Genomic DNA, 100,551 nt, shown 5'->3' on the forward strand with positions numbered 1-100,551 from the left:
CGGAGAAACGCTGGACGAGCTCGTTCTCGCTTTGCAACCGGTCGCCGAAGCCCAGAACACCGGAGCGGATTTCATGTTCGAGAACAGTGGCGATCTGCTCGGGCTTGCCCGTGCCGGGAAAGAGTTGAACCGAGCGCCGCTTCATTTAGATACCTGTTCAGTGAACCTGTATGATCGTGTTCATTATCCTCACGCGGTGATCTTGTCAACGACGACTGATATCTGGCCTGCAGCCGTGAAGGACGCTTTCAAATCCCATGACTATCGACCGCACAGCGTTTCGGGTGAGGATCAGCGCCCCGATGATGGTGGAGCCGCCGCGGCCGCCGGAGATCGAGGTTCCGCCGCCGACGGCCGCGGGCACCGAAGGCAGCACCAGCGGTTCGGCAAGCGACAGTGACGGCGCTTTGATTAGGCCGATGTAGAGCAGTGCGAGCACGCTCGAGATGATGTAGGGCGCGGTGATCGCCTGCCAGGAGCAGACGCCGGACAGGCGCGTTGCCCGTTCGTTGTCGCCGCCCGCCGCCCGCGACGCCGGCCGTCGCGTCCAGTGCCTCAGGCGGCGCGCCGGCTTTGTTTCCGTGAATCTCGCTATGCCGCATTGCACAATCGCCTCGCCTGCGCAAAATGCGGCATGATCCGCAAATCCCTCACTGTCCTGGTGATCGATGAAAACCACATCCGCGCTTCGATAATCGAAGCGGGGCTGCGGGAGGCCGGGCATCAGCAGGTCACGGTCATCCACGACGTCGCCGGCATAGCGCGGCGGATCGCCGAGATCGAACCCGACGTCATCGTCATCGATCTCGAAAATCCCAACCGCGACATGCTCGAAAACATGTTCCAGCTTTCGCGCGTGGTGAAGCGGCCGATCGCCATGTTCGTCGACCGCTCGGACCAAGCGTCGATCGAGGCAGCGGTGGAAGCCGGGGTGTCGGCCTATGTCGTCGACGGCCTGCGCCAGGAGCGGGTCAAGCCGATCCTCGACATGGCGATCAGCCGCTTCAACGCCTTCTCGCGCATGGCGCGCGAACTGGAAGAGGCCCGCAGCGAGTTGGAGAGCCGCAAGGTGATCGATCGCGCCAAGGGCATCCTGATGAAGTCGCGCGGCCTGTCGGAGGACGCGGCCTACACGCTGCTGCGCAAGACAGCCATGAACCAGAACCGCAAGATCGCCGAAATCGCGCAGAGCCTGGTGACGGCGGCAGGGCTTCTGGATCCCGAGGAGAGTTGAGAATGGCGGCCGAGCACCGGATCAATGTTGGCTTCATGCCGCTCTTCGACAGCGCCATCCTTGTCGCGGCGAAGGAAATCGGCTTCGCCCTCCGTGAAGGCATCGACCTGACGCTCAACCGGGAAACGTCCTGGGCCAACATCCGCGACCGCATCGCCATCGGCCATTTCGACCTGGCGCATATGCTGGGGCCGATGCCGATCGCCTGCAATCTGGGGCTGACGCCGCTCGCCTCCGACACCGTCGTGCCGTTCTCGCTCGGCCTCGGCGGCAATTGCGTGACGGTTTCGAACGCGGTCTGGGCCGGCATGGCCGCGCACGGCGCCCAACCCGATCTCGATCCGGCGCGGGCCGGCAAGGCGTTGGGCGCGCTGATCCGCGAACGGGCGAATGGCGGCGGCGATCCGCTGCGCTTCGCCGTCGTCCATCCGCATTCCGGGCACAATTACGAACTGCGCTACTGGCTCGCCGCCTGCGGCATCGACCCGTCGCGTGAAATCGAAATCGTCATCGTGCCGCCGCCATTCATGGCCGACGCGCTCGCCGCCGGCAGGATCGACGGCTACTGCGTCGGCGAACCCTGGAACAGCGCCGCGGTCGTCGCCGGCACCGGCCATATCGCCACGGTCAAGGCGGCCATCTGGAAGACCAGCCCGGAGAAAGTCGTCGGCGTGCGCAAGGCATGGGCCGAAAGAGAGCCGGACGCGCTTTCGGCTCTGCTGCGCGCGCTGCATCATGCGGCGCGCTGGTGCCAGGACCCGGCAAACCGTGGCGAACTCGCGGCCCTGATGGCGCAGCCGGCCTTCCTCGGCCTGGCGCCGGCGTTGCAGATGCCGATCCTCAGCGGGCATCTGGCGCTCGGCGGCGGCGCCGAACTGAGCGTCGGCGACTTCTTTCTGCCCTTCGACAAGGCGGCGAACTTCCCGTGGAAGAGCCATGCACTGTGGTTCTACACGCAGATGGTGCGCTGGGGTCATGTCGCGCACACGCCGGAAAACCTCGCTATTGCCCGCGACTGCTACCGCCCCGATCTCTACCGCTCGGCGTTGAAGCCGCTTGGCGTGGCGCTTCCCGGTGCCAATGCCAAGGTCGAGGGCGCGCTGAAGGCCGCGACTCCGGTCGGTTCGGCGGGGGCAAGCCTGGTGCTCGGTCCCGATGGTTTCTTCGACGGCCAGATCTTCGATCCCGACAAGATCGACGCCTACATTGCCGGCCAGAAATTGGCGCGCGCCGAAGTCTGATCATTTCGGCGCCATTCTTGTGCACTGCACAAAAAATGTGCGTGCAACTGCGCTAATGAACAATCTTTGGCTTGCTCGCCCAGCGGGCCGACGCGCCAACGATTTGGCATGTCGTTGATCTCGTTGATGTTTGTCATCCATTCCGAAACTGGCACGGTTCCTGCGTTGCAATAGGCAGACTCTTCTCGGAGTCACGGAATAGGCGTCCAATGGCGGGCGCTACAGGCAAAGCTGCCGCTCAGGTCAACACGCGATCCCGGATGGACGGACGCGCGCGGCCTGGCCGGCGGCTTTTTTGTTTGGTCGAACACGCAATCGACGGCGCCGATCCCAAGCCGCGCCCAACCGGAGATGACGATGACGAAAAGCACCAATAGCCACTCCGCCCAAACGGCGATCAGCCGCCGCGATTTCCTGAGGATCAGCGCGGCCACCGCGGCAACGCTGGCCGCGGCGCGTGCGCTGCTGCCCTCCGGCGCCTATGCGGCTACCGCCGTACCGGAAGTCACGGGCGCCAAGCTCGGCTTCATCGCATTGACTGATGCAGCACCGTTGATGATCGCCAAGGAGAAAGGCCTGTTCGAGAAATTCGGCATGCCCGATGTCGAGGTGCTCAAGCAGGCCTCCTGGGGAGCGACGCGCGATAATCTGGTGCTCGGCGGCGAAGCCAACGGCATTGACGGCGCCCATATCCTGACGCCGATGCCTTATCTGATGCACACCGGCAATGTGACGCAAAACAAGCAGCCGCTGCCGATGGCGATCGTGGCGCGCCTCAACTACGACTGCCAGGGCATTTCCGTCGCCCAGGAATATGCCGCCACCGGCGTCGCCCTCGACGCCTCCAGGCTGAAGGATGTCTTCGCCGCCAAGCAGGCCGCAGGCAAGGAGGTCAAGGCCGCCATGACCTTCCCGGGCGGCACGCACGACCTCTGGCTGCGTTACTGGCTGGCCGCCGGCGGCATCGATCCCGACAAGGACGTCTCGACCATCGTCGTGCCGCCGCCGCAGATGGTCGCCAACATGAAAGTCGGCAACATGGACGTGTTCTGTGTCGGCGAGCCGTGGAACGAGCAGCTCGTTCACCAGGGCGTCGGCTTCACCGCCGCCACCACTGGCGAGCTATGGAAGGGCCATCCGGAAAAGGCGCTCGGCCTGCGCGCCGCCTTCATCGACAAGTATCCGAACGCCACCAAGGCGATCCTGATGGCCGTCATGGAAGCCCAGCAATGGTGCGAAGCCAAGGAAAACAAGGACGAGATGGCTGCCATCATCGGCAAGCGGCAATGGATGAACGTGCCGACCGCCGACATCATCGGCCGCCTCAAGGGCGACATCAATTACGGCAATGGCCGCGTCGCCAACGGCACAGATCTCTACATGAAGTTCTGGCAGGGCGGCGTGTCCTATCCCTTCAAGAGCCACGACAGCTGGTTCCTCGCCGAAAACATCCGCTGGGGCAAGTTCGCGCCGACCACCGACATCAAGGCGCTGGTCGCCCAGGTCAATCGCGAGGATCTGTGGCGCGAAGCGGCCAAGGATCTTGGTGTCGCCGCGGCCGATATCCCGGCGTCTTCATCGCGCGGCGTCGAGACCTTCTTCGACGGCAAGGTGTTCGATCCGGAGAACCCGTCCGCCTATCTCGACAGCCTGAAGATCAAGGCATCGGCCTGAACGGTGCAAACGGCGCTCGCGCCGTTTGTCGCCGCAAGCGCAACGGCGCCGCTTTTCGCCAAATGCCAAAGGAACGTTCGAGAAATGTCTATCCAAGCCATCAAGGACCGCAAGGTGAAGCCGTTCCCCGCGCCTGCCAAGCCTGCCGAAATCATCGCCTTCACCGCCAGGGCGCGGCGCCGCTTCGACCCGGCCGCAATCGCAGGCAAGCTGGCCAGCACGCTGGTGCCGCCGGTCATCGTCGTCGCCATCATGCTCGTCGTCTGGCAGGTCGCCTGTTCGTCGCCGACGGCCAGCCTGCCGCCGCCAAGCCAGGTCTGGAACGAGGCCTATGACCTGATCGCCCATCCGTTCTTCAACAATGGCCCGCAGGACATTGGGCTCGCCTGGCGGGTGCTGATCTCGCTGCAGCGCGTCGCCATCGGCTTTGGCCTTGCGGCGGTCGTCGGCGTCGCGCTCGGCGCTCTGGTCGGCCAGTCGATCTGGGCGATGCGCGGCCTTGATCCGGTGTTCCAGATCCTGCGCACGGTACCGCCGCTCGCCTGGCTGCCGCTGTCGCTGGCGGCGTTCCGCGATTCCAGCCCGTCGGCAATCTTCGTCATCTTCATCACCTCGATCTGGCCGGTGATCATCAACACCGCCGTCGGCGTCCGCAACATTCCAGAGGACTATCGCAACGTCTCCCGCATCCTCAGGCTCAACCAGCTCGAATTCTTCGTGAAAATCATGGTGCCGGCCGCGGCACCTTACATCTTCACCGGCTTGCGCATCGGCATCGGTCTGTCCTGGCTTGCCATCGTCGCCGCCGAAATGCTGACCGGCGGCGTCGGTATCGGCTTCTTCATCTGGGATGCCTGGAATTCGTCGCGGCTGCCCGACATCATCGTCGCACTCGCCTATATCGGCGTCACCGGCTTTTGCCTCGACCGCCTGGTCGCGGCGGTCGGCGTCTTCGTCACCCGCGGCACAACGGCAAAGTGAGGAGAGGGACGATGACGGCCTATCTGAAACTCGACCATATCGACAAATCCTTCATGCGCGGCGGCCAGGTCAGCGAGGTCCTGAAGGACATAAGACTGACCATCGACAAGGGCGAATTCGTCTCGATCATCGGCCATTCCGGCTGCGGCAAGTCGACCTTGCTCAATCTAATCGCCGGGCTGACCAAGGTCTCGGCCGGCGCGGTTCTGTTGGAAGACAAGGAGGTCGACAGCCCCGGTCCCGAACGCGCCGTGGTGTTCCAGAACCACAGCCTGCTGCCATGGCTGACCGTCTACGAAAACATCAACCTCGCGGTATCCAAGGTCTTCGGCGGCAAAAAGAGCCGGGACGAACGGCATGACTGGATCATGCGCAATCTCGATCTCGTGCAGATGGCGCATGCGAAAGACAAGCGCCCAGCGGAGATTTCGGGCGGCATGAAGCAGCGCGTCGGCATTGCGCGCGCGCTCGCGATGGAGCCGAAGATTCTTTTGCTCGACGAGCCGTTCGGGGCGCTCGACGCGCTGACCCGTGCGCATCTGCAGGACGCGGTGATGGATATCCATTCCAGACTCGGCTCGACGACGATCATGATCACTCACGATGTCGACGAGGCGGTGCTGTTGTCCGACCGCATCGTCATGATGACCAACGGGCCGGCGGCCACCATCGGCGAGGTTCTTCCCGTGCCGCTGGCCCGGCCGCGTCGGCGCATCGAGCTTTCCTCCGACCGCACCTTCCTGCGCTGCCGCGAGGCGGTGCTGAAATTCCTCTACGAACGCCACCGCTTCGTCGAAGCCGCGGAGTGAGGCCCTAACGGGAAAACGCGTCATCATCATTGGAAATCTGCATCGGCAATAGGCAATCTACCGCATTGCACAAATATTATGCTGCTGTGCAAGGCATTTTGACTAATCTTTGATCCGCTGCCGAGCTTGGTCAAAAGTCGCGCGGCTGCGGTTCATATTGATTTCATTCGATAATTAAGAGCGCTGTCGAATTGGCACGCTTCCTGCTTTCCAAAATGTAGGGCCCGCAAGGGCCAAGTGACACGGCGTCCAATGGCGGGCGCCACAGGCAAAGCTGCCGCTCAGGTCCACACGCGCTCCCGGAATCCCGGACGCGAAGACCTGGCCGGCGGCTTTTTTGTTTTGACGCAATCGACGGCGCTGGTCCCAAGCGGCGCCAACCGGAGACGACGATGACGAAACGGATCGGAACTGGCGCGTGCCTCGCGGAATTCACGCGCCGCCATTTTTCTGGCCAGCAACGCGCTGTTCACCGCCGCGCTCGTGCTCTTTCCCGCTGGCGCCAAGACTGACGGCAAAGGTTTCGAAGTGACCGTGCACAGCTCGGTTTCAACCAGTTCGCCCATGCCGCGCCGCTGACAGTCGCGAACGAACAGCCAAGGGCGGTGCCTCCCTCGCCGCAAACCGGAGCCAGAAAATGACCGCAAATCTCCCAGCCGCGCGCAGCCAGGACACTGCTCCCCGGCAGGCGCTTGTGATGTCCACCATCGCCTTCACCGTCTGCTTCGCGGTGTGGACGATCTTTTCAATCATCGGCGTGCGCATAAAGCAGGAGCTGGGGCTGAACGAGACGGAGTTCGGCCTGCTCGTCGGCACGCCGATCCTCACCGGCTCGCTCGTGCGTATGGTGCTCGGTGTCTGGACCGACCGTTTTGGCGGTCGGCTGGTATACACCGCGACCATGCTTGCGGCGGCGGTCGCGACCTTCCTGCTCGCGTTTGCGCACACGTACGGGCAGATGCTGGCCGCCGCGCTAGGCGTTGGGCTCGCCGGCGGTTCCTTCGCCGTCGGTGTCGCCTATGTCTCGCGCTTCTTCCCGGCCGGCAAGCAGGGTACGGCGCTTGGCATTTTCGGTGTCGGCAATGTCGGTGCCGCGGTCACCAAGTTCCTGGCACCGTTCGTGCTTCTCTCCTGGGGCTGGCAGTCGGTCGCGCTGATCTGGGCGGCAGCACTTGTCGTCATGGCCGCCGCCTTCTGGTTCACGACCGGCGACGATCCGGTCATTCGCGAGCGCCGCGACGGCAAGGCTGCACCCGCGAGAAGCTTCTTGCAGGAATTCGCGCCGCTCAAGAACCTGCAGGTCTGGCGTTTCGCCTTGTATTATTTCTTCGCTTTCGGTGCATTCGTGGCGCTGTCGTTGTGGCTGCCCCGCTACCTGATCGGCGTCTACGGCTTCGGGCTTGCGACCGCCGGCATGATCGGCGCGGCCTATTCAATTCCGGCAAGTATTTTCCGCGCCTATGGCGGCGTGCTTTCCGACCGGATCGGCGCCCGCACCGTGCTCTACTGCACCTTCGCTGTCAGTGCCGTCGCGACTCTCGTTCTGTCTCTCCCCTCGGCAGACTACGTCGTGCGCGGTATCAGCGGGCCGATCGCCTTCCATTTCGAGATCGGCCCGCTCGCCTTCATAGCCGTTGCCTGTGTGCTCGGCTTCTTCATGAGCCTCGGCAAGGCCGCCGTCTACAAGCACATCCCGGCTTACTATCCGCAGAGTGTCGGCGCGGTCGGCGGCGTTGTCGGCATGATTGGCGGGCTCGGCGGCTTTATCCTGCCAATCGCCTTCGGCGTGCTCAACGACCTCACCGGCGTCTGGTCCAGCTGCTTCATGCTGCTCTTCGTCATCGTCGCCACCTGCTTTGCCTGGATGCATTTCTCCATCCGGCGGATGGAGCGCACGGCGTCTGCCGAAGCTTCAGGCCTTTCCTACGCGGCTGAGTGAGAGCGGAGTGGATCAGGACATGACCGAGAAACTCGTCATCATCGGCAACGGCATGGCCCCCGGGCGCATGCTGGAGCATCTCCTGGAAAAGGCGCCTGGGCGCTACCAGGTCACCATCTTCAACGCCGAGCCGCGCGTAAACTACGACCGCATCATGCTGTCGCCGGTTCTGTCGGGCGAAAAGGCCTATGAGGAGATCATCATCCATGGCGACGGCTGGTACATCAAGCACGGCATCACCCTCTACAAGGGCCACAAGATCGTCGCCATCGACCGGCAGGCAAAGACCGTCACCTCCGATCATGGCGTGACCGAGCCTTATGACAAACTCGTCATCGCCACCGGCTCCGTGCCGTTTATCATTCCGGTGCCCGGCCATGACCTGCCGGGCGTGCTCACCTATCGCGATCTGGACGACGTCCGGGCCATGATGCTTGCCGCCCAGTCGCGGGCCAAGGCTGTCGTCATTGGGGGCGGCCTGCTTGGGCTTGAGGCGGCAGCGGGCTTGAACTCACAAGGCATGGACGTCACCGTGCTGCACGTCATGCCGACGCTGATGGAGCGTCAGCTCGATCCGGCCGCAGGCTATCTCCTGCAGCGTGCCGTCGAGCAGCGCGGCATCAAGGTCATCACCAAGGCCAACACGCAGGCGATCACCGGCAACGGCAAGGTCGAGCGGGTGGAGCTTGCCGACGGCACCGTCATTCCCGCAACGCTCGTCGTCATGGCGGTGGGTATCAGGCCGAACGCGGTGCTGGCAAAAGAAGCCGGCATTGCCGTCAATCGCGGCATCGTCGTCGACGCCGGCATGCGCAGCAACGACCCGGACATCTACGCAATCGGCGAATGCGCCGAGGTCAACGGCCAGGTCTACGGGCTGGTCGCGCCGCTCTATGAGATGGCGCGCGTCGCCGCCAGCCAGCTGGCTGGTAACGAGGCGGCGGCTTTCGTCCATATGGACACGCCGACCAAGCTCAAGGTCACCGGCATCGACCTGTTCTCGCTCGGCGACTTCGCCGAGGGCGAGGACCGCCAGGAGATCGTGCTGCGCGATGCCGCCGCCGGCGTCTACAAACGCCTGGTGCTGAAGGACGACCGCATCATCGGCACCGTGCTCTACGGCGAGACGACGGACGGTGCCTGGTTCAATGACCTCAAGAAGAAGCAGACCGACATATCCGAGATGCGCGATACGCTCATCTTCGGCCAATCCTACCAGGGAGGCCCCCCTCTGGACCCTATGGCGGCCGTTGCAGCCTTGCCGGATGATGCGGAAATCTGCGGCTGCAACGGCGTATGCAAGGGAAAGATCACCGGCGCGATCACGGCCAAGAGCTTGACCTCGCTCGACGATGTGCGCGCCCACACCAAGGCGTCGGCGTCCTGCGGTTCCTGCACCGGGCTGGTCGAAAAGCTGATGGTGCTGACCATCGGCGACAAATACAACCCCGCGGCGGTCCAGCCGATGTGCAGCTGTACCTCGCTTGGCCATGACGAGGTCCGCCGGCTGATCAAGGCCAAGGGCCTGAAGACCATTCCCGCCGTCATGCAGGAGCTGGAGTGGAAGACCTCTTGCGGCTGCGCCAAATGCCGGCCGGCGCTCAACTATTATCTCGTCTGCGACTGGCCCGACGAATACGCCGACGATTACCAGTCGCGCTTCATCAACGAGCGTGTCCACGCCAACATCCAGAAGGACGGCACCTATTCGGTAGTGCCGCGCATGTGGGGCGGCGTCACCAACGCCGCCGAATTGCGCGCCATCGCCGATGTCGTCGACAAGTTCGACATTCCGATGGTCAAGGTCACCGGCGGCCAGCGCATTGACATGCTCGGCATCCGCAAGGAAGACCTGCCGGCAGTGTGGGCCGATCTCGGTCAGGCTGGCTTCGTCTCCGGCCACGCCTATGCCAAGGGACTGCGCACGGTGAAGACCTGCGTCGGCTCGGACTGGTGCCGCTTCGGCACGCAGGATTCGACCGGCTTGGGCGTCCGTATCGAAAAATTCATGTGGGGCTCTTGGACGCCGGCCAAGGTCAAGATGGCGGTGTCGGGCTGTCCCCGAAACTGTGCCGAGGCGACCTGCAAGGATGTCGGCGTGATCTGCGTCGACAGCGGCTATGAGATCCATTTCGCCGGCGCCGCCGGCCTCGACATCAAGGGCACCGAAGTGCTTGGCCTGGTCAAGACCGAGGACGAGGCGCTGGAGCATATCGTGGCGCTGACGCAGATGTATCGCGAGCAGGGCCGCTATCTCGAGCGCATCTACAAATGGGCCAAGCGCATCGGCATCGCCGAGATCAAGCGTCAGATCATGGACGATGGCGAGAAGCGCAAGGCCTATTTCGACCGCTTCGTCTTTTCGCAAAAATTCGCGCAGGTCGACCCGTGGTCGGAACGTGCTTCCGGCAAGGACAAGCATGAATTCCGGCCGATGGCTTCGGTCGGTTTTGCGCAGGCGGCGGAGTAGGCGCGTGTCCCCGAAAAGTGGAATGCGGTTTTCGGACAAGAATACGCGCAAAAGAGGAATGGCCACATGAATTGGGTATCGATCGGCTCCCTGTCTGACATTCCGCGTCGCGGTGCGCGCTGCGTCGCAACGCCCGAAGGCAAGATCGCCGTCTTTCGTACGGCTGACGATCAGGTCTTTGCCATCGATGACCATTGCCCGCACAAAGGTGGGCCGCTCAGCCAGGGCATCGTCCATGGCACGGCGGTGACCTGTCCCTTGCACAATTGGGTGATCTCGCTGGAGACAGGCAAGGCGCTTGGCGCCGACGAGGGCGCGGTGCGCACCATCGCGGTGCGGATCGACGGCGAGCGGCTGTTCATTGCGCTGGAAGCGCTGGCCAGCCGCGCGGCGTGAACCATGCAGATTGATGAAGCGCGCGAGGTGAGGACCACCTGCCCCTATTGTGGGGTGGGTTGCGGCGTGCTGGCGAAGGTCGCCGCGGACGGTGAAATAACCGTTCGTGGCGACCCGGGCCACCCGGCGAATTTCGGCCGGCTCTGCTCCAAAGGCTCGGCGCTGGCCGAGACCACCGATCTCGAAGGCAGGCTGCTTCATCCGGAAATCCACGGTCGCCGCACCGACTGGGACGAAGCGCTCGACCTCGTCGCTTCGACTTTCTCGCAAACCATTGCCGAACACGGCCCCGATTCGGTCGCCTTCTACGTCTCCGGCCAGTTGCTGACCGAAGATTATTATGTCGCCAACAAGCTGATGAAAGGTTTCATCGGCTCGGCCAATATCGACACCAATTCGCGCCTGTGCATGGCATCGTCCGTCGCCGGCCACCGCCGCGCCTTTGGCTCGGACACCGTTCCGGGAAATTACGAGGATCTGGAACTTGCCGACCTGATCGTGCTGGCCGGCTCCAATCTCGCCTGGTGCCATCCGGTGCTCTACCAGCGCATCGCCGCGGCCCGGGAAAAGCGGCCCGAGATGAAGGTGGTGCTGATCGACCCACGCCGCACCATGACGTCAGACATCGCCGACATGCATCTGGCGATCGCGCCCGATGGCGACGCCGCTTTGTTCACCGGCCTGCTCGCCTATCTCGGCCAGCACAACGCGTTGGACCGCACCTATATCACGGCACACACCACCGGCTTCGGGCAAGCGCTTTTCGCCGCCTCGGCGCTCGACCTGGCCGGCATCGCTGCGGCCACCGGCCTTGGCGAGGATGAACTGGCCCGCTTCTACAGTCTGTTTGCCGCGACGGCGAAGACGGTGACCGTCTACAGCCAGGGCGTGAACCAGTCGTCTTCGGGCACCGACAAGGTCAACGCCATCATCAACTGCCATCTAGCCACCGGCCGCATCGGCAAGCCCGGCGCCGGGCCATTCTCGGTGACCGGCCAGCCCAACGCCATGGGCGGCCGTGAGGTCGGCGGCATGGCCAACATGCTGGCCGCCCACATGGAGATCGAAAACCCCGAGCACCGGAACCGCGTGCAGCGCTTCTGGAACGCGCCAGCCGTCGCCGAAAAACCCGGCCTGAAAGCGGTCGAGATGTTCGAGGCGGTGGCCGACGGACGCATCAAGGCGCTGTGGATCATGGCGACCAACCCCGTCGATTCGATGCCGGATGCCGATGCCGTCGAAGCGGCGATCAAGGCCTGCCCGTTTGTCGTGGTGTCGGACGTGCTGGGCGAGACCGACACGGTCCGCCACGCCCATGTCCGGCTGCCGGCGGCGGCATGGGGCGAGAAGGACGGCACCGTCACCAATTCGGAACGCCGCATCTCGCGCCAGCGCGCCTTTTTGGCCACGCCCGGCGAGGCAAGAGCCGACTGGTGGATCATCGCCGAAGTCGCCAAGCGGATGGGCTTTGGCGAGGCCTTTTTGCATCTGTCGCCGGCCGACATCTTCGCCGAGCATGCCGCGTTGTCGGGCTTCGAGAATGACGGCGACCGCGATTTCGACATCGGCGCGTATGGCGATATCGGTGCCGAGATCTACGAGGAGTTGGCGCCATTCCAGTGGCCAGCGCCGAGCCAAGCCACCCCCCTCTGGCCTGCCGGCCATCTCCCCCGCAAGGGGGGAGATCGGCTATCATCACGGCCTTCGCTAATCTCCAATGCCGCAAGGGGAGAGCCGGCGCCAAAGCTGCCAATCTCCCCCCTTGCGGGGGAGATGGCCGGCAGGCCAGAGGGGGGTGCTCAGGCTGAAAGTGAAAAAGACTTGGGGGTTCAGGCAAGACGAGCCTCACTTACCGCCCGCTTCTTCGCCAACGGCAGCTTCTACACGCCCGACCGCAAGGCGCGCTTCATTGCCATCCGCCCAGCCGCACAAACCCGCACCAGCCCGGACTACCCGCTGGTGCTTAACACCGGGCGAGTTCGCGACCATTGGCACACCATGACGCGGACCGGCAAGAGTCCGCGCTTGTCGCAGCACATGGCCGAACCGTTCGTCGAAATCCACCCGGCGGATGCACAGCACTATGGTATCGGCGATGCCGAGATCGTCCGCGTCTCGACTGCCCATGGCGAGGTGCTGGTCCGCGCCCTGGTGACGGTGCGTCAACGCCAAGGCTCTGTATTCGTACCGATGCACTGGACCGATCAGTTCTCCGCCCGCGCGCGCGTCGATGCATTGGTCGCGCCGACGACCGATGCGATTTCAGGCCAACCGGCCTCGAAGAATGTTGCTGCCCGAATCGAGCGGTTCGCCGCCACAGCCTTCGGCTTCGCCGTGCTTGCCGAACGGCCCGCATCGATCGACGCCGATTACTGGAGCCTCGCCCGCAGCCCCGTCGGCTGGCGGCTTGAAATTGCGTTGCAGGACAGCCGCGACTGGACCGGGTTGGCCGCCGCGCTGTTAGGCATGGAAGGCGAGACGCTCGCCTATCACGACATCGCCGGCGGGCACCATCGCTTCGCCCGTTTCGCAGGCAATCGGCTGGTCGGCGCGCTCTATCTTGCGCCTACGCCGGTAGCGGTGTCGCGCGGCTGGGCGGTCGAACAACTTGGTGCTGACCATGCCGATCGGCAGGCGCGACTGGCGATTGTCGCCGGGCGGCCGGGCGGCAACAGCGTCGACCGCGGTGCCATCGTCTGCGCCTGTTTCGGGGTCGGTGCCAACCAGATCGCGGAAGCGGTACGCGGCGGCTGTACCAGCGTCGCGGCAATCGGCGCCGTCCTTCACGCCGGCACCAATTGCGGCTCTTGCCGCGCCGAGATCAAGACCATTATCGACGGGCGGCGTCTGCAAGCTGCGGAGTGATGCGCCGAGGAACTCTGCCGCGCCGCTGCATGATGCTTACTAGCAATTTACAAACCATGGGCTACCAACGTTCTGACTTCGATTCGCTCGGAACGGGAGCCTCATGAGCAAAGCCCTGACCTCATTCGCGCTTGCCGCCGTGCTGACGGCCTTGCTGATGGCGCTCAGCCTGGCGGTGGCCAGGCATGGCTATCCCTATGGCGCGATCGGCGCCAAGCGCTTGAGCGACGTCGCCGATGCGGGGGCGTTCATTCCGCTCGCGGCGATCTACTTTCTCAGCGCACTGCTGATGATGGTTCTGCCGATCAGGCTCGCCGGCATCGTCCTGACACATGCCGCCGATGCGATCTTCTGGACGATCATCGTGTTGTTTGCGGTCATCGTTGGATGTCTCGCCGCCAGATTTGCCTTCGGTCAGCGCGATGTGCTCCCGGCACTGCTGAACTGGCGGTTCCTGTTTGTCGCTGCCGTCGTCGGATGCCATCTCTTCATCAACGAGCTGCGCCGCAACATCCTGTTGCGAAGCCTGTTCTTCGTCGTCTTCGCCGCAGCGACACTGGCCTGCCTGTTTTGGTCCTTCACCGTCTGAGCATGTGCGACCCGTCGGGCAGACGGCCTAATTCTTGTCGACCGGCTTCGAACGCATGCGCGAAACGGTCTCACGCTCGGCCCGCTTCGAACGCATCGGCGGCAGGCCGCGGTCGACCAGGTCCATGTCTTCCAGCACCATGTCGCCCATCCGCTTGAAAGCGATGTCGAGCGCACCGGCCCGGTGGGCGGAGCGCAGGAACCCCGGCAATGTGCGGACCGGGTGATCCTGGGCCAGCGGCTCCTCAGGAAAAACATCGCTGGCGGCGACGATATGGCCGCTGCGGACGGCGTCCATCAGTGCCGGGAAATCGACCACGCCGGCTCGGCTGAGCAGGATGAAAGCGGCTCCCTTGCGCATCCTGGCAAACGCCTCGGCGCCGAGGAAGCCCTGGTTTTCGCTGGTCACCGAAGCGACGACGAAGACGAAATCGCTGTTCGACAGAACGTCGTCGAGAGAGGCCGGCTCGACGCCGTTTTCGATCAGGATCGACGGCGGCAGCCACGGGTCGAAGGCTTTTGTCCGCGTGCGAAAGCCTGACAGCAGCCGGTTGAGCGCGCGGCCAAGATCGCCGAAGCCGATAATGCCGACATCCGCGCCGGAAAGAAGCCGCGCCGTCCGGTTGCCGTCGCCGCCCCACAGCTCCTTGCCCTGACGAAATGCGAGATCGGCGTCGACGATGCCGCGGGCGAGATTGAGCGCCATGGCAAGGCCGAGTTCGGCCACAGGTTCGGCAAAGACCAGCCCGGTGGTGACGACATGGATGCCGCGCGAAAACAGCGTCTCGTAGGGCATGTTGTTGATGAGGTTGCTCTCGACATTGAAGATGCAGCGCAGCGCCTTCATTTTTTCCAGCGTCTCCGGCGCGATAGGTGGCTGGCCGACGATGTAGCGCGCCTCGCCAAGGATATCGGCCGGCAGCGCCGCCACCGCTTCGGGCGATGTTTCGACGATGCGGTATTTCGATCGAAAGTTCGCCAGCGCGGCCGGCGTGAAGATCAGGTCGAGCGTGCGCGGTTCGGGTGCGCTGATCACCAGGGGCAAGGCGCTGTCGGACATGATACTTCACCTCCCGTGCGATCCGCGTCGCACCACACTAGAATCGTCTTTTGCCGCCCCCGACACCTATCACATGCCTGTCGAGAAGGAGAAGTTTGCCTTCTTCGGCCTTGCGGTGCGGCGGTCGGTGGTCCAGATAGACGGCGATCGAAGGACGACAAGGAAGACAGCGACATGATCCCGTTTCGAAAGAACCTCATCGATGGCGAGTGGGTAGGCGATGCCGGCTCCCGCAACATCAACCCGTCCAATCTCGACGACGTGGTCGGCGAATATGCATCGGGGGGCGCGGAGCACGCTCGGCAGGCCATCGCGGCGGCGAAAGCGGCATTTCCGGCGTGGTCTCGATCGGGCCTGCTGGCCCGCCATGCGGTGCTGAGGAAGACGTCGGACGAGATCACCGCGCGGAAAGATGAAATCGGCCGGGCCTTGGCGCGCGAAGAAGGCAAGACGCTGGTCGAGGGCATCGGCGAGACCGTGCGGGCCGCCCAGATATTCGATTTTTTCGCCGGCGAGACGCTGCGTCTTTCGGGCGAGCTGGTGCCGAGCGTGCGGCCCGGCGTCGGCGTCGAGATCACCCGCGAAGCGGTCGGCGTCGTCGGCATCATCACGCCGTGGAATTTCCCGATCGCCATTCCGGCTTGGAAAATCGCTCCGGCGCTGGCCTACGGCAACACCATCGTCTTCAAGCCGGCGGAACTCGTTCCGGAGAGCGCCTGGACCATTGTCGACATCCTGCACCGCGCCGGGCTGCCCAAGGGTGTGCTCAATCTGGTCATGGGCAAAGGTTCGGTGGTCGGCCAGGCCATGCTCGACAGTCCTGACCTCAACGCGATCACCTTCACCGGATCGGTCGGCACCGGCAAGCGCGTCGCCGCCGCCAGCGTCGAGCACATGCGCAAGTTCCAGCTCGAAATGGGCGGCAAGAACCCGCTTGTAGTGCTCGACGATGCCGACCTTGCCGTCGCCGTCGACTGCGCTATCAACGGTGCCTACTTCTCGACCGGCCAGCGCTGCACGGCGTCGTCCCGGCTGGTGGTGACGGACGGCATCCACGACCGCTTCGTCGAGGCGCTCAAGGACCGCATGGCCAAGCTGGTCGTCGGCGACGCTCTCGATGCCAAGACCCAGATCGGGCCGGTTGTCGACCAGAGCCAGCTCAAACAGGACGAAGACTATATCGCCATCGGCCGTCAGGAAGGTGCGGACCTCGCCTTCGGTGGCGAGCGGCTCGATCGTGAAACCCGCGGCTTCTATTTGCAGCCGGCGCTGTTCACCGAAACCACCAACGCCATGCGCATCTCGCGCGAGGAGATTTTCGGACCGGTCGCCAACGTCATCCGCGTCAAGGATTATGACGAGGCGCTGGCGGTGGCCAACGACACGCCGTTCGGCCTGACCTCCGGTATCTGTACCTCGAGCCTCAAGCATGCCACGCACTTCAAGCGCAATTCGGAAGCCGGCATGGTCATGGTCAACCTGCCGACGGCCGGCGTCGACTTCCACGTGCCTTTCGGCGGACGCAAGGGATCGAGCTACGGCCCGCGCGAGCAGGGCCGCTATGCCGCAGAGTTCTACACCACGGTGAAGACCGCTTACACGTTTGCCGGCTAAGAAAAGGCGGCAGACCAGCCAGGCAGGCGAGCAAATCGATGACATCTGAGAATACGGCCCTGACCTGGCTCAATCCGCCGCCGCACCACGCCTTCGGCAACAATACGGTGGATGTACGGACCGGCAAGGAGACCGACTTCTGGCGCGAGACGTTCTACGGCTTCTGGCGCGACAATGGCCATTTCCTCCATCGTGAGGTCGAGGGCGATTTCAGCGCCGAAGTCACGGTCAAGGGGCACTATGAGGTGCTTTACGATCAGGCCGGGCTTATGGTCCGCCTGAGCGAGACGCACTGGATAAAGGCCGGCATCGAATACACCGACGGGCTGATGTATTTTTCCGTCGTCGTCACCAACGATGCCTCCGACTGGTCGCTGGCCAGCATTCCCGCCGACCCCGACGGAGTCAGGATCCGCCTGACCCGCCATGCCGAGACGATCCGCGTCCAGTATCTGGACGCGTCCGACAAGCACTGGAAACCGGTGCGGCTTGCCTATTTCCCGCCGTCGAAAACGGTCGATGTCGGCATGATGTGCTGTTCGCCGCAGCGCGAGGGTTTCGAAGTGAAATTCAGCGATTTTTCGATCGGCCCGCCGATCTCGCGGGAGCTTCACGACTGAGGCGCCGCGATGCGGTCGGGCGGTTTGCGTCGGGCCGGCCTCAGTAGGTCGCCCGGCCGCCGGACACGTCGAAGACGGCAGCAGTCGTGAACGAGCATTCCTCGGACGCGATCCAGCAAATCAGCGCCGCCACCTCCTCGACCTCGCCGAAGCGCGCCATTGGTATTTTGGACAGCATGAAATCGATGTGCTGCTGGCTCATCTGCTGGAAGATCGCGGTGCGCACAGCCGCCGGCGTGACGCAGTTCACCGTCACCTTGGTCTTGGCCAGTTCCTTGCCGAGCGATTTGGTCATGCCGATCACCGCCGCCTTGGAGGTGCTGTAGGCCGAGGCGTTCGGGTTACCTTCCTTGCCGGCAATCGAGGCGATGTTGACGATCCTGCCGTAATTGCGTTCGAGCATATGCGGGACCAGCGCCTTGTTGCAGAAGAAGACGCCGTTGATGTTGATGTCGATGACCCGGCGCCAATCCTCTACGGAATACTCCCAGGTCGTCATGTTAGGTCCGGTGATGGCAGCACTGGTGACAAGGATATCGACCGCGCCCAGCGCTTCGATCGTCTCTCCGGCGGCGGCTTCGACCGCTATGGGGTCGGCGACGTCGAGGGTGACGCTGTGCAGGCCTGTAACGATGGCCTTGGCCTGCTCGATCTGGGCGGCATCGCGATCCCAGACCGAAACACGCCCGCCTTCGTCAGTGATCCTTTGCGCGACGGCCAGGCCGATGCCTGAGGCGCCGCCGGTGATAACAGCGGATCGTCCGGCAAATCGTCCCGCGAAACTCATCGGCATGTCGTCTTCCTCCCAATCGGTGGCGAATGTGAAGTCAACGGCGGACAAGTTCAAGCACGGACTCGCAGCCTCAGAACAGCTTGTGATGGGCCAGCACCGGGCAATTGGACGGCACTGCCTCCTGGCCAAATCGTCGCGTCCGGTATTGCGAGAACTGCAGGAACGACGCGCCCAGTTGGCATTCGGGTGACAGGCGGCGCCGGATGCGTTATATTGCACTGCACAATGCGAGCGCCTGCAGGCGAAGCTCCCATCGATCCGATGAATCGGCCCATGAAATCGGCCCATGAATCGGCATTGAGCTGCAAGGACGGAAAACCGATACCGAGATGAAGATTCCAAAATCTCTGTTGATCGATCCGGACAAGAACACGGTCTATGGCAGCTTTGCCGTTGCCGTCTCGATCTGGGCGTTCTCCTACTCGACCATTTTCGGCCAGGCCATGATCCTGGCCTACTATGCAGTCTGGCTGCCGCTCATCCTGGTCGACTACCGCAAGATATTAAGGCACGCTTCCAGCGCCTGGCTTCCGCTGGCCTTTGCAACCTATGTCTGCTTCTCGGTGTTCTGGTCGGCAGCTCCCGGCACCACGGCAAGGACGGCCGTCCAATATTGTTCTCATATCGCCTGCGCCTACATTGCCGCACGCACCGTCAGCGTCCGGACCTTGACCATAGGCGCCCTGATCGGGATTTTCGTCGTCCTGCTCTACTCGCTCAAGGTCGCGAGTTATTCCTACGACGTTCTCGATGGGACGTACAATTTCGTCGGCGCGTTCAGCTCCAAGAACCAGATCGGCTTTGTCGCATCGCTTGGCATCTATTTCTGCGTTGTCTACCTCGCCTTTCTCAGGCGGGGCCGGACAAGCTTTTTGTTGATCGTACCGATTGTCCTTCTATCGGGCTATCTACTGGTCGTGTCGCATTCGGCCACTTCGATGGCATCGACCCCGGCGGTTCTCGCTCTGGTCGCCCTGCTTTCCATCGGCAAGGTGCTTTCGCTCCGCCATCGCCGGGTGATTTTCATGATCGGTGCGGGCGGGCTGGTCGCCTGCACCGTGATTGCGCTGAATCTCGGGCTGATGGACTTTGTCCTTGGCCTTTTCGGCAAGGATTCGACGCTCACCGGACGAACCTACCTCTGGCAGCAGGGCTGGAATGCCGCGCAGCAATCGCCCATGCTCGGCGTCGGCTACGCGGCCTATTGGGTGCAGGGCTTCTCCGAGGCCGAGCGGCTGTGGAACGAATTCTACATCGCCGCGCGAAGCGGCTTCCACTTCCACAACACCTACATCGAGACCTTGGTGGAACTCGGCTTCGTCGGCGCGACACTGCTTTCGCTGATTATCCTGCGCACGCTCTGGGGTCACGTCTCGGCGCTGATATTCAGGACATGGCAAGCCGACTCCGTGATTCTTGCCGGCGTCATGGTGCTTCTGTTCATCCGATCCTTCGTCGAGGTCGAGACCCTCAATCCCTACATCATGGGATCGTTCCTGCTGTACTATAGCTACTTCAAGCTGGTGAGGGTGCCGGCCGTCGCTGCTTCCCGGTGGAGCGCCGTGAACCATCTAGAGGAACCGGACGCCGTGCGAGGCTAGAGCGGGCGGATCCCAAACGGCAAAAACCCCGCAGGCCGCTGCCCACGGGGTTGGTGCTTCACTTCGGTGGAAAGAAGCTACTGGATGGCCAAGGGCGCCGGTTTGACCTTGATCACGTCCCCTGGCAGCACCGGCGTGTCTTCATCGGCGGTGATTTCGCTGGTCTTGCCGTCGACCACCCGCACCAGGGAAAAAGACAAGGCCGCTGGTTCGTTGTTGCCATAGAATTGCGGCATTGGGCTGCCCGACAAGGCTTCGGACATCAGGGCCTTTTCCATATTCAGCTTCAGCGTCACCTCGTTGAGATCGGCTTCCGTCTGTTGCCGGTCGGTCGCGAGGCTGGAGTTCTGGGTGTTCTCGAGATCGATGGCGTCCTGGGTGGCCTTGCTGATCGACTGCTTGGCCGTGAGAATCGCCGTTTCGTAATCCAGGATCTGGCCCTCGAGGTCGGCGATGGTTTGCTGCGAGTTCAAAACCCGCGTGTTGACGACCAGGCCCTTTTGCGCCAGCGAGCCGATGCCGTTGAGCTGCTCCTTCGCCAGATCAACCTGCTTCTGCTGGTTGACGATCTTTTTCTGCAGCGAATCGATCTCGCTCTGCAGCAGCGCCTTCAAATCGTCGAGCGCCTGCAAGCGCAGCTTGAGTTTCTTCTGGTCGGCCGCCAGGATCGCCGTCTCATCGGCAACGATGCTGGGCAGCTTCGGATCGTCGGCCACCTCTTTCGGCACCGCGAATGTCGGCTTGTCGGCCAGTTCCGCTTCGATGCGAGCGCGCTTGACGGTCAGCCTGACCAATTGGTCTTGTAGTACGTCGAAATTGCCCTTGGCATTGATCAGGTCGCGATCGTAGCGCTGTCCGCTCTCCGGGGTCCGCCGGGCTCCGCCGGCAATGCTCATCGCTTTCAGCACGGTCAACCCAGGCACACAAGGATACTGGCCAGGCGCTTGCACCTCGCCGGAGATGTAGAATGGCCGGTACTGCGCCATTTCGACGGAAGCCTCCGGCCTGTCGGCCAGAGCGAGCTTGCGTTGCAGCGCCTCGCCGAGCGATGCGGCGATCTCCGAAGTCGTCTTGCCGGATGCGGGCATCTCGCCGACGAACGGAACCGACAAGGTTCCAGCGGGCCCGACCGTGTATTCTCCATTGATGGCCGACCAGTCGCGGAACGTGCCTTCGACGGTCTGCCATTCCGCCACGCGGATGGTCAGCTTGTCCTGTGCTCCTAGGCGATAGTCGTCGGCGAAGGCAAACTGTGGCAGGGCTAGCGACAGCGTCAGGCCGGTCGCCATTGTAAGGCAAGTCGTCAAAAGCCGTACTCGCCGCATGCGTCTGGAGAGAATGCCGGTGCAAAAGATATCGATTATATCTGCTTTCAACTGAGCGTTTCCGATCTGGTTTGCCCCGCCCGATGAGCTGCCGATGCCTGAGTTAGGGGCCTGAGTTCCGGGCCCGAATTCTGGACAGTTGCTCCTCGATGTACGGCCAGCAAGCGGCCGTCAGTAGCAGCCTCGCGACATCCAGACCGCAGGTACGGTCTTGATGATGATGCGAATGTCTTCGAACATCGACCAGTTCTCGACATAGTGCCTGTCGAACGCGACGCGGCTGTCGTAGGAAACGTCGTTGCGTCCGCTGACCTGCCATAGCCCGGTCAGGCCGGGGCGCGATTTCAGGTAATAGACGGCCGAATTGCCATAAATCTCCAGCTCATCGCGCACCACGGGACGAGGCCCGACCAGGCTCATATCCCCCTGCAGGATGTTGATGATCTGCGGCAACTCATCGAGGCTGAGCTTCCTCAGCACCGCTCCGACGCGGGTGATCCGCGGGTCGTTCTTCAGCTTGCGGGTCGCGATCCATTCGGCGCTGGCCTCCGGATTCGCGGCGAGATAGGCAGCAAGCACCCGCTCGCCGTCTGGAACCATGGTGCGGAACTTGAGGCACGGAAAAATCCGTCCTCCGCGGCCGATCCGGCTATGACCATAGAAAATCGGCCCGCCATCGGAAAACTTGACAAGCAGCGCTATCATCACGAACAGCGGGCTGAGAGCGACCAGGCCGATCAGCGAACCGGCAATATCGAAGCTGCGTTTGAGCAGGCCGCCGATCGGTGGCGGAAAATCGACACCGGCCTGCGAAAAATCCGCATCGGCCGGCTTGGCTACGTCCCTCATGCGTAAACTCCATACGTTGAACGGATGGTTTATCGCACGATACCAAAAAAATGCTGCAGCGCAACACACAATTTCCCAGACGGCTGTAATAGTCGCGTCATGAACTGACTAAATAATAAACTCGTCCTGCACAAAATTTCGCCTTTATGTCGCAAAAGAGACGGATTATGGGCAATTTTGGAAAAGCTAGTCCAATTTTGAGGCTGATTTTAGGCGAATCGCTCATTATACCCTGCCGTGGAGCTTTGTCGTCATTTAGAATTTCAAAATAACGACTAATGTTGTGATAAAATACTAGTCGATATCATAAATCTTACTGGAGCGAGTCGATATCCGGCAATCAGTGGTGATGCCGACGTGTGCATTGCACCATGGCAGAGTCGATCCCGAGGATTCGTTTAAAATTTATTCCGCAGCTGCCCTTGCCGGCTATTGCGCGGCTTAATAGAGTTGCAAATTGTTTCTGTCGGACTATGGACAGATTGGGCTAGGCCGGAAGCAACCGGCCAGAAGCGGGCAACCTAAATAAGCTCGCAGAGTTTAAGGGAGGTGCTCGGGGTGGGCTTGTCGACATTTTTTCCCGAGCCGGTGGATGGGCTATCGGGTATGTCACTGCCAAAGTTCATTATCGGAATGTGTTTTGCGCTGGCGATCGTGATCGTCTGGTCCTATTTGGGCGGCGCCTCGCTCGGCACGACGCTGTTTCGCGTCATCGGCTGTGCCATAGTCATCCAAATGGGTTATTTTCTACTGGTCTTTGCCATGGTCGCCAGAAATGCCCCGACCCCGGCCGACAAAATTCGCGACGCTGAACGAACGCTGAGTTCGAACGAGGCGGCCGAAGGCGAGAAATTCAGCGCAAGGAGAGGCCTTCACTGATTTCGGGCCTGGCCGGGTCTGCGATGTCCATGTGACCTGTGGTTAAGCTCGTCGGTCCTCTGACGAATTGCTCGCCTCAACAACGCCGGCAGTCGGCATTCCTGTTCTTTCGTTTCCTTGACACTGCGGGCCTCGACGCGCTCGCTCCGCCCCGCCGCAGTCCGGTCGGCCAGGACCAGCAACTGGTTTTCCGCCAGTCGAGCGCTCTGATGGAGCGTGTAGGAACGGCTCTGCCAAGCGGCGCATTTCTGGAGCCATCCCGATTGAGGCTCGCCGCCTGCCCAGCCGGGCCATGACACCCAGCAAAATGAAAAACTGGACGGCGCCGATGATTTTGGCGATGCTTGCTTCGCACTTGCAGCATAGGCGTTTGGGCCGATGCATTTCAGAATGGCGGTGTGGCATTGAGCTGACGGGGCGAGGAAATCCGCAACGACTTCTGCAAACGAGAGGCATGTCCATGACATCATTCCAGGTCTGCGTGATCATCGCCGCACGCAATGCGGCGCGGACAATCCCGGCTGCCATTGCGTCGGCATTACGCGAACCTGAGGTTGCGGAAGTTGTCGTCGTCGATGACGCGTCCACCGACGATACGGCGAAAGTCGCCCACGCAGCCGGCGACGGCACCGGCCGCCTTTCCGTAATCCGCTTTGACGTCAATCGCGGCCCCTCCTTTGCACGCAACGCCGCGATAGCCGGTTCCAGGTCGCCGTTCATCAGCATTCTGGACGCTGATGATTTCTTTTTCGAAGGCAGGTTTCACAGACTGTTCGCCAGCACCGAGTGGGATTTCGCCGCAGACAACATCATGCTTGTCAGGGATGACGCGGCAACCGACGTTTCGAAAATTGTTGCTCCACCGTTCTCGCCCGAGCCGGAATTCCTCGATTTCGAGGGCTTCGTCGACGGCAATATCTCCAGGCGCCGCGTGCAACGCGGGGAACTGGGCTTCCTCAAGCCAGTGATCAGCCGCGCCTTCCTCGATCGGCATGGGCTGCGCTACGACGAGAAGCTGCGCCTGGGTGAAGACTATGAACTCTATGCGCGCGCGGTTGCCCATGGCGCGCGCTTCAAGGTCATCAAATCCTGTGGCTACGGCGCGATCGTGCGCGCCGATTCGCTGAGCGGACGGCACAAGACCCAGGACCTGAAGCATCTGGCCGATGCCGACCTGGCACTGCTTGCGATCGACAGTTTGCCGGAGGCATCGAAGGCTGCGCTGAGAAGGCACGAGCGGCACATCCGCGACAAATACCGGTTGCGGAAGTTTTTAGACGTGAAGGCTGAGCGCGGGTTGGCACCGGCCGCGGCCTACGCCTTGGCCGACTCGTCCAACCTCACAGCCGTTGTCCGCGGCGTCGCCTCCGACAAGCTGGATGCGCTGTTTCGCCGCGCTGGCCTCGCCGCGAAGCGTCAGCATCTGCCGCCGCTGCGCTTCCTCATGGCCGGAACCAGCACGGCCAGCGATAGCTAGGCCCGTCAACATGCGATGGCGGTAGCCACTGCGTTACCCTTAGGTCGGCTCGCACCATTTCAACGAGATTCATGAGTTTACGATCTAGGTGGTTGCCTATGGGCGCCGGGAATGGCAATCTATGTTGCGGTGCAGCAATTTTGGACGGCCAACCGAACTGGCCCGAGACATACCCTGTCGGAGGAGCTGGACGATGCAAGAAATGTCTTTTGAATGTGGACGGGCTCTAAGGCCGTTCACCAACTCGACGATGACGGGGCGCTGACTACATGGCCTCGATCTTTCGCTTCCGATCGAGAGATCCGGCGCGCGACACGCAGACCGACACCTCGCGCCTCGATCGCTTGGCAAAGCTGCTGGACCAGATCGCGGCCGAAGTCGAGGCGGAGAAGAGCGGACTTGAGAACCGCTACAGGACAACGGCCACCAATGCCGCCTTTCTGGTCGAGGCGATGGAGAACGGTTCGGTCTCCTCGCGCAGGTCTTCCGAAGTCGGCGAACTGACCAGGTCGATTCTGAATTGCGAGCGGCGCATCGCAGCGCTGTCGCGCCAGATGCAGATGATGAAGGATCTCCGTCATTCGCTGGATGAAATCTTCGAGCCGAAGCGGCAGAACGGTCCCGACATGAGGACTGATTTTGTGAAGCCCGCCGATTCCGGCACGGGCTGAGCGAACACCCTGGGTCGGCGCAATGGTTTAGGCACAACACGGAGCTTGGGAGCGACAGAGGTCAAGATCAGGTTGTTTCGTCACGGTTCGAACGATCGCTTTGGGGGCGCACAGCACAAGGTGAGTTTTGATATGAATGCAGATCTTAAAAGCACGTCCGCCCCGGCACCCCGCGGCACCCCGTTCACGCGCCCGATCTCAGGCAAGCTGCGGCCGCTCCGTTCAGACGGCGCGTTTCTGCTGATCGTTCTCGTCAGCCTGGTTGCGGGCCTGGTGCCCGTCCGTGCCCAGGACCTGCCAACCGCGCCGTCTTTTGTCGATGATTTCACCAGCCTCAGTCGCGCGCGCTGGTACATTTCCGACGGCTGGACGAACGGCAAGCATCAGAACTGCACCTGGTCCAAAAACCTGATCGGGCTTTCCGACGGCATGCTGACGCTCGGTTTCGAGAAGCGCAAGCTGAAGGATCGCGAATTCGCCTGCGCCGAGATCCAGACCAAGCAGCGCTTCGGCTACGGCACCTACGAGGCGCGGATGAAGACCGACACGGGCTCCGGCGTCAACGCGGCATTCTTCAGCTTCGTCGGCGATGCCGACAAGCAGCCGCATGATGAAATCGACTTCGAGGTGCTGACCAAGGACACGTCCAAGGTTCAGGTCAACGCCTACATAGCCGGCAAAGGCAAGAACGAGAAACTGGTCGACGTCGCCGGTGGCACCGACAAGGCCTTCAATGACTACGCCTTCGTCTGGGAAAAGGACCGGCTGCGCTGGTACGTCAACGGCAAGCTTGTCCACGAGATCACCGATCCGGCGAAGCTGCCCACCCATTCGCAAAGGATCTATTTCAGCCTGTGGGGCAGCGATACGATGAAGGGCTGGATGGGGCCGTTCTCGGATCCGGGCCGCAAGCTCACCATGCAGGTGGATCGCGTTGCGTTCACCGCACTCGGCCAGCCCTGCCAATTCCCGGAATCGCTGGCATGCAACACAAACTAGAAGCGCATCTGAACCGGCCGGGCCGAAGGTGGTCGGAAAACCGAAGCTTGAACAGGCCCGAAGCCTTGAACAGGAATGAAACCGAATGAATTTGACTGTCTTTGGAATCGGCTATGTCGGTCTTGTACAGGCGGCGGTGCTTGCCGAAGTCGGCCATCAGGTGGTCTGTGTCGACATCGATGCAAAAAAGGTCGAACGGCTCAACCAGGGCCATGTCCCGATTTTCGAGCCCGGGCTCGAAAACATGGTCAAGGAGAACCATGCCGCCGGCCGCATCAAGTTCACCACCGACGCCGCGGCGGCGATCAAACATGGACAGATCCAGATGATCGCCGTCGGCACGCCGCCGGGCGAGGATGGTTCGGCAGACCTCAAATATGTGCTGGCCGTCGCCGAGGCCATCGGTCGTGAGATGGACGCGCCCAAGATCGTCGTCGGCAAGTCGACCGTGCCGGTCGGCACCTGCGAAAGAATAAAGGCCAGGATCGCCGAGACGCTGAAGGCGCGCGGGCGCGAGGATCTGGTTTTCGACGTCGCCTCCAATCCGGAATTCCTCAAGGAAGGGTCCGCTGTGAGCGACTGCATGAAGCCCGACCGCATTATCGTCGGCACCAGCAACGAGGACACCGAGGCGGTGATGCGCGAGCTCTACGCGCCGTTCAACCGCAACCACGAAAAGATGATCGTGATGGACGTGCGCAGTGCCGAGTTCACCAAATACGCGGCCAATTGCATGCTGGCGACCAAGATAAGCTTCATGAATGAAATGGCCAACCTGGCCGAGCAACTGGGCGCCGACATCGAGGAGGTCCGCAAGGGCATCGGCAGCGACCCGCGGATCGGCTACCACTTCATCTATCCGGGCCTCGGCTATGGCGGCTCGTGCTTCCCGAAGGATGTGCGTGCCCTGATCAAGACCGCCGAGGCCGTCAAGTTCGACGCCAAGCTGCTGCGTGCCGTCGAGGAGCGCAACAACCAGCAGAAGTCGGTCCTGTTCGAGAAGGTGCACCGCTATTTCAAGGGCAATCTCAAAGGCAAGACCTTTGCGCTGTGGGGCCTGGCCTTCAAACCCAATACCGACGATATGCGCGAGGCCCCGGCCCGCACGCTGATGGAAGCGCTCTGGGCCGCCGGTGCCAATGTCCAGGCCTATGATCCGGAGGCGATGCAGGAATGCCAGGCGATCTACGGGCTGCGCGACGACCTGCAACTGTGCGGCACCAAGGAGGCCGCGCTGCGAGGCGCCGACGCGCTCTTGATCGTGACCGAGTGGAAGAGTTTCAGCGCGCCGTCCTTCGATGCATTGAAGAACGCGCTGACCAGGCCCGTCATCTTCGACGGACGCAATCTCTACGACCCCAAGGTCATTGCCCGCCACGGCATCGAATACCACAGCATCGGCAGAATGGCGGCGTGACGCCAGGGCGGTCCAGCAAGGAGCCAGGTCCATGAAAGTTCTGTTTGCAGGCGGCAACGGCTACACACCGCAGTTCAGCGGTGGCGTTCAGTCGAGCACGCACCATCTGGTCGAGCAGCTGCGCGAGCACGGTCATGACGCCTCGGTGCTGGCGGCGCTATTCGGTGACGGCATGTTCGGTTTCAAGGCGCGCGCCAAGATGAAGCTCCTTCGCCAGCGCGCGGTCATCGACAGCTATCCCGGCTATCCTGTCGTGCGGGCGTGGTTTCCCTGGGAGGCGGCCCGCTTCGCCGTCGAACGGCTCGATCCCGATGTCGCCGTCGTGCAGTGCCACAAATCGGTGCCGATCGGAAAGGCGCTGCAGGCGCTCGGCGTGCCGCTGGTGGTCTATCTGCGGAACGTCGAATTCCACGAATTGGCCGGCGACCTGCGCGAATTGCATTCGGCGCTTTATATCGCCAACTCCGAATTCACCGCGCGCACCTATAAGGAAAAGTTCGGCATCGACTCGACCGTAATCCCGCCGACCATCAATCCCGGGCTCTACAGCACGCCGACCACCGGCGAATTCGTCACGCTGATCAATCCTTACAATGAAAAAGGGTTCGAACTCGCCGTGCGCATCGCCGGCCAATGCCCCGAAATCCCGTTCCTGTTCGTCGAAAGCTGGAAGCTCGACGACGACCACCGGGCGCAGATCGAACGGATCATCGCGCCGCTACGCAACGTCAGGCTGGAAAGCCGCACCAGCGACATGAAGACCGTCTATGGCCGCACCAAGATCCTGCTGGCGCCCAGCAAATGGGAAGAAGCTTGGGGGCGGGTGGCATCCGAGGCCCATTGCAGCGGCATTCCAGTCGTCGGATCCCGCCGCGGCGGCCTGCCGGAAGCGATTGGCGCCGGCGGCGTTGTGCTCGACTATGACGCACCGCTCGACGACTGGGTCGCCGCGGTCAGGCGACTATGGAGCGACAAGGCCGAGTACGATCGGCTGTCGGCGGCGGCGCAGCTGTTTTCGGAGCGGCCGCAAATGAACCCCGACAGTCAGTTCACGACCTTCCTCGGCGTTCTCGACAACGCCAGGCAAGGCGCGCTGGAGCGTGCCGCCTGATGCATTTCGTCCAAAATCGTTTATGTCGCCCAACAGCCCGCTTTTGCGCCTGACCGGGGTGTGAGCGGCTTTGGGACAACAACATGCACAACACCAGACGCTTGAAGCGCCTCGCACGGCGGCGACGGGCGTCAGCCCTCATCCGTGCGAGCAGATCGCCGACCGGCCTCGAAAGATCGTCCATTCGATGAAGATTTGCTTCGTAGTTGATAAGTTCCCCTCTTTGTCGGAGACCTTCGTCCTTGACCAGATAGAAGGGTGCCTCGAGCGCGGCATGCTAGTCGGCGTCGTCTGCAACGAGACGTCCTTCGGCAAGGACAGCAACACCGACGATCGCCACTGGCAGGCTCTCCCTGGCAAGGTCGTCTGCTGGTGGGGCGGGCTGGGGCGCTTTCGCCCGACGCTCAGGAAATGGTCGGGCAGGTTCTGGGATAAGCTCTCGACCGCTGTCGACATCGCTTTTGCGCGCAAATTGCAGAACGCCGATGTGATCGTCGCGCATTTCGGCAATAACGGCATGCGCGTCGCCCGCGCCATGAAACGAGGCCGGATTTCCGCTCCTTTGGTGACCATATTCCACGGCCGCGACGTGGGGGAACCGCTGCATGACAACACGCTCACGCGCTATAAGGTTGTCTTCGACAAGGGCGTTCTCCAGCTCCCGGTGAACGCGTTTTTCCGCGATGCCCTGATCGGCGTCGGAGCACCCCCGGCGCAAGTCATGGTTCACCATATGGGCGTGCGGCCCGGTGAGATCGGCTACCATTGGCGTTCCTGGGAACGGGACACACTGTCCTTCATCTCGGTCTGCCGGCTGACCGAAAAGAAGGGCATCGAATTCGCCCTTCGGGCGCTCGCCAGCCTGCCGCGGCGCGACTGGGTCTATTCGGTGATTGGCGGCGGCGAATTGCTGGAAGAGTTGAAGAAGCTCGCCGCAAATCTCGGCATTGCCGACCGGGTGACTTTCCTCGGGCCGCGTCCGCACGCCGAGGTCAAGCAGCGCCTGCGCGACGCCCACGTATTCCTGTTGCCGAGCGTTGCCGCGCGAGACGGCGATCTCGAGGGTATTCCGGTGGCGTTGATGGAGGCTATGGCCGCCGGGCTGATCGTCGTCAGTACCTATCACTCGGGCATTCCCGAACTGATCGAAGATCAGGAGACAGGCTTCCTCGCGCCGGAGCGAGACGTTACGGCGTTGGCCCGCAAGCTTGTCTGGGTGGCCGAGAACCCGGACAAATGCGAGCGCATCGCACGTGCGGCGCGCCGTAAGATCGAGCAGGATTTCAACGCGGACGTGCTCAACGAACGTTTTGCGCAGATCGTTGCCCAGCTGGCCGAAGCCAGGCGCCCGGCATGAACGCCAACCCGCCCCCCCAGTTCGGTCGTGTCGCCCTGCGCGGCGGCGTGGTGACGATCGGCGCGCAAGGCTTCAAGATGGCGATCCAGTTTCTCTCCGTCATCGTGCTTGCGCGTCTGCTCGTGCCCGAGGATTTCGGCCTGGTGGCTTCCGTCGGTCCGATCGTGGCCTTTGTGGGGCTGCTTCAAAACCTTGGCCTGCAGCAGGCTGTGGTCCAGCGCAAGGATATCAGCACGGAGCAGCTCAACCAGGTATTCTGGATCAGTGCGTTGGTTGGGCTGGGCAGTGCCGCGATGGTGGCATGCCTGGCGCCCGCCATCGCCGCCTTCTACGGCGATCAACGCATGGTCGGGATCACCATCGGCTCTGCCTTGCCGCTGCTGCTTGGCAGCCTCGCCGCGGTGCCGCTGGCGCTGATGAACCGTCACTTGCGCTTTGGCCAGCTCGCGCTGAACGACGTGATTACCGCCGCTGCCGGACTTGCGACTACCGCAATCGCCGCCTATGCGGGACTGGGCTATTGGTCGCTGGTCATCGGCCCGGCGGTATCGGCTGTTGTCGCGCTGGCCGCGGCATGGCAGGTGGCGCGCTGGACGCCGTCTCGGCCGGACCTGAAGGTCGATACCGACATATTGTCCTTCGGCGCCAATCTGACCGGCTTCAATCTGGCCAACTTCTTCTCGCGCAATCTCGACAACATCCTGATCGGAAAATATTCGGGCGCGATCGAGCTCGGCTATTATGACCGCGCCTACAAGCTCCTGCTGTTTCCGCTGCAGAACATCAACCAGCCGCTGACACGCGTGATGGTGCCGCTGCTGAGCCGCATCCATGAGGACAAGGCGCGGTTTCGCGACATCTATGTGCGAACCAACTGGATGCTGGCGGCCGTCACCATGCCCGGCATCGCGGCGCTGACGCTGACGTCGGACCAGGTGGTGGGGCTTCTCTTCGGCGAGCGCTGGGCGGCGGTGGCGCCGATTTTCGCCTGGCTGGGCATCGCCAGCCTGATCCAGTCCGTCTCGAGCACCACGGGATGGATCTTCATCTGCCAGGGCAAGACCAAGACCATGTTCCACTGGGGCATCTACTCGTCGCTGACGACGGTCGCCGCCTTCATCATCGGATTGCACTGGGGGGCCGTCGGTGTCGCGGCGGCCTATGCAATCAGCGGCTATGTGCTGCGCGTCCCGGTGCTCGCCGTCCTGGTCCACCGGGTCGGCCCGGTGACCGCAGCCGACTTCCTGATCATGCAGGGGCTTTTCATCGCATCGTCGCTGCTTGCCTGGTCCGTGTACCGCGAGTTGCCGGCATCGCTGACCGGTCAGTCAGACCTGCTCGCGGTGGTCCTGGCGGTTGCCCTCAACTATTCGATCGGCCTGGTCCTTATGCTTGCCCTTCGCCAGTCGCGCAGCGCCCTGTTCACCACGCTTTCCAGCGCCATGCGTAACGCCCGCTAGGCGAGCGATCACCGGCCTCAAAAGCTCACCTGCCGACATCGCCGACGCATGCTCCTCAAGCACTGCCTGAAGGCTCGTCCTGCGATAGAGGTCGAGATTGGCGGTAAGTCTGCCGAGCTTCTCGCTCGCTTCCTCGGGCGTCACCGTATCGATGTCGAGCAGCAGGTCGGCGACGCCGATCCGCTTGGCAAGCTCCTTGGTCTTGAATTCATAGGCGATCGGCAGCACCGGCGTGCCGACGCAGAGCGACATGATCATCATATGCATGCGTGTTGCGACGACAAAGTCGAAGCCTTTCACCAGGGCCATCAATTGCTCCGGCGTGTGGAACGAAGCGTCCACGCTGACATGCTTGGCGATCTCCGGATCGAGTTCGGCAACGATCGCCCTCGCCGTCTTGGAATCGTCATGGGCGTATTCCGGCACGCCCTGGCAGGTGGAGACGAAGGTGACCTCCTTGGCGTGGTCCCTGACCAGGATAGTCGCGATCTCGCGGATCGAGTCGATGTAGCGGCGCATGCCGCCCTCGCCGTCGCTGACATAGTTCCAGTGACGGACGGAAATGGCGACGCGGCCGGTGACGGTCGCCGACTGGCCGGAGGCCAGAATTGTTCCGATCCTGTCAGTATCGGCCAGGGCAAAGACGGCGTCGGCCACGACGTGGCATTTGCCGGGGTCTTTCACCATGTCCACAATGTGGCCCCGCGAACGTTCGTCGCGCAGCAGGATGAGCGGGCTCCGGTCGAAGATCGGGCTCAACTCCTGGCGATTGTAACTTTTGTTGAACGGGCCGAGCGATTGTGTGAAGAAGACCGGGTCCTTGCCCAGAATCGCGTCGATCCTGAATTGATTGAGGCGCCGCTCCAGATTGTAGGTCTCGACGAGATAGGTTCCGCCTGTCGTGACCACGAGGTCGGCGCCTTTGTAGATCTCGAGACCACGGCGATTGCTTGAGCTGAACAAACGCCCGACAACGCCGCGGATGCCGAACCGCCGCAGGGCATTGAGGACGAGCCGATTGTAGATCGGCTTGAACAGGTTCTTCAGCCCGCTGCCGTATTTGTAGCGGAACAGCGATTCCGACAGCAGCTTGTGGAATTCGAGGTCCGGATAGTCCTTCTTCGTGTAGAGCCTCGCCGCCACCTCCGGCTGGCTGTCGAAGACGTAGAACTGGATGTCGTCCTGCACGATCGTCTTGAAAACATGGCGAATCGCCAGGAGAATCGCTGCATCCCCGGTATTCAGGCAGACGGTGTTTTCAACCGCGATCTTCATGGAATGACCTCATTTCGTGAGTAGTCCCGTGCTTCCATCGACGGGCGCGAAGGGGCGAATTGCAGGCGGGTTGGCCGAAAATGCTGCACGCCAAGGATGGTCCTCGCGTCGTGATTATTGGCGCGCAGTCCGATGGCAGGCCAGCGCGCGGTCCATGCGGCCCAAGCAGAGCGAGATTAACCCATCGATTTTGCAGTGCAACAAAAAACGTGGATCTTTGCTACGCTGCAACCAAAAATGTTGCGATGCAGCAAGAGGTGTACTAGCATCGTCGCGGGCGGGCCAACAGCGGTCGAGTTTTCATGCTGCATGTCTTGTACTTGGTACACGACGTCTCCGACCCGGCAGTGCGCCGGCGGATCATAATGCTCAAGGCAGGCGGCGCCCAGGTTACGCTGGCGGGCTTTCGTCGTACGGCAAGCGCAGTTGCTGATGTCGAGGGCTTGCAGCCGGTCGATCTCGGCCCGACTCGTGATGGCCGATTCGCCCAACGTCTGGCCGCGATCATGAAGGCGGTGGTCTCGACCGGCTCGAAGCTGGGCTCAATGCCACGGCCCGACCTCATTATCGCGCGCAATCTGGAAATGCTGGCGCTTGCCCGCCGCGCCAGGTCGGCTTTCCAGGCAACAGTGCCGATCGTCTACGAGTGCCTGGACATCCATCGCCTGCTGCTTCGCGACGATCCGCTGGGCTGGGCGATGCGCGGTGCGGAACGCTTCCTGGCCAGGGATGTTAAGCTTCTGGTGACCAGCTCTCCGGCCTTCATCGCCAACTATTTCAAGCCGTTCGGACAGGTTGCCGCCCCGGTCGAACTGCTCGAAAACAAGCATTTCGAGCCGGCCGCAGCTTCGCTGGACGACCGCATTACGGCGGAGAATCCCGTTGCGCCGCCGTGGCGGATCGGCTGGTTCGGTGCGCTCCGCTGCCGTCGCTCCCTGGAGCTTCTGGCCGAATTTTCGCGCCGCCTCGACGGCCGCTTTGAAATCGTCCTCAGAGGCCGGCCGGCGCTGTCCGAATTTCCCGATTTCCATGGTTTTGTTCAATCGGAACCCTGGCTGTCGTTTGGCGGGCCCTACCGCAATCCCGAGGATATGGCGGCGATCTACCACGAGGTTCACTTTTCCTGGGCCATAGACTTTTTTGAGCAGGGCCTGAACTCCGAATGGCTGCTGCCGAACCGGCTCTATGAAGGCTGCCGCTTCGGAGCTGTGCCGATTTCGATGGGAACCACCGAAACCGGCCGGTTCCTCGACCGGCAAGGCATCGGGGTTCTATTGTCAGAAGCCACGCCCGAGGCGCTCGAAGCCGCCGTCGGCACGATGGAGCAGCATCGATTCGAGACATTGAGGGCGCGTGTTCTTGCCCGCAATCCGCGCACCTGGAGCCACGACCGCGCCGATTGCCGGGCGTTTGTCGAAAAGCTCCGCGGGCTGACTGCGGCTCCCGGTCCATATGCTGCCGAAGCATTGGCATAGAAGGACTGCCGATGACGCAAACCGACATTCCATCCTGCATGATCGTGGTTCCGTGCCTGAACGAAGCGGCCCATATCGGCGCATTGCTTCGAGAGCTTCGCCCTGCGGCCGAGAGGCTGGGCGCCGTGATCATCGTTGCCGATGGCGGCAGTACGGACGGCACCAGGACGATCGTCGCGGATATCGCCGCAAAAGATCAGCGGGTTACCCTGCTGCACAATGAAAAGCGCTTGCAGAGCGCGGCGATCAATCTCGCCGTCGCCAGATTCGGGGAAGGCGTCGACTATCTCATTCGCATCGATGCGCACGGCGGCTATCCCGCGGATTATTGCGACCGGCTGATCGAAGAAGCGCAGGCCACCGGCGCGGATTCGGTCGTCGTCTCGATGCTGACCAGTGGCAGCGGCATGGTTCAGAAAGCAGCGGCAGCGGCGCAGAATTCCAGGCTCGGCACCGGCGGCTCCAAGCACCGGCACCTTTCGGCGGGGGAATGGGTCGATCATGGCCACCATGCGCTGATGCGGATATCGGCCTTCACCGCGGTCGGCGGCTATGACGAGACGTTCAGCCACAATGAGGATGCCGAACTCGACTATCGGCTCCGCCAGGCCGGCTACCGCATCTGGATGACCGGCAAGACGCAGATGGTCTACTACCCGCGCTCCTCGCTGAAGGGCCTCTATTTTCAGTATCTCGGCTATGGCCGTGGCCGGGCGAAGAACGTTCTCAAGCACCGCATGATCCCGAAGATCCGGCAAATGGTGCCGCTTCTGGTGTTCCCCGTGGTTCTTCTCGCCGCCTTTTCCTTCGTCCACTGGCTGGCGGCCGTGCCGCTTTTGCTATGGGCGTCGGTCTGCCTCGGCTACGGCTTTTGGACCGCCGTCAGCCAGCGCAAACCCGACATTGCGCTTGCCGGGGTCTCGGCAATGGTTATGCATTTCGGCTGGTCGGTCGGTTTCTGGCTGCAACTGCTCGCACCGCGACCGCAGCGCGAGGTAGCGTGATGGAGCCGGTCAGAAAAAATCGAAGCATCGATATCTGCATCTGCACATTTCGCCGGCCGGAGCTGGCCGACACGCTTCGCTCCATAGCGGCCATGGATATGCCCGTGGGATTCGACGTCGGTGTCATCATTGCGGACAACGACGATACGCCGACGGCCGAAACGCTGGTCGCCAGGCTGGCGGCCGAGTTGAAGCTGCCGGTGACCTACCGGCACGCCCCGGCCCGCAACATCTCGATCGCGCGCAACGCTTGCCTCGATGCCAGTGCGAGGGATTTCGTCGCCTTTATCGACGACGACGAGACGGCCACCGCCGGCTGGCTTGCCGAACTGGTGGCGACGGCGGAAGCTACTGGTGCTGCGGCCGTTCTCGGGCCGGTGCAAGCCCGTTACCGGGCGGATGCGCCCGCCTGGATGCGCGAGGGCGATTTCCACTCGACCCTACCGGTCTGGGTCCGCGGCGAGATCCGCACCGGCTATACCTGCAACGTCCTGCTCAGGATCGGGGCTGAGAGCCTGCGCGGGCGGCGCTTCAGCCTGGCACGTGGCCAGACCGGCGGCGAAGATACGGAATTCTTCGACCAGATGGTCAAGGCCGGCGGCCGCATCGCCTTTTCGCCGGAGGCTTGGGTCGACGAAGCGGTGCCACCTGCCAGGGCGGCATTCGACTGGCTCGGCCGCCGCCGGTTCCGCGTCGGGCAGACGCACGGTCATCTTCTGGGGCGCAATGTACACGGCCTTGCCCGGCTCAAGCAGGTCGGCATTGCCGCGGCAAAGGCCGCCTACAGTTTCCTGTCGGCAATTCCGGTCGCCATCGACCCCGTGCGCCGGAACCGCAGCCTGCTTCGCGGCATTATGCATGTCGGCGTCGTCAGCGGCCTCGTCGGGGTTCGTGAAATCCGCCAATACGGCCTGTCTTCGCCGCAGCAAGGGGGCAAGCGTGCAGCCTGACGTGAGCTTCGTGATTGCCGCCTACAATGCCGAGGCGACCATCGATCGGGCGATCGCCAGCGCCATTGCCCAGCGCAATGTCAGCGTCGAGGTTATCGTCGTCGACGACAGGTCGGCCGACCGGACGCTCGATTTGGCGAGATCCTACCCCGAAGGCATCGTACGCGTGGTCGCGCTTGAGCAAAACCGTGGCCCCGGCGGCGCCAGGAACGCCGGCCTTGAACTTGCCCGCGGCAGGTGGGTCGCGGTCCTCGATTCCGACGACGCGGTCTATCCCGGGCGAATTTGCACCATGATCGAACGCGCGGAGAAGGCGGGCGCCGAGATCGCGGTCGACAATCTGCAGGTCGTTCGCGAGGATGGCGTTGCCGAAGAGACGATGTTCCCGGCCGACTATCTGGAAGGGCTCGGTTCAATCTCGCTGGCGGATTTCATCGGCGGCAACGTCCTCTTCGAATCGAGGTTCAATCTCGGCTACCTCAAGCCGATCTTCCAGCGCCGGTTCCTGAACGAGAACGGGCTTCGTTACGATGAAAGCCTGATCATTGGCGAAGACTACATCCTCCTGGCCAGTGCTCTGGCCAAAGGCGGCAAATGCGTGGTCGAGCCGACCACGGGCTATATCTACCACATTCGCACCGGTTCCATCTCCCGGGTGCTCGAACTTCATCACGTCGAGGCGATGCGCAGGGCCGATGCCACCTTCGCCGCGACCCATTCCATGGATGCTGCGGCCGAGGTGGCGTTCGCCAGGCGCGCTCGCAGCCTGCGCCGGGCGGCATCATTCCTGTCTCTGGTTCAGCACATCAAGGCGCGATCGCCGCTCAAGGCGATATGGACGGCGCTCAGCGATCCGGCGGCGGTTCGGCATATGAGCATGCCGATCGCCGTCCGGCTGCGAAGGGTAGCGGCACAGTTTGCCGTGGTGGCGGGGAGGTGAAGGGCTGCAGGCGAATGGATGAAGACAGCTTTCGCCGCCTGCGACAGGTTGAAATCGATCTCCTCAGAAGGAACATGCAATGAAAAAAGTCAGGAAGGCAGTCATACCGGTGGCGGGGCTTGGAACGCGGTTCCTGCCGGCGACCAAGTCCATGCCGAAGGAAATGCTGCCGGTGGTCGACAGGCCTGTCGTGCAATATGCGGTTGACGAGGCGTTTGAGGCCGGCATCGAGCACATCGTCTTCGTCACCGGCCGCAACAAGGCGGTGATCGAAGACTATTTCGACCTGCATCCTGAACTGATCGGAACCCTGGAGCAGAGCGGCAAGAAGGCGCAGCTTGAATCGCTTGAAAGCCTGCTTCCCGTCGCCGGCGCGACGAGTTTCATCCGCCAGCAGTCGCCGCAGGGCCTCGGCCATGCCGTGTGGTGCGCGCGCGAAGTCATCGGCGACGAGCCCTTTGCATTGCTTTTGCCGGACATGGTGTCCTTTGGCGGGCGCGGCTGTCTCGCCGAAGTCGCCGATCTTTATGCACAGACCGGCGCAAACGTCATTGCCGTCGAGCGTTGCGATCCGACCGAGACCAGCAAGTACGGCATTGTCGGCCGCGGCGCGGATGTCGGCACTGGCTTCGAGGTGACGGCCATGGTCGAAAAGCCGGCTCCGGCCAACGCCCCGTCGAACTTTTACATCAACGGCCGCTACATCCTGCAGCCCGAGATATTCTCGCTGCTGGGCAGCCAGCAACGCGGCGCCGGCAACGAGATCCAGCTGACCGACGCAATGGTGCGCCTCGCACAGACGCAAGCCTTCTTCGCCCAGCCTTTCGACGGCCGCATGTTCGACTGCGGTTCGAAGGAGGGCTTTATCCAGGCCAATATCGCTTTCGCGCTGGCGCGGGAGGACATGAAGGGCCAGATCTTCGATATGCTGCAGGAATTCGTCCGGTCGCATCAGCGTCGGGAAGAAGCCGCATAATGTCCATTTTTTCGAGGCATTGTGGGTGCGGCTGATGACGCAGGACAGGCCCGTTGCGCCGCGCGTAACGCGCACTGTCCGGCGCAAGGTTTGCACCCTATGTCCCGACCTTCGAGGCGGTAGCGCCTGCAAACTAGAATTGGACCGAAGATGAACTATGCCAATTTTCCTGTCGAGAAGAGGACGCCATTGCCGGCTTCGAGTGCGGCAAACGCCGAAGACTTCATCGACATCGAGCGCCTGCTTGGCATGGCCGCGCGGCAGGCGAAAGTGGTTGCCGCCTGTGCCGTCATCGGTCTCTTTCTCGGCGTGCTCTATTTGCAGACCACGCCTCCAACCTATGTGGCGACGAGCAGCGTGCTGATCGACGAAGGATTGAACAAGGTCGTCGACGACATTTCGGCGGCGTCGGTCAGCATGCAGACCGACTCCGCCGTTCTGAGTCAGATCGAAATTCTGCAGTCGGCCAGGCTGGCGGGGGTGGTCGTCGACAAGCTGAAGCTCGATCAGAACGACGCTTTCATGAACCCTCCGACGTCGGCTCTGTCGAAGGTCGCAGGCTTTGTACGCGGTATCATCCAGTCTGTCCGCCCCAAGCGCGCCGCTAGCACGACCGACGTCACTCAGCTTGATGCTGCGACGCGTGACGCGATCACCGCATCGTCGTCGCCCCGTGACTACGCAATCTTCAAACTGCAGAACCAACTCGACGCCGAGCGGATCGGCCGAAGCTTTGTCATCAGCATCTCCTTCCAGGCGACGGATCCGGCGCTTGCGACCGCCATCACCAAGGCCTATGCCGACGCCTATCTCGCCGATCAGCTCGATGCCAGCTTCGACGCGACCGAGCGGGCGGCGGTCTGGCTGCAAGGCCGGCTGACCGAGCTTCGTGAGAGCTCCCAGGCGGCCGCACTGGCGGTCGAAAAGTTCAGGGCCGAACATGGATTGGCCGTCAATGACGGCCAGCTGATCAGCGACAAGCAACTGTCCGATCTCAACACCCAGCTGATCGTCGCCCAGGCCGATACCGCACGTGCCGGCGCCCGCTATCAGCAGTACAAGTCGATCGTCGAAAGCGGCTCGGACAATGCGTTCAAGGACGCTGCGATAGCGAACGACCAGCCGAGCAGCTCGGTCATCACGACGCTCAAGAACCGCTATCTCACCGTCGCCAAGCGGCAGCAGGATGTCGAAGCCAATTTCGGCCCGCAACATCCGCAGGCCGCCGCGCTCGCCAAGGAGAAGGCCGACATATCGGCGCAGATTTTCGGCGAGCTGAAGCAGCTCACCGAAAGCTACCGCAACGAATACGAGGTCGCTCTGGCGCGCGAGACCGCGCTCCGCGCAAATGTCGCCTTGGCGGCAGGCAAGAGCTCCATCGACAACCAGTCGCAGGTCAAGCTGCGTGAACTGGAGCAGAAGGCGACGGCGCTCTCGACGCTCTATCAGACATTCCTGAACCGCTATGAGGAGGCTGCACAGCAGCAATCCTTCCCGGTCGGCAAGATCCGGGTCATCTCCGATGCGACGATGCCGCAGTCGGCCGCAACCCCGCGGACGGCCATCGTGCTGGGGCTTTCGCTGGCGCTTGGCATAATGATGGGGGCCGGGGTTGGCGGCCTGAATGAATTCAGGGAACGGTTCTTCAGGACCGGCGAGGATGTGCGCGACCGCGTCGGCCTCAAATTCCTCGGCTACCTGCCGGTCATCGGCAAGGCTGGGAAGGACGACCAGCGCGACGACGGTCAGGCCGACGTCAAGGCCGCCGAAACCAGGACCGCCAAGTCCTCCAAATCCCAGTCCTCCAAGACATTGTCGGCAGCCGAAAAACGTGCGCGCATGCGGGTAACCGTCGATGCACCGGCGTCAATGTTCTCCGAGACACTGCGCAACGCCAAGATCGCCTTCGATGTCGTGATGGAAGGCCAGGGCAGCCGGGTCATTGGTGTGATCTCAGTGCTGCCCGGCGAAGGCAAGTCGACAGTTGCCGCCAATCTTGCCGGGCTGCTTGCGGCCAACGGATCGAAAACGCTGCTGATCGACGGTGACCTGCGCAACCCCGGCCTCAGCCGCAGCCTTGGCATGGAGGCCGAGCAAGGCTTGATGGAAGCGGTGGTGAGCGGGCGGACCTGGCAGTCGGTCGGCAAGATCGACCGGCAGACCAAGCTGGCGATCATCCCGGCCGTCCTGCGTGGCCATTTTTCGCACACCAGCGAGCTTCTGTCTTCGGCCGGCATGCGGCGCTTCATTGACAATGCCAAGGAAACTTTCGAATACATCATCGTCGATCTGCCGCCGCTCGGGCCAGTCGTCGACGCCAAGGCCTTCGCCCCGCTTGTCGACGGTTTCGTGCTGGTCGCCGAGTGGGGACGCACGCCCCGGGCAATGGTGCAGTCCGTGCTGAGCTCAGAACCCTATATCGCCAAGAAGATCGTCGGCGCGGTTCTGAACAAGGTCGAATTGAAGAAACTGGCCAAGTATGGCTCGATCGGCGGCTCCGAAAGATTCTTCGACAAATATTCGAGCTATTATCTGGAAAAATCGGAAGCGCGCACAAAGGCGGCTGCCTGAGCGACGGATATCGCGCTCAGGAAAATATCAGCCTGGCGCGTTTGTCGGCGATCCTGACTGCGGTCAGCCGGCCGCTTTGGAAGGCGCCCGTGTCGATGCCAAGCCGGCGTCCCTCGAGCTTCGGAAACTCGACCGGCGTATGCCCGTGCACCACATAGCGGTCGAGAAGATGCGCGGCTTGGAAGAACTCCGAGCGGATGTTGAGCAGGTCGTCCTCGTCTTGTGCGGCGAGGTCGATGCCCGGCCTGATGCCGGCATGAACGAATACGAATTTCGCCGAACAGACCATGACCGGCAGCGCACGCATGAAACTGACGTGGTCGGCGGGAATGATCTCTCGAATGCGCCTGTCGACCTCCTCGTTTGAACCGTAGAGATCGGCCATGCGCTCCGGGTCGACGCCGTAGGAAAACAGCGTTTGCAGGCCGCCTATCGCCAGCCACGACTCTCTCGAAATGATCCCGTCGAGATAGTTCAGCATCACGACTTCGTGGTTACCGGCAAGGCAGATACGCTGGAAGCCTTGGAGCGGCGGCGCCAGCAGATGATCGAGCACGCGCGCCGACTGCGGGCCACGATCGACGTAGTCGCCAAGCATGATGATGAGCTTGCGCCCCTCGAAAGACGCAGAATCGAGCAGGATGTTCTGCTCCAGGGAGCGAAGCTCCTTATAGCAGCCATGCACGTCGCCGATCGCATAGACGACTGAGTCCCGGATATCGATCTCGAGCCGCTGGCGCGCCGTGGTCCGGCTGTTTCTCGATCGCTGGAACAAGGTCACGAATGGCGTCCCGTATGGCTGTGAATGCGCCTCGATCTCGAAACAACATGGCGACGCAGCGCGTGGATACCATGTCTGGCACCGGTCGTTCCATACCGGAGCTCCGGACGCAACTCGGCTTCGGCGTTCTTACAGGCCGATGCCACGGCCCTTCAGCGCGGCGGTGATCTCGTCGAGGATGGCCGGGTCGTCGATCGTTGCCGGCATGACCCATTCCTCCTTGTCGGCGATTTTCTGCATGGTGCCGCGCAGGATCTTGCCGGAGCGCGTCTTCGGCAGGCGCTTGATCGTCACTACCGTCTTGAAGGCTGCGACAGGACCGATCCGTTCGCGCACCAGCGTGACCACCTCGCTCTCGATGATCCCTGCATCGCGGTCGACGCCCGCATTCAGCACGACGAAGCCGAGTGGAACCTGGCCCTTCATCGCATCGGCAATGCCGACGACGGCGCATTCGGCAACGTCGGGATGCGCGGCCAGCACCTCCTCCATGGCGCCGGTCGAGAGCCGGTGGCCGGCGACATTGATGATGTCGTCAGTGCGGGCCATGACATAAAGATAACCGTCCTCGTCCATCATGCCCGCATCCGCGGTCTTGTAGAAGCCGGGGAATTCCTCGAGATAGGCTTGGCGAAACCGCTCGTCGGCATTCCACAGCGTCGGCAGGCAGCCGGGGGGCAGCGGCAATTTCACCACGACATTGCCAAGCGTACCACGCTTGACCTCATGCCCGGCATCGTCGAGCACGCGGATGTCATAGCCGGGCATCGGCACGCCGGGCGAGCCGTATCTGACCGGCAGCAGGCCCAGTCCGGCGGGGTTGATGGTCATCGGGGAGCCGGTCTCGGTTTGCCACCAATGGTCGATCACCGGGACGATCAATTTCTGCTCCGCCCATTTGATGGTTTCCGGATCGGCGCGCTCGCCGGCGAGGAACAAAGTACGGAATTTGGACAGGTCGTATTTTGGGACGAATTCGCCCTTCGGGTCCTGTCCTTTGATGGCGCGGAAGGCGGTTGGCGCGGTGAACAGCGCGACGACGCCGTGCTCGGCAATCACCCGCCAATAGGTGCCGGCATCGGGCGTGCCGACCGGCTTGCCCTCGAACAGCACGGTCGTGCAGCCATGCAGCAGCGGGCCGTAGACGATGTAGGAATGGCCGACCACCCAGCCGACATCGGAAGCCGCCCAAAACACTTCGCCCGGCTTGACGCCGAACTCGTTTTCCATCGACCATTTCAGCGCGACCATATGGCCGCCATTGTCGCGCACGATGCCTTTCGGCTGGCCGGTCGTGCCCGACGTGTAGATGATGTAGAGCGGATCGGTGGCAAGCACCGGAACACAGTCGACATTGGCGCCGGCGGCCCGCTCACGCGCCACGGCGTCGGCATAGTCGATATCGTGATTTTGCCTGAGCTCGCAGCGCAACTGATCGCGCTGCAGGATGAGGCAGGCTTCGGGCTTGTACCGCGACATCTCGATCGCTTTGTCGAGCAGCGGCTTATAGGCGACGACGCGCCCTGGCTCCAGGCCGCAGGACGCCGAGATGATCAGCTTCGGCTTGGCGTCGTTGATGCGGGTGGCGAGCTCATGCGAGGCAAAGCCGCCGAAGACCACCGAATGTACGGCGCCGATCCGCGCACAGGCAAGCATGGCGAAGGCTGCTTCCGGTACCATCGGCATGTAGATGATGACGCGATCGCCTTTTTGGATGCCACGATTCTTGAGCACCGAGGTCAGCGCGACCACCTCGCGCTTCAACTCGGCATAGGTGAATTTCCTGATTGTGCCCGAAATCGCGCTGTCATGGATCAACGCGATCTGGTCGGCACGGCCGCCCGCCACGTGGCGGTCGACGGCATTGAAGCAGGTGTTGCAGGAAGCGCCGTTGAACCACCGGCCATAGACACCTGCATTGGCGTCGAACACGGTCTCGAAGGGCGAGAACCAGTCGATAGCGCCCGCGGCATCGGCCCAGAACTTTTCCGGGTCGCGTTTCCAGCCGTCATAAACCTCATGGTAGCGTGACGCCATCCAGCTTCCTCCCCAGGAATGTTTGCTGTCCTTGAAATAGCGTATGCTGGTTTGTGTAACCATGTATTTGTGCGTTTCGTTTGCCGTCGTTCTAATTCGGCCGCAAATGCAAGGTCGTCGTGGTCTGCGGGGCTGGTATCGGCCGAATTTTCGACATTGGGGGCAGGGCGCGATGAAACTGCGATACGAGCTTGGATTTGCCGCGGTTGCGACGCTGGCTGTGGGGCTCGCTTCAGCTGCTCAGGCCAGCGATGCGGCGGCACGGCGTATCATCGGCTTTTCGCCCGACGGCAACTATTTCGCCTTCGAGCAGTATGGCACGCTCGACGCTGGTGCTTCGGATTCGGGCTGGTCGGAGATCGACATCATCGACACCCGCACCGATCAGTTTGTCGGCGGCAAGCCGATCCTCATCGTCGACGAGACGGAGGATTCGACGCTGACACTTGCGCAGGCGAGGGCACAGGCCGCGGGGCAGGCGGCGCCCTTGCTGGCCAAATATTACATAGCGCCGCGTGGCGAACGGACTGGCTTCGACAAGTTCACCTTTCCCGAGGACATGGTCGCCTACAACGACATTGCGCGCCTCGAGCAGGTTTCGCAACAATGGCTTTCGCCGACCTATGACGAGCTTGGCATCTCGACCATTCAGCTCGAGCAGATTCTTGCCGATAGCACGGCGGATTGTTCAGCGAGTTTCGACGGGGCGCAGCAGGGCGAGACGACCGGCAAGGCGCTCGGCTTTCGCCTGACGCTGCAGGGCCAGGACGGCCATCCGATCAAGGTGTTGCACGAGGACAAGACCGTACCCAGTTCGAGAAATTGCCCGACCTCCTATAGCCTGTCGGAATCCTACACCTTCGCCCCAGACGGCAAAGCGGGCGTGGTTGTCGTGCTCGTGCAGCGCTTCAGCCAGGGATTTGAAGGGCGTGACCGCCGTTTTCTCGCCGTGACAGGCCAGCTGCACTGAGGCAACGCGCTGAGAAGTAGTCCGCTACCCCAGGTTGTTGTCCCTAAAGCGGGAGGGCAGCGAGCATAAGTCCGACCCCGCCGGCGATCAGCAAGGCGGCTGCCAGCATCTTTCCATGGCGCTCGAAACCCGTCGGCGCCCGATCCCAATTGTAACGCATCCTCGAACTCCCCAAACCCGCAGATTCTTTATCTTACGCAGGGTGAGGAGGGCAACTGTCTGACGGTACGCGGCGTTGCCGATGTCGGTCCTATCACCGACTATTTCTGGGGCATTCTCCGCCGCTACATGCCCCAGCGCAGCGCGGCCGTATGTACCGGTGCATCCCACCAAACAGCCGCCTCGTCGTCGAGCATGCTCAGCGTGATCGAACAGCCGGCCATGTCGAGCGAGGTCACATAGGACCCGACCAGCGACCGGGTTACCGTGACGCCGTGCTTCTCGAAGATTTTGCGGGCGCTGTTATACATCAGGTAAAGCTCCATCAACGGTGTGCCGCCAAAGCCGTTGACGAAGAGCAGCGCCTGGCCTCTGGCACCGTCGCCCAGGTCACCCAGGATTGCGGTACAGATCTCGTCGGTGATGGCATCGGCGCTTTTCAATGTGTCACGCCGCCTTCCGGGCTCGCCATGGATGCCGACCCCGAACTCCATCTCGCCGTCGCCGATATCGAAGGTCGGCCTGCCCGCCGCCGGCACGGTGCAACTGGTCAGCGCCACGCCCATCGAGCGCGTCGCGCCGTTGACGCGCTCGCCGAGCGCCTTCAACGGCTCCAGTGGCATGCCTTCTTCGGCCGCCGCGCCGACGATTTTCTCGACCACCAGCGTACCGGCGACGCCGCGCCGGCCGGTGGTGTAGGACGAGTTTTCGACCGCGACGTCGTCATTGGTCACGATTTGCATCACGCCTTCCGACATTTCAGCGGCCATGTCGAAATTCATCACGTCGCCCTCGTAGTTCTTGACGATGAACAGGCAGCCGGCGCCCGTATTGACGACTTCGGCCGCCGCCATCACCTGGTCAGGCGTCGGCGAGGTGAATACCTGGCCGGGGCAGGCGGCATCCAGCATGCCGTGCCCGACGAACCCACCATGCAGCGGCTCGTGACCCGAGCCGCCGCCGGAGATCAGCGCCACCTTGCCCGGCTTGAGCAGCTTGCGGCGGATGAATTTGTGTTCCTCGCCAAGCGCCAGGATATCGGCATGCGCGGCAACGAAGCCGTCGAGGCTCTCGGTCAGCACCGTATCGACCGAATTCAGAAATTTCTTCATGGCTGTCCTCCCGAAATAGCCCAGCGTCAGCTGCCCTTGCCGGCGATGCTGGTGATCTTCTGGATGAAATCGTTGACCGCCCGGTCGAGCGCCGCGTTCTGCTTGTCGTCGCCGAAATCGGGAACAATCAGCGAGACATGACGTGTCTTGCGCATGCCTGCGGCCAGCGACATCTTTCCTGGATGCGCCCGATGGTAGGCCTCAAGGAAATGATCGCGTTCGACCGGGCTGAAATGGCAGACGGAGAAGATAGCCGGCAAATGCTTCGATGGGATCGGCGTCGAGTAGGCCGGGCTTGAAATCTGCGTGACGAAGCTGCGGTGTTTTCCAAGCGCGTCGGCGAGGCGCTGGCGCATGCCGGACGGGCGCTGGTCGATCACCTGCGACAGGATCGTCTTGTAGGCGCGGATCGCCTCTTCGGGGCCGGATTGCGACGCCTTGTCTGCCATGCCGGGGCCTAGATCGAAACGTCCGCGATGGCTGCCTTGGCCATCGCGAGTTGGGCGGGAGCGACGGAGAGGTCACGCAGGCCGGTTTCGAGCAGCGCCGGGATCGAGGCCGGGTCGCCGCCGGCATCGCCACACAGGCTGACCGGGATATTATGCTCGCGGCCGAAGGCGGCAACGGAGGCGATCAGCCGGAGCACGGCCGGGTACCTGACGGAATTCAGATGTGCGACCGACGCATTGTCCCGCGCGGCAGCCATCACGTATTGGGTCAAATCATTCGAACCGATCGAGAAGAAGGCCGCCTTGGCGAATGCCTCCGGTGCGATGGCCACCGACGGCACCTCGACCGTGATGCCAAGCGGCGGCATTTTGTGCGCGATGCCGCGCGCCAAAAGGTCAGCCTGCTCCTCAGCGAACAGCGCGGTGGCGTGCTCATACTCTTCCGGAACGGCGATCATCGGGAACATCACCTTCAGATTGCCGTGCATGGCGGCACGTAGCAAGGCGCGGATCTGCACACGAAAGATCTCCGGACGCATCAGCGACAGCCTGATCCCGCGCAGGCCAAGGAATGGATTACCTTCCTCTACGGTCAGGCCCGGCACAGGCTTATCGCCGCCCGCATCGACGGTACGGATCGTCACCGGCCTGTCGCCTGCCCATTCCAGCACCTTGCGGTAGGCGCGATATTGCGTCTCCTCGTCCGGCAGTGTCTTGCCGAACAGGAATTCGGTCCGCATCAGCCCGACACCGTCGCACGCCGCAGCATCGATGCGGTCGACATCGGACGGATCGGCAATATTCACCTGCACGCGCACCGCTATACCGGTCTTCGTTGCCGCCGGCCTTGTCAGATAGGCTGCTGCTTTGCCGCGATGCGCCGCGAAAGACGACGACGATCGCCGGAATGCGTCGATCTCCGCTTTCGAAGGCGCCAACACGATGCCACCATGTTCGGCATCGAGCAGTGCGATTCCGGTAAGGTGAGCCGGCGAAGCACCTGGCCTGGCTAGCCCACGCTCCACGAGCCCAAGCCCCACCACCATGGGCACGCCGCGTGAGCGTGCCAGCATTGCGACATGACTTGCGGCACTTCCGGCCGTAAGTGCTATGCCGCCGCCGGCACTCCAGTCGGTTTCGAGGAAGCGCGTCGGTGCGATATCCTCGCCGTAGAAGATCGCACCCGCTGGCGCGGCAATGTCGCCGCCCCCGGTCAGCGCGCGCAGCACCTGGTCGCGTATATCGCGCATGTCGGCGGCGCGTGCCCGGAAATAGTCCTGCTCGGATGTTTCATAGCCGGCTATCTCGGCGTCGAGCGCTTTTCGCCAAGCCACATCAGCAGCCATGCCCTCTGCAATTCGCGCAAAGGCCGGGCCGGTCAGTGCGTCGTCCTCCAGCATGGCGAGCTGGAATTCGAGAATCCCGGCCGCCTCGCTGTCGCTGGTTTCGATCAATGTCGCGAGCCGGCCCGCGGCAATGGAGATGGCGGCCTCAAGCGCCGCCTTCTCGTCCGCGGCAGTCGCCTTGCGGACATAACGCACAGCAGCCTGGTCCAGATCGAACAGCGGCCCCTCGGCATAGCCGGCCGATGCCGAAATGCCCTGCAGCCTAAGCGGTTCGGGCATGGTCCTTGCCTTCGTCGAAATCGCGGCGCACCAGCTCGACCAGTGCTCCGACCGCCTCGCCGGCGCCGTCCCCTTTGGCTCTGATGTGCAGGACAGTGCCTTTCGGCGCTTTCGCAGCCATCACCTTGACGATGCTCTTGGCGTCGAACCATGGCCCGTTGGCGGCGAGCGCAATCTCGACGTCGGCCGAAAACGTCTTGGCAAGCTTGGTGAACTTCACCGAAGGACGCGCATGCAGCCCCACCTCATGGGTGATCAGGACGCTGGCTTCGGCTGCTGCGGACATGCTTGTCAAAATTCCCGTTCGTTCACGACGGCGACAATTCGTGCGCCGTCGCCACCACTTCCCTGAGCGAGGCGCCGCCGGAAGCCTCGGTCGCCGCCATCACCGCGCCTTCGACGATCGGCGCATTGCAGACGACGATCTTCTGGGCGCGTGGTTCGCCGATCATCTCGATCGCCATCTCGCTATTGGTCTCGGCACCTCCGAGATCAACGAGGATCGCGACACCCGCCTCCGACCAGGCCTTGTCGATGGCACCCATGATCGCCTCGACATTGGTTCCCAGCCCGCCATGGCCGTTTCCGCCGCACCATGCAAGCGGCACTTCGTTGCCGACCATCTGCCGCACCATGTCGGCGGTGCCTTCGGCGACCAGCGGCGAATGCGAGACGATGACGATGCCGACATTGCTCATGCGCGCCTCTCGATTGCTTCGGCTACGGCCCGCACCAGAAGCGCGGTCGAGCGTGCGCCGGCATCCATATGACCGATCGAACGGTCGCCAAGGAAGGAGGCGCGCCCACGCAGCGCCTTCATCGGCACAGTCGCGTCGGCTGCGTTGTCGGCGATCTCGGCGATGTCCGCTGCCGCCTTTCCCTGCACGAGCGCTTCATGTACCGGCTGCAGCACGTCGAGCATGGTTTTTTGCCCGGCCTGCGACTTGCCTCTGGCGGCCACTGCTTCAATCGCCTTGCCGAAGGCCACCGCCAGATCGACGCGATCCGGCGCGGCGGGAATCTCCTTGCCGAGCACCATGAACAGCGTGCCGAACAAGGGACCGGAGGCTCCGCCGACGGTCATCACCAGTTTGGTGCCGATCGCCTTCAGCGCCTCGGGCAACGGCTTTGCCGCAAACGCGCCGGCCTCGGCCCGCACTGCCTCGAAGCCGCGTTTCATGTTGAGCCCATGGTCGCCGTCGCCGATGGCCTGATCGAGCCTGGTCAGCTCTTCGGCATGGGCGGCGATGGTGTTTGCCGCCGCCTCGATCAGCGTGGAAATATCGGCTGCCGCCATGTCACCCATGCTCCTGGCCCCTGCGCTGCCGGCAGTACGGGAAAATTGCATATCCGGCAATTGAAGCATTCTTTTCCCCAGTCAAGCGGGTTCGAGCAACGCGGCGAGGGCCGTGAAGACCTCGGCGACGGCAAAGGCGCCGGGGTCGACCACGCCGTCGAGCTGGCTGCCAATATAGGCGGACCGCCCGGCCTTGGCCTTGCGCATGGCAGCGGTGGCCTCGGCGCCGCGTCGCGCCGCGACCGCCGCGTCCTCCAGACTGCCGCTATCCAGCGCCTTCAAGGCGGGTTCCAAGGCATCGATCATCGTGCGATCGCCCATCCTCGCTCCACCATAGAAGGACATCCGATCGAGGCCGGCGAGAAGCGCCTTGGGAAGCGTTTCGCCAGACTCCAGCGCCTGCGCGGCGGCGGTGAAGAAGATCGACAGCAGCACGCCGCTGGAGCCGCCCATGCTGGCACTCAGGATGTCGCCCACGGCGGCCAGCGTGGCGGCAGGGTCGGCGAGCGGCAGCGCCGCAAGGCGGCTAAGCACGCTCCGCGCGCCGGCCGCCACAGTCGTTCCGGTGTCGCCGTCTCCCGCCTTGGCGTCCAGTCCGTTCAACGCGCCTTCAAGCGAGATCAGCCGTTCGCAGATGGCGACCACCAGCCGCTCGGTGCGTGCGTCCGGGCTGGCTTTCGACGCGTTGCCCCGGCCGGCGGCTTTGGCCATCGGCACGACGCTGGCTTGGCGAACGGCTCTTGCCGGCAGCCAGGCGTGAGGGCCTACCGGCGCCCGAAACGCCGCTTCGCGCGGCGCATCGAGCCGGATCAGCGACAAGGAAAAGCCGTTCATGTTGAGCGCGGTCATAAGCTGCCCGGGTCCGATCGTCAGCGTCACCTTTCGTGCCAGCGGTGATGCCAACACCGCATTGGCGACAAGCAACATTTCCAGCGGTGGCACCGAACCGAGATTGTTGATCAGCAAGGCGTAGTCGCTGGCGGGATCGAGCCGCGCGGCAAGGCGCTCCGACATGATCGCAACCAGCCTTTCGGCACTTTGCACCGCAATCCGCTCAACGCCCGGTTCGCCATGGATGCCGAGGCCGAGTTCAGCGTCGTCGGCGCCAAATCTTTCGTCATGGCTCTGACCGGGGATCGAGCAGGATGACAGCGATATGCCGAGGGAAACGATATCCGCCGCCGCGGCCCGCGCCGCGGCGGCAACCGTCGCCAGATCGTTGCCGGCTTCCGACATGTGGCCGGCGATCTTGTGCACGAACAAGGTGCCGGCAACGCCGCGCGGCTGGGCAATGTCAGGCAGGGCGATGTCGTCGGCGACGATCGCCATCTCGACGCGGAAGCCTTCGGCGCGCGCCTTCTCGGCGGCCAAGCCGAAGTTGAGGCGATCGCCGGTATAGTTCTTGACGATCAGCAGGCACCCGGCGGGACCGGTCACCGCGCGGATGGCCGCCAATACTGCTTCGACGCTCGGCGAAGCAAAGATCTCGCCTGATACCGCCGCCGTGAGCATGCCCATGCCGACGAAGCCGGCATGCGCCGGTTCGTGCCCGGCCCCGCCGCCGGAGATGATGCTGACCTTGCTCTTGTCCCAGTCTGCACGGAGGACGACCTTGATTTCGGGATAGCCGTCGAGGCGGGCGAGATCGCTGGTGCCGGTCGTGCCGAGAAAGCCGTCCAGGGCCTCAGTTACGATCGTATCCCTGTGATTGAAAAAATGCTTCATCGAATTGGTCCACTCCGGTGCCCGAAATTGCCGGTTGAAAGGTGCCGGGAAAACACTCGCGCAGCGCTCACATCAGCCGTCGCCCATCGGTGCCGAAATACAGCGGCGAGCGATAGCGGATCATGATCCTGTCGCCCTGCGCCAGGTCGGTGTCGGGGTCGGTCAGCGTCACCAGCTTCCTGGTCCCCACCGTCACGTGCAGATGGTTCTGGTCGCCGAGATGCTCGACCCAATCGACGACGCCGTCGGCATGGCCGTTCGTCGCCTTCGCGATCGAGAGATGTTCGGTCCGCGCACCGATTGTCCTGGTCCCCGCCGGCGCTCCGCCATCCGGCAGCAGTCCGACCGGCAACAAATTGATTGCCGGTTGGCCGAGCCTAGCCGCGACGTGAAGATTTGCCGGCTCAGAATAGATCGTGCGCGGCGAACCGATCTGCACCAGCACGCCGTCGGCGAGGATGCCGATACGGTCGGCCATGGTCATCGCTTCGATCTGGTCATGGGTGACGTAGAGCATGGTGGCGCCGAGTTCGGCCTGTATGCGCTTCAGCTCGAGCCTGAGATCGGCGCGCAGCTTGGCGTCGAGCGACGATAGCGGCTCGTCCATCAGGTAGATCGATGGCTTGCGCACCAAAGCGCGGCCGATGGCGACGCGCTGCATCTCGCCGCCCGAGAGTTTGGTCGAGCGATTATTCAGCTTGTGGTGGATGCGCACCATCTTGGCCACGTCCTCGACGCGGCGGCGAATCTGATCCTCCGGCATTTTCCTCGCCGGCGAGCGCAGCGGAAAGGCGAGGTTGTCGTAAACCGACAGATGCGGATAGAGCGAATATTGCTGGAACACGAAAGCGGTGTCGCGCTCGGCCGGCGACAGCGTCGTCGTGTCGTGGCCGGCAATATGGATCGAGCCCGCTTCCGGACGCTCCAGCCCGGCGATCAGCCTGAGCGTTGTCGTCTTGCCGGCGCCGGTCGGCCCGAGCAGCACGACGAATTCCCCGTCGGCGATATGCAAATCGAGATTGTCGACGGCGACATGCTCGCCAAAAGCCTTTGTCACGCCTTTGATGTGAACGTCAGCCATGATGCGCTCTCCCCTGGGAGGCCGAGTCATGGATTTCTGTGCGCACCGCACGGCCGGATCCTTTTGCGAACAGCGACAGCCGCGCGCTGCTCAGCGCCAGGCCCACATGATCGCCCGGATTGAGCCGGATTTCGGCCGGCACCCTGGCCTTTATGATGCCGTCTGCCGTCTCCACCGCCACAATCTGCGTGGTGCCGAGATATTCCGTGCCGTAAACAGCACCGCGCAGCTTCGAAGCGTCGTCGAAGCGGATGTGCTCCGGCCGGATGCCAAGCGCCATCTCGGCCGGCGCGACATCCTCGCGCACCTCCGGCACGGCCACCTTCGTGCCTTGCACAACAATTTCCCTGGCGCCCTTTGAAAGGCCGCCGCCGAAGCCGAGGAAATTCATCGGCGGCGAGCCGATGAAGTCGGCGACGAACATCGTCGCCGGCCGATCATAGATCGCGCGCGGGGTGCCGAACTGTTCGATGACGCCGTGGTTCATCACCGCGATCTTGTCGGCCATCGACATCGCTTCCATCTGGTCATGCGTGACATAGACGGTGGTGGCGTGGATGCGGTTGTGCAATTCGCGCAGCTCATGGACCATCAGGTCGCGGAATTCGGTGTCGAGCGTGCCGAGCGGCTCGTCCATCAGGAAACATTTTGGCCGCCGCACGATGGCGCGGCCGAGCGCCACGCGCTGGCGATCGCCGCCGGCTAGCCCGGAGACCGACTTGTTAAGCAGATGGTCGATCCGCAACAGCTTCGCCGTCTCTTCCACCCTGGCCCGAATTTCAGCGCCTGGCATACCTTGCGCCAGCAGCGGGAAACCGATGTTCTTTCTCACATTCATGTGCGGATAGAGCGCGAACAGCTGGAACACAAAGGCGATGTCGCGCTCGCGGGCACGCCGCATGGTGACGTCCTCGCTGCCAAGCAGGATCTTGCCGCCGGTCGGCAGTTCGAGCCCGGCGATCATACGAAGCGTCGTCGTCTTGCCGCAGCCCGACGGCCCCAGCATGACGAAGAATTCGCCGTCCTCGACGACGAAGTTGGAATCCTGCACGGCGACGAAATCGCCGAATGCCTTTCTCAGATGTTCGACCCTGATCTCAGCCATCGTCTACTCCGGAAATTTCGAGACGATGATGAACATCGCCGTGCCGGCCAGCATGGTGACGAACGAATAGGTGTAGAGCGCCAGCGCGAAGGGCTGGAACAGCATCAGGAAGCCGATGGCGATGATCGCCGTGGCGACGTTTTCCATCAGCCCGCGCCTGGCCCAGATAGGCCAGCGCGATTTGCGTTTTACGGTCAGGCTCATTTGCGCACCGCGCCGAAGGTGATGCCGCGCAGCAATTGCTTGCGAAGCAGGATGGTGAAGACCAGGATCGGCACCAGGAAGATCGTCGTGCCGGCCGCTACCGCCGGCCAGTCCTGGCCGCCTTCGCCGATGATGGTCGGGATGAAGGGCGGCGCGGTCTGCGCCGTGCCCGAGGTCAGCAGCGCGGCGAAGGCGTATTCGTTCCAGGCAAAGATCAGGCAGAAGATGGCGGTCGCGGCAATGCCCGTGGTCGCCTGCGGCAGCACGGTGCGCCAGAACGCCTGCAGCCGCGTGTAGCCGTCGATCATCGCCGCCTCTTCATATTCGCGCGGAATCTCGTCGATGAAGCCTTTCAGCAGCCAGACTGCCAGCGACACGTTGACCGCCGTGTAGAGCAGGATCATGCCGAGCGCGGTGTCCGACAGGCCGAGCTCCCGATACATCAGGTAGATCGGGATGGCGACGGCGATCGGCGGCATCATCCGCGTCGACAGGATGAAGAACAGAAGGTCGTCGGCGAGCGGCACCTTGAAACGCGAAAAACCATAGGCCGACAGCGTGCCGAGGAACACCGCGCAAAAGGTCGAGCCGAAGGCGATGATCAGCGAATTGACGAAGCGCGGCATGAAGTTCGACGGGCCGGCGATCACCATGTTGCGCTTGCGCACCGTCTCGTCGCAGACCCCCGTCGCCGGTCCCAGGGAGTTGATGTATTCCGGGGTTTGCCGAGTCCGGGTCGAGAACAAGTTGCAGTAGCCCTCGAGGCTCGGCTGGAACAGGATCTTCGGCGGATAGGCGATCGAATCCGGCGGCGTCTTGAAGCTGGTGGCGAAGATCCACAGCAGCGGCACGATCGAGATCAGCGCGTAGGCAACGATGATCGTGCCGGCGACGCGCTTCGACGTGGCCGAGGGTGCGACAACGGAATGGGCTGACGTCAGGCTCATCTCTGCTTCACCTTGTTCAGTGCCTTGACGTAGATGTTGGCCAGGCCGAACACCGCGACGAACAGGATGATGGCGAAGGCCGAGGAATAGCCCGTCCGCCAGCTTTCGAAGGCCTGCCGCTTCAGCGTGATCGAGGCCACTTCGGTAGTCGATCCCGGCCCGCCGCCAGTGAGCAAATTGACCATGTCGAACATCTTGAAGTTCTCGATGCCGCGGAACAGCACCGCCAGCATGATGAAGGGCAGCGCCATCGGCAGCGTGATCGACCAGAACTGCCGCCAGTTGGAGGCGCGATCGACCTCGGCCGCTTCGTAGATGTATTCGGGGATCGAGCGCAGGCCGGCGAGGCAGATCAGCATCACGTAAGGCGTCCACATCCAGGTGTCGACGATTATGATCGACCATGGCGCCAGCGACACGTTGGAGAGCATACTGATCTGCGTTGCCGGAATGCCGGTGACGAACGAGACGGCGTAGGCGAACAGCCCGATCTGCGGCTCGTAGAGAAAGCGCCAGAAATTGCCGACCACCGCCGGCGACAGCATCATCGGCACCAGGATGATGGTCGTCCAGAAGGCGTGCCCGCGGAACTTGCGGTCGATCAGCCAGGCCAGTGTAAAGCCGATCAGCGTCTGCAGCAGGATGGTCCAGAACACGAAATGCGCCGTCGTCTGCATGGCGATCCAGATGTCCTGGTCGGCGAGGATGCGCTTGTAGTTCGCGAGCCCAAGGTTCTTCACCACCTCATTGGGACGATTGGCGCGAAAATTGGTGAAGGACAGATAGATCGCCCAGAACAGCGGGAAGATGTTGATGGCTAAAAGCAACAGGATCGTCGGCGAGATGAACAGCCAGGCGAGGCCCTTGTCGCTGATGCCCCGGACCTTGCGGGCCAACGGCTCGGGCGTAGCCCGGGCAACGCTGTCCGCAGTCCGATTGAGCATGGTCAGTCCTGCTTCGGTCACTTGGATCGTCTCGACAATCGAATTTATCTGAACTGTGTCCCGTGCCAAGGGTGGCACGGGACGGTTCGGTCATGGGCCCGGGAGGAGCCGGTTACATCTTGCCCCGGTTACATCTTGCCATCGTCCTGGAAGACCTCGGTCCAGTCCTTGACGAGGCCGTCGAGCGCATCCTTGGCCGAGCCTTGCCCGGCAACGACATAGTCGTGGAAGCGCTTCTGCGATGCCTGCAACAGCGGGGCATAGCTCGGCTCGGCCCAGAAGTCCTTCACGATGGCCATCGAGTCGAGGAAAGTCTGCGCGTAGGGCTGGCTGGCCGGGAAGCCCGGGTCCTTCACGACCGCGTTGAGACAGGAATAGCCGCCGAGCGACCACCATTTGGACTGCACGTCCTTGTTGGCGAACCATTTGATGTACTTGAGCGCGGCTTCCTGCTTATCGGAATAGGAGACCACCGAGATGCCCTGGCCGCCGAGCTGGGCGAACTGGTCGCCGTCCGGACCTTTGGGATTGACGAAATAACCTATCTTGTCGCCGCCGACATTCTCGTCCTTCTGCAGGCCTGGCCATGTGAAGGCGAAGTTCATGTGCATCGCCACCTGGCCGGATTTGAAGGCATCGACGCCTTCGCCCATGTAGCTGTTCGAGGCGCCGGGAGGGGTGCAGCAATCATAGAGCGCCTTGTAGAACTCCAGGCCCTTCACCGATTTATCGGAGTTGACGAAGCCTTCCATCTCGTAGGGCTTTTTCGGGTTTTCGTACTGGAAGCCGAAGCTGTAGAGTACGTCCATGGCGCCCATGGTGATGCCTTCCGAGCCGCGCTCGGTATAGATCGACGCGCCATAGACGGTCTTGCCGTCGATCTCGCGCTTCTGGAAGAATTCGGCGATCTGCTTCAGCTGGTCGAAGGTCGTCGGCGGGCCGAGATCCCAGCCATACTTTTCCTTGAATTCCTTCTGCAGCTCCGGCTTGGAGAACCAGTCCTTGCGGTAGGTCCAGCCGACGACGTCGCCCATCGCCGGCAGCGCCCAGTAATTTGGCGAGTTCTTCGGCCATTCCGAATAGCCGACGACGGTCGCCGGCACGAAATCGTCCATGCTGATCTTCTCCTTGTCGAAGAAGTCGTTCAGCTTGACGTAATGGCCGTTCTCGGCGGCGCCGCCGATCCACTGGCTGTCGCCTATGATCAAGTCGCACAGCTTGCCGTGCGAATTCAGCTCATTGAGAAAGCGGTCGGCATAGTTGGTCCACGGCACGAATTCGAATTTCATGCCGATGCCGGTTTCCTTGGTGAAGTCCTTGGATAATTCCACAAGCGCGTTGGCTGGGTCCCAGGCTGCCCAGCAAAGCGTCAGATCTTCTGCCTGCGCGACGTTCGAAACGGCTGTCGACGCAACGAGTGCCGAGGCCAGACCCAACGCCAATTTAAAGGTCGATTTCATGCCTTCCTCCCATTTGCGAAACGCGTCCGGATGACGGTTTCAAGAGCCCGCTAAACCCCTCTCCTCCGGGGCCTAAACACAATGGCGGTAACGCCCGGATGTTTAGTAGTTTGTTTAGTGATGCAATTTTTACTAAACAACGCAAGCGAATTCGTTGCTGCGCCGCAGCATGGCGGACGAGAGCGATGTGAGAAGCAGCCGTGGCCGGTCTATGTGACCGTCTTGTTGCTGACCGTCACTGGGCGGATCGCTGGGGCCGGTGGCAGCAGCGCGCGGATGTCGGCGAAGGGGAAGACCGGCTCGAAGCGGAAGGCCTCCGCGAACGCCTCGGCTAGGCCGTTGCACTGGCCGGCGCGAAAGGCGTTCTGCGTGCGCGCCGCGTCGACGAAACGCTCGGGATCCTGCGACTGGTGCGCCCGGATCGCCTCCGCCTTGAGATCGAAATGCGTGGAGGTATCGACGTAGTGCGTTGGCGAAAACCCGGTGCCGCCGAACGTGTCGGCATGCAGCACGGGCACCGTGAATGACGCTGCGATGCGCACGCCATCCGACAGCGCGCGGTGGTCGCCATGATAGTCGTTCGACGCATGTGTGATCGCCAGATCCGGCCCTATCTCGCCGATCAGCGCTTTCAGCGCTCCGATCAGCGCGGCATCCGCCACCAGTGCCCCATCGGGAAAGTCGAGGAAGCGCGGCGTCACGCCAAGCAGGCCGGCCGCCGCCGTCGCCTCCATGCGGCGCGTGTTGGCCAGCGCGGCCGGATCGCCATAGCCGCCCCTGGCGCCATCCGTGGCTATGGCAAAAAAGAGTTCTGCGCCTTGCGCGGCATAGGCCGCCATCGTACCGAACATGAAGATCTCGATGTCGTCCGGATGCGCGCCAAGCGCCAGTATCTTCACTCTCATCTCTCCCGGAAACGGAAAACGTGCCCAACGGAATTCTGCTCGCTCTCATCGCCTATGCAAGCTATTCGTGCAGCGACGCCGTTGTCAAAAGCCTGGGCGGGCAGTTCAACGTCTTCGAGATCGGCTTCTTCTCGACATTGTTTGCCGGCTGCTTTCTGCTCTTTGCCAGGCCGCCAGGCGAGCGCTGGCGCGATTTCTGGCGCACGAACCGGCCCTGGGCGGTCCAGGCCCGCGCCTGGGCCGGCATCGCGTCGGGCGTGCTCAGCGTCTATGCCTTCACCACCATCCCGCTAGCGGAAGTCTATGCGCTGATCTTCCTGGCGCCGCTGTTCGTCACCATCCTGGCCACGCTGGTCCTCAAGGAGAAGGTCGGCCTATGGCGGTGGCTGGCGGTGGTCGCTGGCTTTGCCGGGGTCATGCTGGTCGTCAGGCCTGGTTTTCGCGATTTGCATCTTGGTCATCTGGCGGCGTTCATCATCGCTTTCCTGGCCGCCACCAGTGTCATCCTGATGCGTTCGCTCGCCGCGCAGGAAAAGCGCACGACGATGCTCGGCGTGCTGATCGGCTACGGCCTGTTCTTCAACGGCGTCGGGGCGGCGGCCACCTCGTTCTCGCTGCCGGATGGCAGGCAATGGGCGTGGCTTGTGCTGGCCGGCGCCTTCATCGCCGGCGGCCAGCTGCTGCATCTGCTGGCGGTCAAATACGCACCGGCGAACCGCATCGCGCCTACGCATTACTCGCAGATCGTCTGGGCGGTGCTTCTGGGCGCGCTGTTCTTCAGGGAATATCCCGATTTTCTGTCGCTGGTCGGGCTCGCCGTGGTCGCCGGTTCCGGCCTGCTGACGATGGTGCGCGAGGAGGTGCGGCTCGGCACGGTGCGCTGGAACCCATTTTCGCGGACCAGGCTTTGAATCGGCGCCGAGGTTGCGCCGCGACCGTCACCGCTGATATGCGATCGGCGGCAACTGGCTGCACAGCATAGCCCAATGACCACAAAACCCTTGCCGGACCTGCCGGTCTCCGCTGTCTTGCCGGCGCTCGATGAAGCGCTGAGCCATGGTAACAGCGCCGTGCTGGTGGCGCCGCCCGGCGCCGGCAAGACGACTTTGGTTCCACTGGCGCTGCTCGACGCTGAATGGCTCGGCGCCGGAAAAATCATTCTGCTCGAGCCTCGCCGCCTCGCCGCCCGCGCTGCCGCCCGCCGCATGGCCGAATTGCTTGGCCAAGAGCCCGGCGAAACCGTCGGCTATGCCATGCGCATGGAAAACCGCACGTCCGCAAAGACCAGGATTCTCGTCGTCACCGAAGGCGTGCTGTCCCGCATGATCCTCGACGATCCCGAGCTGCCCGGTGTCGCGGCGGTGTTGTTCGACGAGTTCCACGAACGCTCGCTCGACGGCGATTTCGGGCTGGCGCTGGCGCTCGACGTGCAAAGTGCGCTGAGGCCCGACCTCAGATTGCTGGTGATGTCGGCGACGCTCGATGGCGCGCGTGTCGCAAGATTGCTGTCCGGCGCGCCGGTGATCGAGAGCGCAGGCCGCGCCTTCCCGGTCGACATCCGCTATGACGAGCGGCCGGCCGGCATCGCCATCGAGGACGCGATGGCCAGGGCGATCCGCTCGGCGCTTGCCGGGGAGGTGGGCAGCGTGCTCGCTTTCCTGCCCGGCCAGCGCGAGATCGAGCGCACCGCGGAGCGGCTGGCCGGCAAGGTCGGCGCCGACACCGATATCGTGCCGCTCTTCGGCATGCTCGACAACAAGACGCAGGACGCGGCGATCAAGCCTGCGCCGCCCGGCCGCCGCAAGGTGGTGCTGGCGACGTCGATCGCCGAAACCTCCATCACCATCGATGGCGTGCGCGTCGTCATCGATTCCGGCCTGTCGCGGCTGCCGCGCTATGAGCCGGCGAGCGGCCTGACGCGGCTGGAGACGGTGCGTGCTTCGCGCGCTTCCGCCGACCAGCGCGCCGGCCGTGCCGGGCGCACGCAGCCCGGCGTCGCCATCCGGTTGTGGCGGGCCGAGCAGACGGCGGCACTGCCGGCCTTTACGCCGCCGGAAATCCTCGAGGCCGATCTTTCCGGCCTGTTGCTCGATTGTGCCGCGTTCGGCGTCGCCGATCCAACCAGCCTGTCCTTCCTCGATCCCCCGCCGGCTGCGGCGCTCACCGAGGCGAGGGCGCTGCTGCGTGCGCTCGATGCGGTCGATGCAGCAGGACGCCTGACGGATGCCGGTGCCGCGATGCGCAGGCTGGCGTTACCGGTGCGGCTCGCCCACATGGTCGCCGAGGCGGCAAGGACCGGACAGACGCTCGAGGCGGCGATGCTCGCCGTGCTATTGACCGAGCGTGGCCTTGGCGGCGAGGGCGCCGATCTCGAACGGCGGCTGATGCGCTTTCACGCCGAAAGATCGCCGCGTGTCACCGCTGCCCGGCAACTGGCCGAGAGGTTGGCAAAGCAGGCTTCACCCTCCCCCTCGAGGGGAGGGTCGGCGAACGAGCCGAGCGCAGCGAGACGAGGGAGACGGGGCGGGGTCGCCGATGGCGTGCCCGAACCGACCCCGCCCCGATCCGCTACGCGGATCAACCCTCCCCTCAAGGAGGAGGGCAGCACTGCCGGCTCGCTCCTCATCCATGCCTGGCCGGATCGGGTCGCCAAAGCGCGCGGCGAGCGTGGCCGCTTCGTGCTTGCCAACGGCTCGGGCGCCATGCTCGACGCCTCCGATCCGCTGGCCGGCGAGACCTGGCTCGTCGTCGCCGACCTGCAGGGCAAGGCGCAGAACGCCCGCATCACCGCGGCGGCAGCCATCGATGAGACCGATATCCGTGCCGCGCTGGCGGAAAGGATCGAGACGCGCCGCGAGGTCAGCTTCGACCGCGACAGGCGCGCGGTGCGGGTGCGCGAAACGGTTCGCCTCGGGGCCGTCACGTTGTCCGAACGCATGCTGCCGGCGCCGACCGGTGCCGACGCGGATCGCGCCATCCTCGACGCCTTGCGCGAACACGGCCTGTCCCTGTTGCCGTGGAACAGGGAGGCGGAGACGTTGCGGCAGCGGCTCGGATGGCTGCATCGCGGCCTCGGCGCGCCATGGCCCGATGTCTCCGATGCCGCGCTCGTCGAGCGCCTCGACGACTGGCTGCTGCCATTCCTTTCCGGTGCCACAGCCTTTACGGCGATTGATCCTAGCGTGCTTTCGCAAGGTCTGATGACGCTGGTGCCGCACGAATTGCAGCGCAAGATCGACACATTGGCGCCGACCCATTTCGACGCGCCGTCGGGCAGCCGGCTACCGATCCGCTATGACGGCGAATGGCCGGTGCTGGTGGCGCGCGTGCAGGAGCTGTTCGGCCTCGACCGGCATCCGGCGATCGCCAACGGCACTGTGCCGCTGACCCTCGAATTGCTGTCGCCGGCGCACCGGCCGATCCAGACGACGCGCGACCTGCCCGGCTTTTGGCGCGGCTCCTGGGCCGATGTGCGAGCAGAGATGCGTGGCCGCTATCCCAGGCATGTCTGGCCGGAGAACCCGCTTCTCGCCGCCGCGACCAGCCGCGCGAAGCCGCGCGGTACCTGATGCTTCCCGGACCATGATCACAACCCGAAGGTCCGCGTCAGCGGAAAGTGGTCCCGGTTTTCGGAAAGACCTCCAGCGGTTTCCCCTCTATAATCCCGCCATGATAAACATTCTGCACGCGCCCGACTTCCAGCAAAGCCAGCGGCTGCGCCTCAACACGCTGATCAGGCTGCGCTGGCTTGCCATTGTCGGCCAGAGCCTGACCGTGCTTGTCGTCGCCTACGGACTGAAGTTTCCGCTGCCGGTCAGCATGTGTTTTGCGCTGATCGCTTGTTCGGCCTGGATGAACCTGTTGCTGACCTTCCGCTATCCGGCGGCGCATCGGCTTACCCCGTTCTCGGCCTTTGCCATCCTGACCTTTGACAGCCTGCAGCTTGCCGGCCTGCTCTACATGACCGGCGGCCTTACCAATCCGTTTTCGCTGCTGATGACCGTGCCCGTCGTCGTCTCGGCGACGTCGCTGCCGCTGCGGTTGACGGCTCTACTCGGCGCGCTGGTGATCGTGGCGGCGACGCTGCTGGTCTTCTACCACCTGCCGCTGCCCTGGCATGAGGGGGCGCCATTGGCGATGCCGTTCATCTATGTCGCCGGCATGTGGATGGCGGTGTTCTGCTCCATTGCCTTTACCGCGATCTATGCCTTCCGGGTGGCAGAGGAGGCGCGCCTGCTTGCCAACGCGCTTGCCGCCACGGAATTGGTGCTGCAGCGAGAACAGCATCTCTCGGCCCTCGACGGCCTCGCCGCGGCCGCCGCGCACGAACTCGGCACGCCGCTCGCCACCATCACGCTTGTCGCCAAGGAGATGGAGAAGGCGCTTGGCGAAGATCCGAAATACGGCGAGGACGTGAAGCTGCTGCGTTCGCAGAGCGAGCGCTGCCGCGAAATCCTGAAGCGCCTGACCAGCCTTTCCTCCGAGAGCGAGGTGCACCTCTCGCGCCTGCCGCTGACCTCGCTGGTCGAGGAAGTGACGGCACCGCACCGCGATTTCGGCATTTCGATCAAGCTTCGGCCGGGCGAGCGCATCGGCCCGGAACCGGTGGGCCGGCGCAATCCCGGCGTCATTTACGGGCTCGGCAATTTGGTCGAGAACGCCGTCGACTTCGCCCGCAAGAACGTCACCATACGCTGGAAGTGGAACGAGGCCGCCGTCAGCTTCTCGATCATCGACGACGGGCCGGGCTTTCCACCGGAGATCATCGACCGTATCGGCGAACCCTATATGTCGACCCGACAAGGCACCGAAGCCGGCGGCGGCCTCGGCCTCGGCCTATTCATCGCCAAGACCTTGCTTGAACGCTCCGGCGCGACGCTCGATTTCCGCAATTCGAGCGAGCCCGGCGAGGGCGCTATCGTGCAGATATCGTGGCCGCGCAGCGTCTTCCTTAATCCCGAGCAGGCTTCGGCCACCATGTTCGACACGGCCTAAATTGGACAATAGCGTTGCGAAACTATATTTGCGTAAAAATCAGGCAGCAGGATTTTCAGCACGATGAGTACTGACGAAACGATTGGCGCAATGGTCGAAGGCGAGGACACCTCGCTGCTGATCGTGGACGACGACAAGCCGTTCCTGACGCGGCTTGCCCGCGCCATGGAAACCAGGGGTTTCGTGGTCGAGACGGCGGAGAGCGTCGAGGAGGCGGTTGCCAAGGCGCGCGCCAATCCGCCGGCCTATGCGGTGGTCGACATGCGGCTGGCCGACGGCAACGGCCTCGACGTCGTCGCTGCCATTCGCGAGAAGCGCGACGATGCTCGCGCCATAATCCTTACAGGCTATGGCAACATCGCCACTGCGGTGACGGCGGTAAAGCTCGGCGCCATCGACTATCTGTCGAAGCCGGCCGATGCCGACGACATCTTTGCAGCCCTGACCCGCACGGCGGGCGAACGTGCCGCGCCGCCGGAAAATCCAATGTCGGCTGATCGCGTGCGCTGGGAACACATCCAGCGCGTCTACGAAATGTGCGACCGCAATGTCTCGGAAACCGCACGCCGCCTGAACATGCATCGCCGCACGCTGCAACGCATCCTCGCCAAGCGCGCGCCGCGCTAAAAGGTTCTGACTGCAGGCTTGCCCGGCCAGCGCCGTTTGCGCATCATCGCTGGGCGGTGCGTCGGACCTTGCCGCTGATACGACGGAGGCGACATGCAGGACGAAAAGCGGCTGGTCTCCATGCTGCGCGAATTCCTCGACAGCGAGGCGGCCGGCGGCCTCATCCTGATGGCTGCGGCGGCCCTGGCCCTGATCGTCGCCAATTCGCCGCTGGCCGAAGCTTATTTCTCCGCCCTCCATGCCTATCTCGGACCGCTCAGCGTCTCGCACTGGATCAATGACGGCCTGATGGCGGTGTTCTTCCTGCTGGTTGGCCTCGAGATCAAGCGCGAGATGCTCGACGGCCAGCTCTCGACCTGGCCGCGCCGCGTGCTGCCCGGCATCGCCGCCGCCGGTGGCATGGCGGTGCCGGCACTGGTCTACGTCGCCATCAACCGCAACAATCCAGCCGCTCTGTCCGGCTGGGCGATCCCGACCGCCACCGACATCGCCTTTGCGCTCGGCGTGCTGTCGCTGCTCGGCAGCCGCGTGCCGGGCTCGTTGAAGATATTCCTTACCGCGCTCGCCATCATCGACGATCTCGGCGCCGTGCTCATCATCGCGGTGTTCTATACCAGCGGCCTGTCGCTCGCCTATCTCGGCGCCGCCTTCGCCGTCATCGCGCTGCTGGTGGTGCTCAACCGCATGCGGGTGCTGACGCTGCTGCCTTATATCGTGCTTGGTGTCGTGCTGTGGGTTTTGGTTTTGAAATCGGGCGTCCATGCGACGCTCGCCGGGGTCGCGCTGGCTCTCACCATACCGCTGAAGATCTCGTCGGGCAGCGGCCACGATCTCGACCATTCGCCGCTGCACCGGCTCGAACACGGCCTGCACAAAATCGTACCCTTTTTCGTCATCCCGATCTTCGGTTTTGCCAACGCCGGCGTTTCGCTCGGCGGTCTCAGCGCTGCCGCCCTGGTCGAGCCGCTGACGCTCGGCGTCGCCGCGGGTCTCGTCGCCGGCAAAGTGGTCGGCGTGTTCGGGTCTTCCGCGCTTGCCATCCGGCTTGGCTTCGCTGATCTGCCGGTCAATACCGGCTGGCTGCACATGATCGGCATTTCGCTGCTCTGCGGCATAGGCTTCACCATGAGCCTGTTCATCGGCCTGCTCGCCTTCGCCAGCGACGTCGCTCTGCAGGACGCGGTCAAGGTCGGCATCCTCGCCGGCTCTTTCATCGCAGCGATCCTCGGCGCCGCTGTGCTGCTGGTTGCGCCGGCCGCGAGCGGGGCGGAGGAGGCGGAAGAATAATCGCGTGGCGCCTTCGGCCTGAGGCCACCGTCTCCCCGAGGGCGCTATCCGTGCGCAATCATGACGTGGCGGACTGCGGTATAGTCCTCCAGCGCATATAGCGACATGTCCTTGCCGTAGCCGGATTGTTTCAACCCGCCATGCGGCATCTCGTTGGTCAGCATGAAATGGGTGTTGATCCAGGTGCAGCCATATTGCAGGCGCGCGGCCGTCGCCATGGCGCGCGAAACATCCTTGGTCCACACCGACGACGCCAGGCCGTAGTCAGAATCATTGGCCCAGTTCACCGCTTCGTCGACTTCGGAAAAGCGGGTGACCGAGACCACCGGGCCGAACACTTCGCGGCGCACAATCTCGTCCTCCTGCAGCGCGCCGGCGACGACGGTCGGCTGGTAGAAGAAGCCGGAGCCCTCGCCCGGCATGCCGCCCGTAGTGATCTCGATGTGCTTGAGCTCCGAGGCGCGCTCGACGAAGCTCGAGACGCGGTCACGCTGGCGACGCGAAATCAGCGGGCCGATCTCGTTCTCGGTATCATCGGGGCGATCATACTTGATGGTCGAGACCGCAGCGGAGAGGTCCGCGACAAGTTTGTCATAGATCTTCTTGCCGGCATAGATGCGGCAGGCGGCGGTGCAATCCTGGCCGGCATTGTAATAGCCGAAGGCGCGCAGGCCGTTGACCACCGCACCGAGATCGGCGTCGTCGAAGACGATGACCGGCGCCTTGCCGCCGAGCTCGAGATGTGTGCGCTTGACCGATTTAGCGGCGGCCTGCAGCACCTTCTTGCCGGTGGCGACGTCGCCGGTGATCGAGATCATGTTGACCTTCGGATGGTTGATCAGCGTGTTGCCGACGCTGTCGCCGCGGCCGAGCACGATGTTGACGACGCCTTCCGGCAGGATCTCGACAAGGATTTTCGCCAGCTTCAGCGCGGTCAGCGGCGTCTGTTCCGACGGCTTGAAGACGACCGTGTTGCCGCCGGCAATCGCCGGCGCCAGCTTCCAGGCCATCATCATCAGCGGATAGTTCCACGGCGCGATCGACGCCACAACGCCGATGGCGTCGCGGCGGACCATCGAGGTGTGGCCGGGAATGTATTCGCCGGCGACCTGGCCAGGCATCGAGCGGACCGCGCCGGCAAAGAAGCGGTAGCAGTCGACGATCGCCGGGATCTCGTCATTGAGCACGGCATTGATCGGCTTGCCGCAGTTCAGCGCCTCGAGCGCCGCAAAATCCTTTGCCGCAGCCTCGATGCGATCAGCGATCTTCAGGAGATAGCCGGCGCGCTGCGCCGGTGTTGTGCGGGACCAGGTGACGAAGGCTTTTTCGCCGGCAAGTACGGCCGCCTCGATCTGGACCGGGCTGGCCTCGGGCAGATTGAGGATGGTCGCCCCGGTCTTCGGGTTGAGGATCGGTTCCTCGGTCTCGGTGCCTTTTTCGAATTTCGAGCCGATCAGCATCTGCGTGTCCATGGAAGTCTCTCCCTTATGAACGAGATCATTTGCCCGAACCGGCGATCTGGTCGCCGTCGCGGGTCAGGTAATAGGCAGCGAGGATGGGAAGCAGCGTCACCAGCACCACGACCATGGCCACGACATTGGTGACCGGACGCTGGCGCGGACGGATCAATTCCTCCAGCATCCAGATCGGCACCGTCTGCTGCTGGCCGGCGGTGAAGGTGGTGACGATGACCTCGTCGAAGGACAGCGCAAAGGCAAGCATGCCGCCGGCCAGCAGCGCGGTTGCGATGTTGGGCAGCACGACATGCCGAAAGGTCTGGAAACCATCGGCGCCGAGGTCCATCGACGCCTCGATCATTGAGCCGGACGTGCGGCGGAAACGGGCGACCGCATTGTTGTAGACGACGACCACGCAGAAGGTGGCGTGGCCGAGCACGATTGTCCAGAACGAGAACGGGATTTCGGCCAGCGCGAAGGCCGAGCGCAGCGCGATGCCGGTGATGATGCCGGGCAGTGCGATGGGCAGGATGACCAGCAGCGAGATGGTTTCGCGGCCGAAGAATTTTGTGCGCGACACGGCAGCGGCGCACAGCGTGCCGAGGACCAGCGCGATGGCGGTCGAGATCGCCGCGACCCGCACCGACAGCGATAGCGCCTGCCAGACGTCGGGGCGATTCCAGGTGACGGCGAACCATTGCGTGGTCAGGCCCGGCGGCGGCCAGACGAAGCTCTTCTCCTCGGTGGTGAAGGCATAGACGAAGATCAGCAGAATCGGCAAATGCAGGAAAAGCAGGCCGCCGGTGGCAGCGAGCTTCAGTCCGATCGGCGCGGATGGGCCACGGTCAGAGCGCATCGAAGGCCCCCATGCGCTTGGCGCCCCAGAGATAGAAGCCCATGATGACGATAGGCACCACGGTAAAGGCGGCGGCGAGCGGGATGTTTCCGGCGGTGCCTTGCTGCGAATAAACGGCCTGGCCGATGAACAGCCGCGAGGTGCCGATGATCTGTGGGATGATGTAGTCGCCGAGCGTCAGCGAGAAGGTGAAGATCGAGCCGGCGACGATGCCGGGCAGCGCCAGCGGGAACAGCACGTTGCGGAAGGTCTGCCCGGGCGAGGCACCGAGATCGGACGAAGCCTCGACCAAATTGCCCGGCACGCGCTCGAGTGCGGCCTGCACCGGCAGGATCATGAACGGCAGCCAGACATAGACGAAGACGATGAAGGTGCCGGTTGAGGAGACCGACAGCGAGTTGCCGCCGACGACCGGCAGCGACAGCCAGGCGTCGAGCAGCCACAGAAGATGCAATTTGGCCAGTAGCCACGTCAGGATGCCTTCCTTGGCGAGAATCAGCTTCCAGGCATAGATCTTGACCAGGTAGCTCGACCACAGCGGCAGCATGACGCCGAGATAAAACAGCGCCTTCCAACGGCCGCGGGCATAGCGCGCCGCGTAATAGGCGATGGGAAAGGCGATGACCGCCGCCGCCAGCGTCACCAGCGCCGCCATCGTCACCGTGCGCAGGATGATGTCGAGATTGGCAGCCTGCAGCAGGTCGCCATAAGTCTTCAGCGTGAACTGCCGGTTGATCAAGCCGGAGAACTCGTCGATCGAAAAGAAGCTCTGCAAAAGCAGTGCGAAGAGTGAGCCGATATAGACGATGCCGAGCCACAGGACCGGCGGCAGCAGCATGAGCAGAAGCAGGAATTGCGGCCGGCGCCAGAAGAGGTCGGAGAGCGCGCCACGCAGGCCGCCGCTTCCCGGCAGGATGGCGGGCGCCGTGGCCCGCGGCATGGCAGCGTCCAGGCTCATCCGAGATCGTCCATCAGATGTAACTGCTCGCGGTTGAAGGTGAGCGCCACCGCCTCGCCTTCCCGGGGCAAGGCAGCACCCGCCGGCACGATGACATGCAGCCGCAAGCCCTCTGCATCGAGTGCCAGTCTTGTCGTGGCGCCGAGATAATTGGTCGACACCAGGCGGGCGGCAACGCCGTCGCCCTTGGCCGCCCGGCCGATGCGAATGGATTCGGGCCGCAGGCTGCCCCAGCGATGCTGGCCGGCATAGCGCTGGACGAAATCCGGCGGCAACACGTTGGACGAGCCGACGAAATCGGCGACGAAGCGGGTCTTGGGGCGCTGGTAGATGTCTTCCGGCGTGCCGATCTGCATGATCTTGCCATCGTTGAACACGGCGACGCGGTCGGCCATCGACAGCGCTTCGCCCTGGTCGTGGGTGACGAACACGAAGGTGATGCCAAGCGCCTTCTGCAGCGATTTCAACTCCTCCTGCATGTTTTCGCGAAGCTTGAGGTCGAGCGCGCCGAGCGGCTCGTCGAGCAGCAGCACCTTGGGCTGGTTGACCAGCGCACGGGCGAGCGCGACGCGCTGGCGCTGGCCGCCGGAAAGCTGGCCAGGGCGACGCGCGCCGTAGCCGGGAAGCCGCACCAGCGCCAGCGCGTCTTCCGCCGCCTTTTGCCGCTCCGGTCTGCCGATGCCCTTGACCATCAGCCCATAGGCGACGTTGTCGAGCACGTTGAGATGCGGGAACAGCGCATAATCCTGGAACACGGTGTTGACGTTGCGGCGATAGGGCGGCACGCCCTCGGCGCGTTCGCCGAAGATCGAGATCGACCCCGCCGTCGGCTGCTCGAAACCGGCAATGAGGCGCAGGCACGTCGTCTTGCCCGAGCCGGAAGGCCCGAGCATGGCGAAGAACTCGCCCGGCACGATGTCGAGATCGACCGCGTCGACCGCACGCACGCTGCCGAAATGGCGGGAGACTTTTTGGAAGGAAACGGCGGAGGTCATGGGGCTGTCCTGATCTGTCAGGCTCATCAAATTTTCATGCGGTTGTGCCGCCCCTCATCCGCCTGCCGGCACCTTCTCCCCGTATGGTGGACGGGGAGAAGGGAGGCGCTCCAACGCTGGCGGCCCCCCGTTCTTCACCGGGAGAGGGTAAGGGTGACGGGCAGCGCCGGGCTTCGTAGGTGAGGCGAACTCACCGCCCGCCGATGACGCCGATATAGTCCGACACCCAGCGGTAGTAGGGTACGCACTGGTCGTTCTGGGTGGCGCATTTCGAGACCGGCGTCTTCCAGAACTTGATCTTGTCGAAATTGTCGTAGCCGTTGGTCTTGCAGCCTTCTTCGCCGAGCAGTTCGTTGCCCTTGCAGGCGGCAGGCACCACCGGCAGCGAGCCGAACCAGGCGGAGACGTCGCCCTGCACTTTCGGCGACAGCGAATGCTCCATCCACATGTAGGCGCAGTTCGGGTGGGCAGCATCGGCCTCCATCATCGTGGTGTCGGCCCAGCCGGTAACGCCCTCCTCGGGGATGGTCGAGGCGACCGGCTTCTTGGCCGCGATCAGCGTGTTGACCTGGTAGGGCCAGGAGCCGGAGGCGACGACGCCTTCGTTCTGGAAATCGTCGACCTGGATGGCGGCGTCGTGCCAATAGCGTCCGACCAGCGTACGCTGGACCCGCAGAAGGTCGAGCGCGGCCTTGTACTGGTCTTCGGTCAGTTCGTACGGATCCTTGATGCCGAGCTCCGGCTTGTGGGCCATCAGGTAGTTGGCGGCATCGGCGATGTGGATGGGCCCGTCATAGGCCTGGACGCGGCCCTTGTTCGACTTGCCGTCGGAAAGCTTCATTTCCTCGAAGACCACGTTCCAGCTCTTCGGCGCCTCCTTGAACACTTCGGTGTTGTACATCAGCACGTTCGGCCCCCACTGATAGGGGACGCCGTAATGGACTCCGCCGACGGTGAACCAGGGCGCATCCTTCAGCCGGTCGTCGACCGTCTTCCAGCTCGGTATGAGGTCGGTGTTGATCGGCTGAACGCGCTTGCCTGCGACAAGGCGCAGCGAAGCGTCGCCCGAGGCGGTGACGAGATCGAAGCCGCCCTCGTTCATCAGCGAGACCATCTCGTCGGAGGTGTTGGCGGTCTTGACGTTGACCTTGCAGCCGGTTTCCTTCTCGAACGAAGTGACCCAATCATAGGCCTTGTCGGTTTCGCCGCGCTCGATATAGCCCGGCCAGGCGACGATATTGACCTCGCCTTCGCCTTTGCCGAGCTCCTTGACCTGGGCGATGGCCTGGCCGGAGAAGCTCAGCGCGACCGTCAAGGCAGTGCATGATTTCAGCAATGAATTCATCGTCGATCTCCCATTTTTGCATGACCTCGAAACCGGTTTCGGGCTTCGGAAGAAGATCATGCGCCCGTTCAAAAACGTTGGATGCGCGGCTCTGAGGGCCGTGCTCCGGCGGCAGCTTTGTTCCCTGACCGAAAAGTGCTGCGAAATTTCCGGTTTCGCAAATTCATTTATCAGAAAGCCGATATCGATTTTTCCGATACGTCAGCGGCCGATCTTCTCGGGTCGTTGGCGCACCATGCGCTGCGACTGGGCAAGTCCGATGAAGTCGCGCGCCGCTTGCGGCAGGCCGGAGCCGCGCCGCCAGACCATGCCGACCTGGACGACCGGCAACGACCCCGAAATATCGCGCGATTCGATGCGGTCGCCTTCCAGCGACCATGGCCGGTAGACGAGATCGGGCAGCAGCGCCACGCCGGCGCCGGTAGCGACGAGGCTGCGCACCGCTTCGACCGAGCGGGTGCGGAAGGCGACATGCGGCTTGGCGCCGATTGCCGTCAGCAGCTTTCCGGTATTCTCCTCGATCTCGTCGACGGTCAGCATGATCAGCGGTTCCGAGGCGATGTCGCCGATGCCGATGATGTCGGCACCGGCCAAGGGGTGGCCGAGCGGCAGCCACAGCCGGTAGGCCGAGACTTCGAGGATTTCGGACTGCAGCGCGGTGCGGTCGCGCAGGTTCGAGGTGACCATGACGGCAATGTCGAGCTTGCCGCCGATCAACAGATGCTCGAGATAGTCGCCATTGTCCTCGATCGCCGAGACCTCGACACCCGGATAGGCGCGGCGGTAGCGGGCAAGAAGATCGGAAAGCACATAGCCAGCGACCAACGAGGTGACGCCAAGTTGCAGCCGCCCGCTTGCCGCGATCCGTTCGCCGAAGAAGGCGCGGCGCGCATCGGAAACGTCGGCCAGGATCTTCCTCGCATGGCGCAGGAACTGGTGGCCTTTGTGGGTGATGTTCAAGCCGCGCGGGTGGCGCTCGAACAGCTCGACGCCGAGATCGTGCTCCAACTCCTTGATCGCTTCGGTGACCGAGGATTGCGAGATCGACAGGTTCTGGGCGGCGCCCGACACTGTGCCCTGCTCGGCGACGGCGATGAAGAACTGCAATTGGCGGATGGTGAAAGCCATGGCCGGACTAAACACGGCAGAGGCGGCGCTGGGAAGTGGGTGCTGGTGCCGATCTGCCGATAGAGCTCAGCCCTCGCTTCCGCCGTCCGCAATGCTGAGCCGCGCGCCGGCCTGGACGAGGGCGGCGGCGATGTCGTGCGGCGGCGGCCGGTCGGTCGCGAGTTCGGAAAAGCCGCCTAACCCGCAGACCTGAACAAGGCCCTGGCGGCCGAACTTGCTGTGGTCGGTGATGACAAGCGAACGCTGACCGCGCGACAGCACCATGCGGGCGAATTCGGCCTCTTCCAGATCATAGTCCATGACGCCGGTGACGGCATCGACCGCACCGATCGATATCACCGCATGGCTGACGGAAAAGCGGCTGACGAATTCGATGGCCGAGACGCCGAAGGCAGCACCGGAATCGCTGCGCAGCTCGCCGCCGGCCATATAGACCTTGTTGCCGTTGACGGTGGCCAGTGTGCGGGCGATGTCGGAGGAGTTGGTGACGACCGTCAGCCGCCGGTGGCCGAGCAGTTCCCGGGCCAGGAATGAGGTGGTGGTGCCGGTGTCGAGCATGATCGATTCGCCGTCGCGGATGGTGGCGGCGACCATGCGGGCAATAGCTCGCTTGGCATCGGCGTTCTCGCGCATGCGCCGCTCGAACGGCGCTTCGCCGGCAATCGACGGCAGGCCGACGGCGCCGTGCATCTTGAGGATGGAACCGTCGCTGGTCAGTGGCTTGACGTCGCGGCGTACTGTCTCCAGCGAGACGCCCAGCCGATCAGCCAGGCTGGCAATGGTAACGGTGCCTTCCTCCTTGAGGAGGCGCAGGATTTCGCCATGCCGCTTCGAGTGGAGCATCAGTTCCATCCGGTCGGATTGTTGCACCATTGACCGGTTCTACGGCATAAATGCCACTAACTCCAGGAAATTTAGCAAAATTCGGGCAAAAAACCAGAAAACACCACAATTTCGCGTTGACAACGCCTCCAGCGTGGCGCGACATTATCGCCGTGACAGGCTCGGAACGGAGGACGACGGCTGAGCCGCACGAAAAATCGCCTGCCCGAATGCCCGGGAGATCGTCGGGTGCAAGGGTACCGAAATTCAGGATCCGCGGGGGCGGATGCCGGCGTCGAAGAACCCGGCACAAAGGGGCTCGTCGGTGCGGTGCGGGATACCGATCCCGAGATCTGCACCGACGAGATCTTCGCGTTGCCGCCATTCCTCCGTCCGATTGTCATCGCTGGCCAGCCGTGACATGCGTGGAAAATTGACCCGATGGACGAGATCGTGACTGTCGAAGACCGCATCCGTGCGCTGCCTTGCTGGACCGGCGGCATCGATATCGCGCCGCTGCCGGGCGGGTTGAGCAATGCCAATTATCTGGTCAAGGACGCGGCCGGGCGGCACGTCGTGCGGATCGGCCAGGATTATCCGTTCCACCATGTCTTTCGCGAGCGCGAGATGATGACCGCGCGGGCAGCGCACGCGGCAGGCTTCGCTCCGGCCGTCCACTACACCGGACCCGGCGTCATGGTGACGGAGTATCTCGGCGCCAAGGCCTATGTCGCGCAGGACGTGCGCGCTGATCTCGGCCGCGTTGCCGCGTTGCTGCGCGGCTTCCACCGGGAGATGCCCAGTCACATCTCCGGCGCCGGCTTCATGTTCTGGGTGTTCCACGTCATTCGCGACTATGCGCGCACGCTGGAGGAAGGCCGCAGCCGCAAGCTGGACGAATTGCCACGCCTTTTGACCCTGGCGGACGAGCTCGAGCGCGCGCAAAAACTGCTGCCGATCGTCTTCGGTCACAACGATCTTCTGCCGGCCAACATAATCGACGACGGTCACAGGCTGTGGCTCATCGACTTCGAATATGCCGGCTTCAACACCGCGATGTTCGACCTTGCCGGTGCGGCTTCGAACGCCGGCATGAGCGACGAGGAATCTTTCGCCTTCCTGACCGCCTATTTCATGAAGGAGCCGGACCCGGCGATACGGCGCTCGCACGCCGCCATGCAATGCGCGTCGCTGCTGCGTGAGGCGATGTGGGGCATGGTTTCCGAGCTCTACCTCGATGCGCCCGGCGTCGACTACGCCGCCTACGCCGACGAAAACCTGGCGCGGCTCGAAGCCGCCCTGGAAAACTACAGGACAAAATACGGGACGCGGACATGACCTTGCCCGCCCAGGCCGGGATCGTGGTCATCGGCGGTGGCATCATCGGCTGTTCGACGGCCTATCATCTGGCGCGCGACCACAAGGCCGAAATCGTGCTGCTCGAACAGGGCAAACTGACCTCGGGTTCGACCTGGCATGCTGCCGGGCTGGTCGGCCAGCTACGCTCGTCGGCGTCGATCACGCGCGTGCTCAAATATTCAGTCGATCTCTACAAGGGGCTGGAAGCCGAAACCGGCCTCGCCACCGGCTGGAAGATGACTGGCTGCCTGCGCCTCGCCACCAATGCCGACCGCTGGACCGAGTATAAGCGGCTGGCAACGACGGCTAAGAGCTTCGGCATGGACATGCATCTGCTGTCGCCGGCCGAGGTCAAGGAAATGTGGCCGCTGCTGGAAACCGGCGACCTCGTCGGCGCGTCCTGGCTGCCGACCGACGGTCAGGCAAGCCCTTCCGACATCACCCAGTCACTGGCCAAGGGCGCGCGCATGCATGGCGCAAAATTGTTCGAGGAAGTGCGGGTCACCGGCTTTGAAATGACCAACGGCCGGATCGTTAAGGTTAGGACGAACAGGGGCGATATCGCCTGCGACAAGGTGGTGAACTGCGCCGGGCAATGGGCGCGGCAGGTGGGTGCGCTGGCCGGCATCAACGTGCCGCTGCAGCCGGTGAAGCACCAGTACATCATCACCGAGAGGATCGTCGGCCTGGCGACCGACGCGCCGACAATTCGCGACCCCGATCGCCGCACCTATTTCAAGGAGGAGGTCGGCGGGTTGGTGATGGGCGGCTACGAGCCGAACCCGCAGGCGTGGACGACCGGCCTACCCGGCGGCGATGTGCCGGACGATTGGGAGTTCCGGCTGTTCGACGATGATTACGATCATTTCGAGCAGCATATGAGCCAGGCGATCGAGCGCGTCCCGGCGCTTGCCAATGTCGGCGTCAAGCAGATGATCAACGGGCCGGAGAGCTTTACGCCGGACGGCAATTTCATCCTCGGCGTGGCGCCGGAATGCCCCAATATGTTCGTCGGCGCCGGCTTCAATGCCTTCGGCATCGCGTCCGGCGGCGGCGCCGGCTGGGCGCTGGCGCAATGGGTCGTCGACGGCGAGGCGCCGCTCGATTTGTGGGTGGTCGATATCCGCCGCTTCTCCGACCTGCACCGCGACCGGAAATGGGTCGGCGACCGCACGCTGGAAGCCTACGGCAAGCACTACACGATCGGCTTCCCGCATGAGGAATATGTCAGCGGACGGCCGCGCATCGTCTCACCTTTGTACGAGCGGCTGCAAAAACATCGCGCCGTGTTCGGCTCGAAACTTGGCTGGGAGCGGCCGAACTGGTTCGCGCCGGCAGGCATCGAGCCGAAGGACGTCTATTCGATGGGCCGGCAGAACTGGTTTTCACCCGTCGGGGACGAGCATCGCCATGTGCGCGAAAAGATCGGCATTTTCGACCAATCGTCGTTTGCCAAATACGAAATGACCGGAGCCGACGCGCTGAGGGCGCTGGACTGGATCTGCGCCAATGACGTCGCCAAGCCGGTCGGCCGGCTGACCTACACACAGCTCCTCAATACGCGCGGCGGCATCGAGGCCGATTTGACCGTGGCGAGGCTCGGTGAGGAAAAATTCTACATCGTCACCGGCACCGGGTTCCGCACGCACGATTTCTCCTGGATTGCCGATCATATCGGCAGGGAGTTCGACGTGACGCTGACCGACGTCACCGAGGATTTCGGCACATTGTCGCTGATGGGGCCGCGCGCACGTGATGTGCTGTCGGCGGCGACCGATGCTGACGTCTCGAATGCCGCCTTTCCGTTCGGCCATGCTCGCGAGATCGCCATTGCCGGCCACGCCGTGCGGGCACTGCGCGTCACCTATGTTGGCGAACTAGGCTGGGAATTGCATGCGCCGATCGCGGCGACAGGCGAGGTTTTCGACGCGCTGATGGCGGCGGGCGCTACCCACGACATCCGCCCGGTCGGCTACCGGGCGATGGAATCGCTGCGGCTGGAAAAAGGCTACCGCGCCTGGGGCGCCGACATCACGCCCAACGACACGCCGCAGGAGGCCGGCCTCGGCTGGGCGGTGAAGCTCAGGAAGAACACCGATTTCCTCGGCCGGCGGGCGCTTGAAAAGCTCGGTGGCTCGACGCTCAGGAAACGCTTTGCCGGCTTCACTGTCGACGATCCCGACGTCGTGCTGCTCGGGCGCGAAACCATCCTGCGCAACGGCGAGGCGGTCGGTTATCTCACCAGCGGCGGCTATGGCTACACCATCGGCAGGAACATCGGCTACGGCTATGTGCGCAATGCCGATGGCGTCGACGATGATTTCCTCACCTCGGGCGACTACGAGCTGGTGGTGGCAATGGAACGGACGCCGGCGACGATTCACCTCGAGCCGCTTTACGATCCGACGGGAGCAAAGGTGAAGGCATAGAGCCTTCCGCCTTTCGCCTCAGTTCACGATGAGCACCAGCCCCCGGCTCGGCACCGTATCGGCCTCGCCTGGCATCGAGACATAGGGCGGCGTCTCCTCGGCGCGGGTGACGATGCCTTGCGCCTCGAGCTCGGCGATCCGCGCGGCAAAACCCGTGTCCCACAGCGTGTTCTTCACCGTCAGCACGATCACTCCGCCCGGCCGGCAGATGCGGATCAGCTCGTCCAGACCCTCGGCTCCGACATGGCCCGACGTGAAGACGCCGGCTGAGATGATCCCGGCATAGGCATCGTCCACGAAGGGGAGCGGCCCGCCAAGCGCCAGGCAGTGAAGCGCCGAATAGACGCCCTTTCGCGCCGCTTGCGCCAGCATTCCTTCCGAGATGTCGAGCGCCTCGACCTGCGGATAACCGATGATGGCGAGCCACTCGCCGATGAGCCCGGTGCCGGCGCCGGCATCGAGCAGACGTGCGGCGCCGCGCGGCAGATGGCGGGCCAGCAAGGCAAGGCAGATGGTCGGATGGCGATAGCCGGCCGCCGACATGTCGGCGTCGTAAGTGCCGGCCCAGCTGTCGTAGAGCGCGGCTACGTCTTCCGGCCGCTTCGCCGCATAGGCTGCGGCGAGTGCGCTCTGCTGTTTGCTGTCCGTCATTGCTGTTCCGTCGCCTGGTATTGATCCGCTACGCGATGATAGCCAAACGGTGAAAACTGTGGAACCGTCGTCGCGACAATAAAGATGGGAAAAGGAGCGAAAGCCATGGCGGATGACCAGGCACGCGCCGCGCTTGCGGCCATTCCGATGCTGGCCGGCTATGACGGCCCGCTGGAACGGCTCGGCGGCCTGACCAACCTCGTCTTCAGAGGTAAGGATTTCTGCCTGCGTATCCCCGGCAAGGGTACCGAGGAATACATCAACCGCGCCAACGAGGCAGTGGCGGCCCGGGAAGCGGCGAAGGCCGGCGTCAGCCCGGAAGTGCTGCATGTCGATGCCGAGACCGGCGTGCTGGTGACCCGCTTCATCGCCGGCGCCGAGACGATGTCGCCGGAAAAATTCAAGACCCGACCGGGCAGCCCGGCACGCGCCGGCAAGGCCTTTCGCAAGCTGCACACATCCGGCGCGGTGTTCCCCTTCCGCTTCGAGCTGTTCGCGATGATCGACGATTATCTGAAAGTGCTGTCAACCAAGGACGTCGCCCTGCCTGCCGGCTACCACGATGTGGTCCGCGAGGCGGAGGCAGTGCGCTCAGCACTTGCGGCTCAACCTCTGCCGATCGTCGCCTGCCACTGCGACCCGCTCTGCGAAAACTTTCTCGATACGGGCGACAGGATGTGGATCGTCGACTGGGAATATTCCGGCATGAACGATCCGCTCTGGGATCTCGGCGACCTCAGCGTCGAAGGGCAATTCGACGCCGCGCAGGAGGAGGAAATGATGCTGGCCTATTTCGGCGGCGAGCCGAGACCGGCGGAGCGCGCCCGCATCGTCATCTACAAGGCGATGTGCGACCTTTTGTGGACGCTGTGGGGACTGATCCAGCTTGCCAACAAAAATCCGGCCGACGACTTTCGCGCCTATGCAGACGGCCGGTTTGCGCGCTGCAAGGCACTGATGGAGATGCCGGAATTTTCGCGGCATCTCGCGGCGGTGCGCCGGGGTTAATTCACACCCTTCGGTACGTTTTCGGGCGGTACCGTGTCGACCACCTTCTGGCGGTGGAAGATGAACAGGCCGGCCAGCACGACGATGGCCGAGCCGATCAGGATGCGCGGCCCAGGCACATCGCCGAAGAAGGCGAGGCCGAAGACCACTGCCCACAACAGCAGGCTGTAATGCAGCGGCGCCAAGGTCGAGGCCGGCGCCAGCTTCAACGCCCTGGTGATCATCAGATGCGCACCGCACGAGACGATGCCGAGAAGCAGCATGGCGCCGAAATCGAGCGAGGACGGCGTCCTCCAGCTGCCGAGGGTCAGCGCAGCGCCGACCAGCAGCGTGCCGATGGTTTGCCAGGTGACCAGCGAAGTGTCGCTGGTGCCGCGCAGCCGCCGATTGAGGATGATGGCGAAGGCAAAGGAAATGCTGCCGGCGAGCGCGAACATCGAGGACAGCGAGAACGCGGCCGACGACGGCTTCAGCATGATCAGCACGCCGCAGAAACCGAGCAGGATAGCCGCCCAGCGGCGCCAGCCGACCCTTTCGCCGAGCAAAAAGTGCGACAGCGCCGCGACGTAGATCGGCCCGGCCATGTAGAAGCTCATCACATCGGCGAGCGGCAGATAGACGACCGCCGCGTAGAACAGCGCCGTGTCAAGCGTCGTCATCACCACGCGCAGCAGCTGCAGCTCCGGCCGCTCCATGAGAAACAGCTTGGCCGCACCCTGATGGGCAATCATCGGCCCAAGTATGAAAAACGCGCCGATCGAGCGGATCAGCACGACCTGGCCGACGGAAAAACTGGCAACCAGCCACTTGCCCATCGCATCGTTCAGCGCAAACAGGAAATCGCCGGCGAGCATCAGCAGGATGCCGGCCAGCAGCGCGTTCCTGATCGTCGAATTATGGGCTGCGGGCTGCGCCATTCCGTTACCGGTTCCTCGCCGTGGGGTACGGTGACCCGCGTCGTAGTCGCAAGCTGCGGCCGTGACGAGGCGAAAATCGAGAATTCGGTAAGACCAGCGCCGGAAATCGGCTGGACTAATGCATGTCGCGCAAAAGTGTGCAGCGGTTTTGCGACAACGACATGCATCAAAACAGGAACTTAAGCGCGTCGCATGAGGCCGGTCGAGCGCGACGCGCTTTAAGCGTGGCGCCGGTTCACCGTGCCCGGCCTTCCGGCGATCGAAAGCCGCGTGTCCTGCCGGCTGCGCTCGGCCACCACCTTGCCCCTGGCAATGACGCAGAGACGCTCTGGGCGCAGCCGCAGCGCCTCGACTGGGTTGCCGGCATCGAGAACGACCAGGCTGGCGCGCTTGCCGACCGCCAGGCCAAGGTGGTCGAGGCCCATGATGGCAGCATTGACGTTGGTGACCATGTCGAAGCAGCGCGCCATCTCGGCCGGGCTCGACATCTGGGCGACATGCAGGCCCATGAAGGCGACGTCGAGCATGTCTGCGGTGCCCAGCGAATACCAGGGGTCGAGCACGCAATCCTGGCCCCAGCCGACGCGGATGCCGTGCGCCAGCATCTCCTTGACCCGCGTCAGGCCGCGGCGCTTGGGAAAGGTGTCGTGGCGGCCCTGCAGCATGATGTTGATCAGCGGATTGGGGATCGCCGAAACGCCGGCCTCGGCAATCAGCGGCAATAGCTTCGAAACGTAGTAATTATCCATCGAATGCATCGATGTCAGGTGCGAGCCGGCCACTCTGCCCTGCAACCCGAGCCGCTGCGTCTCATAGGCCAACTGCTCGATGTGGCGCGATAGCGGATCGTCGGTCTCGTCGCAATGCAAGTCGACCATCAGGCCGCGTTTGGCCGCGATCTCGCAGAGCTCGGTGACGGAGCGCGTGCCGTCGGCCATTGTGCGCTCGAAATGCGGAATGCCGCCGACTACATCGACGCCTATGTCGAGCGCCCGGATGGTGTTGCTGCGCGCCGTCGGCGAGCGATAGAAACCGTCCTGCGGGAAGGCGACCAATTGCAGGTCGATATAGGGGGCAACGGCCTTCTTCACGTCGAGCAGCGCTTCGACCGCCAGCAGGCGGTCGTCGCAAACATCGACATGGGTTCGGATCGCGAGCAGGCCCATCGACACCGCCCAGTCGCAATAGGCAAGCGCACGGTCGCGCACCGTCTCATGGGTCAGAAGCGGCTTCAGCTCGCCCCAAAGCGAGATGCCTTCGAGCAACGTGCCAGAGACATTGATGCGCGGAATGCCGAGCGAAAGCGTTGCGTCCATATGGAAATGCGGATCGACGAAAGGCGGCGAGACCAGATTGCCACGGGCATCGATCGCCGTGCCGGCGCTGACGTTCAGCTCGGGCTCTATCGCTGCGATCGTTTCGCCGACGATGCCGATATCGGCGATCCTGCCGTCGGGCAGCGTGCCGCCGCGCACCACAAGGTCGAAATCCATCTATCGCCACCTCGTTCAAAAAAGGCATTTCTTTCCATGCAGCGTGCTACCGCAAGGCGGAACCTTCAGGCGCGGCCTTCCCTTCTCCCCTTGTGGGAGAAGGTGGCCGAGCGAAGCTCGGTCGGATGAGGGGTGTTCCAGCTTGGCATCCCCTGCACTCCGTCCAGCACCCCTCAACCGTCTCGGCGCTGCGCGCCGATCCACCTTCTCCCACAAGGGGGGAAGGAAAGGCCCTATTCCGGCACGTACCGCACCGCCCCCTTGGCGGCACTTGTCGCCATCGCCGCATAGGCGCGCAAGGCCGTCGTCACCTTGCGCTTGCGCTTCTCCTCGGGCTTCCAGGCAGTTGGTCCCTTCGCCTCCATCGCCGCACGACGGGCGGCGAGCTCCGCGTCGCCGACAGCAAGCCTGATGGTGCGGTTGGGGATGTCGATCTCGATCGTGTCGCCTTCCCTGACCAGCCCGATCAGCCCGCCTTCAGCCGCTTCCGGCGAGACGTGGCCGATCGACAGGCCGGAGGTGCCGCCGGAAAAACGACCGTCGGTGATCAGTGCGCAGGCTTTGCCGAGGCCCTTCGATTTGAGATAGCTGGTCGGATAGAGCATTTCCTGCATGCCGGGGCCGCCGCGCGGGCCTTCATAACGGATAACGACGACATCGCCAGCCTTGATCTCGTTCGACAGGATTGCCTTGACGCTGGCGTCCTGGCTTTCGAACACTCTTGCCGGGCCGGTGAATTTCAGGATCGATTCATCGACGCCGGCCGTCTTCACGATGCAACCGTCGAGCGCGAGATTGCCTTTCAGCACGGCAAGGCCGCCATCCCTTGAGAAAGGATGTTCGGCCGAGCGGATGACGCCCGTCTCGCGATCGAGATCGAGATCGTCCCAGCGGCGGTCCTGGCTGAAGGCGACCTGCGTCGGCACGCCGCCGGGTGCCGCGAGGAAGAAGTCGCGGACATTCTGGCTTGACGTGCGGGAGATATCCCAGTGGTCGAGCGCTTCGCCGAGGCTTGCGGTGTGCACCGTCGGCAGGTCGCGGTTGATCAGCCCAGCGCTATCCAGCTGGCCGAGGATCGCCATTATGCCGCCGGCGCGGTGGACGTCCTCCATGTGGACGTCGGCCTTGGCTGGCGCCACCTTGCACAGCACCGGCACCCGCCGCGATAGCCGGTCGATGTCCTCCATTGTGAAGTCGACCTCGCCCTCATGTGCCGCGGCGAGGATGTGCAGCACGGTGTTGGTCGAGCCGCCCATGGCGATATCGAGCGTCATGGCGTTCTCGAAAGCGCCCTTCGACGCGATGCTGCGCGGTAGCGCGGTGTCGTCGTCCTGCTCGTAATAGCGCTGGGCGAGATCGACGATCAGATGGCCGGCCTCGACGAACAGGCGCTTGCGGTCGGCATGCGTCGCCAGCGTCGAGCCGTTGCCGGGCAGCGACAGGCCGAGCGCCTCGGTGAGGCAATTCATCGAATTGGCGGTGAACATGCCCGAGCACGAGCCGCAGGTCGGACAGGCCGATCGCTCGATGATCTTGACGTCCTCGTCGGACACCTTGTCGTCAGCGGCCGCGACCATGGCGTCGACCAGGTCAAGCGCCTGGCTCTTGCCGGCGAGCACCACCTTGCCGGCCTCCATCGGTCCGCCGGAGACGAAGACGGTCGGGATGTTGAGGCGCAGCGACGCCATCAGCATGCCCGGCGTGATCTTGTCGCAATTCGAGATGCAGACCATGGCGTCGGCGCAATGCGCGTTGACCATGTATTCGACCGAGTCGGCGATCAATTCTCGCGACGGCAGCGAATAGAGCATGCCGTCATGGCCCATGGCGATGCCGTCGTCGACGGCTATGGTGTTGAATTCCTTGGCGACGCCGCCGGCCTTTTCGATCTCGCGGGCAACCAGCTGGCCTAGGTCCTTCAGATGGACATGGCCGGGCACGAACTGGGTGAAGGAATTGACCACGGCGATGATCGGTTTGCCGAAATCCGAATCCTTCATGCCGGTGGCGCGCCACAGGCCGCGGGCGCCGGCCATGTTGCGGCCATGGGTGGTGGTGCGGGAACGGTAGGCGGGCATTGAACTGTCCTTGCTGTCTGCTCGCGCCGCACAGGCGCGGAAAACCGGAATTGAGCCGCAGGCCTTATAGACGCCAAGCTCTGGTCTGGCCACAATTTTGCGCTGCGCCAGGGTGCCGAACGAGCGCCAGCCAAAGACGCAGCCGGTCCAGGCCGTAAAAAAGTCAGAGGTGCTGTCGGATCGGGTTTCGCCCGAGCGTCCTTGGGCAGACGGCGGGGCCGGGCATCAATCGCCAGCCGGCCGTTTTGCGAGTGAAAACAAAGCCAAAACCAGTCCGAGGAGCAAGAGAATGCAAAAGATCACCCCCTGCCTGTGGTTCGACGACCAGGCCGAGGAGGCCATGAACCATTACATCTCCATCTTCAAGAATTCGAAGGTGCTGAGCGTGATGCGCTGGCCCAAGGGCAGCGGCGATAATGAGGGCAAGGTGCTGATGGTCTCATTCGAGCTCGACGGCGTTCAGTTCCAGGCGCTCAACGGCGGGCCGCAATTCAAGTTCACCCAGGCAGTCTCGCTCTCTATCGACTGTAAGACGCAGGAAGAGGTCGACTATTTTTGGGACAGGCTCATCGCGGGCGGTGGCGAGCCCAGCCAGTGCAGCTGGCTGAAGGACAAGTTCGGCCTCTCCTGGCAGGTCGTTCCCGAGCAGTTGCCCAAGCTGCTACTGAACCCCGACAGGGAAAAGGCCGGCCGCGTGATGCAGGCGATGATGCAGATGAGCAAGATCGACATCGCCAAGATCGAAGAGGCTGCCAGGGGGTGAACATCGTCCAAGTCGGCGCTGCCCCTCATCGCCCTGCCGGGCACTTCTCCCCGCAAGTGACGGGGAGAAGGGGCTAGCCGCCGCCCTTGGCGCCGTTTCTGCAACGCTGGCGATTGGCGAAACGGTCCATGAGAGCGCCCCTATCCCCGTCACCTACGGGAGAGAATGCCGGCAGGTGAGGGGCAGCGCAAACGCCCGGACAGTTAGATGGCGAAATTCAACCTGAAGCGATTGCCCTCTGAAGCGATTGCTCTTGAGATAGCGCATCAGGCCGCTCTGTCGCGGACCTGATAATCCTTTACCGCCGCAAAGCGGATCGCCTTCCAGCGCTCGGCCTCATAGTTGAGCGAGAAGGCGTGCTGGGCGAGGAACACCGGATCGTTGTCGAGGTCGCGGGCAATGTCGCCGCGATGCGCCTCGATGAAGCGCTGGAGCTCGGCCCTGTCGTCGGCCGAGATCCAGCGGCAGACCGAAAAGCGCGACATCTCGAAATCGACCGGCAGCGTGTATTCGAAGTTCAGGCGCTCCTTCAGGACGTCGAGCTGCAGGGCGCCGACGACGCCGACGATGGCCGGCGAGCCATCCTCCGGCGAGAACAATTGCACGACGCCTTCCTCGGCCATCTGGTGCAGCGCCTCCTTGAGCTTCTTGGCCTTCATCGCGTCGCCGAGGCGGACGCGGCGCAGGATTTCCGGCGCGAAATTCGGCACGCCGCGAAACAGGATCTCCTCGCCTTCGGTCAGCGTGTCGCCGATGCGCAGCGTGCCGTGGTTGGGAATACCGACGACATCGCCGGCAAACGCCTCGTCGGCGGTGACGCGGGTGCGGGCGAAGAAGAATTGCGGCGCCGACAGGCTCATCGGCTTCCCCGTGCGCACCAGCTTGGCCTTCATGCCGCGCTCGAGCTTACCGGAGCAGACGCGGACGAAAGCGATACGGTCGCGGTGGTTGGGGTCCATATTGGCCTGGATCTTGAAGACGAAGGAGGTCATCTTGTCCTCGGTCGCCTCGACCTTGCGCGTGTCGGCCTCCTGCGCGCGCGGCGGCGGCCCATAGGCGCCGAGCGCCTCGATCAGGTCGCGCACGCCGTAATTGCGCAGCGCCGAGCCGAAATAGACCGGTGTCAGATGGCCTTCGCGAAAGGCTTCCAGATCGAGCGGGCGGCAGGCCTCGCGCGCCAGCTCCAGCTCCTCGATGAAAGCCTCCCGGTCGTTCTCCGGCAAGAGACCGGCGACACGGTTGGAATCGGGGCCGTTGACCGGCGTGCGCTCCTTTTCAGCGTCGCCCTTGCGCACAGCATTCAGCGCCAGATGGTAGGTCCCGCAAAAGGTCTTGCCGCGGCCGATCGGCCAGGTGATCGGTGCGGTATCAAGCGCCAGCTTCTGCTCGATCTCGTCGAGGATGTCGAACGGGTCGCGGCTTTCTCGGTCCATCTTGTTGACGAAGGTGATGATCGGGATATCGCGCAACCGGCAGACCTCGAACAGTTTCAACGTGCGCGGCTCGATGCCCTTGGCGGCGTCGATGACCATCACCGCGCTGTCGACCGCCGACAGCGTGCGATAAGTGTCGTCGGCGAAATCCTCGTGGCCGGGCGTGTCGAGCAGGTTGAAGACAGTGTCCTCATATTCGAAGGTCATCACCGAGGTGACCACCGAAATGCCGCGCTCGCGTTCGATCTTCATCCAGTCGGACCGGGTCTGGATGCGGTCCTTCTTGGCCTTGACCTCGCCGGCAAGCTGGATCGCACCGCCGAACAAAAGCAGCTTTTCGGTGAGCGTCGTCTTGCCGGCGTCGGGGTGAGCAATGATCGCGAAAGTGCGGCGGCGCGATACCGCTTGTTCGATGTATTCAGCCAATTTCATGGAATCCTGTCTGTGGCGCGGGCTTTTAGCAGCGCTTTCTCTGCCTGTCGACGGTTTTGGGCTAATGGGCTCGGCCGAAGGGACATGCCGGTTTGTCGTTGCGACCGAATAGGACCCTGTCCTAGCGAGCCAACGGCACAGATTGCGGCTGTTCAGATGAGAAGATACTCTCCCGCTATGTCCACGCTACCATGATTTGCTTCTGGTAAGGGTGGCTGGTGGCCGACGCCCCTGCCGCCGAGCCAGGTAATCGACTGGATCTCCGAGCGGTTTATGCCGACGTCGCGCAACAGGTAGTCCGGCAGTTCGTAAAGCAATGCGCGGTCACGCCGGATGCGGATGATGCGGGCTAAGGCGCGTGGAACGGCGAGCCACATTTCGACGATTGCGGCGACGAACCGCGAACTATCGGGATGATCGGCGATTAAATCCGGCTCTGTATGTCCGATCAGCATGGCAATATTTCCTGTGGTTCGAGGGATGGGAGACACGGTTCCGAGATGTCGGCCGCGGAATGTTGGGAGAGCCATGCAATGGCCCTCCTGGGCGCTGCGTAACACCAGTCAAGACATGTCGTGTTCGCAGCTCACATAAGGGTTCCAGTCGGCGAACATGCCGGCCGGATTGTGCCGCCAGTGCCAGACGTGAAGCTCGTAGTAGGGGTCCACGGGATGAACGCCCACCGTCGTCTTGCGCTGGAGAGTGCGTCCGAGAAACTCGGGAACACCCTTGCCCTTCCAGTCCTTCTCGAAGACTATATATTCCATGCCAACGAGCTGCATGGAGCCGTCGGGCTCAGGTTCGTAGGTCAGCACGTCCGGCTCGCCGAGCACCAGCTTGCCGTCACCGGCACGACCGGGATGGATGAAGTGTACACCCATCGTGCCGTGCTCGTCATGTGTCGTGCATTCGAACAACTGCTGGTAACCGTCGGCTTTGGCGACCTCGATGCTGAGGTATTTGGCCGCCATCTCCCGCGACCGGTTGAGGACCGGGTCAGGTATGTCATGAGCATCCGCCGCGCCGCAGAAGAATGCCGAGATTGCCACGGCGAGCACAATATCTGAAAAGAGCTTCACGATCCGTCCCTCCCTGCTAGGCCTGAGCGTAGGCGGTCGTTGGATCGAACAGGCGCTTCACCTGCGTGATCTTTGTGGCCGGGAAGCCGCTCATCTTGGCATGGCGCTGGATGATCGCTTCGTCCTTCGCGAGGTAGACGCAGAACGTTTTGTCATCCGCAACGAACGACTCCACCCACTGAATCTCCGGGCCGAGTTCGGCAAGAACCGCGTTCGAAGCCTTGGATGCCTCGCGAAGCTGCTCTCGCTCGAAAGTGCCGACCTTCGGAATATCCCTTTCAATGATGTACTTATGCATTTTCCTAGTTTCCTTGTGTTGGGTTCAAATGTCGCCGGACGGCCGGTCGCTGCCGATGACATCCCCGGGGCTGCTGAGCTAAAATGCTCCTTGGCCGGCCAGGCGCATGGAGAATGACAGGAGGGCGGCCAACAGTCCTTACGCCGCTCTTATCTTCTTCTGATCCTTTGCCCATTGTCGTAGGAGGAATGCTGCCGATGGGGATGTATTGCTTCGGTGACTTCGAGCTGAACGAGGAAGCTCGCGGTCTTCGTCTCGCCGGCAGGGAGATCGAGGCGCAACCTCTGGTCTTCGATTTCCTCGCCATTCTTCTGCGCCATCGGAGCCGGGCTTTGAGCAAGGAAGAGTTGCTCGAAACGCTGTGGCCGGGCGTCACGGTGACCGAAGCCTCGCTGCAGCGTGTTGCCAGCCTGGCTCGCAGCATCCTTCGCCAGGGCGGCATGGAAACAGCACTGCGCAACCTGCCGCGGTTCGGCTACCGGATGTGTCTCGATCCGCCAGCCGTTTCGGAACGAGCGCCGGTTCTCCCTGATCCGTCGACTGCGCATTCGAGCGCTAGCTTGCAGATCTTGGCCGCGCGGGCGGCTGCTTCGGCCAGGAAATGGTATGAGGCCGCGGCTTTGTTCGCCGAAGCGGACACTGCCGACGAGCTGGTCACCGCCGACCTCGAGGAATGGGCGCTGGCTCTGGAATGCATGGGGCGGCCGGCCGAAGCCATCCCGCCGCTGACGCGTGCCGTGCGGGCATACAGCATTGCTGGGCAAGGTTCGCGGGCCGCTGCTCCGGCAATCACACTTGCGCGGATCCACCTAGAGCGAGGAGAGCTTGCCGTCGCCAAGGGCTGGCATCAGCGCGCGGCAGCATTGATCGGCACCGCCACCGATAGCCGGGAGCACGGCCTTTGGTGTTGGATGGGGTCGCGGATCAAGGCAGCGGACGCGGAACCGGAACAGGCGCTGGCGTTTGCCGAGCAGGCCTGCGTTGTCGGCAAACACCTGGAAGATCCGGTCGTGGAGTCGCTCGGCCTTGTCTATCGCGGTTTTTTCAAGCTTTGTCTTGGCGACACCCAATCCGGACTGGAAGATCAGGACGCCGCCGCCGCCCTCGGTTTGTCCAGCGACGTCGATCCGGTGGTCGGCGGAATTCTCTATTGCAACGTCCTTTGGGCCTGCCGAAATTTCGGCGACTGGTCGAGAGCAAACCAGTGGACCCTCGGTTACGAGAATTGGTGCAGGGGCCACGGGCTAGAGGATCTGTCGGGCTCGTGCCGGTTGCATCGGGCCGAGGTGCTCGGCGTGCACGGCACGCTGAAGGAAGCGGAAGCATTGGTGCGCACCGCCCTCAACCAACTTGCGCTCGATGCGCCTTGGGCGATGGGCGACGCGTTGCGTGTGTTAGGCGACATCCATCTTGCGGCAGGGGACCTCACCGAGGCGGAAGCTGCGTATCGTGGCGCCCATGCGGTCGGCTGGGACCCTCAGCCGGGCCTTGCATTGCTGCAGCTCGAGCAAGGACAGGCAGAAGCCGCGTTCAGCGCTCTCGAGCGGTCCCTGATCGGGTCCGCCTGGCCGACCTTGCAGCGTCGGGGTTTGATTCTCGCCACTCTGGCAAAGGTGGCGGCACGAACGGATCGACTGGAGCGCGCGAAGCAGGTCATCGCCGAACTGGAAACCCAGCCACAGCGCTGGCCGATGGCATCTATCCGGGCGCTCACCTCGGAAGCCAAGGCCGAGCTTTTCATACGGGAAGGCCGCTTGGCCGAGGCCATTGGAGAACTGCAAGTTGCATACTCGCGCTGGAATGAGATCGGTTCGGCGGTTAATGCCGCCGACGCCCGGCTCTCGCTTGCGGCTTTGCTCATTCAACTGGGTGATCGCACCGGCGCAGAATTGGAACTTGGCACCGTGCTGACGGTCGCAAGGAAAGTCGATTCGTCACGGCTTATGCGCCGATACGAAACCTTGAAGGCGCTGCTCGGCGGCACAAATAGAGAGGCACCCGCGTAAGAAGCTACGGCGGCGTGATAACGTCACGCCGGTTCGGCGGCATGGCTCTCGAAGGCTATCTCGGGAATCCACTCGGCAATGGCGGTACCGATCCTGTCGGCATGGTCCTCCTGCAGATAATGCGCGCCGGGTCCGAGATCGATCAATCGGCAGTTCTTCAGGCCGGCTGCGAATTCCCGTGCCGCCTGCGGCGAGACGAGGGCGCCCGGATCGCCTGAGAAAAGCAGCTTCGGGTAGGAGGAGAGCCGGAGCGCCCGATGGTCGTTCTCACTGATGGCGGCGACATCGGCGGGCTGGCCTTCGATCGGCAGGTCGCGCGGCAGCCTCAGGATCGGCTTTCGCGATCGCGGTGTCGGGAACGGCGCCCGATAAGCTGCCATTTCAGCATCGCTCATCGTGCGCAGAACCGAGGCCGGCAGCACCTTTTCGACGAAAACATTGTCTTCCAGAACAAGCTTCTCACCGATGCCCGGCGTGCGCATTGCCTTGAACAATTCGCGCGCCTGCGGACGCTGGTGGAAATCGTCCCAGCTCTCGAAGGGGCGGATGAATTCCATGAAGGCGAGGCCGAGGATCTGCTGCGGCCGCCGGGCGGCGAGATGGAAGGCGAGCGCGGTGCCCCAGTCCTGCGCGACGACCACCAGTTCGGTGATGCCAAGCGTCTCGATGAAGGCGTCGAGATAGCGGACGTGGTCGAAGAAGCGATAGTCGATGTCCGGCTTGCCGGATTGGCCATAGCCGATCAGGTCGGGCGCGATGCAGCGGCCGAATAGCGCCACATGCGGGATGATGTCGCGCCAGATGTAGGACGACGTCGGGTTGCCGTGCAGGAAGAGTACTGTCGGGCCAGCCGTGCCTGCCTCGATATAGGAGATGGTGGAATCGAGTACCGCGACTTGCGAGCGCGGCAACATTCTGCGCTTTTCGAGTTTCGGGTTCATCGGATCAGCTCCTTTTTGCGAAGACTGTTTTGAAGACGATGTTCTTGAAACGCTCGAGCGGTTCGGGACTGCGCTCCACCTTCATGCGGAGCATCGCGCCTTGCCAGGAACTCAAAAGGAAATCGGCGAGATCCTCGGCATCGAACGCGTCGGTGATATCGCCGGCCGCCTGGCCCTCGGCGATGCATTCGGCAAAGGGCTTGCGCCAGCGTTCGAAAATGGCGACGAGTTGCAGCCTCAGCGCCTCACTGTGAGCTGCCGTCTCGAGGCTGAGATTACCGATCATGCAGCCCCGTGCCCAATCATGCGCCTCCAGTTTCGACGTGATGATTTCGAGATAGCGGCGCAAGCGCCCGACCGGAGGCGTGCCGTCCCGGGCGAGGGCCTGCTCCACCAAACCGCTCACATAGGCGAAATAGCGGTCCAGCACCTCGCCGGTGAACGCCTCCTTGGATGCAAAATGATTGGTGAAGGACCCCGGACGGGCATCGGCCGCGGCGACGATGTCGCGTACGCCGGCGGCCGAATAGCCGGAACTCCAGATGGTTCTGCAACCGGCGTCGAGAAGCTTTTCGCGAAGTGAATGTCTAGCCATGCCGGTATAATACGTACGTACGTATTAAAGTCAAGAGGCATATTTTATACCGCGCGCTCTTGGCAGAACCCACGGGCAATGGCATCGCAGTGGCGGCGTTGGAACGAGGAGTGAAGCATGGCAGCGGCGAAACAAGTCATCGTCATCGGCGCCGGCATCATCGGCGCGTCCATCGCCTGGCACCTGACCAGAGCCGGAGCAAAGGTGACGGTCATTGCCGGCAGCGGCGCCGGCGGCGCCGCGACACCGAATTCCTTTGCCTGGATTAACGCCAGCTGGGGTAATCCGCAGCCTTACTTCCGGCTACGGACTCGATCGATGGCCGAATGGACGCGACTGGCGAACGAGGTGCCCGGCCTTCCGTTGCAATGGTGCGGTGGCCTGTGCTGGGACCTGCCCGCGGCCGAACTGGAAGCCTATGCCGCCGAACATTCCTCATGGGGCTATGGCATCGAGCGTGTCGACCGCGCCGCCGCAGCACGCATCGAGCCAAACCTGACCGAGCTTCCCTACTTCGCCCTTTATGTCGCCAAGGAAGGTGTCGCCGAGCCGGTCGCCGCCACGCAAGCGTTGCTGACCGACGCCGAACGACGCGACGCGCGGCTGCTGACGGGAGTTACCGCGACCGCGCTTGTGCAGGCTAGTGGCAGGATAGCCGGCGTCGATACATCCGGCGGGCGGATTGCTGCCGACGAGGTGGTGATCGCGGCCGGAGCCGGCTCTCCGGCACTAGCGGCAACAGCCGGGATAGAACTCCCGATCGAAACGCCGCCCGGCCTGATCGTGCATTCGCGCCCCACCGAAAAGCTGCTCAACGGGCTGGTGATCGGCGACCGCCTGCATATGCGCCAGACAGCGGAAGGCCGCGTCATCGCCGGCTCGGATTTCGGCGGCGCCGATCCCGGCATGGATGCCGCGGCCACCGCCCGCGACCTGTTTGCAGCGATGAAGGCGATGCTGCGCGGCGCGGATGGGCTGGAACTCGATTTCCACACCGTTGGCTACCGGCCGACGCCGGTCGATGGCTTTCCCATCATAGGCCGCGCCGAAGGCACGGGCGGCGTCTACGTCGCCGTTATGCATTCCGGCATCACGCTGGCGCCGGCCGTCGGCCTGTTCGCCGCCCGCGAAATCCTCGACGGCGAGCGCGATCCGCTGCTTGATCCCTACGGGCTGGTGCGGTTTACTCAATAACCGGGCGGGCGGCGAAAGCCGCCGGCCAGCGGCTCGATTGCGCTGGCGATCCCGAGCAGGCGCGACTCCGACCAGCGTTTGCCAACAAGCTGTAGTCCGATGGGCAGGCCGTCGCGATCCTGTCCGCAGGGCAGCGACAGTGCCGGATGGCCGCTGTAGTTGAACACCGCGCCATAGGCCGGCAGCATCCAGTAGCTTTGCTTCTCGCCGTCGACCTCGATCGGCGTTCCCGGCTCGCAATGCGGGAAGGCGGTGACCATGGCGACCGGGCACAGCAAGGCGTCGCAACCGTCGAAGAACCGTTCCCATGCCAGGATGGAGCGGTCGCGGCGGGCGAGCGCCTCGAACCAGCGCGAGACCGGCGTCGGATTCTCCGGTGGTTCGGGCTGCGCCGCCTCCAGCATCATGCCGATCAGGACGCCGCCCTGCTTCAGGTCGTCGTGCAGGTCGAGCTCCGGCAATTCGGCTTCCTCGACGATGGCGCCCGCAGCCTGAAGCTCTTTTGCCAGACTTTCGACCGCCGCGCTGATCTCGCCGGCCACTGGAAAGCCCGGAAAGGACGGCGCGACGGCAATGCGCAAATTTTTGAGGTCAAGCTCCGGCATGGTTTCGACCGGTACCGGCGCAAGGTCGGTATCGCTTCCATCCGGCCCGGCAATGAGGCCGTAGATGAGCGCCAGGTCCTCGACGCTGCGCGCCAGCGGTCCGAGGCAGGACATCAGCCGCACGCTGCGCGGCGCCCCGCCTGGATCGGGAAAGGCGCCGGCGAGCGAGACGCGGTGCTCGGTCGGCTTGAGGCCGTAGACGCCACAAAAGGCGGCCGGCAGCCGGATCGAATCCTGCATGTCGGTGCCGACCTCGAACGGCGTCATTCCGGTGCTGAGCGCCGCCGCCGCACCGCCACTGGAGCCGCCGGCGGTGCGCTGGAGATCCCAGGGATTGCCGGTGCGGCCGAATAGCGGATTGCTCGACTGCCAGTCGCCCAGCATCGTCGCCACGTTCGTCTTGCCCACCAGTATGCCGCCTGCCGCCTTTAGCCGGACAACGACCGAACTGTCTGCCCTCGGGGCATAGTCGGCGAAGGCCGGGAAGCCGACGGTGGTTCTCATGCCAGCGGTTTCGTGCGTGTCCTTCAGTGTGAACGGCAGGCCATGCAGCGGCCCAAGTGCCTCGCCGCGCGCCTGCGCTTCGTCGGCTTTCTTCGCTCGAGCGCGAGCCCCCTCCCTGTCGAGCGTGACGACGGCATTGGCCGCCTCATTGTGCCTGTCGATCTGCGCCAGATGCTCGTCCAGCACTTCTATTGCGGAAACCGTACGGTCGCGGATGGCCGCGGCCAGTTTGGTGGTCGAGGAAAAGACGATATCCATCATGACCGCTCCGGGCTATCGCGTCGCGCTCCTCAAAATGGTGGATTGCGGCGCGGCTTCAAGCCTGGCTCGGCATTTCGACGACGGCGGCGCTTGATCGGGATTGCGCTGCCGGGATGTTTTGAGGGGGCGCTGTACCGCGGCCTCGCCGCGATCGGCACCTCTACGGCTTACCGTCCCCGGTTATGCGTCCGTTCGTAGAGCTCACGGATGATGCCGCTTGCCGTGGTCTCGAACAGAAACGGCAAGAAAGCATGAATGAGCGCGGCAAAGGCCGCCATGAACAATCGCGACGAGAACCATGCGGCGAAAGCCATATGGCCGAAATAGCTCTCGCCGACCGCGGCCGGGTGAGAGGTGAAAAGTCTTGCGAGCCGTGCTGTCATGTCGATCCCTCCTGCCGGCATGAAGAGCCAGCGATGAATATCCTGCCACGGCTATCAGGTTCATCGGTCTCAAATTGTCCTTGTCTAAAGCCAAATTTTGGGACAAACATCCCACATGATGGCGGAAATCGACGAAATTGACCGGAGATTGCTGGCCGAGCTGCAACGCGACGGCACGCTGTCCGTCGACCAGCTCTCGGCAAGAATATCGCTGTCGCGCAATGCCTGCTGGCGCCGGGTCAAGCGGCTGGAGGAAGACGGCATCATTACCGGTCGGGTGGCGCTGGTCGACGCCGACAAGCTCGGACTCGGCCTTTCGGTGTTCATCCTGATCCGCACCTCGAACCACGATCCCGACTGGCTGCAAAGATTCCGGGCGGCGGTGACCGGCTTTGCCGAGATCACCGGCGCCTACCGCATGTCCGGCGATCTCGACTATGTGCTGCGCGCCCGCGTCGCCGACGTGAAGGCCTATGACCGGCTCTACCAGCGGCTGATCGCCAAGGTGGCGCTGTCGGACGTTTCGGCCTCTTTCGTCATGGAGGAGATCAAGGAGACCACGGTCGTTCCGATGGAACTGCGCTGAGGCGGAACTGCGCTGAAAGAAAGCCGTTGATAGCATTGCCGCCGAGTTGACTGAACCAGCGTTCGCGACGATAGGATCAGCCTTATGCGCGCAGCACCTTATCCTACCTCCGTCATCGGTCCGGCTGTCGGTTTCGTCAGGCTGCCGCATGGCGAGGGCTTGCCGCTTCCCGCCTATGAGAGCTCGGGCGCTGCCGGCATGGACCTGCGCGCCGCCGTCCCCGACGACAGGCCGCTTTTGATCCTGCCGGGAAAGCGCGCGCTGGTGCCGACCGGGCTGGTCCTGGAAATTCCGGAGGGCGTCGAAGGCCAGGTCCGGCCGCGTTCGGGCCTCGCTTTCAAGCACGGGCTCACCTGCCTCAACACGCCGGGCACCATCGACAGCGACTATCGCGGCGAGGTCAAGGTGCTGCTGATCAATCTCGGCGACGAGGATTTCGCGGTGACGCGCGGCATGCGGATCGCCCAGATCGTTTTCGCCCCGGTAACGCAGGCGACCGTCGAGGAGCGCACATTGGCCGGCGGCACAGCGCGCGGCTCGGGCGGCTTCGGATCGACCGGCACTGTTTGATGAAAATACCCAAACTCGTCATCTTCGATTGCGACGGGGTCTTGGTCGATACCGAGAACCTGGCCAATCGGCGCCTCGCCGAATGGTTGACCGCGGCAGGCTTTCCGGCCAGCTTCGAATATTGCCGGAGGAATTTCTCCGGCCGCAGCATGGTCTCGGTGCAGAAGGAAGTCGAGGCGACCGGCGTCAGCCTTGGCGCCGATTTTGTCGAGCGCTGGAACGCCGGCCTGCCGGACCTGTTCGCACATGGCGTCGAGGCCATCCCCTACGTTCGCGAGTTCATCGAAACCGTGCACGCCGCCGGCATCGCCACCTGCGTCGCCTCGTCGGCACGGGTGTCGAAAATGCACATCACACTCGGCCAGACCGGGCTGCTGCCGCTGTTCGAGCATGCGCTGTTCAGCTCGACCATGGTCTCGCGCGGCAAGCCGTTCCCCGACCTCTTCCTGCATGCGGCAGCGACGATGGGCTTCGCGCCCGCCGACTGCATCGTCATTGAGGACAGCGTCGCCGGGACGACAGCCGGCATCGCCGCCGGCATGCGCGTCTATTCCTACCACGGCGACCCGCTTTCCGACCGCGATGGACTGATCGAAGCTGGCGGCATCCTGTTCGATGACATGCGTGAACTGGCCGGGCTGGTGCCGATCCACTGACCGGCAGGCTGCATGCGCATCCGGTCTCAGACCGGGCGTGGGGCTCCAAGTACTCGGTCGACCGTGTCGCGTATGAGAGTGCGCAGCTTGGCCGGCCTGTCGAGATGACTGACGACAAGGAGGCCGTCGGCCGCCACCGTTAGCGCGTCCGCTGTGCGGTCCGGATCGGGATTTGCGTCCGCGATCAGCAGATCCCTGAGGATACCCCACTTCCAGTGACGATGCTGATCGATCGCCTGGCGAACCGGGCTGCTGGGATCCGGATATTCAGCGGCGGCATTCTGAAACGGGCAGCCGCGGTAGCCCGGCTGATCTGCCGCATCGGCGATGAGATCGAATATCGCAAGAATCGTCTGCCGAGGTGGCCGCCGCCCAAGCTTCGCGATTGCCGCCCGTCCTCCCTTGCTGAGCTCCTCGACGTAGGCGCGGACCAGATCGTCCTTGGCCGCGAAATGATGATAGAACGTGGCCTTGGCAACGCCGGCCTCGGCGATGATGCGGTCGATGCCGACTGCGCGCACCCCCTCCAGAGAAAACAGCGCGGTCGCCGTATCGAGGATGCGACGACGCGCAAGACTTTCGGGACGATCGTTGATTCGGGCTGCGGACATGCCTTGACTATATAGCAGACAGGTCTGTATACATCCATATGTAGACAGACAGGTCTACCTACTAATGAAGGAAAGGCGAACATGGCTTCGATAGTCAGGGAAATCATCGTAGATGCTTCACCGGAAAGCGTATGGGCGACGGTCGGCGACTTCGCCGGCGGCGCCCAACGGATAGCCCCAGGCGTTTTCGTCGACTGCAGGGTGGATGAGGACGACGTACGGGCCCTTACTTTCGCCGACGGCAAGATTGTGCGAGAGCGGCTCATCGCCCGCGACGAGCAGAGCCGGCGCATCGTGTGGGGATGGCTCGGCGATGAGGTCACCCACGATAACACCTCCATGCAGGTCTTTGCCGAGGGCGAGGGCCGGAGCCGCCTGGTCTGGATCCATGACACTCTGCCGGACGAACTCGGCGCGTGGCTCGCAGCCGCCATGGATCAGCTGGTGCCGGTTTTCCAGCAGACCCTGGCGACCGAAGCCAAACCAACATAGCGAGGCAACGCCAGGTGTTTCCTCTTGGCCGCAAAATGCTCTAGCTTGCGCGCGCCCGACATAACGAGCGCGCGCATGGCCTTCTCGCTGGTTCGTTTCATCCTTGCCTGCCTGCTGCTGCCTTGTCTTTGGACGACGGCCAGCGCCGAGGCCGTCAGTTTCCCGGAGCTCGGCAGCGCCGTCCCCGGCCACGGCGATGTCACCTATCTCGACCTCGCCAGGATGGTCATTCCCGATCTGGCCGCGGACAAGGACGGCTTTTTCCGGGGTTCGACGCCGATCGAGATGCGCCACATCGCTGGTCCGGACTACGACGGCTCCCCGCCGGCGACGTCGGGTCTTTCCAACGCCGGCGTGCTCGGCATCAAGGCCGGCGGCAAGGAGCGGCTGACCATGCTGTTCGACCTTGGCGACTCGCCTGACAGCGCCGAGGGCTATGCCGTGCTGGCACTCTATGACATCACCGGCAAGCCGGCGCTGCTCGACGCGGTCAATGTCGCCGTCGACCGCATCACCTATCTTCGCGATCCGGGCAAGCTGCCGATCGGGCCTGGTGACGACGCTATCATCAGCATGAGCATGCATTTCAATTCGAGCCAGGGCTATGGGATCACGCCGCTGATCATGGTCCGCAACGACAGGTTCGAGCTGATCGACATGATCTACACGTTCGACGAAAACCTCTGCACTCATAGGAGGACACAGAATGCGGCGTTCCAGGTGATCGCCGACGGCCAGCCTTATGCAGCCATCAAGGTCACAGTGACCGACGCGACGCTACCGGGAGAAGAAAGCTGCGACGGCCAGCCGCCGCCAGAGGCGTCTTCGCGCGACATTTCCGTCACCTATCATTGGAACAAAAATGCTTCGCGCTACGTCAAGGATTCCGATGCGCTGGACCGATTGGCAGATGATAACGCCAAACGCTTCTGAGCCAACCGCATTTGTTTGCCCGGCGCCTTCCGCCGGGCTAGAATTTGCCTCACATTCTGCACTGGAGGGGAGCATCCATGGACAAGGGTAAGATTTTTCGCGACCTGCATGCCTCGATCTTCGTCATGGCCAATTCCTGGGACGTCGGGACGACCAAGCTCTTGGCTTCGTTCGGCTTCAAGGCGCTGGCCACGACCAGCGCCGGCTTTGCCTTTTCGCGCGGCCTGCCCGATGGTGCGGTGACGTTCGAGGCGATGATCCATCATTGCCGTGAAGTGTCGGCGGCGACCGGGCTGCCGGTTTCGGCCGATCTCGAAAAGGGCAAGGGCGACAGCGCAACAAGTGCCGGCGAGACCATCTTCGCCGCCGAGGCGGCTGGCCTCGCCGGCTGCTCGATCGAGGACCATACTGGCGAGCCCGACAAGCCGATCTATGATTTTGCGCATGCCGTCGAGCGCGTCGCGGCGGCGGCAGAATCGGCACGGGCACTGAAACGCGATTTCGTCTTCACCGCGCGGGCCGAGAATTTCCTGTGGGGCAAGCCCGATCTTGACGATACGATCAAGCGGCTGCAGGCCTTCGAGAAGGCCGGCGCCGACGTGCTCTATGCACCGGGGCTGGGCGACATCGAGATGGTTCGAACCGTCTGCTCGGCGCTGACCAAGCCGGTCAACGTCATGGCCAGGCCCGGCTTCACCATCGCCGACCTGGCCACGGCGGGGGTAAAGCGGGTCTCGCTCGGTCCATGGCTCACCAATTTCGCCTTCGGCATGCTGGAGACCGCGGCGCGCGAGATCCAGCAGGATGGCACCTTCGGCTTCACCCGCGCCGCCATGCCGTTCGGCAAGCTGCAGGCGCTGTTTGCCAAATCTTCAGCCTAGGTCGGGCCCAGCGAATGACCCTCACCGTCGTCGACATGCACACCGGCGGCGAGCCGCTGCGGATCGTCACCGGCGGCTACCCCGACATTCCCAAGGGCACGATCCTCGAAAAGCGTGCCTATGTGCGCGACCATCTCGATCATCTCAGAAAGATCCTGATGTTCGAGCCGCGCGGCCATTATGACATGTATGGCGCGCTGCTGGTGGAGCCCGACCTGCCGGGCGCCGACCTCGCGGTGCTGTTCATGCACAATGAGGGCTATTCGACGATGTGCGGCCACGCCATCGTCGCGCTCGGCCGATACGCCGTCGACGAGCGGCTGGTGGCGCCACGCGAGCCGCTGACGACCGTCAACATCGAGGCGCCATGCGGGCTGATCTCGGCTGCGGTCGAGGTGAGGGATGGCAAGGCCGGTGCGGTGTCCTTCGAAAGCGTGCCGGCGTTTCTGTTCGCCCGCGACCGGCGGATCGAGCTGCCGGGCTATGGTCCGGTCGGCTTTGACATCGCCTATGGCGGCGCCTTCTATGCGCTCGCCGACTGCCGCCAGTTCGGGCTGGAATTCGGCAGGAACCGGGTGCGCGATTTCGTCGATGCAGCGACCGCGCTGACCGATAAGCTCAAGGCCGAATTGCCGCTGTCGCATCCCGACCATGCAGATCTCGCCTTTCTCTACGGCACCATCCTGACCGACGGACAGGATGCGTTCTCCGATACGCCGACCAAAAACATCTGCGTTTTCGCCGAAGCCGAGGTCGACCGTTCGCCGACCGGCTCGGGCGTCACCGCGCGGCTGGCGGCAATGCACGCCAAAGGCCAGATCGAGATTGGCCGGACGCGGCTGTTCGAGAGCATCGCCGGCTCGCGCTTTTCCGGCGCGGTCGCACGCACGGCCACAGCCGGGCCGCATGATGCCATCATCGCCCGCGTCGGCGGCCGCGCCTATTACTCAGGACGGGCCGAATTCATCGTCGAGGACGATGATGAACTGGGCAGGGGTTTCCTGCTGCGCTAGCTCGCTTCCCGCGCCGAGATCGCCTTGTGCAGATGCACCATCATGGCGGCGGCGAACAGCGGCGTCAAAAGATTGAGCAGCGGCACGGCCAGGAAAGCGGCGACGACCAGCCCGGCCAGGAATACGGTGACCGCGTGCTTTCTGCGCAGCGCCCTGGCCTCGGCCTCCGGGCGAAAGCGCATGGTGGCGAACTCGAAGAACTCGCGCCCGAGCAGATAACCGTTAACGATGAAAAAAGCGGCGATGTTGATGCCCGGCACCAGCAGAAGCAGCAGAGCGATGATGTTGCCGAGGATGACGACGCCGAAGAACCTGATCGCCAGCACCAGCGAGCGCAGCGCCGGCACGGCGCGGCCGGGCGGATCGTTGGGATAGTCGGTGCGCTCGACCACTTCGGCGACGTCGTCAAGGAACAGGCCGGCGATGATCGCCGTCACCGGCGCGATAAAAAGCGCCAGCCCCAGCGCAAGGCCGACGCCGGCGACAACGGCGCCCAGCCATCCGGCCCAGGAGGGAAGGGCGGGCAGCCATGCATCGATCCACGGCCAGGCCAGCCATTCGAACAGGCTCTTTATTCCGAACCACAGCGCCGCCAGTGCCAGCAAGGTCAGCCCCAGTGTCTTCACGAACACGGAACGGAATTCGGGCGAGAATAGCCGGCTCAAGGCGGCGCGGGCGGCATCGAGGATCACGGCGTTTCCAATTCCCTGTCAAACATGCCCGTGGCTGATATCTCCGAATAGGCGGAGACCGCCCAAGTCGCAAGCGCGGCTTCCTTCCGGCGATTCCCGCCGCGACACCGAACAGCTTGCGCATGGTCGCCGGTTCATGGCGGGTGATCAGGGCGGTCAGCAAGAAGGTGAAGATCGGCGAGGTCGCATTCAGGATCGTGGCCAGCCCGGCATCCAGCGAGCGCTCGGCCCAAGCGATCAGCGTGAACGGCACGACGCTGTTCAGGCATGCCTGGAATGCAAACCGGCGCCAGCTTGCGGCATCACCCGGCAAGGCCAGCCCGCGCCAGCGGATCAAGGCGAACAGGATGCCACCCGCGATCAGGGTTCGCGCGGCGATCAGCGTTACCGGCGGGATCGTCGCGACGCCGATCTTGATGAAGCTGTAGGATGCGCCCCACAGCACCGCCAATACGACGAGCAGCACCAGCTCGATCCTGGTGTCGGTTTTCATGGACATGGCCGGCTGGAACCTCTGGGCATCGCTCATCTCAGCGATGCTTGTAAGCCAGGCCCGCGGGAAATGCTTCGGCCGCCATCCAACGATGGTCGCTATGCTGACATTCGTCGGATCGCCGCTAGGCAAAGCCGCATCAAACCGCTAGACCCGCCCGCGCCCGGCGTGGCAGAAAGCCGGTGGCTTTTGGCGGAGACATGAATTGATGCCGGAATATGACGTGCTTTGTATCGGAAATGCCATCGTCGACATCATCGCCCAGTGCGACGAGGCGTTCCTGGAGACCAACGGCATCATCAAGGGCGCCATGAATTTGATCGACACGAAGCGCGCCGAACTGCTCTACAGCCGCATGGGCCCGGCCATTGAAGCCTCGGGCGGCAGCGCCGGCAACACGGCGGCGGGCGTTGCCTCCTTCGGCGGTCGCGCCGCCTTCTTCGGCAAGGTCTCCAACGACGCGCTCGGCGAAATCTACGCGCATGACATCCATGCCCAGGGCGTCGCCTTCGACACAAAGCCGCTCAACGGCGAACCGCCGACGGCGCGCTCGATGATCTTCGTCACGCCGGACGGCGAGCGCTCGATGAACACCTATCTCGGCGCTTGCGTCGAACTCGGCCCGGAGGACGTCGAGGCCGACAAGGCGTCGGGCGCCGCGGTCACCTATTTCGAGGGCTATCTGTGGGATCCGCCGCGCGCCAAGGAAGCGATCCGGCAGACGGCGAAACTCGCCCATGCCGCCGGGCGCGAAGTGTCGATGACCCTGTCGGACTCGTTCTGCGTCGACCGCTACCGCGACGAGTTCCTCGATCTGATGCGCTCCGGCACCGTCGACATCGTCTTTGCCAACAGCCACGAGATCAAGTCGCTCTACCAGACCGCGTCCTTCGACGAGGCGCTGGCGCAGATCCGCAAGGATTGCAAGATCGCCGCCGTCACCCGCTCGGAAAAGGGCTCGGTGATCGTGCGCGGCGACGAGACCGTCACCATCGAGGCGACCAGGATCCGCGAGCTGGTCGACACCACCGGCGCCGGCGACCTCTACGCCGCCGGCTTCCTCTACGGCTACACGCAAGGCCGCGGCCTGAAGCAGTGCGGCGACCTCGGCTCGCTGGCGGCCGGGCTGGTCATCCAGCAGATCGGCCCAAGGCCAAGGCAGAATTTGCGCCACGAGGCCGAACAGGCGGGGTTGCTATAGCTAGCAGCACCTCTTCCCCTTCTCCCCTTGTGGGCCTGTTGCGTAATTCGCTGATTGTGATTCTCTGAGACGAAGCTCGGAGGGAATCGCGATGGCAGTGAA

General features: G+C 63.3%; 89 protein-coding genes and 4 pseudogenes. 47 read left to right on the forward strand and 46 right to left on the reverse strand.

The genetic code is table 11. The features are described from left to right. Both NKH83_RS31725 and NKH83_RS25105 read right to left on the reverse strand, forming a co-directional pair. A pseudogene (locus tag NKH83_RS31725) lies at window positions 1-145 on the reverse strand (GntR family transcriptional regulator); the annotation flags it as partial. 138 nt (window positions 146-283) lie between these two features. Further along, window positions 284-523: pseudogene (locus tag NKH83_RS25105) on the reverse strand (ABC transporter permease); the annotation flags it as partial. Window positions 524-634: 111 nt separating this feature from the next. On the opposite strand from NKH83_RS25105, the gene NKH83_RS25110 reads away from it, so the two are divergent. The 5 genes from NKH83_RS25110 (at window position 635) to NKH83_RS25130 (ending at window position 5,939) form a co-directional block, all read left to right on the forward strand. Further along, entirely contained in the window at window positions 635-1,234 is a 600-nt protein-coding gene (locus NKH83_RS25110) for an ANTAR domain-containing response regulator (protein WP_023676288.1), read from the forward strand. A gap of 2 nt (window positions 1,235-1,236) precedes the next feature. Continuing rightward, a complete protein-coding gene (locus tag NKH83_RS25115) occupies window positions 1,237-2,475 on the forward strand; it encodes a CmpA/NrtA family ABC transporter substrate-binding protein (protein WP_352807988.1) in 1,239 nt (412 codons plus the stop codon). 357 nt (window positions 2,476-2,832) lie between these two features. Beyond that, window positions 2,833-4,149: a CmpA/NrtA family ABC transporter substrate-binding protein gene (locus NKH83_RS25120; RefSeq protein WP_352807989.1), complete on the forward strand. Its 1,317-nt coding sequence runs from the start codon at window positions 2,833-2,835 to the stop codon at window positions 4,147-4,149. An 84-nt stretch (window positions 4,150-4,233) separates the two neighbouring features. Continuing rightward, window positions 4,234-5,130: a nitrate ABC transporter permease gene (ntrB, locus tag NKH83_RS25125; protein WP_352807990.1), complete on the forward strand. Its 897-nt coding sequence runs from the start codon at window positions 4,234-4,236 to the stop codon at window positions 5,128-5,130. Between the two features lie 11 nt (window positions 5,131-5,141). Next, window positions 5,142-5,939, forward strand: coding sequence for an ABC transporter ATP-binding protein (locus tag NKH83_RS25130; RefSeq protein ID WP_352649801.1), 798 nt, complete (start codon window positions 5,142-5,144; stop codon window positions 5,937-5,939). A 281-nt stretch (window positions 5,940-6,220) separates the two neighbouring features. Here NKH83_RS25130 and NKH83_RS25135 read toward each other — a convergent pair whose 3' ends face one another. Further along, on the reverse strand, window positions 6,221-6,505 hold the full coding sequence (locus NKH83_RS25135; protein WP_352807991.1) for a hypothetical protein: 285 nt from the start codon (window positions 6,503-6,505) through the stop codon (window positions 6,221-6,223). 71 nt (window positions 6,506-6,576) lie between these two features. Here NKH83_RS25135 and NKH83_RS25140 point away from each other — a divergent pair, with 71 nt between their 5' ends. From NKH83_RS25140 to NKH83_RS25160, 5 genes are all read left to right on the forward strand, one after another. After that, window positions 6,577-7,878, forward strand: a complete 1,302-nt coding sequence (locus NKH83_RS25140; RefSeq protein ID WP_352807992.1) for an MFS transporter — start codon at window positions 6,577-6,579, stop codon at window positions 7,876-7,878. 19 nt (window positions 7,879-7,897) lie between these two features. Further along, a complete protein-coding gene (nirB, locus tag NKH83_RS25145; RefSeq protein WP_352807993.1) occupies window positions 7,898-10,348 on the forward strand; it encodes a nitrite reductase large subunit NirB in 2,451 nt (816 codons plus the stop codon). Window positions 10,349-10,414: 66 nt separating this feature from the next. Then, on the forward strand, window positions 10,415-10,744 hold the full coding sequence (gene nirD, locus NKH83_RS25150) for a nitrite reductase small subunit NirD (RefSeq protein ID WP_254816082.1): 330 nt from the start codon (window positions 10,415-10,417) through the stop codon (window positions 10,742-10,744). Window positions 10,745-10,747: 3 nt separating this feature from the next. After that, window positions 10,748-13,609: a nitrate reductase gene (locus NKH83_RS25155; RefSeq protein ID WP_352807994.1), complete on the forward strand. Its 2,862-nt coding sequence runs from the start codon at window positions 10,748-10,750 to the stop codon at window positions 13,607-13,609. Window positions 13,610-13,712: 103 nt separating this feature from the next. After that, window positions 13,713-14,198 (forward strand): hypothetical protein, encoded by a 486-nt coding sequence (locus tag NKH83_RS25160; protein WP_352807995.1) that lies wholly within the window; start codon window positions 13,713-13,715, stop codon window positions 14,196-14,198. A 27-nt stretch (window positions 14,199-14,225) separates the two neighbouring features. On the opposite strand, the gene NKH83_RS25165 is transcribed toward NKH83_RS25160, so the two are convergent. Beyond that, a complete protein-coding gene (locus NKH83_RS25165; RefSeq protein ID WP_352649795.1) occupies window positions 14,226-15,257 on the reverse strand; it encodes a hydroxyacid dehydrogenase in 1,032 nt (343 codons plus the stop codon). A gap of 177 nt (window positions 15,258-15,434) precedes the next feature. Between NKH83_RS25165 and NKH83_RS25170 the strand changes: the two genes are divergently transcribed. After that, on the forward strand, window positions 15,435-16,871 hold the full coding sequence (locus NKH83_RS25170; protein WP_254816386.1) for an aldehyde dehydrogenase family protein: 1,437 nt from the start codon (window positions 15,435-15,437) through the stop codon (window positions 16,869-16,871). A 38-nt stretch (window positions 16,872-16,909) separates the two neighbouring features. Continuing rightward, window positions 16,910-17,491: a DUF1349 domain-containing protein gene (locus tag NKH83_RS25175; RefSeq protein ID WP_352807996.1), complete on the forward strand. Its 582-nt coding sequence runs from the start codon at window positions 16,910-16,912 to the stop codon at window positions 17,489-17,491. 40 nt (window positions 17,492-17,531) lie between these two features. Here NKH83_RS25175 and NKH83_RS25180 read toward each other — a convergent pair whose 3' ends face one another. After that, on the reverse strand, window positions 17,532-18,284 hold the full coding sequence (locus tag NKH83_RS25180; protein WP_352807997.1) for an SDR family NAD(P)-dependent oxidoreductase: 753 nt from the start codon (window positions 18,282-18,284) through the stop codon (window positions 17,532-17,534). Between the two features lie 329 nt (window positions 18,285-18,613). Here NKH83_RS25180 and NKH83_RS25185 point away from each other — a divergent pair, with 329 nt between their 5' ends. After that, window positions 18,614-19,885, forward strand: coding sequence for an O-antigen ligase family protein (locus tag NKH83_RS25185; protein ID WP_352807998.1), 1,272 nt, complete (start codon window positions 18,614-18,616; stop codon window positions 19,883-19,885). Between the two features lie 77 nt (window positions 19,886-19,962). Here the strand turns inward: NKH83_RS25185 and NKH83_RS25190 are convergent, their stop codons facing one another. Both NKH83_RS25190 and NKH83_RS25195 read right to left on the reverse strand, forming a co-directional pair. Further along, entirely contained in the window at window positions 19,963-21,174 is a 1,212-nt protein-coding gene (locus tag NKH83_RS25190; RefSeq protein ID WP_352807999.1) for a polysaccharide biosynthesis/export family protein, read from the reverse strand. 207 nt (window positions 21,175-21,381) lie between these two features. Then, on the reverse strand, window positions 21,382-22,059 hold the full coding sequence (locus NKH83_RS25195) for a sugar transferase (protein WP_352479827.1): 678 nt from the start codon (window positions 22,057-22,059) through the stop codon (window positions 21,382-21,384). A gap of 558 nt (window positions 22,060-22,617) precedes the next feature. On the opposite strand from NKH83_RS25195, the gene NKH83_RS25200 reads away from it, so the two are divergent. From NKH83_RS25200 to NKH83_RS25235, 8 genes are all read left to right on the forward strand, one after another. Beyond that, window positions 22,618-22,938, forward strand: a complete 321-nt coding sequence (locus NKH83_RS25200; RefSeq protein WP_352649790.1) for an exopolysaccharide production repressor protein — start codon at window positions 22,618-22,620, stop codon at window positions 22,936-22,938. Window positions 22,939-23,392: 454 nt separating this feature from the next. Then, window positions 23,393-24,415 carry a glycosyltransferase family 2 protein gene (locus NKH83_RS25205; RefSeq protein WP_352800599.1) on the forward strand — a complete coding sequence of 341 codons (1,023 nt, stop codon included), beginning with the start codon at window positions 23,393-23,395 and terminating at the stop codon, window positions 24,413-24,415. A 269-nt stretch (window positions 24,416-24,684) separates the two neighbouring features. Then, entirely contained in the window at window positions 24,685-25,086 is a 402-nt protein-coding gene (locus NKH83_RS25210; protein WP_254816092.1) for a hypothetical protein, read from the forward strand. A gap of 132 nt (window positions 25,087-25,218) precedes the next feature. After that, window positions 25,219-26,085, forward strand: a complete 867-nt coding sequence (gene exoK, locus NKH83_RS25215) for an endo-1,3-1,4-beta-glycanase ExoK (protein ID WP_352479829.1) — start codon at window positions 25,219-25,221, stop codon at window positions 26,083-26,085. 85 nt (window positions 26,086-26,170) lie between these two features. Then, complete coding sequence (locus NKH83_RS25220) at window positions 26,171-27,502, forward strand: UDP-glucose dehydrogenase family protein (RefSeq protein ID WP_254816094.1); 1,332 nt, start codon at window positions 26,171-26,173, stop codon at window positions 27,500-27,502. A 31-nt stretch (window positions 27,503-27,533) separates the two neighbouring features. Then, entirely contained in the window at window positions 27,534-28,613 is a 1,080-nt protein-coding gene (locus tag NKH83_RS25225) for a glycosyltransferase (RefSeq protein ID WP_352479830.1), read from the forward strand. A gap of 274 nt (window positions 28,614-28,887) precedes the next feature. Further along, complete coding sequence (locus tag NKH83_RS25230; protein ID WP_352808000.1) at window positions 28,888-29,970, forward strand: glycosyltransferase; 1,083 nt, start codon at window positions 28,888-28,890, stop codon at window positions 29,968-29,970. Then, window positions 29,967-31,430 carry a lipopolysaccharide biosynthesis protein gene (locus NKH83_RS25235; RefSeq protein ID WP_352479832.1) on the forward strand — a complete coding sequence of 488 codons (1,464 nt, stop codon included), beginning with the start codon at window positions 29,967-29,969 and terminating at the stop codon, window positions 31,428-31,430. Before NKH83_RS25230 ends, NKH83_RS25235 begins: the two co-directional genes overlap by 4 nt. Window positions 31,431-31,652: 222 nt before the next feature. On the opposite strand, the pseudogene NKH83_RS25240 reads toward NKH83_RS25235, so the two are convergent. Then, window positions 31,653-32,705 (reverse strand): annotated as a pseudogene (locus NKH83_RS25240) (polysaccharide pyruvyl transferase family protein); the annotation flags it as partial. A 302-nt stretch (window positions 32,706-33,007) separates the two neighbouring features. Between NKH83_RS25240 and NKH83_RS25245 the strand changes: the two are divergent. The 6 genes from NKH83_RS25245 to NKH83_RS25270 all read left to right on the forward strand — a co-directional run bounded on the left by NKH83_RS25245 (window position 33,008) and on the right by NKH83_RS25270 (window position 40,621). Further along, a complete protein-coding gene (locus NKH83_RS25245; RefSeq protein WP_352479833.1) occupies window positions 33,008-34,180 on the forward strand; it encodes a glycosyltransferase family protein in 1,173 nt (390 codons plus the stop codon). An 11-nt stretch (window positions 34,181-34,191) separates the two neighbouring features. Beyond that, window positions 34,192-35,184: a glycosyltransferase family 2 protein gene (locus NKH83_RS25250; protein ID WP_254816099.1), complete on the forward strand. Its 993-nt coding sequence runs from the start codon at window positions 34,192-34,194 to the stop codon at window positions 35,182-35,184. After that, on the forward strand, window positions 35,184-36,134 hold the full coding sequence (locus NKH83_RS25255; protein ID WP_352479834.1) for a glycosyltransferase family 2 protein: 951 nt from the start codon (window positions 35,184-35,186) through the stop codon (window positions 36,132-36,134). The genes NKH83_RS25250 and NKH83_RS25255 overlap by 1 nt, the downstream gene beginning before the upstream one ends. Then, entirely contained in the window at window positions 36,124-37,074 is a 951-nt protein-coding gene (locus NKH83_RS25260; RefSeq protein ID WP_352479835.1) for a glycosyltransferase family 2 protein, read from the forward strand. The genes NKH83_RS25255 and NKH83_RS25260 overlap by 11 nt, the downstream gene beginning before the upstream one ends. Window positions 37,075-37,153: 79 nt before the next feature. After that, window positions 37,154-38,050 carry a UTP--glucose-1-phosphate uridylyltransferase gene (locus NKH83_RS25265; protein WP_352479836.1) on the forward strand — a complete coding sequence of 299 codons (897 nt, stop codon included), beginning with the start codon at window positions 37,154-37,156 and terminating at the stop codon, window positions 38,048-38,050. A 150-nt stretch (window positions 38,051-38,200) separates the two neighbouring features. Beyond that, the gene (locus tag NKH83_RS25270) at window positions 38,201-40,621 is read left to right on the forward strand and encodes a polysaccharide biosynthesis tyrosine autokinase (RefSeq protein ID WP_352808001.1); all 2,421 of its coding nucleotides are present in this window, start codon (window positions 38,201-38,203) and stop codon (window positions 40,619-40,621) included. Window positions 40,622-40,637: 16 nt separating this feature from the next. Here NKH83_RS25270 and NKH83_RS25275 read toward each other — a convergent pair whose 3' ends face one another. Both NKH83_RS25275 and NKH83_RS25280 read right to left on the reverse strand, forming a co-directional pair. After that, on the reverse strand, window positions 40,638-41,402 hold the full coding sequence (locus tag NKH83_RS25275) for a metallophosphoesterase family protein (protein ID WP_352479838.1): 765 nt from the start codon (window positions 41,400-41,402) through the stop codon (window positions 40,638-40,640). A 129-nt stretch (window positions 41,403-41,531) separates the two neighbouring features. Next, the gene (locus NKH83_RS25280; RefSeq protein ID WP_352479839.1) at window positions 41,532-43,439 is read right to left on the reverse strand and encodes a propionyl-CoA synthetase; all 1,908 of its coding nucleotides are present in this window, start codon (window positions 43,437-43,439) and stop codon (window positions 41,532-41,534) included. A gap of 172 nt (window positions 43,440-43,611) precedes the next feature. Between NKH83_RS25280 and NKH83_RS25285 the strand changes: the two genes are divergently transcribed. After that, window positions 43,612-44,409 (forward strand): DUF2259 domain-containing protein, encoded by a 798-nt coding sequence (locus tag NKH83_RS25285; RefSeq protein ID WP_352479840.1) that lies wholly within the window; start codon window positions 43,612-43,614, stop codon window positions 44,407-44,409. A 284-nt stretch (window positions 44,410-44,693) separates the two neighbouring features. On the opposite strand, the gene dhaK is transcribed toward NKH83_RS25285, so the two are convergent. The 14 genes from dhaK to NKH83_RS25355 form a co-directional block, all read right to left on the reverse strand. Then, on the reverse strand, window positions 44,694-45,680 hold the full coding sequence (gene dhaK / locus NKH83_RS25290) for a dihydroxyacetone kinase subunit DhaK (RefSeq protein WP_352808002.1): 987 nt from the start codon (window positions 45,678-45,680) through the stop codon (window positions 44,694-44,696). A 26-nt stretch (window positions 45,681-45,706) separates the two neighbouring features. Continuing rightward, entirely contained in the window at window positions 45,707-46,129 is a 423-nt protein-coding gene (locus tag NKH83_RS25295) for a hypothetical protein (protein ID WP_352479842.1), read from the reverse strand. A gap of 8 nt (window positions 46,130-46,137) precedes the next feature. Next, window positions 46,138-47,754 carry a phosphoenolpyruvate--protein phosphotransferase gene (gene ptsP, locus NKH83_RS25300; protein WP_352808003.1) on the reverse strand — a complete coding sequence of 539 codons (1,617 nt, stop codon included), beginning with the start codon at window positions 47,752-47,754 and terminating at the stop codon, window positions 46,138-46,140. After that, entirely contained in the window at window positions 47,738-48,040 is a 303-nt protein-coding gene (locus tag NKH83_RS25305; RefSeq protein WP_023676329.1) for an HPr family phosphocarrier protein, read from the reverse strand. Before NKH83_RS25305 ends, ptsP begins: the two co-directional genes overlap by 17 nt. 22 nt (window positions 48,041-48,062) lie before the next feature. Further along, a complete protein-coding gene (gene dhaM / locus NKH83_RS25310) occupies window positions 48,063-48,452 on the reverse strand; it encodes a dihydroxyacetone kinase phosphoryl donor subunit DhaM (protein ID WP_352479844.1) in 390 nt (129 codons plus the stop codon). Further along, window positions 48,449-49,051 (reverse strand): dihydroxyacetone kinase subunit DhaL, encoded by a 603-nt coding sequence (dhaL, locus tag NKH83_RS25315; protein WP_352808004.1) that lies wholly within the window; start codon window positions 49,049-49,051, stop codon window positions 48,449-48,451. Before dhaL ends, dhaM begins: the two co-directional genes overlap by 4 nt. Window positions 49,052-49,132: 81 nt before the next feature. Beyond that, window positions 49,133-50,776, reverse strand: a complete 1,644-nt coding sequence (locus tag NKH83_RS25320) for a dihydroxyacetone kinase subunit DhaK (RefSeq protein ID WP_352808005.1) — start codon at window positions 50,774-50,776, stop codon at window positions 49,133-49,135. 67 nt (window positions 50,777-50,843) lie between these two features. Beyond that, complete coding sequence (locus NKH83_RS25325; protein ID WP_352808006.1) at window positions 50,844-51,857, reverse strand: ABC transporter ATP-binding protein; 1,014 nt, start codon at window positions 51,855-51,857, stop codon at window positions 50,844-50,846. Beyond that, entirely contained in the window at window positions 51,850-52,962 is a 1,113-nt protein-coding gene (locus NKH83_RS25330; protein ID WP_352808007.1) for an ABC transporter ATP-binding protein, read from the reverse strand. The genes NKH83_RS25325 and NKH83_RS25330 overlap by 8 nt, the downstream gene beginning before the upstream one ends. 3 nt (window positions 52,963-52,965) lie before the next feature. Next, the gene (locus NKH83_RS25335; protein WP_254816114.1) at window positions 52,966-53,166 is read right to left on the reverse strand and encodes a hypothetical protein; all 201 of its coding nucleotides are present in this window, start codon (window positions 53,164-53,166) and stop codon (window positions 52,966-52,968) included. Then, the gene (locus NKH83_RS25340) at window positions 53,163-54,113 is read right to left on the reverse strand and encodes a carbohydrate ABC transporter permease (RefSeq protein WP_254816115.1); all 951 of its coding nucleotides are present in this window, start codon (window positions 54,111-54,113) and stop codon (window positions 53,163-53,165) included. Before NKH83_RS25340 ends, NKH83_RS25335 begins: the two co-directional genes overlap by 4 nt. Next, window positions 54,110-55,057 carry a carbohydrate ABC transporter permease gene (locus NKH83_RS25345; protein ID WP_302893612.1) on the reverse strand — a complete coding sequence of 316 codons (948 nt, stop codon included), beginning with the start codon at window positions 55,055-55,057 and terminating at the stop codon, window positions 54,110-54,112. The genes NKH83_RS25340 and NKH83_RS25345 overlap by 4 nt, the downstream gene beginning before the upstream one ends. 128 nt (window positions 55,058-55,185) lie before the next feature. Then, window positions 55,186-56,517 (reverse strand): ABC transporter substrate-binding protein, encoded by a 1,332-nt coding sequence (locus NKH83_RS25350; RefSeq protein WP_352479851.1) that lies wholly within the window; start codon window positions 56,515-56,517, stop codon window positions 55,186-55,188. A gap of 209 nt (window positions 56,518-56,726) precedes the next feature. Beyond that, complete coding sequence (locus tag NKH83_RS25355; protein WP_352808008.1) at window positions 56,727-57,416, reverse strand: PIG-L deacetylase family protein; 690 nt, start codon at window positions 57,414-57,416, stop codon at window positions 56,727-56,729. A gap of 26 nt (window positions 57,417-57,442) precedes the next feature. Between NKH83_RS25355 and NKH83_RS25360 the strand changes: the two genes are divergently transcribed. From NKH83_RS25360 to nhaA, 5 genes are all read left to right on the forward strand, one after another. Continuing rightward, the gene (locus tag NKH83_RS25360) at window positions 57,443-58,333 is read left to right on the forward strand and encodes a DMT family transporter (protein WP_352808009.1); all 891 of its coding nucleotides are present in this window, start codon (window positions 57,443-57,445) and stop codon (window positions 58,331-58,333) included. Window positions 58,334-58,408: 75 nt separating this feature from the next. Then, window positions 58,409-60,991, forward strand: a complete 2,583-nt coding sequence (hrpB, locus tag NKH83_RS25365; protein ID WP_352808010.1) for an ATP-dependent helicase HrpB — start codon at window positions 58,409-58,411, stop codon at window positions 60,989-60,991. 100 nt (window positions 60,992-61,091) lie between these two features. After that, on the forward strand, window positions 61,092-62,417 hold the full coding sequence (locus tag NKH83_RS25370) for an ActS/PrrB/RegB family redox-sensitive histidine kinase (protein ID WP_352479855.1): 1,326 nt from the start codon (window positions 61,092-61,094) through the stop codon (window positions 62,415-62,417). 63 nt (window positions 62,418-62,480) lie between these two features. Continuing rightward, window positions 62,481-63,044, forward strand: a complete 564-nt coding sequence (locus tag NKH83_RS25375) for an ActR/PrrA/RegA family redox response regulator transcription factor (protein WP_023676342.1) — start codon at window positions 62,481-62,483, stop codon at window positions 63,042-63,044. Window positions 63,045-63,137: 93 nt separating this feature from the next. Next, a complete protein-coding gene (gene nhaA / locus NKH83_RS25380; protein ID WP_352808011.1) occupies window positions 63,138-64,331 on the forward strand; it encodes a Na+/H+ antiporter NhaA in 1,194 nt (397 codons plus the stop codon). Between the two features lie 44 nt (window positions 64,332-64,375). Here the strand turns inward: nhaA and NKH83_RS25385 are convergent, their stop codons facing one another. From NKH83_RS25385 to NKH83_RS25415, 7 genes are all read right to left on the reverse strand, one after another. Further along, window positions 64,376-65,803: a gamma-aminobutyraldehyde dehydrogenase gene (locus NKH83_RS25385; RefSeq protein WP_352808012.1), complete on the reverse strand. Its 1,428-nt coding sequence runs from the start codon at window positions 65,801-65,803 to the stop codon at window positions 64,376-64,378. Between the two features lie 25 nt (window positions 65,804-65,828). Next, window positions 65,829-66,644: an ABC transporter permease gene (locus NKH83_RS25390; RefSeq protein WP_352479858.1), complete on the reverse strand. Its 816-nt coding sequence runs from the start codon at window positions 66,642-66,644 to the stop codon at window positions 65,829-65,831. Further along, window positions 66,634-67,584 (reverse strand): ABC transporter permease, encoded by a 951-nt coding sequence (locus tag NKH83_RS25395; protein ID WP_254816389.1) that lies wholly within the window; start codon window positions 67,582-67,584, stop codon window positions 66,634-66,636. The genes NKH83_RS25390 and NKH83_RS25395 overlap by 11 nt, the downstream gene beginning before the upstream one ends. Before the next feature lie 14 nt (window positions 67,585-67,598). Then, a complete protein-coding gene (locus tag NKH83_RS25400) occupies window positions 67,599-68,597 on the reverse strand; it encodes an ABC transporter ATP-binding protein (protein ID WP_254816125.1) in 999 nt (332 codons plus the stop codon). Between the two features lie 190 nt (window positions 68,598-68,787). Continuing rightward, window positions 68,788-69,942: an ABC transporter substrate-binding protein gene (locus tag NKH83_RS25405; protein WP_352479860.1), complete on the reverse strand. Its 1,155-nt coding sequence runs from the start codon at window positions 69,940-69,942 to the stop codon at window positions 68,788-68,790. 201 nt (window positions 69,943-70,143) lie between these two features. Next, the gene (locus tag NKH83_RS25410) at window positions 70,144-71,070 is read right to left on the reverse strand and encodes a LysR family transcriptional regulator (protein WP_254816127.1); all 927 of its coding nucleotides are present in this window, start codon (window positions 71,068-71,070) and stop codon (window positions 70,144-70,146) included. Between the two features lie 66 nt (window positions 71,071-71,136). Continuing rightward, window positions 71,137-71,913: a DeoR/GlpR family DNA-binding transcription regulator gene (locus tag NKH83_RS25415; protein ID WP_352808013.1), complete on the reverse strand. Its 777-nt coding sequence runs from the start codon at window positions 71,911-71,913 to the stop codon at window positions 71,137-71,139. Window positions 71,914-72,345: 432 nt separating this feature from the next. Between NKH83_RS25415 and NKH83_RS25420 the strand changes: the two genes are divergently transcribed. Then, a complete protein-coding gene (locus NKH83_RS25420; RefSeq protein WP_352479885.1) occupies window positions 72,346-73,230 on the forward strand; it encodes a phosphotransferase in 885 nt (294 codons plus the stop codon). Further along, window positions 73,227-75,680, forward strand: coding sequence for a GcvT family protein (locus NKH83_RS25425; RefSeq protein ID WP_352808014.1), 2,454 nt, complete (start codon window positions 73,227-73,229; stop codon window positions 75,678-75,680). Before NKH83_RS25420 ends, NKH83_RS25425 begins: the two co-directional genes overlap by 4 nt. An 18-nt stretch (window positions 75,681-75,698) precedes the next feature. Here the strand turns inward: NKH83_RS25425 and NKH83_RS25430 are convergent, their stop codons facing one another. Next, a complete protein-coding gene (locus NKH83_RS25430; protein ID WP_352808015.1) occupies window positions 75,699-76,331 on the reverse strand; it encodes a class I SAM-dependent DNA methyltransferase in 633 nt (210 codons plus the stop codon). 105 nt (window positions 76,332-76,436) lie between these two features. Here NKH83_RS25430 and NKH83_RS25435 point away from each other — a divergent pair, with 105 nt between their 5' ends. Further along, complete coding sequence (locus NKH83_RS25435; protein ID WP_352808016.1) at window positions 76,437-77,339, forward strand: phosphotransferase; 903 nt, start codon at window positions 76,437-76,439, stop codon at window positions 77,337-77,339. On the opposite strand, the gene NKH83_RS25440 is transcribed toward NKH83_RS25435, so the two are convergent. The 3 genes from NKH83_RS25440 to ilvD all read right to left on the reverse strand — a co-directional run bounded on the left by NKH83_RS25440 (window position 77,336) and on the right by ilvD (window position 81,827). After that, window positions 77,336-78,256, reverse strand: coding sequence for a DMT family transporter (locus tag NKH83_RS25440; RefSeq protein WP_352808017.1), 921 nt, complete (start codon window positions 78,254-78,256; stop codon window positions 77,336-77,338). The two genes, NKH83_RS25435 and NKH83_RS25440, sit on opposite strands and share 4 nt — an antisense overlap. Window positions 78,257-78,474: 218 nt before the next feature. Further along, window positions 78,475-79,749: an amidohydrolase family protein gene (locus NKH83_RS25445; RefSeq protein WP_352808018.1), complete on the reverse strand. Its 1,275-nt coding sequence runs from the start codon at window positions 79,747-79,749 to the stop codon at window positions 78,475-78,477. 233 nt (window positions 79,750-79,982) lie between these two features. Continuing rightward, complete coding sequence (gene ilvD, locus NKH83_RS25450) at window positions 79,983-81,827, reverse strand: dihydroxy-acid dehydratase (protein ID WP_352808019.1); 1,845 nt, start codon at window positions 81,825-81,827, stop codon at window positions 79,983-79,985. 289 nt (window positions 81,828-82,116) lie between these two features. Between ilvD and NKH83_RS25455 the strand changes: the two genes are divergently transcribed. Next, complete coding sequence (locus NKH83_RS25455) at window positions 82,117-82,590, forward strand: VOC family protein (protein WP_352808020.1); 474 nt, start codon at window positions 82,117-82,119, stop codon at window positions 82,588-82,590. Between the two features lie 266 nt (window positions 82,591-82,856). Here NKH83_RS25455 and NKH83_RS25460 read toward each other — a convergent pair whose 3' ends face one another. The 4 genes from NKH83_RS25460 to NKH83_RS25475 all read right to left on the reverse strand — a co-directional run bounded on the left by NKH83_RS25460 (window position 82,857) and on the right by NKH83_RS25475 (window position 85,832). Then, window positions 82,857-84,455, reverse strand: a complete 1,599-nt coding sequence (locus NKH83_RS25460; protein ID WP_502895621.1) for a peptide chain release factor 3 — start codon at window positions 84,453-84,455, stop codon at window positions 82,857-82,859. Window positions 84,456-84,607: 152 nt separating this feature from the next. Beyond that, window positions 84,608-84,910, reverse strand: coding sequence for a YjiS-like domain-containing protein (locus NKH83_RS25465; RefSeq protein WP_352479869.1), 303 nt, complete (start codon window positions 84,908-84,910; stop codon window positions 84,608-84,610). A gap of 108 nt (window positions 84,911-85,018) precedes the next feature. Continuing rightward, entirely contained in the window at window positions 85,019-85,534 is a 516-nt protein-coding gene (locus tag NKH83_RS25470) for a hypothetical protein (RefSeq protein WP_352479870.1), read from the reverse strand. 16 nt (window positions 85,535-85,550) lie between these two features. Continuing rightward, window positions 85,551-85,832, reverse strand: a complete 282-nt coding sequence (locus NKH83_RS25475) for a DUF4242 domain-containing protein (RefSeq protein ID WP_254816139.1) — start codon at window positions 85,830-85,832, stop codon at window positions 85,551-85,553. An 83-nt stretch (window positions 85,833-85,915) separates the two neighbouring features. Here NKH83_RS25475 and NKH83_RS25480 point away from each other — a divergent pair, with 83 nt between their 5' ends. Continuing rightward, window positions 85,916-87,838 carry a winged helix-turn-helix domain-containing protein gene (locus NKH83_RS25480; protein ID WP_352808022.1) on the forward strand — a complete coding sequence of 641 codons (1,923 nt, stop codon included), beginning with the start codon at window positions 85,916-85,918 and terminating at the stop codon, window positions 87,836-87,838. A gap of 23 nt (window positions 87,839-87,861) precedes the next feature. On the opposite strand, the gene NKH83_RS25485 is transcribed toward NKH83_RS25480, so the two are convergent. After that, window positions 87,862-88,779 carry a haloalkane dehalogenase gene (locus tag NKH83_RS25485; protein WP_352808023.1) on the reverse strand — a complete coding sequence of 306 codons (918 nt, stop codon included), beginning with the start codon at window positions 88,777-88,779 and terminating at the stop codon, window positions 87,862-87,864. 4 nt (window positions 88,780-88,783) lie between these two features. Next, complete coding sequence (locus NKH83_RS25490; protein WP_352808024.1) at window positions 88,784-89,374, reverse strand: TetR/AcrR family transcriptional regulator; 591 nt, start codon at window positions 89,372-89,374, stop codon at window positions 88,784-88,786. Window positions 89,375-89,491: 117 nt separating this feature from the next. Here NKH83_RS25490 and NKH83_RS25495 point away from each other — a divergent pair, with 117 nt between their 5' ends. Then, entirely contained in the window at window positions 89,492-90,568 is a 1,077-nt protein-coding gene (locus NKH83_RS25495) for an NAD(P)/FAD-dependent oxidoreductase (protein ID WP_352808025.1), read from the forward strand. Here the strand turns inward: NKH83_RS25495 and NKH83_RS25500 are convergent. Further along, window positions 90,562-91,935, reverse strand: a complete 1,374-nt coding sequence (locus NKH83_RS25500) for an amidase (RefSeq protein ID WP_352808031.1) — start codon at window positions 91,933-91,935, stop codon at window positions 90,562-90,564. The two genes, NKH83_RS25495 and NKH83_RS25500, sit on opposite strands and share 7 nt — an antisense overlap. A gap of 170 nt (window positions 91,936-92,105) precedes the next feature. After that, window positions 92,106-92,321, reverse strand: a complete 216-nt coding sequence (locus NKH83_RS25505; RefSeq protein WP_023717932.1) for a DUF6356 family protein — start codon at window positions 92,319-92,321, stop codon at window positions 92,106-92,108. A gap of 115 nt (window positions 92,322-92,436) precedes the next feature. Between NKH83_RS25505 and NKH83_RS25510 the strand changes: the two genes are divergently transcribed. The 3 genes from NKH83_RS25510 to NKH83_RS25520 all read left to right on the forward strand — a co-directional run bounded on the left by NKH83_RS25510 (window position 92,437) and on the right by NKH83_RS25520 (window position 94,133). Beyond that, the gene (locus NKH83_RS25510; RefSeq protein WP_352808026.1) at window positions 92,437-92,907 is read left to right on the forward strand and encodes an Lrp/AsnC family transcriptional regulator; all 471 of its coding nucleotides are present in this window, start codon (window positions 92,437-92,439) and stop codon (window positions 92,905-92,907) included. Between the two features lie 84 nt (window positions 92,908-92,991). Continuing rightward, window positions 92,992-93,477 carry a dUTP diphosphatase gene (dut, locus tag NKH83_RS25515; RefSeq protein WP_352808027.1) on the forward strand — a complete coding sequence of 162 codons (486 nt, stop codon included), beginning with the start codon at window positions 92,992-92,994 and terminating at the stop codon, window positions 93,475-93,477. Next, the gene (locus tag NKH83_RS25520; protein WP_352808028.1) at window positions 93,477-94,133 is read left to right on the forward strand and encodes an HAD family hydrolase; all 657 of its coding nucleotides are present in this window, start codon (window positions 93,477-93,479) and stop codon (window positions 94,131-94,133) included. Before dut ends, NKH83_RS25520 begins: the two co-directional genes overlap by 1 nt. Before the next feature lie 26 nt (window positions 94,134-94,159). Here NKH83_RS25520 and NKH83_RS25525 read toward each other — a convergent pair whose 3' ends face one another. Then, window positions 94,160-94,744 (reverse strand): TetR/AcrR family transcriptional regulator, encoded by a 585-nt coding sequence (locus NKH83_RS25525; RefSeq protein WP_352808029.1) that lies wholly within the window; start codon window positions 94,742-94,744, stop codon window positions 94,160-94,162. 81 nt (window positions 94,745-94,825) lie between these two features. Between NKH83_RS25525 and NKH83_RS25530 the strand changes: the two genes are divergently transcribed. The 4 genes from NKH83_RS25530 to NKH83_RS25545 all read left to right on the forward strand — a co-directional run bounded on the left by NKH83_RS25530 (window position 94,826) and on the right by NKH83_RS25545 (window position 98,063). After that, on the forward strand, window positions 94,826-95,236 hold the full coding sequence (locus tag NKH83_RS25530; RefSeq protein WP_254816146.1) for an SRPBCC family protein: 411 nt from the start codon (window positions 94,826-94,828) through the stop codon (window positions 95,234-95,236). 75 nt (window positions 95,237-95,311) lie between these two features. Continuing rightward, window positions 95,312-96,169, forward strand: coding sequence for a hypothetical protein (locus tag NKH83_RS25535; protein ID WP_352808030.1), 858 nt, complete (start codon window positions 95,312-95,314; stop codon window positions 96,167-96,169). 77 nt (window positions 96,170-96,246) lie between these two features. After that, complete coding sequence (locus tag NKH83_RS25540) at window positions 96,247-97,050, forward strand: isocitrate lyase/PEP mutase family protein (RefSeq protein ID WP_352479879.1); 804 nt, start codon at window positions 96,247-96,249, stop codon at window positions 97,048-97,050. A gap of 14 nt (window positions 97,051-97,064) precedes the next feature. Continuing rightward, window positions 97,065-98,063, forward strand: a complete 999-nt coding sequence (locus NKH83_RS25545; RefSeq protein WP_352479880.1) for a proline racemase family protein — start codon at window positions 97,065-97,067, stop codon at window positions 98,061-98,063. Here NKH83_RS25545 and NKH83_RS25550 read toward each other — a convergent pair. Together NKH83_RS25550 and NKH83_RS25555 are read right to left on the reverse strand one after the other, a co-directional pair. After that, window positions 98,060-98,755, reverse strand: a complete 696-nt coding sequence (locus NKH83_RS25550; RefSeq protein WP_352479881.1) for a sulfate transporter family protein — start codon at window positions 98,753-98,755, stop codon at window positions 98,060-98,062. The two genes, NKH83_RS25545 and NKH83_RS25550, sit on opposite strands and share 4 nt — an antisense overlap. 85 nt (window positions 98,756-98,840) lie before the next feature. After that, window positions 98,841-99,248 (reverse strand): annotated as a pseudogene (locus NKH83_RS25555) (DMT family transporter); the annotation flags it as partial. A gap of 208 nt (window positions 99,249-99,456) precedes the next feature. Between NKH83_RS25555 and NKH83_RS25560 the strand changes: the two are divergent. Further along, a complete protein-coding gene (locus NKH83_RS25560) occupies window positions 99,457-100,449 on the forward strand; it encodes an adenosine kinase (protein WP_352479882.1) in 993 nt (330 codons plus the stop codon). Window positions 100,450-100,551: the final 102 nt, after the last annotated feature.

The organism is Mesorhizobium sp. M0909 (assembly GCF_040319515.1).
In the GTDB taxonomy this organism is placed as follows: Bacteria; Pseudomonadota; Alphaproteobacteria; order Rhizobiales; family Rhizobiaceae; genus Mesorhizobium.

Bases quoted from the DNA above. Each gene is read 5' to 3' on its own strand.
- NKH83_RS25295 (WP_352479842.1), bottom strand. From the start codon at position 46,129: ATGGCAGACAAGGCGTCGCAATCCGGCCCCGAAGAGGCGATCCGCGCC.
- NKH83_RS25545 (WP_352479880.1), top strand. From the start codon at position 97,065: ATGACCCTCACCGTCGTCGACATGCACACCGGCGGCGAGCCGCTGCGG.
- ntrB (WP_352807990.1), top strand. From the start codon at position 4,234: ATGTCTATCCAAGCCATCAAGGACCGCAAGGTGAAGCCGTTCCCCGCG.
- NKH83_RS25350 (WP_352479851.1), bottom strand. From the start codon at position 56,517: ATGAAATCGACCTTTAAATTGGCGTTGGGTCTGGCCTCGGCACTCGTT.
- NKH83_RS25520 (WP_352808028.1), top strand. From the start codon at position 93,477: ATGAAAATACCCAAACTCGTCATCTTCGATTGCGACGGGGTCTTGGTC.
- NKH83_RS25560 (WP_352479882.1), top strand. From the start codon at position 99,457: ATGCCGGAATATGACGTGCTTTGTATCGGAAATGCCATCGTCGACATC.
- NKH83_RS25160 (WP_352807995.1), top strand. From the start codon at position 13,713: ATGAGCAAAGCCCTGACCTCATTCGCGCTTGCCGCCGTGCTGACGGCC.
- NKH83_RS25280 (WP_352479839.1), bottom strand. From the start codon at position 43,439: ATGGCGTCACGCTACCATGAGGTTTATGACGGCTGGAAACGCGACCCG.
- NKH83_RS25320 (WP_352808005.1), bottom strand. From the start codon at position 50,776: ATGAAGCATTTTTTCAATCACAGGGATACGATCGTAACTGAGGCCCTG.
- NKH83_RS25190 (WP_352807999.1), bottom strand. From the start codon at position 21,174: ATGGCGACCGGCCTGACGCTGTCGCTAGCCCTGCCACAGTTTGCCTTC.
- nirB (WP_352807993.1), top strand. From the start codon at position 7,898: ATGACCGAGAAACTCGTCATCATCGGCAACGGCATGGCCCCCGGGCGC.
- NKH83_RS25475 (WP_254816139.1), bottom strand. From the start codon at position 85,832: ATGCATAAGTACATCATTGAAAGGGATATTCCGAAGGTCGGCACTTTC.
- ptsP (WP_352808003.1), bottom strand. From the start codon at position 47,754: ATGCCCGAACCGCTTAGGCTGCAGGGCATTTCGGCATCGGCCGGCTAT.
- NKH83_RS25405 (WP_352479860.1), bottom strand. From the start codon at position 69,942: ATGAATTCATTGCTGAAATCATGCACTGCCTTGACGGTCGCGCTGAGC.
- NKH83_RS25425 (WP_352808014.1), top strand. From the start codon at position 73,227: ATGACCTTGCCCGCCCAGGCCGGGATCGTGGTCATCGGCGGTGGCATC.
- NKH83_RS25115 (WP_352807988.1), top strand. From the start codon at position 1,237: ATGGCGGCCGAGCACCGGATCAATGTTGGCTTCATGCCGCTCTTCGAC.
- NKH83_RS25235 (WP_352479832.1), top strand. From the start codon at position 29,967: ATGAACGCCAACCCGCCCCCCCAGTTCGGTCGTGTCGCCCTGCGCGGC.
- NKH83_RS25210 (WP_254816092.1), top strand. From the start codon at position 24,685: ATGGCCTCGATCTTTCGCTTCCGATCGAGAGATCCGGCGCGCGACACG.
- NKH83_RS25110 (WP_023676288.1), top strand. From the start codon at position 635: ATGATCCGCAAATCCCTCACTGTCCTGGTGATCGATGAAAACCACATC.
- ilvD (WP_352808019.1), bottom strand. From the start codon at position 81,827: ATGCCCGCCTACCGTTCCCGCACCACCACCCATGGCCGCAACATGGCC.
- NKH83_RS25505 (WP_023717932.1), bottom strand. From the start codon at position 92,321: ATGACAGCACGGCTCGCAAGACTTTTCACCTCTCACCCGGCCGCGGTC.
- NKH83_RS25285 (WP_352479840.1), top strand. From the start codon at position 43,612: ATGAAACTGCGATACGAGCTTGGATTTGCCGCGGTTGCGACGCTGGCT.
- NKH83_RS25165 (WP_352649795.1), bottom strand. From the start codon at position 15,257: ATGTCCGACAGCGCCTTGCCCCTGGTGATCAGCGCACCCGAACCGCGC.
- NKH83_RS25410 (WP_254816127.1), bottom strand. From the start codon at position 71,070: ATGGCTTTCACCATCCGCCAATTGCAGTTCTTCATCGCCGTCGCCGAG.
- nirD (WP_254816082.1), top strand. From the start codon at position 10,415: ATGAATTGGGTATCGATCGGCTCCCTGTCTGACATTCCGCGTCGCGGT.
- NKH83_RS25465 (WP_352479869.1), bottom strand. From the start codon at position 84,910: ATGCTGATCGGACATACAGAGCCGGATTTAATCGCCGATCATCCCGAT.
- NKH83_RS25390 (WP_352479858.1), bottom strand. From the start codon at position 66,644: ATGCGCTCTGACCGTGGCCCATCCGCGCCGATCGGACTGAAGCTCGCT.
- NKH83_RS25370 (WP_352479855.1), top strand. From the start codon at position 61,092: ATGATAAACATTCTGCACGCGCCCGACTTCCAGCAAAGCCAGCGGCTG.
- NKH83_RS25495 (WP_352808025.1), top strand. From the start codon at position 89,492: ATGGCAGCGGCGAAACAAGTCATCGTCATCGGCGCCGGCATCATCGGC.
- NKH83_RS25540 (WP_352479879.1), top strand. From the start codon at position 96,247: ATGGACAAGGGTAAGATTTTTCGCGACCTGCATGCCTCGATCTTCGTC.
- NKH83_RS25460 (WP_502895621.1), bottom strand. From the start codon at position 84,455: ATGAAATTGGCTGAATACATCGAACAAGCGGTATCGCGCCGCCGCACT.
- NKH83_RS25195 (WP_352479827.1), bottom strand. From the start codon at position 22,059: ATGAGGGACGTAGCCAAGCCGGCCGATGCGGATTTTTCGCAGGCCGGT.
- NKH83_RS25265 (WP_352479836.1), top strand. From the start codon at position 37,154: ATGAAAAAAGTCAGGAAGGCAGTCATACCGGTGGCGGGGCTTGGAACG.
- NKH83_RS25225 (WP_352479830.1), top strand. From the start codon at position 27,534: ATGAAAGTTCTGTTTGCAGGCGGCAACGGCTACACACCGCAGTTCAGC.
- NKH83_RS25440 (WP_352808017.1), bottom strand. From the start codon at position 78,256: ATGGCGCAGCCCGCAGCCCATAATTCGACGATCAGGAACGCGCTGCTG.
- NKH83_RS25490 (WP_352808024.1), bottom strand. From the start codon at position 89,374: ATGGCTAGACATTCACTTCGCGAAAAGCTTCTCGACGCCGGTTGCAGA.
- NKH83_RS25305 (WP_023676329.1), bottom strand. From the start codon at position 48,040: ATGTCCGCAGCAGCCGAAGCCAGCGTCCTGATCACCCATGAGGTGGGG.
- NKH83_RS25345 (WP_302893612.1), bottom strand. From the start codon at position 55,057: ATGCTCAATCGGACTGCGGACAGCGTTGCCCGGGCTACGCCCGAGCCG.
- NKH83_RS25185 (WP_352807998.1), top strand. From the start codon at position 18,614: ATGAAGATTCCAAAATCTCTGTTGATCGATCCGGACAAGAACACGGTC.
- NKH83_RS25245 (WP_352479833.1), top strand. From the start codon at position 33,008: ATGCTGCATGTCTTGTACTTGGTACACGACGTCTCCGACCCGGCAGTG.
- NKH83_RS25455 (WP_352808020.1), top strand. From the start codon at position 82,117: ATGCAAAAGATCACCCCCTGCCTGTGGTTCGACGACCAGGCCGAGGAG.
- NKH83_RS25510 (WP_352808026.1), top strand. From the start codon at position 92,437: ATGATGGCGGAAATCGACGAAATTGACCGGAGATTGCTGGCCGAGCTG.
- NKH83_RS25255 (WP_352479834.1), top strand. From the start codon at position 35,184: ATGGAGCCGGTCAGAAAAAATCGAAGCATCGATATCTGCATCTGCACA.
- NKH83_RS25250 (WP_254816099.1), top strand. From the start codon at position 34,192: ATGACGCAAACCGACATTCCATCCTGCATGATCGTGGTTCCGTGCCTG.
- NKH83_RS25395 (WP_254816389.1), bottom strand. From the start codon at position 67,584: ATGCCGCGGGCCACGGCGCCCGCCATCCTGCCGGGAAGCGGCGGCCTG.
- nhaA (WP_352808011.1), top strand. From the start codon at position 63,138: ATGCAGGACGAAAAGCGGCTGGTCTCCATGCTGCGCGAATTCCTCGAC.
- NKH83_RS25415 (WP_352808013.1), bottom strand. From the start codon at position 71,913: ATGCTCCACTCGAAGCGGCATGGCGAAATCCTGCGCCTCCTCAAGGAG.
- NKH83_RS25525 (WP_352808029.1), bottom strand. From the start codon at position 94,744: ATGTCCGCAGCCCGAATCAACGATCGTCCCGAAAGTCTTGCGCGTCGT.
- NKH83_RS25535 (WP_352808030.1), top strand. From the start codon at position 95,312: ATGGCCTTCTCGCTGGTTCGTTTCATCCTTGCCTGCCTGCTGCTGCCT.
- NKH83_RS25155 (WP_352807994.1), top strand. From the start codon at position 10,748: ATGCAGATTGATGAAGCGCGCGAGGTGAGGACCACCTGCCCCTATTGT.
- NKH83_RS25270 (WP_352808001.1), top strand. From the start codon at position 38,201: ATGAACTATGCCAATTTTCCTGTCGAGAAGAGGACGCCATTGCCGGCT.
- NKH83_RS25530 (WP_254816146.1), top strand. From the start codon at position 94,826: ATGGCTTCGATAGTCAGGGAAATCATCGTAGATGCTTCACCGGAAAGC.
- NKH83_RS25375 (WP_023676342.1), top strand. From the start codon at position 62,481: ATGAGTACTGACGAAACGATTGGCGCAATGGTCGAAGGCGAGGACACC.
- NKH83_RS25140 (WP_352807992.1), top strand. From the start codon at position 6,577: ATGACCGCAAATCTCCCAGCCGCGCGCAGCCAGGACACTGCTCCCCGG.
- NKH83_RS25435 (WP_352808016.1), top strand. From the start codon at position 76,437: ATGGCGGATGACCAGGCACGCGCCGCGCTTGCGGCCATTCCGATGCTG.
- hrpB (WP_352808010.1), top strand. From the start codon at position 58,409: ATGACCACAAAACCCTTGCCGGACCTGCCGGTCTCCGCTGTCTTGCCG.
- NKH83_RS25220 (WP_254816094.1), top strand. From the start codon at position 26,171: ATGAATTTGACTGTCTTTGGAATCGGCTATGTCGGTCTTGTACAGGCG.
- NKH83_RS25325 (WP_352808006.1), bottom strand. From the start codon at position 51,857: ATGGCTGACGTTCACATCAAAGGCGTGACAAAGGCTTTTGGCGAGCAT.
- NKH83_RS25180 (WP_352807997.1), bottom strand. From the start codon at position 18,284: ATGCCGATGAGTTTCGCGGGACGATTTGCCGGACGATCCGCTGTTATC.
- NKH83_RS25430 (WP_352808015.1), bottom strand. From the start codon at position 76,331: ATGACGGACAGCAAACAGCAGAGCGCACTCGCCGCAGCCTATGCGGCG.
- NKH83_RS25385 (WP_352808012.1), bottom strand. From the start codon at position 65,803: ATGGACACGCAGATGCTGATCGGCTCGAAATTCGAAAAAGGCACCGAG.
- dhaL (WP_352808004.1), bottom strand. From the start codon at position 49,051: ATGGCGGCAGCCGATATTTCCACGCTGATCGAGGCGGCGGCAAACACC.
- NKH83_RS25120 (WP_352807989.1), top strand. From the start codon at position 2,833: ATGACGAAAAGCACCAATAGCCACTCCGCCCAAACGGCGATCAGCCGC.
- NKH83_RS25500 (WP_352808031.1), bottom strand. From the start codon at position 91,935: ATGGATATCGTCTTTTCCTCGACCACCAAACTGGCCGCGGCCATCCGC.
- NKH83_RS25480 (WP_352808022.1), top strand. From the start codon at position 85,916: ATGCTCCTTGGCCGGCCAGGCGCATGGAGAATGACAGGAGGGCGGCCA.
- NKH83_RS25400 (WP_254816125.1), bottom strand. From the start codon at position 68,597: ATGACCTCCGCCGTTTCCTTCCAAAAAGTCTCCCGCCATTTCGGCAGC.
- NKH83_RS25445 (WP_352808018.1), bottom strand. From the start codon at position 79,749: ATGGATTTCGACCTTGTGGTGCGCGGCGGCACGCTGCCCGACGGCAGG.
- NKH83_RS25340 (WP_254816115.1), bottom strand. From the start codon at position 54,113: ATGAGCCTGACGTCAGCCCATTCCGTTGTCGCACCCTCGGCCACGTCG.
- NKH83_RS25485 (WP_352808023.1), bottom strand. From the start codon at position 88,779: ATGAACCCGAAACTCGAAAAGCGCAGAATGTTGCCGCGCTCGCAAGTC.
- NKH83_RS25130 (WP_352649801.1), top strand. From the start codon at position 5,142: ATGACGGCCTATCTGAAACTCGACCATATCGACAAATCCTTCATGCGC.
- dhaK (WP_352808002.1), bottom strand. From the start codon at position 45,680: ATGAAGAAATTTCTGAATTCGGTCGATACGGTGCTGACCGAGAGCCTC.
- NKH83_RS25330 (WP_352808007.1), bottom strand. From the start codon at position 52,962: ATGGCTGAGATCAGGGTCGAACATCTGAGAAAGGCATTCGGCGATTTC.
- dhaM (WP_352479844.1), bottom strand. From the start codon at position 48,452: ATGAGCAATGTCGGCATCGTCATCGTCTCGCATTCGCCGCTGGTCGCC.
- NKH83_RS25175 (WP_352807996.1), top strand. From the start codon at position 16,910: ATGACATCTGAGAATACGGCCCTGACCTGGCTCAATCCGCCGCCGCAC.
- NKH83_RS25205 (WP_352800599.1), top strand. From the start codon at position 23,393: ATGTCCATGACATCATTCCAGGTCTGCGTGATCATCGCCGCACGCAAT.
- NKH83_RS25135 (WP_352807991.1), bottom strand. From the start codon at position 6,505: ATGGGCGAACTGGTTGAAACCGAGCTGTGCACGGTCACTTCGAAACCT.
- dut (WP_352808027.1), top strand. From the start codon at position 92,992: ATGCGCGCAGCACCTTATCCTACCTCCGTCATCGGTCCGGCTGTCGGT.
- exoK (WP_352479829.1), top strand. From the start codon at position 25,219: ATGAATGCAGATCTTAAAAGCACGTCCGCCCCGGCACCCCGCGGCACC.
- NKH83_RS25335 (WP_254816114.1), bottom strand. From the start codon at position 53,166: ATGAGCCTGACCGTAAAACGCAAATCGCGCTGGCCTATCTGGGCCAGG.
- NKH83_RS25230 (WP_352808000.1), top strand. From the start codon at position 28,888: ATGCTAGTCGGCGTCGTCTGCAACGAGACGTCCTTCGGCAAGGACAGC.